The organism is Hahella sp. KA22, from assembly GCF_004135205.1.
Taxonomy (GTDB): Bacteria; Pseudomonadota; Gammaproteobacteria; order Pseudomonadales; family Oleiphilaceae; genus Hahella.
In genome coordinates this window covers 5,677,599-5,792,941 of record NZ_CP035490.1, presented here as the reverse complement: position 1 = coordinate 5,792,941, position 115,343 = coordinate 5,677,599, and the positions used below count along the sequence as shown (strand labels likewise).

Genomic DNA, 115,343 nt, shown 5'->3' with positions numbered 1-115,343 from the left:
GGGTGCGCGCGCCATTGGGGCCGTTGAGCATGGCGTTGACGATGTTGCCGACGGTCAGAATATCGTGGGTGACGATGCGGCAGAAGGTCGCCGCCACCTGCGGCTGCCTTTTCAGGAACAGGCCCTGAATGGTTACCGGACCGACCCTGGCGGGGTTGAGAGGACGGAAGATAAGGTTGAGAGCGATCCAGTTGGTGGCCCAGCCCACCAGGAAGCCGCATACCGGCAACACCCAGTCAACGGAATAGAAGTACCACAGCGCCATTTGCAGAACGCCGAAACCGAACCCCAGCCAGAGGCCGCTGTAGATCAGAAAGCGAAACTCTGCGGCGCCGCATTCCAGAAAGATGCGGTTCAGCAGTTCCTTATCCGCCACCAGTCGCTCCGTCACCATATGCTTGAGGTCCAGCAGTTCCTCAATCTGCCGGCCAATGTCGCTTACCAGATTATCGATCAGGCGCGGCGCATTCTTACGTACGCGCTCGTAGACCTTGTTCTTCACGGCTTGCGGCAGGTTTTCCCATAGCGTGCGATGCTCCGACAGCATGATTTCGTCAACATATTCCTCCACCCGGGGCAATATGCCGGCGACAATGTGGCCGGCCAGGGCTTGCGGGTCGATCTGTTCGAATAGCTCATCCACCGCTCCCAACTTGGAGATGGTGGAGTCCACGCTGATAACCGCCATTTTTTCGGCTTTCGAAGGAATGATGCCCTGCCATCCGAGGAAGGGGCGAAAACCAATAAATTCAAGAGGATAAAAGGTAAGTTTTATCGCCAGCCAGTTGGTGCTCCAACCGATCAGGGCGGCGACCAGGGGAATGCTCAGATACTTCCAAAACTCGGGGTTCTGTAACCACTGCCAATCCATCGTTTCACTCTCTCTGCAAAGGTGGGCGCGCTATTGTCATTAAAATGTCATAGGTTATGCACACTAATTGAACGTGGCGTTGAAGCGTCAAAGTTTTGAAATATGCCCGCCGTTTTCGGAGGGAATCAATAATAGACTGAAAAATAAAAGAAAAAGAAAGCCCTAAAATACGGACAGCTGCACATTTGTGGAAATGACGGCGAAAAGCGGTTCGGTCAAGCCGCTTTTCCACAAAGTTATCCACAGGGCGCCCGTTTTTTGTGCGGTATTTTAGGACGGAATATCGGCGTGCTCAGGGGCGCTTGAAGAAGTGTATGTAAGCGCCCGCTTTCTCTTTAGCGTTTTACTGTAAAGGGATTTGGATTTATGTTGGCGTAGAGTCGCCAAAGTCGCCCCACAGCCATTGCATCAACGCCAGCGCCGCCACGGGAGCGGTTTCGGTGCGTAGAATGCGCGGACCGAGCGGCGCATGCACAAAGCCATGACGCTCCGCCAGAGCCACTTCCTCATCCGTAAAGCCGCCCTCGGGACCAATCAGCAGGCAGACGCTGGCGGGACGTTGCGTCGGACTCCAGGCGCGCGCATCGCCGGGATGCAGAATCAGCTTCAGGTCCGCCGTCACGTTTTGCAGCCAGCTTTCCAGCGGCGTTACGTCGCCGATGTCGGGAACGCGAGCGCGTCCGCATTGCTCGCAGGCGCTGATCGACACCTGTCGCCAGTGACGCCAGCGTTTATCCTGGCGTTCTCCATCCAGACGCACTTCGCAACGCTCGCTCAGCAGCGGCGTGAGCGCGGTAACGCCCATTTCCGTGGCTTTTTGCACCGCGTAGTCCATGCGTTCGCCCCGGGACACTACTTGTCCCAGGTGCACGCTAAGGGTAGATTCCGCCTCGATCGACAGCGGCGCGGACAGCGTCACGTCTACATCTCTGCGGCCCACCGCCAGGACTTTGGCGGGAAAATCGCGGCCGTCGCCACTGAATAAATGAAACGCGTCGCCGGGACGCATGCGCAACACGCGCCCGACGTAATTAGCCTGATCGCCGGTCAGCGTGAGTTGACTGAGGCCATCAAGAGGCTGGTCGATAAAGATTCGATTGTTTCTCAAGTTCAGTCCTTAACCGCCAGTTGCAACCCGTCCCAGGCCACTTTGGCCAGGTGCGCGATTTCGTCTTCGCTGATCACATAAGGCGGCATGAAGTAGATGACATTGCCCAGAGGACGCAGCAGCGCCTGATTCTTCAACGCGTGCTCATAGACCCGTATGCCGCGCCGTTCCTGCCAGGGGAAGGGCGTGCGCGAGGCCTTGTCCTGCACCATTTCAATCGCCAGGATCATTCCCGTCTGGCGGACTTCCGCCACGTTGGGGTGGTCATCAAAATGCGCGGTATGCTCGCGCATACAGGCGGCAAGGCGCTTATTTTGCTCGATCACGGGCTGGTTTTGGAAGAGGTCCAGGGTCGCCAGCGCCACACTGCAGCCGATCGGGTTGCCGGTGTAACTGTGCGAATGCAGGAAGGCGCGCATGGTGGCGTAGTCGTCGTAAAAAGCGTCATAAATGAAGTCGTGAGTCATGACTACGGACAAGGGCAGATAACCGGCGGTCAGGCCTTTCGACAGACACAGGAAGTCGGGCGAGATATCCGCCTGCTCGCAGGCGAACATCGTGCCGGTGCGGCCGAAGCCAACGGCAATCTCATCCGCGATCAAGTGTACTCCGTGGCGGTCGCAGGCTTCCCGCAATAACTTCAGATACACCGGGTGGTGCATGCGCATGGAGCCGGCGCATTGCACCAGCGGCTCAATGATCACCGCTGCGGTTTCATGGGCGTGCTTCTGTAGCGTCTCTTCCATATGCGCGAACTGGCGACGGCAATACGCCTCCCAGGATTCGCCAGCTTCCCGGTGGAAGCAATCCGGGCCGGGAACGTTGATGACGGGATTGAGAAGCGCGTTGTAGGTTTCTTTGTATAAGGCGACGTCGCCGACGGCGAGGGCGCCCAGGGTTTCGCCATGGTAGCTGTTGCTAAGATTGATGAAGCGGGTTTTGTTGGGCTTGCCGCTGTTGCGCCAGTAGTGAAAGCTCATTTTCAGCGCCACTTCCACCGCGGAGGAGCCGTTGTCGGCATAGAAACATTTGTTGAGGCCGGCGGGCGTCACTTCCGCCAGACGTTCTGACAGTCTCACCACGGGTTCATGGGTAAAGCCGGCCAGAATGACGTGCTCCAATTGCTCCAACTGGGACTTGATGGCGTCATTGATGTAAGGATGACTATGGCCGAACAGGTTCACCCACCAGGAACTGACGGCGTCGATGTAGCGATTGCCGTCGAAATCCTCCAGCCAGACGCCCTTGCCGCTTTTGATCGGAATCAGGGGGAGAAACTCATGGTCCTTCATCTGGGTGCAGGGGTGCCACACACGCTTGAGATCGCGTTCTCGCAGTTCTGCGTTGGTAGTCAATTCCAGGCTCCTAATTATGTCCGGTAAATTCGCCGCCTATTGTGACATAGGGTGGAGCCCGGGTGGAGTCTGGCGGCAGGTCGACAAAAGGCTTAATCGTCCTGGGTCTGCACGCTGAACACTTTTTCCAGCATCATGGAAAGTTCGCGAGGCTGCGCCGGAGGGCTGAACAAATATCCCTGGCCGTAATCGCAGCCGGACTCTCTCAGCACGGCGAGTTGCTGCGGGGTTTCCACGCCCTCGGCGACAATTTTCATATCCATGGCGCGCCCCATTTTCACCAGAGCGTCCATCAATACTTCCTCCTTGGTTTTGCGGCCGAGATTGCGGATCAGCAAGCCGTCCAGTTTCAACATGGAGATGGGCAGATCTTTCAGCAAGGTGAGGGAGGACGCGCCGTGGCCGTAGTCGTCCAGGGATAACCTGACGCCCATCTGATGCAGCTCCATCAAGCTGCGGCGGCTTTCTTCGAACTCGTTGAGCAGATTGTGTTCGGTCAGTTCCAGCACCAGAGAGCTTGGCGGCACTTCGCTTTGGCGGATGATGTCGCGCCAGCGCTTGATATGCTGTGAATTAATCAACTGGCGCCGGGACATATTGACGGCGATGAAGGGTTGCTGATCCGCAGGGCGGGAATATTGCCACTCCGCCGCCAGATTGAGCGCATTTTGCAGCAGCCATTCGCTGATCTGGACGATATTGCCAGTCTCCTCCGCGATGGACATGAACTCTCTGGGATGCAGTTCGCCGAAGCGGGGGTGCAGCCAGCGTAACAGCGCTTCCGCGCCGGCCAGGCGCATGTTCTTCAGGTCGATGATGGGCTGGAACTCTAAATGGAATTGTTCATTTTGCGTGGCTTCCCGGATATCGCCCTCCAGCATCAGACGACTGGCGGCCGCTTCGTTCATGCGCTCCTCAAAGAAACGATATTGATTGCGGCCGTTGTCCTTGGCCTTGTACATGGCGATGTCGGCGTTTTTGATCAGAGTGGAGGCGTCTTCGCCGTCTTTGGGAAACAGCGTCACGCCGATGCTGGCGCCGATGTTCAGCTCGTAGTCGCCAACGCTGAAGGATTCCGCCAGTTGCTGCAACAATATCTTGGCGACATGAATAGCGTCGTTTTCCTCCCGCAAGTGAGGCAGGACGACGGTGAACTCGTCTCCCCCCAGGCGCGCCAGCATGTCGCTTTCTCTAAGCCGCGACTTGAGCCGGTTGGACACCTGCTGCAACAGCTTGTCTCCCACGCCATGTCCCAGGTTATCGTTCACTTGCTTGAAGCGATCCAGGTCGATAAACAGCACCGCCAGACGCGCATGTTCCCGTTTATGGCTGGCGATCAGGGAATTGAGGTGTTCAAACAGGTAGCTGCGGTTGGGTAGTCGGGTGAGAGGGTCGTAATAGGCTTGCAGGCGGATCTGCTCCTCACTGCGTTTGCGGTCAGTGATGTCGTGGACAATCAAATACAGGTAGGAGCTGGCCTTGTCTTTAACTTCGGAAACATACATTTCCACCAGACTGGAGCGATTGTCGCCGCGGCGGGCGGCGATGACAGTCTTGCCGGACTGCAGGGACGGCAGCCAGCTCTCATCCAGCATTTCATTGTTTTCAGAGAGAAATAAACGCGAGGCGGAGATATTCCCCATCATTTCGCTGGAAAAACCGAAGAAGTCACAGGCGGCGGGGTTGGCGTCGATGACTTTGTTGTTCAGGGGGTCGAGAATAATCTGAACGGCGTCGCAGTGCTCAAACATCTGCCGATAGCGGCGCTGGCTGCTTTCCAGTTGTCCGGCGGTGAGAAAGTAACGCTGTATGAGTGCGGCAAAAAGGACGATTAGCGCTGCAAGCGCCATTTCCGGCGTCATTTGCTCAATGATGGCGCTGCGTATGGCGGACTGCTCCACGCTTAGCAGCAAGTACCAGGGCGTTTCATCTATATTGGTGCGAATCAGGGCGTAGCCTTTGATCTCAAGAAAGGTGTCGGTGGGGATGTCCTTGGGATGAGAAATAAAGTTGTCGACGCCATTGGGTAGCGCCTCGGGAAAAGTGACTGCGGTTTTCGCATGGGAAGACGTCAAGGTCGGATGCGCCAGCAACTGGTGCGATTGATTGACGATAAACAGCTCGCCCGCCGACAAGTTGGGGCTGCGCACAAACTCTTTAAGCACGTCGAGGGTAATATCAATAGCCACTGCTCCGTGGAAAACTTCGCTGGCGTAGATAGGCGCCGCGGCGGTGACCATCAGGCCCTCGCCAAACTCATCCACGTACACCCGGGTCCAGAATGGCGTGCGTTCAGGGTTGTGATAGGGCAGGGCCATGGTGAAGAATTCCAGCGACAGGGATTCGTTGGTGTAGGCGAACTTATCTGAGCCAATCCATGGCGCGATATAAAGAAAGCGATTCTGGGAGATGTAATAGACCCAGTTGGACTCTGGCAGATTCTCTTTGGTGGCGCGGAAAATCGGCGTTAGCGCCAGCGCCATTTCCATCTCGCGGTAATAGTCTGGCTGGCGTCCCTGTATATCTCCCAGTCCGGTGAGGTTGCCTGCCTGATCAGTGGTGAATGGCGGTTGCAGGGTATCCATGGCGAAAAGATTGCGTGCGCGGTCGTAGGCGATATTGGCGGACAGCTCGCTGTATAAATGATCCTCATGATGGTTCAGCATATAACTTTCCGCTGCGCGGCGCAGAATGGCGATATGCTCCATGATGCGGCGGGTGGAGGCGCTGACGTTCTTCTGCGTCTGTTGCAGCTCCACTTGCATGGATTGGTAGTAATTGCGCGTGCGTTCGCGGTAATCAAGCAGGATCAGCACAACGCAGGCTATGAGAATAATCAGCAGCGCTGCGAGTCTGCCCGCGGTAGCCCCCAACTTCATTATTAGCCTGCCCCCTGTTTTATGAATTCAGTATAGGTAATGGCCGGATATTTGGCGAAGCGCCGGGCGTTGCGGCGCAACACCTGCGAAGCAGTTAAGAGAATAACTAAAAACGCTGAGATTTATCGACGTGGAAAAGGTCGGAAAGCAGGAATATACGTTGAAAAAGAGTATGAGATTAGAGGGCGTGGCGGGATAAACGAAGGGCCTGCCGGATAGTCCAGGCAGGCCCTGTTTTTGAGGCGCGGTTTGAACCTGGTTTAGAAAGAAATCTTGTCGCCCAGATTCAGATTGTCCCAGACCGCCAGACTTGGCTCGGCCTGATTCAAGGTATAGAAGTGGATGCCGGGAGCGCCTGCCGCGAGCAGACGTTCGCACAGACGCGTGACCACTTCCTCGCCGAACTTGCGAATGCTGGCTGAGTCGTCGCCATAGGCTTCCAGCTGTTTGCGCACCCAACGCGGAATTTCCGCGCCGCACATATCGCTGAAACGCGCCAGATTGCTGTAGTTAGTGATCGGCATGATGCCGGGCACGATAGGCAGATTCAGACCCGCTTTTTCGCATCGCTCCACGAAATAGAAGTAGGAGTCGGCATTGAAGAAATACTGAGTGATGGCGCTGGTGGCGCCGGCTTCGACCTTACGGCGGAAGTTGTTCAGGTCCGCTTCGGCGCTTTGCGCCTGGGGATGAAACTCAGGATAAGCCGCCACTTCGATGGAGAAGTGATCGCCGGTGCGCTCGCGAATATAGCTGACCAGCTCGTTGGCGTAGCGTAGTTCGCCGGGGGCGCCCATACCGGAAGGCAGGTCGCCGCGCAAGGCGACTATGCGCTGAATGCCATTGGAGCGGTATAGATCCAGCAATTCGCCGATGGATTCCTTGGTGGCGCCGATACAGGATAAGTGGGGCGCGGTGGAAATGCCCTGTCTGTGCAGCGTCAGCACGGTGTCGATGGTGCGCTCGCGGGTGGAGCCGCCTGCGCCGTAGGTCACGGAAAAGAAATCCGGCTTGCGCTTGGCCAGCTTGTCTCGCACAGCCTGCAGTTTTTCCATTCCCTCAGGGGTTTTGGGAGGGAAGAATTCAAAACTGAAACGCCGTTTAAACTGAGTTTGGGATTCCATTAGCGTATTGCCTCCGGTTTAGGGAATCTCTGGACAGCCGGCGGCGCGGCGAACCGCGCCAGACCGGCGGTCGATCAGTACTTGTAGTCCGTTGGTTTGTACGGACCTTCCACTTCCACGCCGATGTATTCGGCTTGCGGTTGAGTCAGCTTGGTGATGACGCCGCCGAAGCCTTGCACCATGTAGCGCGCGACTTCTTCGTCCAACTGCTTGGGCAGAACGCGTACGTACAGGTTCTTGGGCTTCTCATCCGCAGGCAGTTCTGCGAACTTGCGTTCGAACAGATACATCTGCGCCAGCACCTGGTTGGCGAAAGAGCCGTCCATGATGCGGGAAGGATGGCCAGTGGCGTTGCCCAGGTTCACCAGACGACCTTCGGACAGCAGCAACAGGTGATCGTTCTGGTCTTTGTCGCGGTGCACGATATGCACCTGTGGCTTCACTTCTTCCCATTCCCAGTTGTCGCGCATGAAACGGGTGTCGATTTCGTTGTCGAAGTGACCGATGTTGCACACGACCGCGCCGGATTTCAGCGCTTGCAGCATGTACTTGTCGCAGACGTTGACGTTGCCAGTGGTGGTGACCAGCAGGTCGGTATGGCCCAGCAGATCACGGTTAACGCCATCGGCTTTGCCAGTGTTGACGCCATCGATGTAAGGAGACACGACTTCATAGCCGTCCATGCAGGCCTGCATGGCGCAGATCGGATCGATTTCGCTGATCTTGACGATCATGCCTTCCTGACGCAGTGACGCTGCAGAGCCTTTGCCCACATCGCCGTAGCCGATGACCAGGGCTTTTTTGCCCGCCAGCAGGTGGTCGGTAGCGCGCTTGATTGCGTCGTTCAATGAGTGACGGCAACCGTATTTGTTGTCGTTCTTGCTCTTGGTGACAGAGTCGTTGACGTTGACCGCAGGCACTTTCAGCTCGCCTTTCTTCATCATGTCGAGCAGACGGTGGACGCCCGTGGTGGTCTCTTCGGAAATGCCGTGGATATGATCCAGCATTTGCGGGAATTCGTTGTGCAGAATTTCAGTCAGGTCGCCGCCGTCATCCAGCACCATATTGGCGTTCCAGGGCTGACCGTCTTTGGTGATGGTCTGCTTGATGCACCAGACGTACTCTTCTTCGGTTTCTCCTTTCCAGGCGAATACGGGAATGCCCGCCGCCGCGATTGCCGCCGCTGCGTGATCCTGGGTGGAGAAAATGTTACAGGAGGACCAGCGCACCTCTGCGCCCAACGCTACCAGGGTTTCGATCAAAACCGCAGTCTGGATGGTCATGTGAATGCATCCCAGGATGCGGGCGCCGGCCAGGGGTTGTTGCGCGCGGTATTTTTCACGCAGGGTCATCAGCGCAGGCATTTCGCCTTCGGCGATGTTGATTTCTTTACGTCCCCATGCCGCCAGGCTGATGTCCTTGACCTTGTAGTCGCTGAAGTTATCTACAGATTGTAACTGAGCCATGTTTGGTGTCCTATTGCTGATCCTAATGAGGGGGCGGGGCGAACCCGCCGGAAGTCTCGGTCTGTTGCAAAAAGAGCCTCAGGGGAGGCTCTTTGCTATGGGAATCAGATACCGGCTGCGGCGCGCAGTGCGTCGGCTTTGTCGGTTCTTTCCCAGCTGAAGCTGTCGCCGGTGCGGCCGAAGTGTCCGTAAGACGCAGTCGGACGATAGATCGGACGTTTCAGGTCCAGCATGTCGATCAGGCCGCGTGGACGCAGATCGAAGTGCTCGCGCACCAAAGTGGCGATTTTTTCGTCGCTGATCTTGCCGGTGCCGAACGTGTTTACGGAAATAGAGGTGGGCTCCGATACGCCGATTGCGTAGGACACCTGAATTTCACACTTGGCCGCCAGACCGGAAGCGACAATGTTTTTGGCTACGTAGCGGCCTGCGTAGGCTGCGGAACGGTCAACCTTGGACGGATCTTTACCGGAGAACGCGCCGCCGCCGTGACGAGCCATGCCGCCGTAGGTGTCAACGATGATCTTACGACCGGTCAGACCGCAGTCGCCCACTGGGCCGCCGATGATGAACTGGCCAGTTGGGTTGATGTGGTATTGGGTGTCGCTGTGCAGCCATTCTTCCGGCAATACGTGCTTGATGATTTCTTCCATCACCGCTTCGCGGATGTCGGACTGCTTCACGTCAGGCGTATGCTGAGTGGACAGCACCACCGCTTCAACCGCTACCGGCTTGCCGTTTTCGTAACGCAGAGTCACCTGGCTCTTGGCGTCTGGACGCAGCCAGGGCAGGATGCTGTTCTTGCGCAGGTAAGCCTGTCTTTCCACCAGACGGTGTGAGTAGAAAATCGGAGCGGGCATCAGCACGTCAGTTTCATTGGTCGCGTAACCGAACATCAACCCTTGGTCCCCGGCGCCCAAATCTTTTTCGCTGGCTTCGTCCACGCCCATGGCGATGTCGCCAGACTGCTTGCCGATGGCGTTCAGAACTGCGCAGGACGCGCCGTCAAAGCCAACGTCTGAGCTGTTGTAACCGATATCCAGAATGACGCCGCGGACGATGTCTTCCAGGTCCACGTAAGTGTTGGTGCGCACTTCGCCGGCGATAACCGCCATGCCCGTCTTCACTAAAGTTTCAACCGCCACTCGCGCGTTCGGATCATCTTTAATGATGGCGTCAAGGATAGCGTCAGAAATCTGATCCGCCATCTTGTCCGGATGGCCCTCAGATACTGACTCGGAAGTAAAAATGGAATATTCGCTCATCGCATGCGTCCTTATGGTTAAAGATTACAATGACTGGGGTGGGTTGATGTTGCGGAACCTTCGGACTGACACGCGGCTTCGCCGGTCAGCGTTCGGCTCCCGTTCTTGGGCAATAAAAATTGACGCACCTGGATCTGAAACCCATTGCGCACGCCTATATAAATGCTTTCGCCTTCCGTCAGGCCCGACTGCGCTCCCCAACGGGAGATTTCAGTGCTGTCGAAGCCCAGCCACAAATCGCCGCAGGACTCTCTGGCCCAGGACTGATCGTGGCGGCTCAAGTCGCTCAAAACCAACATGCCGCCGGGGCGCAACAAGGCCGCGCAATCGCGAATCATGTCCGCCGGCGACGCCACATGGTGCAACACCATGTTCATCACAATCACATCAACGCTGACGCCCTGTTCCAGGGCGCTTCGCGTATCTCCTACGATAAAGCGCACGTTCGACAAATGTCTGGCGTCCGCAAAATCGCGTGCTTTTTGCAACATTTCCTCGGAGTTATCCAAGGCGATGACGGAATCCGCCATCGTCGACAGATCTTCCAGAAAGGCGCCTTCGCCGGGGCCGATTTCCAGAAGCCTGTTGACCTTCTCGCCGGCCAACTGTTGTTGCAACATATCCCGCACAGGCGTGGCGTATAACGGATATTCCGCAATCAACTCCTGGTGCGCCTGGAAATGCTCGGCGTACCGGGAGAAAAACGCCTGACTTTGCTGCGCGCGTTGCTCTCCTACATTGCCAATACGGTCGCGGGTGTCCGTGGTCAACGGCATCAGGTCCAGATTGCTGAACAACTGCAGCCGCGCCAGCTCGGCGCTGTCGTCGCCGGCCAGAATAGGACGTCGGTAGAAAATACTGTTGCCCTCCCGCTGGGCTTCCACCATCCTGGCCTTGGCCAACACTTTCAGGTGATGGCTCATGGCGGATTGCTTGACGTCGAATATCGAACACAATTCCAGCACCCCGTAAGCGTTCCGTTCCAGGACACGCAATATTTCCAGACGCAACGCATCGCCGCAGGCTTTATAAACGCCAGCCAGTTCTGCGTAGTCCGCAACGGCTTCAGTATCCGCGCCGTCGCTGTGTGGGAGCATGGAATCATTCATAGGCCGAAAGTTTAGCAACATCAAAAAATGCGCACAAGAACTATATCAAAATTCTTTGATATAGCTTGTTGGGCGCAAAAAATGGGCTGCTTTTTGCAGTGAATGACAGCAGGACAAGGCGACGTCCCCGCCTTGGAGACGGGCTTGAAGGGCAAACGGGCGGTAAAGTGGGCGATAGGGGCGATGAAATTTGCTCCTACCTCTTTAATGTATGAAAATACGCACTCGTTTTTGACCCCCCTAATCACAAACCAAAACTCGATCAGAGAGGGAGTGAGCTGAATGCCATCTCGTAAAGAACTCGCCAACGCGATTCGCGCGTTGAGTATGGATGCTGTGCAAAAAGCCAAGTCAGGACATCCCGGAGCCCCGATGGGTATGGCGGACATTGCGGAAGTGCTGTGGCGCGACTATCTCAACCACAACCCGACCGATCCCTCCTGGATTAACCGCGACCGCTTTGTTCTGTCCAACGGTCACGGCTCCATGTTGTTGTACTCCCTTCTGCACCTGTCCGGATACGATCTGGGCATCGAAGACCTGAAAAACTTCCGTCAGCTACACTCCAGAACGCCGGGTCACCCTGAGTACGGCTACGCCCCAGGCGTGGAAACCACCACCGGTCCTTTGGGGCAGGGGATCGCCAACGCGGTCGGTATGGCGCTGGCTGAAAAAGCGCTGGCGGGTCAGTTCAACCGCGACGGTCATGACGTTATCGACCACTACACCTATGTGTTCCTGGGCGACGGCTGTCTGATGGAAGGCATCTCCCACGAAGTATGCTCTTTGGCGGGTACTCTGGGGCTGGGCAAACTGATCTGTTTCTACGATGACAACGGCATCTCCATCGACGGCGAAGTGGAAGGCTGGTTCACCGACAATACGCCCAAGCGTTTCGAAGCATACGGCTGGCAAGTGATTCCAGGCGTGGATGGACACAACTCCGACGCCATCAAGCAAGCGATTGAGCAAGCGCGTGGCAATACCTCACAGCCGACGCTGATCTGCTGCAAAACCATCATTGGTTACGGCGCTCCCAACAAGCAAGGTAAAGAAGAATGTCACGGCGCGCCTCTGGGCGACGATGAAATCGCCGGCGCGCGTCAGGCGTTGGGCTGGACCCACGAGCCTTTCGTGGTTCCCGAAGATATTTACGCCGCCTGGAGCGCGAAAGAAAAAGGCGCAGCGCTGCAACAAGCCTGGTCCGAGAAATTCGCTGCATACCAGCAGGCGCATCCTGAATTGGCGGGAGAGCTGCTGCGTCGTAGCGCCGGCAAACTGCCGGAAGACTTCGCCGCCAAAGCGGACGCTTATATCGCTGAGTGTCAGGCCAAAGGCGAAACCATCGCCAGCCGTAAAGCCTCTCAGAACAGCATCAACGCATACGCTCCGCTGTTGCCGGAACTGTTGGGCGGCTCCGCTGACCTGGCGGGCTCCAACCTGACTATCTGGAAAGGCAGCAAGGGCGTTAGCAAAGAAGACGCTGATGGCAACTACATTTATTACGGCGTACGTGAATTCGGCATGTCCGCCATTATGAACGGCGTGGCGTTGCACGGCGGCTTCATTCCTTACGGCGCCACCTTCCTGGTGTTCATGGAATACGCGCGTAATGCGGTGCGTATGGCGGCGCTGATGAAGCAGCGCTCCATCCTTGTTTATACCCACGACTCTATCGGTCTGGGCGAAGACGGCCCGACTCACCAGCCGATCGAGCAGCTGGCGAACCTGCGCACTACGCCAAACATGAGCACATGGCGTCCTTGTGACGCGGTTGAATCCGCTGTCGCCTGGAAGAGCGCGATCACTCGTGAAGACGGCCCAAGCGCGTTGATTTTCTCGCGTCAGAATCTGCCGCATCAGCCCCGTGACGCTGAGCAGGTAGCGAATATCGAGAAAGGCGGCTATATCCTGAAGGATTGCGCGGGTCAGCCTGACCTGATTCTGATCGCAACCGGTTCTGAAGTCGGCCTCGCCGTCGCTTCTGCTGAAGCGTTGACTGCGCAAGGCCACAAAGTACGCGTTGTCTCCATGCCAGCCACTGACGTTTTCGACAAGCAGGACTTCCATTACCGCCAGCAAGTGCTGCCGTTGGAAGTAAGCGCTCGCATCGCGATCGAAGCGGCGCACCAGGACTTCTGGTACAAGTACGTTGGCCTGGATGGACGCATTGTGGGCATGAGTACTTTCGGCGAGTCCGCGCCTGCGAACCTGCTGTTCGAAGAGTTCGGCTTCACCGTGGATAACGTGGTGGCCCAGGCGCAAGATCTGTTAGACTCGCTGGATGCATAAATCCACCTACTAACAGAAGAACGCCTTAGCGGTATGACCCATCGTATTGCCATTAATGGGTATGGCCGGATCGGGCAAAGCGTGTTGCGCGCGTTGTACGAATCCGGCTATCGCCAATCCATGGAAATTGTCGCCGTCAATGAACTGGCGGACGCGGAAACCATCGCTTACCTGACGCGTTATGACACCACCCACGGACGTTTTCGTGGGGAGGTGTCTTTACGGGACGGGCAACTGATGGTCAATGGCGACAGAATCCGCATCCTGCGGGAAGAAGATCCGGCCAGGGCTCCCTGGGCGGATATCGGAGTGGATCTGGTGCTGGAATGCACCGGGGCCTTTTCCGACCGTATGACCGCCGAAAAACATCTGCGCAGCGGCGCCAGTCGCGTGCTGTTTTCCCAACCGGCTGAAGCCGACGTGGATTACACCGTTGTATACGGCATTAACCAGGACGGATTGCGGCAAAGCCATCGCATCGTTTCCAACGCCTCCTGCACAACCAACTGCATCGTTCCCATCATTAAAGTGCTGGACGACAATCTCGGCGTGGAGCGCGGGGTGATCACCACTATCCATTCCGCCATGAACGACCAGCCGGTCATCGACGCCTACCACCATCATGACCTGCGCCGCACGCGCAGCGCCATGGCGTCCATCATTCCGGTGAACACCGGTTTGGCGAAAGGTATAGAAAGGCTGTTGCCGTCCATGGTCGGTAAATTTGAAGCGAACGCGGTGCGCGTGCCGATTATCAACGTATCCATGATGGACCTCACGGTGTGCGTATCCCGTGAGACGGATATGGAGGAAGTCAACGGCTTGCTCAAGGCCGCCTCACAGAACGATTACACTGGAATCCTGGGCTTTTCCGAAGAGCCGCTGGCTTCCTGTGATTTCAACCACGATCCCCGCAGTGGGGTGGTGGACGCCAATCAAACCAAAGTCAGCGGCGGACGACTGATAAAAATAATGGCCTGGTTCGATAACGAATGGGGCTTCGCCAATCGCATGCTGGATACGTCCGCGCATTGGCTGAGCCTTTAGCGCCAGATCCCGGCCGCCGCGGCGCTCGCCGGGATTTTCCTGCCGACGCCATAGGGAAGGGTTTTAAACGATAACAACTGTTTTGTTGAAATGAGGAACTGTTATGTCTGTGATTAAAATGACGGATCTGGATTTGCGCGGCAAGCGAGTGTTGATCCGTGAAGACCTGAACGTGCCTGTCAAAAACGGCAAAGTGACGTCCGACGCGCGTATCCAGGCGGCGCTTCCCACTATCAAACTGGCGATGGAGCAAGGCGCCAAAGTGATGGTGATGTCTCACCTGGGGCGTCCGGAAGAAGGACAGTTCTCTGAAGAAAATTCCATGCAGCCTGTCGGCGCTCATCTTTCCAGTCTGCTGGGGCATGATGTACCGGTCGTGCGCGACTATCTGGACGGCGGTTTCGAAGTGGAAGAGGGCGGTCTGGTTCTGTTTGAGAACGTGCGTTTCAACGTTGGCGAAGGCAAGGACAACGAAGAGTTGTCCAAGAAGTATGCTGCGCTGTGCGATATTTTTGTCATGGACGCCTTCGGCACTGCGCATCGCGCCCAGGCGTCTACACACGGCGTCGCCCAGTTTGCGCCAGTGGCCTGCGCCGGCCCTTTGCTGGCCGCGGAGCTGGAAGCGCTGGGGCAGGCTTTGGATAAACCGCAAAGACCCATGGTCGCTATCGTGGCGGGCTCCAAAGTATCGACTAAGCTGGACGTGTTGAACTCTTTGTCGGAAGTCTGCGATCAGTTGATCGTCGGCGGCGGCATCGCCAATACTTTCCTGGCGGCGGCCGATCACAAAGTCGGCAAGTCTCTTTGCGAAATGGACCTGCTGGACACCGCTCGCAGCATTGCGGCCAAGGTTCAAATTCCGCTGCCTACGGACGTTGTCACAGCGAAAGCGTTCAGCGAGAGCGCCGAAGCATCCGTTAAGCCGATTGCCGAGGTGACGGACGATGATATGATTCTGGATATCGGACCTCAGTCTGCGGCCGCCTTGGCGGAGCTGCTCAAATCAGCTAAGACGATTCTGTGGAATGGTCCGGTTGGCGTGTTTGAATTCGATCAGTTCGGCGAAGGCACCAAAACCCTGGCCAAGGCTATTGCTGAATCGGATGCGTTTTCTATCGCTGGCGGCGGGGACACCCTGGCGGCGATCGATAAATATGGCGTATCTGATAAGATTTCGTACATTTCCACTGGCGGTGGCGCGTTCCTCGAGTTTGTGGAAGGCAAGACCCTGCCGGCTGTGGCCATGCTGCAAAAGCGGGCCGCCGAGTAAGTTTTGGGGACAGACTGAAGTCAGATTGTCGGCTCAGAAAATGCGACGGGCCAAGTATCCGTCGCGATGGTCGATGCGAGAGATTAATTAACTAAAAATTGAACACTATAGGGGATGAGAAATGGCACTGATTACCATGCGCCAGCTTCTGGACCATGCGGCTGAACACGGTTACGGCGTTCCTGCATTTAACGTCAATAACCTGGAGCAGATGCGGGCCATTATGGAAGCTGCGGACCAAACCGACAGCCCTGTGATCGTGCAGGCGTCTGCGGGCGCCCGCAAATACGCCGGGGCTCCGTTCCTGCGTCACTTGATTCTGGCGGCGATTGAGGAGTTCCCTCATATTCCGGTAGTGATGCACCAGGATCACGGCACTTCGCCGGCAGTATGCCAGCGTTCCATTCAGCTGGGCTTTTCCTCCGTCATGATGGACGGTTCCCTCGGGGAAGACGGCAAGACCCCGACTACCTATGAATACAACGTTGACGTTACCCGTCGCACTGTGGAAATGGCCCATGCTTGCGGCGTTTCCGTGGAAGGCGAGCTGGGCTGTCTGGGCTCTTTGGAGACCGGCACGGCGGGTGAAGAAGACGGCATTGGCGCCGAAGGCGTTCTCAGCCACGATCAGATGCTGACTGATCCGGATGAAGCGGCTGACTTCGTCAAGAAGACCCAGGTGGACGCGCTGGCGATCGCTATCGGCACCAGCCACGGCGCCTACAAATTCAGCCGTCCGCCTACTGGCGACATTCTGGCGATTGACCGCATCAAAGCGATTCACGCACGTATTCCCACCACGCACCTGGTTATGCACGGCTCTTCTTCCGTTCCTCAGGACTGGCTGGCGATTATCAACGAGTTCGGCGGTGAGATTGCGGAAACCTATGGCGTGCCGGTGGAAGAAATTCAGGAAGGCATCAAGTACGGCGTGCGTAAAGTGAACATCGACACCGATTTGCGTCTGGCCAGCACCGGCGCGATCCGTCGTTTCATGGGGCAGAACAAGTCTGAATTCGATCCTCGCAAATACCTGGCTGTAGCCACCAAGGCTATGAAGGAAATCTGCGTGGCGCGTTATGAAGCGTTCAATGCCGCAGGTCAGGCCAGCAAAATCAAGACGCTGTCGTTGGAAGCCATGTTCCAGCGTTACTCTCGTGGCGAACTTGATCAGAAGATCAATTGATCCGCTGACCGCTTAAGACCTTAAGGAAGGGAATGACCCGCCGCAGATAATGCGACGGGTGTTCCCTTTTTTATTGTTAATCTTGGCTCAAGTCGGATCATGCTAAATTACCCCGGACCGCGAGCCCGTGATTGGTCTATGCTGAACAGACGTCGGTTTGAAATCCGATGCGAAGATAGCGGCGGCGATGAATGCCGCGCCAAAAGGAATCTGGGGCGGGCCGGCCCGACCTGAAATTAAGGTTTGATTTTTTCATGACGCCATTCTGGGACAGAGAACTCCTGCGCAAGCAACTGCGTCCGATTTCATTTAAAGACGCGCCCCATCTGACTGAGATAGAAAAACACTACTGCAGTTACTATCGCATCGATAAAGAAACCCGCATTACCGGCGTGGCGCATCGACTGGGATACTTTGAGGCCATTGGTTATCGATTAGCCTGTCATATGTATACGCCTCCCCGGCCGCGCGGTACGGTATTTGTGTTTCACGGCTACTTTGACCATGTGGGACTGTTTGGGCATTTGGTTGAACATTTGTTGCGCGACGGCTACGCGGTGGTCGCATATGACTTGCCCGGTCACGGACTGTCCAGCGGCGAGACCGTTTCGATCAAGAACTTTGCTCAATATCAGTCTATTTTGGAAGCCTGTCTGATGCTGTGCGACGGCCATATGCCGAAACCCTGGATGTCCGTGGGGCAAAGCACGGGCGGGGCTGTCTTAATAGAGTATCTGTTCAGTAACCGGTTCACGCCTGAAAGCAGTCCATTTCTGCACTGGGCGTTTTTGGCTCCGTTGGTGCGTCCGCAGGGGTGGCGCTCGGTGGTGATGCTGCATACTTTATTTGGACCTTTTATCCGTACCTGGCGTCGGGTATTTATGGTCAATTCCAACGACCCCGAATTTATTAAGTTTCTCAAAGACAAAGATCCTTTGCAGTCAAGGGCGGTGTCCATTGACTGGGTGGGCGCGTTGCGACGGTGGGTAAAACGTATTGAAAGCACGGACCCGCTGGAGCAACCTGTCACCATTGTGCAAGGTAAGGAAGACACTACCGTGGACTGGCGCCATAATATTCCGCAATTACAGCGCCTGTTGCCGAATGCGGAAGTGCAATATCTGAAGACGGGACGTCATCAACTGGTAAACGAGTCGCCAGAGATCCGGGCAAGGGTCTTTGGCTGGATCAGTGAAGCTTTTGACAGGGCTATCGCTGGTCAGCGTTCAGCTTCTGTTAAGAAAAATGAAACTACAATTACCGCCAACTCTGATAAATCTGGAGATTGAGAATGAAATTTAAGCTTTGTGCTCTTGTAGTAGCGGGTTCCCTGGCCGCTGGATGCCAAACCTACGATCCCTACACTGGGGAAAAGAAAACCGCTAACGCGACCACGGGCGCTGTGATCGGCGCAGTTGCGGGCGCAGCGATCGGTGCGGCCACGTCCAGCAAGAAAGATCGCGGCAAGGGCGCTCTGATCGGCGCAGCCGCTGGCGGCACAGTGGGCGGCGGCATCGGCTACTATATGGACAAGCAAGAGTCTGAGCTGCGTCACCGTCTGGAAGGCACCGGCGTGCGCGTAGTGCGTAACGGCGACGAGATCACACTGGTCATGCCCGGCAACATCACCTTCGATACGGGGCGTTCAGATGTCAAAGCCAACTTCTATGACACTCTGGATTCAGTAGGTCTGGTGTTGAAAGAATTCGACAAGACTATCATCCAGGTTAGCGGTCACACCGACTCCACTGGCAGCCTGGATCTGAACCAGCGTTTGAGTGAGCAGCGCGCCAGCAGCGTTGGCCGTTATCTGATTTCACAAGGCGTGTTGAGTTCGCGCGTTCAGACCATCGGTTACGGCCCGCGTTATCCTGTAGCTACCAACAGCACAACAGAAGGCCGCGCAGCCAACCGTCGCGTTGAGCTGAAACTGGTGCCAATGCAAGGCTAATCGCCAGCTGCTTTAGCTGAAAAAGCCAGCCTGAGAAGGCTGGCTTTTTTCGTTTGTGTGACAAGCTCAGTATTAGCTCTCAATCTAAACTATGCTTTAATCGACTAATCGCCAGGGAGCGGTCCATCTGGCGGGTTATGATCAGCCCGGTGTCCGTTTATGTTTACTCATTGTCCGCGTCTCGCATAAATGCGACCTTCCCGCCGCCAATCTCTGAGCGAACCGTTGAATCATACGTTTCATAAGGAGCGGAAAAACGTGTCTTATGCAGATTACCGTTTAATGGAAAGCAGCACATCGCACAATCGCAGGGTTCTGGTGATTGAGGACGATCAGGACACGGTGGACCTCATGCGCAGGGTTCTGGAGCGTCGGGAAGTTCGATGCCAGTGTGAGTTTGTGGACAATGGCGCCAAGGCGATGTTCAAGGTTCACAACGCCCACTTCGACCTCATTCTGGTGGATCTGGGGTTGCCAATCGCCAGCGGCTATGAAGTCATGCAGGCGATCCGTAAATCGGACCATAATCGTTTTACGCCCATTGTCGTTCTGACGGAATCCACCCACGAACGTACAGCGATTGAGTGTTACAAATCGGGCGCTTCCAGCTTGATCAGCAAAAGAATGGAATATGGGATACAGGACTTTTACGACACCATTTACTCTATCTTCTATTACTGGTTGTCGAAAAATGAGTTTCCCAGGACGGAGTATTAGCGATGTTTGTGACAGGACTGAAGAAGAGGGAAGCTGCCAGGGCAGTTTGTGGCTGCCCTGGCGACGCATTAATCATATGTGAGAGAGATTTAGTTCTCTTCACTGACATTGATTATTCAGGACTGTGCCTTGCCCTTCAAACAGGAAGTTGGGGCCGCCATTGCTCTCGTTATCGCAAAAGTTATTATTTCGAACATTCATCCCGGAATTTTGACTCTCTACGCGTACACCGCCGTTGCCGTAGTCTTTTTCACGCCAGCCGTCACTGGAGCCCCAGCCGTTGCCGTGGACTTCGTTTGTAGTCTTGCTTCCTGAAGCGATGGTGGTATTGTCGCCATTCTCCACATAAATGCCCCACCATCTGCAGCCTTCTATTGTGTTGGCTCGTACATCTACGTTTTGCCCTTTCTCAATGAATATACCCATGCGATTGCAATTGTATATTTTATTCCCCGAGATCTTGACGTCGGGCGAACCAGCCAGAACATGTATACCGTAAAGAGTATTACGGATAATGTTGTTTTTAACGATATTCCCGCTACCAGAAGGGCCGTGCACATCCTCGCCAACGCCAATTCCTCGGCCTAACGCTTTGTCGTTGGGGTCGCCCACGATTGTATTGTTTATGACAAGGTTGTCGTACTCGCCTGACCCATGTAGATCAATGGCGTCTTGTTTTGTGTCTTTGAAGTAATTGCTGTTTACAGTTATACCGTGGCTGGGGCGGTTTATTTTTTTGTCCCCTTGAATCACTACGCCGTGACGAATATCGGGGCCATAGAAGTAGCTGTTATCCACTCTGCCTGCATTACACCCGCTTGTGTAGACCACGCCATAGCCATGTCCTCCATCGATTGTATTCGTTGCATCCTGAAACCGGGAGTTGGCGACTCTGCCGTTGACGGTGTTATAAAAATAAACGGCATGCTCTTCAAATCGGTGAAAACTGCTTTCATTAACGCTGACGTTTTCAGAATCTATGATGGAAATCAGCTTATTGACTCCCTCTGGATGGATAGTTTTCAGTCTCAGCCCGGATATGCTGACCGAAAACAGGTACCTGCCTTTAATTAAGGTTTTATGTTCGTCGTCATTGTCCTTACTGCTGTATACCGCAGTAATCGTTGATTTGGCGTACCCCGCGCCTTTCAAGTTAACGCGACTCTTCAGTATGATTTCCTCGCGGGTGTGAAAGGCGCCTTCAGGAATGATAACGGTATCGCCATCGCGAGCGGCGTTAATGGCGGCGTTGATGGCGATGGAGTCATCGTCGCTGTGGTCGTCTGGCGTGGCGCCGTAGTCGATGATGTTCAAGTTGGTGGCGAAACAGGCGCTGGAGAGCGCGCACCCAAACAGGGCTCCTAGTGCTGATTTCATAAAATATCCTTTGTTTCTGATGTTTAGGGTGGTTATTAACATGGCAATGATATTGGCATGTTAATCATCAGGCGCATGGACGCGCCTGCGTGGCTTAAGCCGCGGGAGACAGGGTGCAGGCCCTGTCGTTGCAGACAAATAGAAGGAAGCTATTTGTCTGCCTGATTAATAGTGCGTCTGACTCCGCAGAGCGGAAGCGCAATTTGGAAGCCTGGGGTTTGACGCCAGGCATATGACGGTCCAAGTTGGCGCGAGTTCAGCCTGCTTGACCTTGCTGAGGCGGCAGTCTGTAGTCTGGCAATTTCAAGGATCTAAAGAAGTTATTGGCAAAGGTTGTTTTTAACCGTGCCCTGGCCTGCGAATGAGAGGTTTACGCCGCCTTTGCTTTCGTTATTGCAGAAATCGTTGTCCTGAATATCCAGACCTGAATTGTCTGCATCAACGCGTACGCCCCCAAAGCTTGAGCCGCCCAGCCCGTTGTTATGGACCTGGTTACCTGTCTCCGCTTTGCGGATAACGGTGTTGTCGCCTTTCTCTACGTAAATGCCCCATTTTTCACAGCCCTCGACTTTATTGTCGCGAATATCCGCATCGGGACCATTCTGGATGTAAATACCGTAGCGCTTGCAGTCGTAAATTTCGTTGTATCGGATGGTGACGTTGGGGGAACCGGTCAGTACATGAATGCCGTAACGGGTATCGCGGATAATGTTGTATTTGATGACGTTGCCGCTTCCTGAGGGACCGTGAACGTCTTCGCCGACGCCAATTCCACGTCCAATAGTGTCACTGTCCGGGTCGCCCTGGATGGTGTTGTACATGACATAGTTGCCGTACTCGCCGTAACCATGCAGGTCGATGGCGTCCTGAGCGGTGTGCACAAAGCGGTTGTCCCGGATCACGACGCCGTGGCTGGGACCGTTGGCGTCTCCGCCTTGCACGACGACGCCGTGACGGATATCCGGGCCATTAAAGTCGCTGTTTTCTACTCTGCCGCCTTCACATCCATCGGTGTAAACCACGCCATAGCCATAACCGCCAGTATTAATTTCGGTGGCTTCCTGAAACTTGGAGTTCAGAACCTTTCCGTTCACGGTGTTGCTGAAGTAAACGCCATGACGTTTAAATCGGTGAAAACTGGCGTCGTCGATAGTGACGTCGGAAGAGTTCTTGATATAGACCAATGCTTTAACGCCACCGCTCAAGTTGGTTTTAAGCCGCAGGCCGGAAATAGTTACTTTAGTGACGTTCTTGCCTTTAAGGACGATATCTTCTGGATCATCCCCCTCAAATAACGCAGCAATGCCTGACTTGGCGTAACCTTCACCTTTCAGGCTGACGTTACTTTTCAGGTTGATCGTTTCGCGAATATGAAACGTCCCTTCAGGAACGATGACGACGTCGCCATCACGCGCGGCGTTAATGGCGGCGTTAATGGCGATGGCGTCGTCATCGTTATAGTCATCCGGCGTGGCGCCGTAGTCGACAATGTTCAAATTGGTGGCGAAACAGGCTCCAGAGAGCGCGCACCCAAACAGGGCTCCTAGTGCGGACTTCATAAAATATCCTTTTGTTTCTGATGCTTAGGGTAGTAAGCAGTGTGCAGACTCTATCGCCGAGGGGCAATATGGGGTTTACCCTAAGGATGAAAGTTAGGAAAAAGTTGCTTCGCTCTGCGGGATATCAGTTCGCCCTGTTTTTGTGGTTATTGAGCAGGCTGCGGTCGCCTAATGTCAGAACGTCGATTAATTCCGCCAGTCTTCGGGTGGCTTCGGGAGTGCGCTCCAGCAACATTTTTACGACGTACTTGAAGTGAATGTCTTCTTCCCAGCGGCTGTAAAGGGTATCCAGCGCATGCTGACTATTGCGGGACTTGCGAGGCCCGTTGACGCCAGTAAGCAGGTAGTAAGGTTCTTGCTCAAAGTAGTGGCACAAGGCTAGCAGCTCTGGATAGTCCGGCATTTCTGTGCGGTTGTTCAATTCCCACTTGGCGTATCGGCTGCGGCAAAGCGGGTGGGGGCGGGGTTGGATTAACGGCAGGATCTCATTGACGCCATCCACCACCTTTTGCTGGGTGTAGCCGAAATGACTGCGCAGCTCTTTCAGGCGCTGGGCAAAGTCGCTTTTTCGAAATGGGCGGGGCTGGTGGAAAAATTCCGCATTCATGATCTGACTGCTCTGCTTTTTGAAATGTTCTGAAAACAAACATTATTCAGCATATATGCTTTGTTACGTTCCGCCATGTAACAATCGTGCGTTTTTCAATGTGCTTGGAGTTGTTATAAATGCGTTACATCCTGATAGCGAACTGTCGCCAAGTTTGTCCTGGCGATGGGAGACCCAGGCGACTAAAGGGTGAGGTACTGGTTAAACCACACGGAGAATGAAAAAAGTGAACGCATTACAACTGATTGTGAGACTACTGCTCGCCACAGGAATTTTTCTGACCACTTCCGTCGCAGCGATCGATAAGCCTGTGTTGCTGATCGGCGCCTCCTACGCCAGTGGCGACACGCCTCTAAACTCCGACCTGCAAGGACCATTGGCGGGGATATCGGTTGGTTCCGGGGATTATGTCGACCTGGGCGCGGCGTTGATGCGATATGGGGTGAAAGTCAAAAGCGAGGCGCAGGCGGGCGCCACCACCTTCAGCCGAATCAGTTGTAATCCGGAATGCGGTTCTGCGCGCTGGGACAGTTACTCGACACAACTGCAAAAAGCGTTAATGCGGGTGGCGCAATATGGCCCGTCTGGTTTAACCGGATACAACGCGGATTATGTGATCATCAGTATTGGCAACGACTGTCTGCATTCCGACTCATTCGGTATCGAACAATCTAAGACCGCCATATGCAGTTATGCGGAAATGAATGCGGCGGTGGATCGCCTGATTGCTATTGGCCAACAAGTGCTGGACCTGGGTCTCACTCCGGTATATCCACTTTATCCGAATCCGGATGATCTTGATCTGTCTCTTTTCGCCAGTTTGTCCGGACTGACCTGGGCGATGAGTAGTGATGATTTCAAATTCTTCAGCCGCTTATATGCGCACCGGATTCATGATGAGCTTGAAGGCGCTCTGCTGGTAAATCCCTGGCGTACATTCGAACATCGTGGCGATGGCATTCATCCCAATGATGAAACAGTGATGAGAGGGGCGCGTAGAATTCTGTGGGCGATTCAAGAGTATGAAACCTCCCGCCAGTGACGCCAGCGGACTATAGTTAACGCTGTGAGGACCTGTCGCAGCGTTAACTAAGTTGGGGCGTTTGTCTGGGCGTGCATGGTTGTCGTTACGTCTTGTCGTCTCGCTATGCGATACTTTTATCACTGATCTGGTTATGGGTTACTGTGAAAGCTAGGCTTTCAGATACCTTTTCCTTACTGGAGACGTACTGTGACGGCGATTTTTTACTTATATGTCCTGCCCAGCCTGAAAATCCTTTTTGTATTGGCTTTAGCCGTCCTCCTTTTGTTCGCCTGTCGCAACGGGCTTCGTCGTAGACCAGACTATCCTCTGGACTGGTTCAGCGCCATTGGCGTGCACCTGATCCTGGCTATTGGCGTCGCGGGCGCAGTCGGCGCGACGATTCTGCTTCCTTCCACTGTTTCCGGTATGGAGGGATTGGGCGTCTTCTATCTATGCCTGTTGGTGCTGGCGCCCGCCATATTGACCTTGTTTGTATGGGGGCTCTCCGCTGCTTACCGCGTTTCCATGGCGCATATCGCTTTGTTGTTGTTTCGCATGCTGATATTGGGGGCGACGCCGGTCTGGTTGGCGGAGGCGACGTCCGGTATTTTTATCCAGGGGGAATGGGATGCGAGACGTAGTTTGGCCGCCTCGCCAAAAGCGGCTGAAGGCGTTATTGAATTAGTGGGAAATGAAGTCTGGCGCATGCCTGATGGCGAGATGATCAGACATGCCGTTTTACAAAAGCCCGCCGGAACGGAAGTGTTGCGTTTGAGCCTGGAGTTGGATGGCAAGCGCTATGAAAATATTGAGCATCTGGCGGTGACCTATTCATGCTGGTTGGATGACGAATTGCATATCGTCGCTCCAGCGGAGTCGGAGGTCGCCATCAGCTATATCTGGAGTCCTGACCCATACAGCAGCAACGAAAGCGCCATTCGCATCCACACGGACGCTTCACTGTCCAGCGACTACATGCTGGACGAAGAGCAGGGCAGGCTGACACTGCCATTTCCCACGCCCTATAACATGCTTCGCTTCAGTCAGAAGGCTGGCGGCGCGGAGAACCCTGTTTGGATGCAGGCGGCCTCTGCGCTGGTCAACCCGCCACGCTCCGCCGCCTGTCTGCACGGGGTTATAGAGGTGGAGCCGCGATACCGGACTTTCGGCTTATTTATGACTAATAGCCGTCCCAGCAACGCCAGGGAGCGGTTTTGGCAATGGTCGCTGGATGGGAACGGCGCACAATAGTGGCGAGCGCGGAGCTTAGAGCAATTTGGCCAGATGACCCACATCCCCCATCGCGCCCGTGACGGCTCCGAGGCTATCAACCTGGCTGCATGGCGCTTCGGCAAGGCTATTAAAAATGTCTGCAATCACGCGACGGCCTTCGCCAGAGCTGTTCAGGTACGCCACCAATTTATGTGACGCCATATAGTTGCTTTCTGCGCTGGCGTTATAGAAGTCCTGGTGCTCTTTGGCGAGCAACTGGTTGATAGCGTTCTCGTTCAAATCAATAGGGAGCGCCTTGTACGGCAGTCCGCCGTGCTCCAGGTATTCCGCCATGCCTTCGTTGAGCCATGTGGGCATGGGGCCAACCAGGCCCGCCAGAACGGCGTGAACCACTTCGTGTTTGGCGATAGCGACAGTGGTTTCCAGCTGGTCCTCGTTAACCATATAAATGGTGTTGGCCCCATGGGAGAAGAACGCGGCGGCGTTGAAACCGGGGAACACTTTTTTGCGCAGAGCTTCGTACTCTGCGCGATCGCCGTAAAGCTCCAGGTTAAGAATGATCTGTCTGCGGCGTTCAGGCGCGAGATAAGCTTCCAGTTGCGTATAAACCTGTTGGGCGGCCGCTCTTATCTTGTCTTCCACCAGGCCGTTGCGGGGCATGCCTTTGCTGGTCAATTTGAAATCGAAATACTTCTTCTGTGAGGCGTAGCTTTCGCCCACGAATTGTGCGCTTTTGTTCTGGGCGCTATCCGAGAAATGGACGCGGCCATTGGCGTCAGTCCACTTGTAAATCTGTGGCGTTTCCACGTCGCGGATGTCGCGAGTGGCGGTTTTTCCGCACATAGTTTGAGGTAGGGCGCTGTGCGCCATTTGCCGCAAAGCGGTCATTACGTTAGGCGCTGCGTCTTTTGATGAATTTGATGAAGTAGACGATGAGGCTGGCGCCTCCGGCGTGGATGATCCGTCCGTCAAAGGTTCTGCTTCGGGCGGTTGCTGCGGTGTTTTACCTGGCAGGGCAAGTAAATTAGCTTCGTGCAGCCATGAGGGATCTTGCGGCAGATTCAGCACATTCAGATAGGTTTTGCGTTGATCCGGCGTAGAGATAAACCAGACTGCGGGAACCAGCGCGACAACCACCAATAATTGCAGCAACCATCTTTTCATCGTAAAAATTACGTCCTCGTAAAGTGCGCTGGAGAGCCAAAAGTCCGATTATAAACCGCCCGCGCTGCGCGCTTTAAAGACTGTGTTGCAATAAATTGTTAACGATGCGTTGTCAGGGCGTTGCAAGCGCCCTGCGTTGAGACGCTGACCCCAACTTAAACACGGCGAGTTTTTACTCCGTCGATTCTGATTGAAGGAAGCCAAATGAGCGACGCCAATGTTGAATTCGCTGATGCGCAGGTACAGGCGACATTCGCCGCGTACCCGGATGAAGTGAGAGCAAAATTGTTGTTCCTGCGTGATTTGATTTTTGACGTGGCGAGAAGCACTGAAGGCGTGGGCGAGTTGGAAGAAACGCTCAAATGGGGGCAGCCCAGCTATCTGACCACAAAGACGAAAAGCGGCAGTACCCTCAGAATTGATCGCTTAAAGTCTTCGTCTTCTGGATATGCGATTTATTTCCACTGCCAGACAACTTTGGTGGAGACGTTTCGGCGCATCTATGGCGATGAGTTTCGCTTTGAGGGAAACCGCAGCATTCTGTTTGATGTGGCGGATGATCTTCCCGTAGAGGCGTTGCGTCATTGTATCGCCATGACGTTGACCTACCACTTGCGCAAAAAATCCGGCGCGGGAAATTGAATAAACGAGAGGCGGTCGGGAGCCCAAAGCAGTGATAATTTTTCGTCGTATTATGATGGGCCTGGCTGTGTTGAGCATCGCGCTCGGCGTCTGGGCGTTTTGGATCGAGCCTGCGTCGTTGGTTGAAAATGAAGTCAGTATCGCCATTCGTCCCTGGCCGCCGTCGTGCGATGGGTTACAGGTGGCGGTGATGGCCGACCTGCATGTAGGATCGCCGCACAATAGCTTATCCCGGTTGAGAGAACTGGTTGACGAGACCAATGCGTTGAGGCCGGACCTGGTGTTGCTGGCGGGAGATTTCGTTATCCAGGGTGTGATTGGCGGCGAGTTTGCGGAGCCGCGCGACATCGCCGCTGAGCTGGACCGGCTACAAGCCAGCCTGGGCGTATACGCCGTTATGGGCAATCATGATTGGTGGCATGGCCCGCAATTGATCCTCGACGCTTTTACGGGAACCCATATCGAGTTTTTGGAAGACGCTTCCACACAGCTGACTCAGGGAGATTGCCAGTTCTGGCTGGCTGGAATCAGCGATTATTGGGAAGGCGCGCATGATATCGCCAAAGCCCTGGGCGACATCCCGGCGGAAGCGCCTGTACTGGCGTTCACTCACAACCCTGATGTGTTTTATGACATTCCCCGCCACGTATCCCTGACTTTCGCCGGTCATACCCATGGCGGTCAGGTTAACCTGCCATTGATCGGTCGGCCCATTGTGCCTTCTCAATACGGGGAGCGATTCGCCATTGGGCCTATTGATGAGGACGGTCGCCAGATGTTTGTGACCCCGGGAGTGGGGACCAGCATTCTGCCTGTGCGTTTTCGGGTTCCTCCAGAAATTTCCCTGGTCACGTTGAAGTCGGCGCCCCTTTATAAGTGATAGGGGCGCGGCTATTCCAGATGGGTATTGGCATTAATTTTAAGCTTTACGAGCGCGACAGCCACATATGATCCAGAGTGGCCAGCCTGACCACTTCAAGGTGCAACTTGTGCGGCGGTGGCAGTTGTAGGGCGCAATAGATGGCGATGGCGAGAAAGAGTCCGCTGGCCCACCAGTTGTCGATACTCACTGGCTTCAGCGCGGTTCCGAATGAACGCTTGAACTCCATATCCGCCAGATTCACCGCGTAACATTCATCAAGAATAAGGTGGACGATATAGCCGGCGAAGACCATAGCTCCCAGGGCCCAGGCGAAGTCCACGCCTTGATCGATGAAGCGCCAGCATAAAAACGCGGAACCCAGCCCAAAGCTGGCGGCGGCTAGTAGTGAGTGGAAAGAGCCGCGATGTTCCGTGAGGTGGGCGAACACTTGCAGTACGCCAATACGGACTGCAAGGAACGCCACCAGCATGGCTCCCCACAATGGCAACAAAGGCAGGTCAGGGAACGCAAACAGTATGATAAAGGAAGCCATCACGCCCAGAGCGCTGAACAGTCCTTTTAATATGGCTGTGGTGTCTGCATCCAGGTCTGGCGCCAGGCCCGCCAGGGTTCCCGCTACCCACAGCGCCATGCCTTGCCCTGGGGTGAATAAACCGGTCAATAGCAGGGTGGAGGTCAACACGCCGGATGCGGCGGCTCCGCCGAGAAGATGTGTATTGAAATTAGCCATTTAGCGACGGTTGTCCTTATATGGGATGGCGCGATTGGCCGGTCATGCTATACCAGCGCCATTGCGCCGATCAAGCCAGGCAGTAGACATTTATGTCATTGTCTTAAAAAGAAAAAGAGACGGAAGGTTCCGTCTCTTTGCTGTTTCCCGAAGTTAGCGCTTACGAGGTCGGAAGCAACGTCCGGCTATGGCCAGTGCACCCAGCAGCGCCAGCATGAATCCGTCGATGGCCCCGCCACCGCCGCCTCCGCCAAATGATGGACGGCTCTTGGTGTACATCGGCTGTTGAGAGTCTACCCGGTGAGATTGCGCAGGTTGTTGCGCTCTTACTTCCCGGGCGGACTCCTCGCGCTGGATGCGATCTCCGATACGACGGTTCACCCCGTAATGTTCAAAACGTCCCTCATCCAGCACCAGCATGGAGGTGTAGTCGGTCACCAGTCCGTACTCGACGGCTAAATCCGTGACAGCCTGTTTACGATCCGCATCTTCGCCATAATCCTGCTGCTGATCCATCAGGTCTTCGATCTGCGCGAAGGCCCAGAGACGCTCCAGTTCAGGATGCAGGGTTCCGTCTTTAACTTCGAACTGAGTCTGATAGCGGATAGGCGACCCTGAGACTTTGCCTGTCAGCTCCACCTTAGCCTGCCCGGAACCGTAGTAATGCCCAAACATCACTAATTGCTGGCCGCGATAAACGCTGCCGATTTGTTTGGGGAAGACATCCGCAGTTTTAATGCCTGAAATCTTCAAGTTAGCGCCATGCAGAGCGGCGTGGTCGACCTTACTGGCGGCCAGCATGAGCTGACCGATAATGTCATCGCTATTGCTGACGCTGATGGCGAAGCCGTTACTGTGCTTGGTGATCGCTTCCAGCAGAGGACGGTTGGCGGAGTTGCCCATAATGAACGTGAACAGGCGAATATCCTTTTTCTCCAATAACTCAATAAACGCCTTTTGTTTGGTTTCGCCGACATTGGCTTCGCCGTCGGTGACCAGCCAGATGGCGTTGGTGCGGTCCGCATCAAGTCCGGTGAGCGCGCCTTGGATGGCTGACATGAGGTTGGTGCCGCCGTTGGGTCCTGCATTCTCGACGGCGCTGACTACCCGCTGCAGATTCTCCTGCGTCGCCTGCACCCACCCGTTGGTGATGTCAGTAGCATTGTCGTTGAACATGATGACGCGAACGCGATCATTGCTGTTGAACTTGGCGAACCCTTTACGCAGTCCTTCCAGCAAGGTAGAGAACTTGCCTGACATAGAGCCGGAGCGGTCCAGCACCAGCGTCCAGTCGCGCCCTTCGGTGATGGCTGGCAGGTCGTCTCCAGGCGTCACGGTGAGCATGAAGGTCCCTTTGTCTTTGCCTGGCTCTTTATAGGTGATCAAGTCGACGGAGCCAGGCAGATTCTGTTGTTGCCGCCAGTAGACCACGATGTCTTTATCCAGTCGGTAGGCGCTGGGAGCGGCGGTGGGCGTATTGGCGGCGCCTTCCTGTGCGGCTGCCTGGCTTTGAGGGGCTGACTGCAAGGAAACCGTCCAGCGCTGCTCGTCCATTCGCGTGATCTGCGCCTGTGGGTGTTCGGGTAAACGCAAGGCTTCCACCGGGTAGCCGCTGCGTAAATCAAGATTGAAGCTGAAGCGTTCTTTCACTGTCTCGTTGGCGGTCCAGAAAGCCATTTTCTCCTCATCTACGCCGCCTTCTTCCAGTGGGTAAACGTAACGACCAATTCCGGTGTCCATATGCACTGGCTGCAAATACACCAAACGAATTTTGGTTTCCTGTTGCGGTAATACCTGGCTGATGGAAATGTCGAATGTTTTATAGGCGTCCTGTTCTGTCAGGCCGGCGTTGCGACCTTCCGATTTTTCCTGCTCATAGATTTCTCTAGCCTGTTTTTTTGCGACGACTTCGCCATGAACAGGCGCGCCGTTGATCCAATAAGTGAACTGGGAGACAGCGGCCTTTTCCGGTACTGGAAATGAGTAGATGGCTTCCAGAGGCTGGGCGTTGGGATTGTAGAAAACCTGATCGACGGTAGTGATGGCGTATTCGCCTTCGATGGTGACGTTGACGTCTTGGGAGCGTAAATCCAGGTCTGGTAAACTGCCGCCTTGGGGTTTGAGTAATCCCGCCGCTTGCGCCGCGTCAGGATTAGACAGGGATAACATTAATACGCAGGCGGAGAGAGATGCTAGTCCGGCCTTTCCATTTAACATATACAATCACCTTTGCTATTGGGAAGAACGCCGCCTGAAGATAAATGTGATGAGTTGTTGTTCTCCGGCGGCTGCCTGATGGAATGCTCACTCAGGCGTTAGACGTATTGAACTTTTTTGCTGGGAGTATTGTTTGACGATACCTCCAGTGTGATATGTGAGGCTTTGGAGCTTTTATATGCGTTGGATTGTCATTTTTTGTGGATGGCTATGCTTCTGTGGCTTCGCCGGCGCGGAGGAAATGGATTCGCTGGCGGTGATCCTCTACGCTGGCTACGGCTCCGCAGGTAAGTTCACTCTGGAGGGGCGCGTTATTGAGCTGGACGAAGATACGGCGGGCGCAGCGCTGGAAGACGGTGGCGCGACCAATCTGCGCCGCAACCTGGCGCAACTGTTTAACGCCGAGCAGGAAGACGTTGAGGTGCGCGTCCAGCTTGACGCTCAGCATTGGCAGGTGAAGACGGACGAGGAAGGTTATTTTCGGCTCGATGGCGAATTGACGGACGCCAAACAGTCGGGCTGGCTGACGGTGACTGCGCAAACGGAAAACGCCAGCGCCACTGAAGGCGGGATCTTTATGGCGCCTTCTGAAAATCGCCGGGGTGTGATTTCCGATCTGGACGACACCCTCATGATCAGTGAGGTGACGGCAAAGACCTCATTGTTGAAAAACACATTTTTGAAGAATCCGCTGCAACGGGAGGCGGTTCCAGGCGCTTCCGCATTGATCGCCAGTGTTATCGCCGACAATGCGCAATGGGATGCGTCGCCAGTTTTCTATTTGTCCGCATCGCCACGGCAGTTGTACGGTAATATTGCACTGTTCTTGGAGCATAACGGCTTTCCTCGCGGCGTGGTGGTCGCCAAGAAGGTGTCGAATGAGTCCGACAGCGAGCCCTGGCTGGATCAGGTAGCTTACAAAACCGCTCACATTGAAGATCTGCTGCAGCGTTTTCCGTGGGTGAATTTCGTTTTGCTTGGCGATGACGGCGAGCGCGACCCGGAGATTTATCGGGATATTCAGGCGCGTTTTGCTGGTAGGATCGATGCAGTGTACATACGCAAAGTATCTCCTGACCCTGAGCGGCCGGTATACGAGGGGCAACAGGACCTGGCGGCGGCGATCGCCAGGATGGATAACGCGCAGACGGGCGTAAAAGAACGCTGAAACCCTGGCGCGGGATTTGTTAAAATCCATTTCAGTTAACTAATGGTTTGGAACGCGAATAATGGCTAAGTCTCTTCAAGAGCAGCTCCTCAAGGCGGGGCTGGTTGATCAGAAAAAAGCGAAACAGATAAAGCAGGAAAAGCGCAAGCAGGCGAAACAGACGCCGAAAGGCCAGCAGGTCGAGGACGAGACCAAACTGCGCGCGCAGCAGGCGCGTGAGGAAAAAGCGCAACGGGATCGTGAGATGAATCGTCTCCGGCAAGAGGAGGCTGACCGTAAAGCGTTGAAGGCGCAGGTCAAACAATTGATCGAGATGAATCGCATCAACCGCAAAAAAGGCGAGGTGGGCTATCAGTTTGCCGACGAGGGCAAAGTGAAGAAGATTTACGTCACGCAAGAACTACAGGATGGTCTGGCTTCCGGTCGTTTCGCCGTCGCCAGAATGGGTGACGCATACGAAGTGATCAGCAGGAAAGTGGCGGAGAAAATCCGCGAGCGTGCGCCTGAGTTTGTTGTGGTGCTCAACGAGAACAAAAACGCTGAGCCCGACGAAGATGACCCTTATGCCGCTTATCAGATTCCTGACGATCTGATGTGGTAACCCCTCTGGCGCTCAGGGTATGAGCGCCAGAACAGAGACTGGCGATCCTGAACCGCCGCGTAGTCGCAGCAGGCCGATCATCAATGTGACGCCTCTGGGCGGCAGGCGGTCCAGATTGGTCAGACATTCCAGCACAATACCGGATTGCGCCAGCGTCAGGCGATTGACCTGGTGTTCCGCGCTGGCGCCGGGATCGACGCCGTGGGTGTCTATCCCGAATCCGCTAACCTTTCTTTTTTCCAGCAAAAACCTGGCAGTTTCCGCCGCCAGGCCGGGAAAGCGCATAACGCCCTGCGCGTCCATATTGAAAAAGCGCTCAGGCGTTTTCCAGTAATGTTGGTAGCCGGTATAGAACAGAACGACGCACCCGGCGGGTATGACGCCATGGTTTTGTTCCCAGTGATGTAAATCTTCAATTGTGACGGCGTAGTCCGGTAGCTCCTGCGCCTGTACGCTGACATCAATCACCACCGCCTCTGGCGTTAGCTGCTGAGAAGAGTATCCGTCAATGGTCATCCCATCCTCAAAAAAGCTGGCGGGGGCGTTCATGTGAGTGCCGCTGTGTTCGCCAATCTGAAAACTGCGCAGGAAGTAACCGTCTTTTGCGATGCTGGCGACATCGTCAAATAGAACCGCGGGGTCTCCCGGCCAGAGGGGGATGTTGGCGTCAATAGGGTGACTTAAATCGATGATATTGGAAAACTGCAGCGTTCGAAGGGACATGGATTTTCTCGTAAAATGTTTGACCCGCTAGTTATAAAGCAATCAGTCTCTTATAAAACTACTTATCTCTTATAAAACAATCTGTTTCTTATTAAACAACGTGTTTCTTATTCAACAAATAGTAGCGGCGAAAACAGAGTTTCGGTGTTAGGATGCCTTAAAACTCAATTCAGACATGTTGTTTTGTCTTGCCGGGCGCGCCCGGGTTTTGTGGATGCCCGCGCAGGGAAAGGGATGAAACGACGGTCGGCCTCCAGGAGATGTTATAAATGGAAACAGTTTCCCGACCTGTAGACAGCAGAGTAAAGCTGTCGCAACGCTACTTTAATCCGCTGACATTGGCGGTCTACGACTTGGCGCTGTTTGGTTTCATTGATAAGTACGCCTGGGGCTGTCCAACTGAGCGAGTATTGCGCCATTATCGCGATCATCTCAGCGCCAACCATCTGGAAGTCGGCGTTGGCTCGGGGTACTTGCTGGATCACTCGACTTTCCCCGGCAAGGAGCCAAGACTGGCGCTGATGGATCTGAGTGAAAGTTGTCTGCAGAAGACGTCACGTCGGCTCACCCGTTATCACCCACAATGCTATCGTCGCAACATACTGCAACCTATCGAGATTGACGCGCCGGGTTTTGATTCCATCGCGGTGAACTATGTCATGCATTGCGTACCGGGACACTTCGAACTTAAAGGCGAGGCGTTCGGCCATTTGAGTCAGTTGTTGAATGAGGATGGCGTTCTGTTTGGCTCCACGGTGCTGAGCGTCGGGGTAGAGAAAGATATGTTCACCCGGCTCTGTATGAGCAGCCTGAACAAAGCTGGCGTTTTCTGCAACGAAGAGGATTGCGCAACGGCGCTTCATGACGTTTTACGACGGTATTTTAATCGCGTCGAAATGGAAATAGTCGGTTGTGTGGCGTTGTTCGCCTGTCGCGACCGCAAAACTGAGGCTGAATAATATCGATGTCCGCGCCGCTGAGAGGGTTTCTGCTGACCCGACAATGGGATGATCTCATTCCCGAGCCGGACAAGGCTCGGGGCGGACTCACCAAATCCTTGGCGCTGCAATTCTGGATACTGACGGATCGTGGTCCGGCGCGACTGACCGTCAGTGACCAATACGCGGTGTGTTTTCTTGAGAGTTCGGCGATGCCCGTGGCGCGCCGCATTCTGACCAACCTCCTCGGCGACAGCAGCGGCGAGCGCCCTCCCTGGTATGAAAAAGAGCTTGAGCTGAAGGATTTTGGCGGGCGGCCGGTGCATGGGGTGTATCTGCGCGAGCAACGCAACCTCTATCGCGTGCGCGACCTGCTGACGCAGGCGGGCCTCACGCCCATGGAGGCGGATATTCATCCTACAGACCGTTTCCTGATGGAGCGCTTTGTCACTGGCTCAATGGCTGTTCATGGCGAGACGGTGGAAAAGGACGGGGTGCTGGAGTTCCACAATCCACGTATCAAACCGGCGCCCTATACGCCTTATTTCAAGGTATTGTCACTGGATATTGAGACGTCCATGGATGGGGCGCAGTTATATTCTATTGGTCTGGTGGCGACTTCTTATGGCGCGGATGTCGGCGCAGGCGCTGTGCAGCGGCGCGTGTTTATGGTGGGAGAGTCAGCGCCGGAAGGGCCGGATTACCTCATTTATTGCGCAGATGAAACGCAGGTGTTTCAGCGCTTTATTGCGTGGTTTGACGACTTTGACCCCGATATTCTGATTGGCTGGAATGTCATTAATTTCGATCTGCGCTTTCTGCAAAAGAAAGCGGATGATCTGAACCTGTCCTTCCATCCGGGACGGGGCGGGACGCCCATGGACTGGCGCCAGTCGCGCAGCGACGACCAGCATTTCACTTTATGCATTCCTGGCCGTGTGGTGCTGGATGGTATCGATACGCTCAAATCCGCCACCTACAACTTTGAAAGTTTTTCTCTGGAGTATGTCGCCCAGCATTTGCTGGGGCGAGGCAAACTGATCCATGACCCGGATAACCGGGGCGATGAGATCACGCATTTGTTTCTTCACGATAAGCCCAAACTGGCCGCTTACAACCTGGAAGATTGCCAATTGGTGTGGGAGGTGTTTCAGCACGCCCTGCTGATTGAATTCGCCGTAGAGCGGGCGCAATTGACTGGGTTGGCGTTGGACCGTTTCGGCGGCTCGGTCGCCTCTTTTGATAACCGCTACTTGCCGCGTTTACATCGCGCGGGATACGTGGCGCCGATGTTGCCGCAGAACCCGGTAGGCGTGGGCAGTCCCGGCGGTTATGTGATGGATTCGATACCGGGGTTGTACCGCAATGTGCTGGTGCTGGATTTTAAAAGCCTGTACCCCAGTATTATCCGCACCTTCAAAATTGATCCGCTGGCGCGCATCAAAGGCATTGAAATTGAACGCGGGCAGGACGTGCTGCGTGAAGATCTTTGGGACCAGCAGGAAACGGTAAAAGCGGACCGCAAGCAACTGGTTCCCGGATTTAACGGCGCGGTTTTTTCCAAAGAGCATAATATCCTGCCAGATATTATCGGTGAGCTTTGGGCGGCGCGGGATGAGGCGAAACGCCACAAAAACGCGGCGATGTCGCAAGCGATCAAAATTCTGATGAACTCATTCTACGGCGTGCTGGGCACGCCGGGATGCCGCTTCTTCGATCATCGCTTGCCCAGCTCCATCACATTACGTGGACACCGAATTCTGTACCGTACCAAGGAGCTGATCGAACAACAGGGGCATCAGGTCATCTATGGCGATACTGACTCGGTGTTTGTCTGGTTGAAAGAGTATAAGCAAAGTGCGGCGGCGGAGATTGATAGCGTTGGAAAGCAACTGGCGGCGACGCTGAATCAGTGGTGGCGGGATTATCTGACGCAGGAATACGGCATTGAGAGCTTTCTTGAAATTCAGTTTGAGACTCACTTTTTACGTTTTGTGATGCCGACCATTCGCGGTTCCGAAAAGGGCAGCAAGAAACGTTACGCCGGCTTGGCCGCCAGAGGCGAGGGCGAGCCGGAAATGGTGTTCAAAGGGTTGGAAACGGTGCGCACCGATTGGACGCCTCTGGCGCGCACTTTCCAGAAAGAGCTTTATCGTCGCATCTTTCATAACGAGCCCTACGAGGAATACGTGCGCGACCTGGTCAGTGATATTCGCGCAGGCAAAAAAGACGATCAGCTCTACTACCGTAAACGTCTGCGTCGCCGGCTCGATGAGTATCAACGTAATGTGCCGCCGCATGTGCAGGCGGCGCGTACGGCGGATCGCATTCGCGAAGAACAGGGGCTGGCGCCCCGTTATCAGCGCGGAGGATGGATTGAATACGTGGTGACGGTGAATGGGCCGGAGCCCTTAGAGTACCGACGTTCCGCGCTGGATTATGATCTCTACGTGGAGAGACAGATCGAGCCTATCGCCGACGGCATCCTACGTTTCATGAATGCTTCCTTTCAGGATATCGCCGGCGGACAAATCGGCCTGTTCTGATCTGATTTCCTAGTTGATAGGAATCAAGTTTGAGCCATCCCACTTCAACCGCTTTCTCTCATACTGCGTTTCGCTGACTTGAACTTGCAAGCTGAGAGTTTGAGTCGCAGGATCGGCGGTCAGCTCCGGCAGATTGCCCAGCCTCACGAAGCGCTTGGCGTCCTGGGAGTACAACCAATAATCCAGAAAAACATGCTTGGCGCCTGCCGAGGTGGTAATGGCCAGATCGGGGAAACCATCAAAGTTGATATCGTCGAAAGCGATATGGCCGATGTCGCCAGCGAAGAACACCGTGTCAGGGGCGATCTCCAGACGTTGCTCCTGACCGTTGATGGAAGCCGCCACGGCTTGCAGCAATACCTGATCATCCGCTAGCGGCGCCAGCATCGGCGACGCCTTGACCTTAAGCGCCGCAGACTCGTGCTCACAGGTTGGAACGCGGCCGACGCCAAACAGACAGGCGTTTCCGTCTTTGGATATGGATTGAAGCGGCGAAACGCCGCATGACGTAATGATGGGAAATAGAAGAAGCGCAACGCGTCGCATAAAAAGTCCTTCTCGTCGAGACAAGAGTCAGACGCCTTCGGCGCCTGATTTCACATAGAGGAGTCTGACTCACATTAATGACTCCCCGTTTCCCGGGCGCATTCATGCTAAGCGCGAGACGCTGTAACGGCAATTCGTCTGTAAGGGCTAAGGCGTTTGGCGTTTAATCAACTATTCAACCACCACAAGTTCTAATCCGCGCCATTGGTAAGCTTTTCTATCGTATTGCGCGGCGTTGAGGCGGACTTCTGTGGTGAGCGTTTGCGTATCGGGATGGAGTTTGAATACAGGGTAGTTTCCAACCTTCACATAACGCTTCTGCTCCTCCGAGTAGATCCAGTAATCCAGATAAAGATTGGCGGCCCCTAAGCTGGTGGTGACGGCGATATCCGCTTTGTTATCAAAGTTAATATCTTCGAACGATATATACCCTTTGTCTCCCGGCAAGAGTAATGCATCCGGCGATACGGTCAGAGTTTGCCGGCGCTTGCCCCGAGAGATGTTGATCGCAGAGATATGAAGCTCGTCGTCATTACTGAGATGGGTTGTCAGCGTTGCGGATATTTCATCGCCGCCGTCTTCAAAGTGACAGGTATCTATCTGCTCAGACTCAAATGCGCAAACCACTGGCGAGGCCTTCTGCTCCGGCTGATTTTGAGCCTGCGAGCAGGCGGCCAGGAAGATGGTTAATAGTATGTACACTTGTCGCATAATTTGACTCTAAGGCATGAGAAAGAATTTGGCGCGATCAAGATAGTCTCGCCTGTCCTGTAAACCAGTGTAACCACCGTTTACACGATAAGTAACTCCACGGAGATCATCTTTATCAGCTTTGATGTTTAAGCGACGCTTATTCCAAAACCACAGGCTTACATCCAATGCGTAGGCGGGAGTTAATGCCACTAATACCTCATTCCCCTTTTTCATGAGGTCTATTCTGGAATACTCGGCATACTCAGAGTAATTACTGCGACCGGTTAGCTGAATTAATCCTCGTCCTTTGAATCGAACACCATCGCCGGATTGTGTATTTCCGAGCGCTAGATTGCCCTCGTAATTGGCTCCACTGGCCAGTTCTTCTGTGTATCTAAAAGACAGACTTTCATGGCCGACTTGGGCGAGAAAGTGCGCAGTGCGAAGCGGTGAATTTATCAGGTATCGGGAAAGGTTATTTTGGAGTAAGGGAAAATACTTGTTAATTGTCGATGATTTCCCGTGCGCCATGATTGCCGTCAAAGCGTCTTCGCTTAATCCTTTCGTGACGCCCTGTTTTAGAGTTTTAAGTGTCTTTCCCTTTGGATCGACTTTTCCGTCAGGTTTGGATATTTGGACCGAGGATTTTTGAAATAACGTTATGGCCTGTATGGTTTTTTGGCCTATCTGTCCATCTATAGTTAACTTCGACTCTAAAAGAAAAGAGTCAGATGTATAAAGATTTAATGCTGCTTGAATGACTTTTACGTCTGTTTTTGAGTTGGTCCCGCGCAGGCCCACACTGCTCTTTATGCACATTGAATAACTTCCTTGTATGCGTAAGCGAATAGAAATCAAATTCTAAAAGGAACAGCTAAAACGGGTCACTCGGGTATAAGGTCTAATCTACATTGTCAGTAAGGCTTTAAGGTCTCCATTGACCTGCTTATCCCTAACGCGCCAGCGATCACTTTACCTACCTCCAACAACCTTCCATCACCGCCTTGTATACCGACGATTTGCAGTCCCACTGGCAGGTGTCCGGGGAGGGTGAGGGGGATGTTGAGTTGGGGGACGCCCAGGGTGTTCCAGACTTTGATCAGATCTGATGTGCCTGTGGTAAGAAGGCCTTCCGGGGCGGAGTGGGGCGTGCTGAGGGTGATGATGGCGTCGTAGTCGGCCATGAATTGAGGGTAGGCGTTTGCGGCGGCGGTGATTGCGGTTTTGGCCGCGAGTTCTTCGGCGAAGGTCAGGCGTAAGCCGTTCTCAATCATTTCCAGCGTTGAGGCGCTGAGCTGGTTGCGGCGGCTGGCGTATTCGTAAGCCAGTGCGCGGCTGCCCTCCCTGTCGTTAACGGTTTTATGGCAGTCGGCCAACTGCTTCAGGCTGAACGGCGTGGAGGTATTCTGAATGTGATGCCCTTGGGAGCGCAGCGTTAACAGGCTGGTGAGCAGCGCTTCCTTGACTGGCGTTTCCACGGTAGGCCAAAACTCGTCAATGACGCATGCCAGTCGGAGAGACCGGTTGATGGATGGCGTCCGCAGCGACAAGTAAGGCTCCAGCAGCACCTCCGCGAGTAACTGCAAATCATCCATGCTGCGTCCATACCAGCCGACGGTGTCGAAGCTGGGCGCCAGGGGTTTGACGCCTTCCAGAGAGACAATTCCGCGTGTTGGTTTGAAAGCGAACAGGCCGCAATAGGAGGCGGGCTTGAGCAAGGAGCCCGCTGTTTGCGAGCCCAGCGCCACCGGGAAAAATCCCGCCGCCAATCCTGCCGCGGAGCCGGCGCTGGAGCTGCCTGGCGTGTGATCCAGCGCGTGTGGATTGCGGGTTGGCCCGGTATGCATAAAGGCGAACTCAGTGGTCTCCGTTTTACCCATGACGATAGCGCCTTCTCGCCGTAGTCGCGCCACGACTGAGCAGTCTCGCGAGGGCAGGTGATCTCGATAGATAGGAGAGAAATACTCTGTCGCAAAATCGACAGTATCAAAGATGTCTTTTACGCCGATGGGGAGTCCGCTCAGCTTCCCTTTGTTTGGGCGGGAGTCTATCGCCTGCGCCTGTTGTAAAACTCTGTTTGGATCAAACGCTGCAAAGGCGCGGATGTCAGGCTCATAGCGAGTAATCTGAGCGATTAATGCTTCACATACTTCTTCCGCTGTGCATTCGCCACCCTGAATGGATTTCACCCATTGCGCGCCATCGTTGGTTAAAGGTAGGGACACTGTGTTTCTCCGTATGAATTTGGACGCCAGCGGAGTCACTTTATTGATTAATTTTTGGAATTTAAAACAATAAATTTTTAGCCTATTATCAAATTTTATTGATCAGTTTGATTATCCTGCGCTGTCTATCTACTTAGCTACAAAGGGCCAACCTGCGATGTTGAGAGAGCTTAAAACCTTTCTGGAAGTGACTAAGTGCGGCACATTCGCCGCCGCAGGCGATCGCATCGGTTTGACCCAGTCTGCGGTCAGCGCGCAGATGCAGCGCCTGGAAGAAGCATTGGGCTACTCATTGTTTGAACGCGCAGGACGGTCGGCGCAACTGACGGCGGAAGGGCGGGCTGCGATTGGTAGAGCAGAGCAGATTCTCGACTTGTTCGGCGGTATGTGCGAGGGGACGGAGCCTCGACCTGTGCGCGGTGAGGTTCGGCTTGGGTCGGTCTCCACGGCGCAGGCTGGTTTGCTGCCGGTAACGATGTCTCATTTGCGTCGGGCCGGAAGCGAGATATCGCTGCGAATTATACCCGGCTCATCGTTGCAGCTGCTGGCGCTGGTCGATAGCTGCGAAATCGATGCGGCGATATTAGTGGAGCCGCCTTTTGCCTTGCCTCGTGAGTTGAACTGGTCGCCCCTGGCGAATGAGCGATACGCGTTGATTGCGCCCCAGGAGGCGCAGGAAAGTGACTGGCGCGCGCTCCTGTCGGCGCATCGTTTTATCCGCTATGACCGAGGCGCATTTGGCGGTCGCCTGGTGGATCGCTTTCTACGCCGGCACCGTCTGCATGTGAATGATTGCGCGGAGATGGATGAGCTCACAGGGATCGCCAAAATGGTGGAGGAAGGATTGGGCGTCGCCTTGTTGCCGATCTCGCCAGGACTGGATGTCAGCCAAGTGCGTGTTTTTGAATTAAAGGGTGATGTTTTTTATCGACGTATTGGTGTGATTGAACGCTCAGAGCCTCGCTCCGCCGTATTCAGCCTGTTCTCTCGCGCTCTTGGCGAAGCCGCTCGCGAATTGTATGAAACAATCGACAGCCAAAAATAGAACGCTTTTTTTGACAATGATTACTACTTGCGTTCCTAACAATGTTTTACTTCTTTTAGCAGAACATGAGGCGAGAAAAACAATGCGATATATCACTCTTTCCAGTGTCTGATTAAAGTGACAAGTGGCAGTATTCTTGTCTTTAGTGTTCGATTTTCGCCCCTGAGCTCCAAAAGTATGTCACGGAGGGCATACAGTCTCTCTCTATATCCCGTGAACTTCCTCGCCTCTCAAACGTTGGGTTACATACCGACGTTAAATTAAAAATATGAACTATGCGTAATGGACTAGTCTTTATCCTGCTGGAGGCCCTGTGGTTTGTCGGTTTGCGCTGGGCCAGAGTGAAAATCAATCACAAAGGAAAAAAAGGATATGCAGTCAGTTAACGCGAAATTATCAGGTACGAGAAAGGAGCGCCGAAAGGTGAGTGGCATGACGGCGCTGGCCGCCATCATGTTTATGGGCTCGCCAGTTTTTGCGCAGGACTTGGTGGAAGCGGGCTGTATGGAGGAAACCGCGGGATTCAATGTGCAATGTTCGGCTAACGATATTCAGATAGCCGGCGTGGCCACGAACCCGGATGGAACGCCGCAACTTGAAATACTGGATGACGGTTGCGCTTATCAGGGAGATACGGTTGAGTTCACCGCTACATTTGAGTTGGTGTCGTCGGCGAAAGAACGACACGATATCGGCATCTACTTCGTCACTGACGGAGACCCGGAAGGGGATGGAGCCGTCAGTGGTTCATGCGCAATTTCCACATTGCCGTTTCAACCAGACCCTCCCTGGCTGGACTTGGACGGAACTGACGACCCTTTTCCTGGTACATCAGGGCCCTCAGGGGTGCAGGATACCTGTGGCGACATCGACAAGCCCGGGCATAATCCGCTGTATCCGACCATCACTATCACAGCAGTGTGTATTGACCCGGATGCCGATGGTAAGTTGAACCTGCCTTATTGCACCAGCTGGCGGCAGGCGGGGGCTAATGAGCTTTGCGTGACTCCCACGGATGCTTTCCCAGGATCGCCGTCGAAGTGTAAGTGTGACGAAGGTTTCAACGTGCCAATCGATGTGCCGCCAGCGGAACTGCTGGTGTCCAAAACTGCCTCGCCTACGACATTGACGGAGCCGGGCGGAACTGTGACGTTCTCCGTTTCAGTCACTAACGTGGGAGTTGATCCGTCTAACTCGGTGACAATGAATACGTTGACTGACGATATCTACGGCGACATCACCATGGCGGGACATGACGGCATAATCAGCACCACTTGCGCGACGCCGCAGACTATCCCGGCGGATGATCGCAATCCTGGCGGCGTGGACACCTATAGCTGTCAGTTCACCGCGCAGATCAATGCGAACGCCAACACTGTGGAGACCGATACGGTCACCGCCAGCGGCGTGGATAACAACGGCTACTCACTGTCGGGGCAGGATAGCGCGAGCGTCACCATTCTGGATTCGCCACCTGTGTTGGAAGTGGTCAAAACCGCTTCGCCTACACAGTTGTTGGAGCCCGGCGGTCCTGTCACTTTCACCGTCTCCGTGAAAAACACGAGTCCGGCGTCCAGCGATCCCATTACTCTGAGTTCATTAGTGGATAACATTCACGGTGACCTCAATGGCCAAGGCGACTGCCAGTCAGGTCTTGTCATTGCGCCGGGGCAGGAGTATCTGTGCTCCTTTACCACCAATGTCATGGGCAACGCAGGCAAATCGGAGACGGATACGGTCACCGCTTCCGGCGCGGATGACGAGGGCAATATGGTGAGCGCCAGCGACTCCGCAACCGTGGTGATCGTTAACGTGCCTTCGGAAATTTCGGTGACCAAAACCGCCGATCCAGAGCAGGTCGATGAGCCGGGAGGCAATGTCACCTATACCTATACTGTGACCAACCTGTCTACCGTCGATGCAGTGACCATTGAAAACCTGGACGACGACAAGCTGGGCGATTTGAACGGCATGGGCGACTGCGCGCTGCCGCAAATCCTGTACTCCTCACAATCCTTCACCTGTTCCGTGACCACCTTTGTCAGCGGCAACGGCAATACCTCGGTCACCAACGTGGTGCTGGCGCTTGGCGTGGATGATGACGGACAGGTGCTCAGCGCCATGAGCGACGCCACTGTCGACATCATCAATGCGCCGCCGGCGGCGACGCTTACCAAAACCGCGACGCGGGCGCTGGTGACGTTTGAAGTCACGGTGACCAATACCTCCGATGCTGAAGCGCTGACGGTCACCGCTCTGGTGGACGATATGCTCGGCGACGTAACGGTGGTGCAAGGCGATCTCTACAACACGACCTGTGTGACGCCGCAGGAACTGCAGCCCGCCGCGCAACCTGGAGACAGTTACACCTGTAGCTTCGAGGCCTGGGTGAACAGTGCGACCCATACCAATACCGTCACCGCAACGGTTGTGGATGACGATGGTTCAGCGCCAGTGTCGCCTTCGGATAGCGCAACGGTGACGTTGCAATAACGCTACATTCTTTATTCCGCTGAACAGGGCCGGGCGCATACCCGGCCCTTTGCCTTCTTTCTCTTTCCTTCTGCGCCTGATGACGAACAGGCTCGGTTGTCACTGCATTCTCCTGCATGTTATGTTCAGCGCCATTTGGCGTCGTCGGATTTTCTGGCGCTTTTTCTGCGCGGGCCTATGCTATTAGCGCGCATGGAAAAAGGATGTGCTTAAAACCGGCGCGTGGTCACTGCATCGAAAGGAGATAGTCAGATGCGGCTTCAGGCATTCATTGCTTCCTTTTTTATGATAAGTGTTTCCGTGGCGGCAACCGAGAGCGCTCCTGAGACGACGTCCTCGCCTGTGCAACCGCCTGCGCAGGAAAAATCAGCGTCACCCCCGGACTCCGGATTTATCCCTCCTGCGGAACAGGGCGTTATTTCGCACCGGGACATGGCGTACGTGAGTAACGGCCATGCGCAACAAAAGCTGGACCTGCACCTTCCTTCCGCCGGTAAAAATATCCCGCTGATTATCTGGATTCACGGCGGAGGTTGGATGAATGGCGATAAAACCCAGGGCGTTCCCATCGGCTACGTGGACGAAGGTTATGCCATCGCCAGCGTCAACTATCGGCTGAGTAATGTGGCTAAGTTTCCCGCCCAGTTAGAAGACGTTAAGGCGGCGGTGCGCTGGTTGCGCGCCAACGCTGGGAAATATGATATTGACCCTGAACGCATTGGCGTGTGGGGCGCTTCCGCCGGCGGCCATCTCGCCGCGTTGCTGGGAACGACGGGGGATATGGACGATTTTGATGTGGGTGAAAACCTGAATGTATCCAGCCGGGTGCAAGCGGTGGTGGATTACTTTGGCCCCACGGATTTCCTTCAAATAGACGATAACCGTCTGCCCGCCAGTGAGTCTCACAACAAAGCGGATTCTCCTGAGTCCCGTTTGATTGGCGGCGCGATACAGGACAACAAGGATAAGGTCGAGCGGGCCAATCCGATCACCTATGTCAACGAAGGCGACGCGCCTTTCCTGATTGTGCATGGCGACGCAGACCCCATCGTTCCTCATCATCAAAGCCAACTGCTGGAGGCGGCGTTGAAAGCGGCGGAAGTGCCGGTGTCCTTTTACACGGTAAAAGGCGGGCAACATGGCCGTTTCAATGACGCCAAAGTGATCGAGCTGACCAAGGCGTTTTTCACCAAGCACCTGAAGCCGGTAGGCTATTGGGCGTTGAACTGAGCTTGGGCGAAGCGGGGGCGTGATGAAAACTGTCTATTGCGCGATTTCCTTTCATGGTTTCGGGCATCTGGCGCAAGTAGCGCCGGTGCTGAATCGCCTGATGAGTGAGCGTTCGGATATCGAACTGATCATTCAAAGCGAAGCGCCACTGTCGATACTGCAAACCTGGCTGCAGCGCCCGTTTCGTCATGTCATTCGGCAAACGGATTTGGGCATGCCCATGTTCGACGCTCTCAAGGTCAATGTTCAGGCCACTTACGACGCGTATCTGAATGAACATGAGATGTGGGCGGAGACGCTGGCGGCGGAAACCGCGCATTTGCGTGAGCAGAAGCCGGATTTGGTGCTAACCAATATCAGCTATCGATTATCCGCCGCAGCGGGAGAGCTGGGTATACCTTCCATGCACTTCTGCTCACTGAACTGGGCCGATATTTTTCTTTCCTACTGTCACGAAAGGCCCAGAAGTCGAGAGATATACGAGTGGCTATGCGCTTCCTATAACCAGGCGCTGGCGTTTTTGCGGGTGACTCCTGGGATGCCGATGACGGGCATGGCCCATGTTAAGTCAATCGGGCCGATATCGCGGTCCGGTCGCAGATGCGATTTGCGTGAGGCGTTGCAGCGCCCGGACGCAGACAGATTTGTGTTGGTGTCTATGGGTGGTATGCCTTACGCCATCCCCTTTCACGACTGGCCAGTCACTCCAGGGCTGGTTTGGTTGACGGGGGGGGCGGTAAACGGCCGGGATGACTTTATCTGCTACAAAGACTTCCCAATACCACATATCGATCTTCTCGCCAGCTGCGACGCCGTCGTCACCAAACCCGGCTACGGCACGCTGGCGGAGGCGGCGGTGAATCAAACGCCGGTGCTATACCTGCCGCGCCGGGATTGGCCGGAAGAGCCCTTTCAGATTGAATGGCTGCAACAACATGTCCCATGCCAGGAAATTGATGAAAAGCAGTTATTCAATGGCGCAATTGTGGATGAGCTGAATCAGATCTGTGCTGCGCCACCCATGAACCCTCCGGCTTTGAAGGGAATTGACGAGGCTGTCACCGAGATTCTCGCCTTATTGCCCTGAGGGCTATAAGAAAACGTAAAACGTAAAACGTAAAACGTAAAACGTAAAAGGGGCGCTAGCGCCCCTTTATTGTTTGCGGTCGTTTTATGCTGCGCGTTTCAGGCTTGGTTTCAATATTAACATGGCAATGATATTGGCATGTTAATCATCAGGCGCATGGACGCGCCTGCGCGGCGTTAAGCCGCGGGAGACAGGGCCTGACCTGTGCAGGCCCTGTCGTTGCAGACAAATAGAAGGAAGCTATTTGTCTGCCTGATTAATAGTTGAACACGTCGCCCAGCGCATCGCCGGGGCCTGGTTGAAACAGCTGTCCCGCCGCCGGACTGTAGGCGTAGAAGCGATGGCGCAACGTTTGTACTTGCGCATAATGCGATGCCGGGTGAGTGATGCTGTAACGGTACGAACCGTCGCTGTTGGCGGTTTCCTGTGCGCCGTTCTGTAAGCCGCCATCCGCTTTCAGCAAGGGCGCCCAGAAATAGCCAGGGCCGCCGTTTTTCTCCACAAATAACTGTACGCGCTCCATCTTGCTGGCGAATGTGATGGAGTAGGTGACGCTACCATCCGCGTTCTTTGTAATGCCCTGTGGCTGAGGATCTGGCCCGGGCGCGTCGCCGCCCACTTTCACGTTGACCTGCGCCGCGCCTACAAACTGATGATCGGCATTCGCCAGCTTCACGGCGATGGTGTGTTCGCCATCGGAGAGTCCAGAAATGGCGATAGGGGAGGCGTCATAGCGCTCGCCCTGATCGACGCCATCCACGAACCAATGCAGATGACGACCCTTAACGTTCATTTCCCAGTTGCGCAGCGTGAACGCCAGATCGAAATTGCTCTCCACCTGGCTGCCCTGGGCCGGTGAGACAATTGATGCGGATGGCGTTTTTACAGCGGGGCCGCCATCTGCGACAGGATCAACAAATGGGAAGCGGGTGTATGCGATCAGGTCTTCGCGCTCAGCGGGCGACATGGCGGAGAAGGCGTCGCGAGAGGCGGCGGCTTCACCACCGTGCCACATAATCGCTTCTTCGATAGAGGTGGCGCGACCATCATGCAGATAGCGGGCATTGCCGTTAACTTCCGCGAAGTGGCCTATCGCCCATAGCGGCGGCGTTCTCCACTCGTAACCGGTAGCGGCGTATTCCGGGCGCTTGTCAGCAAGATCCGGGCCCATGTCGTGCAACAGGAAATCGGAGAAGGGTTGTATAACCTGGTTGCGGAGCGAGGCGACTTCAAAGTCTGGCGAAGTGGTCATGGTGGGAATGTGGCAGCCGCTGCAGTTGGCTTCTTTGAATAGCTCTTTGCCCCGTAGCTTGCTGGCCTGGGACGTCTCGTCGGCAAAAAACTCCAGGTTGGGCGGCACGGCGAGATGGCGCACGTAGGATTCTATTTTGTGTAAATCCTCCATGGAAAACTCTGCGCCGTTTCCGAAGATGGGGTTGGTGATTCCCATGTCTTCATGGGCCGCCTTGGCGGTCTGTTGTAAGACGGTGGGTTGCCCGGCCTTCCAGCCATATTTGCCCAGACGCATGGTTTGTGACTGCCTGCCCCACACGTAATTGGCTTTGCCGGAAATACCGTCGCCATTGGCGTCATCGGGATCGGCGAAAGCTAATATGGTGGCGTCGGAGATTGCGTCGATCAAACCCATACCGGTCAACTGCGGCGCAATACGGGGTGAAAATAGAATATCGCCGCTATTGATGGGAGAGTCCAGCGTCCAATCGTAAACAGGCTTGTGCAGGGTGTAAGCGCCGCCGCCAATATGGTTGCGGGTAATGTTTTGGTACGTCACGGTCGCCTGACCCTCGCCGGCGCCGCCATTCACGCCTTTATCCTGTAGCTGTCCCCCGTAAGCAGGGTGCGGCGCAGGTCCGCCGTGAGCGTCGCTTCCCTCAATGCTTAGAGCCAACAGCATGGATTGCATCGGCTGGCCGGGCTCAGGAGGCGTTCCGCGACCGTCATTGGTGTGACAGGCGAAACAGGAGCTGTTGTTGAACTGAGGCCCCAGTTGGTTCGCCAGCGTGACTGGCGTGCGCGCCCGTTGGGGGAAGTCGATATATTGCTTGGGAGAGGGCTGGTCGCCGATGCAGTCGTATTTTGTCTGCGGCGCATGCAGGGCGATATCTGGATTGCTCTCGCCAAAGTCGGTATCGAAAAGAGTTTTCCCCGCCAGGAAGTTTTTCATTTCCTGACCGCCGATATTCACTAAATGCTGGGCGAACAGAAACTGCTTGTCCTGAATAATATTTGGCGTGGTGGAGCCGCCGGGTGAAAAATAGGGATGTTGGCGCTCCTGAGATAGGTGTCCCTCGCCGATGCGGATACGGAAAATATCGTTGTAGTACTGCTGATCTGTGCTGGCGCGCTTGAACGTCCACTCCAGATCAATCAGCTGGCCCTCTGTGACGTCATTAATGACATAGCGCCAGGTGTTGGCGTTGACCTGCTCCATGTCGCCGCCTTGATCAAATTCCGCGCGATAGCAGACATCCTGCTTGTTCAGTGGGTCAGGCGCGCCGATGTGGTCGCTCCAACGAATATCGCCGTTATCGGTAGGATCGTCGGTCACGACAGTCATTTCCAGGCGGTCGCCCCAGTCTTTGAAGGTGGCGATGTAACTGGTGCCGCTGGTGTAGCCGGCGACATAGTGATCAAAACGGCCTTCGCCCTCATGCCTATCGCGAAAACGGCCGCCGAAGGTAAAGGTAAGAGGGTAGGCGGGCTTTGAGAAACCTTCGCCGACTTTGTATTTGAACCAGCCGCTATCCACCGGCAGTTCTGCGAACTGGGCGTCCAGCACCTGGGTGTAGTAGTACTCAATGCGGTCGCCGTCGTTTAATCCGGAAATCTGGGCCTCAAAATCGGTCTGCGAAGCTGTTTCCGTCAGCTCTTCAACCTGTATTTGCGAGCCATTGATGCGGTAGTTGATATATACCCGCTCCGTGGGTGAGCGCAGGTTGAGGGCTTGAGGAGAGTGGAAGCGCAGCATGGCTGAGCCGCCATTCATCTGAAGTGTTTGAGTGAACTCGCGAGGGTCGCCGGGATCAGCGGCGTAGGCGGTTCCTGAAAGCAGCAGTAGAGTCGTCAGCAGCTTGTCCATGATGGAGTTTTTGGTTTTCATAGGCGGTCTCTTTATGAAAGCGTTACCATTTTGTCTTAAGGAAAGCGCATACATCTAAAGCTATCCCTGTTTGGTATTGGCCAGTTCAGGCTTATACAACGCTCAGGCGGTGAGATGAATCGGTAATCCGGACTAGCATTTTCCTTCATGCCAGACGCAAGCGTTGACGGAACTGGCGATGTTTGTTCCTTTTAATATTTATTTTCAAATAGTTATCTCCATGTTGCCTCCTTGTTAATCCGTTATTAACTCTTGTCTCAAGCGTCCTGATTTTTATGAATTTTGTGAAAGCGTTTTCATAGTGGTGTTAAGTATAGTCGTTATTACGAGACACGAGACTATTAGTCAGGCAGACAAATAGCTTCCTTCTATTTGTCTGCAACGACAGGGCCTGCACATGTCAGGCCCTGTCTCCCGCGGCTTAACGCCGCGCAGGCGCGTCCATGCGCCTGATGATTAACATGCCAATATCATTGCCATATTAATGGTTGAAAGTGGATTAGGATATTGTTGGTTATTTATTTGGATAATTTTTTATTTTTATAGATATAAAATCCATTTTTTGAAAACTCCCATTTCTCCATGGGAAATCAAGAAATAAAAATATAGTTGTTTAATATCAATTGGTTAAAAATATTTTCAGACTTTTTTGAAAAGTTGGCATGTGGGCTGCAATACATCTGGAAAGTAAACAAACAATGTCTTGGAGCACTGCGACACAGACTGGTTATCAGACCAGGCAGCAGTGAAATTCAGTAAAGCCGAATGTATTGTCGGCGGGAGTAAAGAAATGGCGAGTAAAACACTATTCAACACCCAGCGCGGAAATATGGCGCCTGCGGCGGACACCCTTAATCAGGCCGGCGGCCTGGCTTATAAATATTCCGCAGAGCATGCGCTGGCGCAATACGCGGTGACCGGATGTTTCACCAGCACATTCTATGCTTCCGCTGAAGATCAGTTGGAGAAAGTCATGGAGTTCGCCGCTCAAGTGGAGCCGGAGTTTATCGCAAAATTGGCGGTGTTCGCTCGGGAGCGGGGCTTCATGAAAGATATGCCGGCGTTGTTGACCGCCATTCTGACAGTGCGGGCGCCGGAAATGGTTCCCGCCGTGTTCAAGCGGGTCATCGATAACGGCCGTATGGTGAGAAACTTTGTACAGATCATGCGTTCCGGCGTGGTCGGGCGTAAATCTCTGGGAACCATGTCCAAGCGGCTGGTGAAAGAGTGGATTAACGCCCGCGGCGAGTCTTCTTTGTTCATGGATTCTGTCGGCGCGTCGCCTTCGATGAAGGATGTCATCAAGATGGTGCGTCCAAAGCCGGAAAGCCTGATGCGGCAAGCTCTGTACGGTTATTTGATCGATAGAGAATACGATGCGGAGAAGCTGCCGCAGGTAGTGCGGGATTATGAGGCCTTTAAGGCGGATCAGTCCCAGCCGCTGCCGAAAGTGGAGTTTCGGTTGCTGACGGCTCTGAACCTGACGCAGGCGCATTGGGCGGGCATCGCCCGCAATGCGGGATGGCAGATGACGCGGATGAACTTGAATACCTTTGCGCGGCAGGGTGTGTTCAATGAAAAAGGTATGGATCGTGTGATCGCTAACCGTCTGCGTGATGAGAACGCCATTCGCAAGGCCAAGGCGTTTCCGTACCAATTGATGGCTGCCTACACCATGGCGGGCGAAGGTGTGCCTAAAATGGTGACGGAGTCCTTGCAGGATGCGATGGAAATCGCGCTGCAGAATGTGCCGACGCTGGAAGGTCGGGTTGTCGTGCTGCCGGATACCAGCGGGTCTATGACTCAGTCGGTGTCAGGTTATCGTCCGGGCGCCTCCAGTAAGGTGCGGTGTATCGATGTCGCCGCTTTGGTGGCTGCGGCTATCCTGGCGAAAAACAAGGATGCGGAGATTCTCCCGTTTGCGACCTCTGTGCATCAGGTGCGTTTGAATCCCCGGGATTCGGTGATGACCAACGCGACCAAGCTGGCGCAACTGGGCGGCGGCGGAACGAATTGCTCCGCGCCTCTGGTAGAGCTGAACCGGCGCAAAGCGGAGGTGGATACGGTGGTCTTCGTTAGCGATAACGAGTCATGGATTGATACGAACAGCCGTTATGCGGGGTACAACTCAGGGACGGCGGTTATGCAGGAGTGGCTGAAGCTGAAGCAGCGCAACCCCAAAGCCAAAATGGTGTGTATCGATGTTGTGCCCAATGCGTACACCCAGGCGATGGAGCGCGATGACATCCTGAACGTGGGAGGATTCTCCGATCAGGTGTTCACAGTGATGAAGTCCTTTTTGAGCGATAACCCAAAGACCTGGGTGCGCGCCATCAAGGAAATCGAACTGTAGCCAGGGATCTTGGCGGAGAAAAAGGCCGTCTGCGGGCGGCCTGATTTGAAGGCTTAGATTTTGATATCGGCGAATGCTTGTATGACTCCATACCCGGGTTCGAGTCCCGGTGGCCGGGCGCGGCTATAGCTCAGTTGGCAGAGCGCGCGTCATACCAAACTATTGTCGTCGGTAGGAAAGGATTATGAGTGCGTTTCCCCGTTGCGCGAATGTAATGGAAGAGCGCTTTATGGAGATATTAGTAAGAGTTTTCAGGCTTAAACGGCGAATGCAAGTATGACTACATTAACCATTTGGTCCCGGGTTCGAGTCCCGGCGGTCTACGACCGTAGCTCAGCTGGTAGAGCAGATGACCTGTCATGCGCCCTTATTGTCGCCGTGTTTTTTAAGGCCAAATGCCGGTCAGGATTACATCCAAAAACATCCTGACCACAACTTGTTGGCCGCCCAATGTTGATTTTGGCGAATGCCAGTGGGATTACATCGCTGTTAACGACCAGGTTGCGGGTTCGAGTCCCGTTCGCGCGGAAGTCTTGCGCGGTAGCTCAATTGGATAGAGCAGGAATATATCTCACATACATTTGTCGCTGAAGGGAAGGGCTCGTGAGAGCGCTTCCCCATGACAAAAACGTTATGGGAAAGCGCTTTGCTGTTAATAATCAGGAGTTTTTAAAGTTAAACCGGCGAATGCCTGTATGACTACATAGGAGCGCGAGGTCCCGGGTTCGAGTCCCGGCGGTTGGCTGACAACCGTAGCGCAGTGGTAGCGCGAGCGTAGATGTCATACGACCTTTTTGTCGCTGGTCTTTTTAGGCCAAATGCTGGTCAGGATTACATTTTTCCCAAATAGCTTCCTGGCTGTTTTTTGTTGGCCGCCTTATTTGAGTTTTGGCGAATGCCTGTGTGACTACACCACTTTTAATGACCAGGTCGCGGGTTCGAGTCCCGCCCACGCTTAAAATGGCGTGGTAGCTCAGTCGGGAGAGCAGGACTGTCACACACACTCTCGTCGCCGAAGGGAAAGGCTTGCAAGAGCGTTTCCCCGTAATGAGTAAATTATGGGAAAGCGCTTTTGCATCTGATGCAAGAGTTCTTTGGTGAGTCGGCGAATGCCCGTATGACTACATCGGGGCTGCGAATTTCCGGGTTCGAATCCCGGCGACTGTTTACAGTTGTGGCCCATTGGTAAAGGCGCGCGGTATATGCGTCATACAAACTTTTGTCGCCGACTTTTTAGGCCAAATACTTTGCAGGGCTACATATTCCGTGCCTTGCGCTACGCTTGTTGGCCGCTTTTGCTCTTTTTAGCGAATGCGTATAAGACTACATACTGAAACCATGCTGCGTCTTATGCATTTTTGTCGCTGAAGGGAAGCGCTCACAAGAGCGCTTCTCCATAACGCCAGGGCTGAGGAATATCCTGGGCCTTAGCTTTGGCGTATATGGAAAAGCGTTTGGGTTTGCGCTGACGAATGCCTGTATGACTACATTGATTCGCGAGGTCCCGGGTTCGAGCCCCGGCAGTCTGTGATGACTGTAGCTCAGTTGGTAGAGCTCGCGAGATTGTCATGCAAATATTTGTCGTCGGCTTTCTTCTCTCATTCCGATCTCTCCTGCTTAGTTTCATTGTCTCTAATACTGTAAATTGTCTGTCTGAAACTTATTCGATATCAGAGTGTGAAGATGAAGACGATTATTGTGGCGGTATTGTGCCTCTTGCTGGGATTTGGAGTGGGATATCTTATGCAATGGAGTGAGTTCGCCGGGCGGCTTGAAGACGCCGTCAGTCGTGAAGTTGCCTTACTGATGCGGTTTCCGGTTCCTTCTTGTGACGAAGTGGTGAAGAAAAGCGACATGCAGGTCAGTGATGCCCAAGGCGCAGATCACTCATTCTGGTTTTATGAGAAGAGCAGCGATAAGTTGCGAAGGGTGGTTGTCTCCGCTGATCTCGTTGTCGCCCATGAAGAAATGTCGTTAGGTTGTAAGCAGCGCTGATCGGAGCTTCGCATAGATAGGGGTTGAGCGCAGAGTCACCTGACCATGGATTTATGGACGGTTAATCTCAACGATATGCCAGGTGACGTCGGTATAAGTGACCTTGGTATCCGCTATCGCTGCAACAGGGGCGTTGATGCTGTCTTTCAGGTAGTCAGCGATGATGAGCTGGGTGTTGGCCAGTGTTTCCTCCAGCGTGCCTCCCACGCCGCAAACCAGAAGTCCGGGTATCGACGAGAAGTAATCCGCTTTCTCACTTTGCTTGACTGCGACCCGGAAAACTAACTTGGTCATAGCACTCTCAGTTCTTGTAATAATGTAGAGTCATGGTATCCGAAGGCGGCGGGTTTCTCCGATAATTATTTCGCGCTTATTTGTGAAACTTTGTTAAATAAAAGGCCAATAAATAGACTTTTCCTGCACGTTGGTCGCTAAATCGACAACTTTACTGGTATTGCCATGAAACGCCCCATGAACGGGGCGTTTAACGCTATATAAATACGGCCTTGACTGGGCTTTTTAATAACTGTTTTTCTCTGCGGGATTTTCGCTCAGATATTGCACAAACTCCCACTCGATTCCGTTAGGGTCGAAATAGTAGGCTCTACGGCGAAACGGATGCGCTTCTGTTTCATAACCGTCGTAGCCGCGTTGCTGCAAGCGGCCCGTCACGCCATCGAGATCCTCCACCACCATGCCAATATGGTTAATGCCGTCGTTGATATAGCGGGTGCTGACATCGCTCAGATGGTTATCACACTGCTGTAGCGCGAAGTAGAAACGGTCATTGCCCACATGAGCCCATCTGCCGTTTTGGTTCATCAGATTGCCTTCGCCCCGTAATGCAAAGTCGGGGAAAGCGGCTTGTAAAAACTCCATGGACTTTTCGATGGAGTCAACGGTGATGTTGGCGTGCTCCAGATACATAGTTCGTCCTCTATTGTCGCCCCATACAGGGACGTATTTGTTGTCAGATTTATTTAGTAAAGCGTTTGCTTTACAAATAGATTATTCTCGTTCTCGTCTTTAGTAAAGCTATTGCTTTACTAAATTTTTCCTATCAACGTATACTGAGGCGCTATCCATTTATTGTAGGAGCGAGACTTCTTTGACGACGCAGGAAGACAGCGGCGAGCGCATTCTGTATTTGATTAAATCCCGAGGGCCGGCCAGCGCTCCTGAGCTGAGCGCATTGTTGGGCATGACCACTATGGGCGCGCGGCAACATATAGCCAGGCTGGAGCAGGAAGGCCTTTTGTATAGCGTGGAGGAAAGAAAAGCGCGAGGTCGCCCGGTGGCGAAGTGGCGTCTGACGGAAAAGGCGCAAAGCCGGTTTCCGGATAGTCACGCCAATCTGACTGTCGACTTGATCGCATCCACCCGTGAAGTGTTTGGGGAAGAGGGGCTGGAAAAGCTCATTGAGGCGCGCAACGCCAAACAACTGCAGAGCTACTTAACTGCGCTATCTGTGTATCCTGATGTAGCGGAGCGAATCGCCAAACTGGCGGAGCTGCGGAGCGCGGAAGGGTATATGGCGGACGCTTTTTTTGAGCAGGACGAAGGGGTTTGGTATCTGGTGGAAAACCATTGTCCTGTTTGCGTGGCGGCGCAGCATTGTCAGGGATTATGTCGAGCGGAGCTGCAAAATTTCCAGCGCTGTTTTGAAGAGCTTGCAACGGTGGAGCGTACGGAACATGTGTTGAAAGGCGCGCGTCGCTGTTGTTACCGGTTTACTCTGAAAGCTTGACCGTGAGCGGGCGCGCCTGTGACGTTTGGGATTACAGTGATCCGGTCGCGTCTTTCTCGATGGCTTCCGCCAATTCGCTCAAGAACGCGCTGCGCACTTTCAGTTTGGTGTTCTTGTGCGCTTTCAGATTCAACGCCGTCATTTTCTTGGCTTCCTCCATCGCCCTCGCCATCAGTTCTGACTCTTCCACGACGATATCCAGGAAGCCGGCTTCTTTGGCCTGTTGAGGCGCAAACATTTCCGCGTTGATGACGCAACGGTTGAGGTATACCGGCGCCAGACGCGCGCGGGCGATAGAGATGCCGGCGTGATGCATGGTCATGCCGATGGCCACTTCATTCAGGCCGATTTTATAAGGGCCTTCGACGCCAATACGCAGGTCTGCGGACAACAACAGGAAAGCGCCCTTGGCGACGGCGTGACCAGGGCAGGCGACGATAACGGGCATGGGGAAGGAAAGCAGGCGGTGCGACAGCGTGGACCCTTGTTTAACCAGCGCCATCGCTGACTCCATACTTTGCGTCATGACTTTCAAGTCATAGCCGCCGGAAAGCATGCCCGGCGTTCCTGTGATCACCACCACGGATTTACTCTGTTCCGCTGCGTCTAATGCGGCATTGAATTCTTCGATCAACTGCGGGGAAATGGCGTTGACTTTGCCGTTATTTAGCGTGATGACGGCAATATTGTCCTTGAGTTCATAACTCAATAACTCGCTCATCGTAGACTCCTTAACTGTGTGTGTTTGCTGTGTTGTTATAAGACTTATCAGGCGGCGTATTATGGCACAGAAACCCTTGCAGAGAGGCTATTGAGACAGCCGAGAATGCGATTTATGCGCGCTAACTCATTGTCCAGTCGAAACTATTGGGATAGTCCACTAAGGGTTGACATTATAAAGTGTGAGCCCCTTCACATTAATTAAACGTGAGGGATAACGGCCTTCGGTAATTACCTATCTAAAGCTCGGACTAACCCCTTCCGCATAGACTCAATCTGACTACTATAGACTGATCGCGCCTAAGAGGAGTTGTATAGGGCGAAAATGATAGCCGGCCAAAAGCAGGCCTATCAGATAAAAATAAATCTCCTATATGGACTGGAGGAATAAATGCTAACGAAGAAGACAAGCCTATCCATGGCTTTGAGCTCCCTTACTCTTGCTCTCGCCACCGCCGCTCATTCGGCCCCCCCTTCACGCAGCGATCTCTTGAATGAATTCTGGAGCCCGGACCGCCTGCATCCACTGGAATGCCGCTTTGGCGTTTTAAATAACTCCCCATGGGGACTGCCTCGCTGTATGCAGGCTAAAAACGTCATGACGCACCTGCAAATGCTGAACGACATCGCCGGCGCTAACGACGGCACTCGCGCCGCTGGCTTGCCGGGTTACGACGCCTCCGTCGACTACATCAAATCCACGCTGGAAAGCGCGGGTTATAACGTGACGCTGGCTCCATTCCCGTTCAACGCGTTCTATCCGCAGGGCCCAGGAACTCTGGAATCCACCGCTCCAGACACCACTTCCTATGAGTGGGAAGTTGACTTCTCTTATCTGTCGCAAACCGACGCAGGCGATGTAACGGGTCCTGTGGCGGCGGTTGATCTGGCGTTGGGCCCGGATAACGGCTCTACCAGCGGATGCGAAGCGGAAGACTTCGCCGGCTTTCCGGCAGGCTCCATCGCGTTGGTTCAGCGCGGCTCCTGTACTTTCCAGATCAAAGCGGAAAATGCAGCGGCGGCTGGCGCAATCGGCGTCATCATCTTCAACCAGGGCAACACTGACGATCGTAAAGGTCTGATGAACGCCACCTTGGGCGATGATTACACTGGCGGCATTCCTGTTGTGTTTGCGACCTATGACAACGGTGTGGCATGGTCCGGTACTGAAGGTTTGCAGATGCACGTCGTGACTGATGTCGTGAGAAAGCAAACCGAAACCGTTAACGTGATCGCCGAATCCAGAAGAGGCAATCCGGACAACGTCGTCATGGTCGGCTCGCACCTTGATTCTGTATACGAAGGCGCCGGCATCAACGATAACGGCTCCGGTAGCGCTGCACTGCTGGAAATGGCGCTGCAAATGCGTCGCGCGCATCCACGCAACAAAATTCGCTTTGCATGGTGGGGCGCTGAGGAATCAGGGTTGGTTGGATCTACACACTATGTGCAGAACCTGCCGGAAGACGAACTTAAGAAAATCAAGGTCTACCTGAACTTCGATATGATCGCTTCTCCGAACTTCGCCTACATGATCTATGACGGCGACGGTTCTGACTTCGGTCTGGAAGGTCCTCCTGGGTCCAAAGCCACTGAAAAACTGTTTGAAGACTACTACAAGCTGCGTGCGCTGCCTTATGAAGGCACCGAGATCAGCTTCCGTTCCGACTATGCGCAGTTCTTCACTGACGGCGTAGCCTTCGGCGGTCTGTTCACTGGCGCGGAAGTCGCGAAGACTGAAGAGCAGGCGGAGAAATACGGCGGCGACGCTGGCGTTGCTCTGGACCACTGCTACCACCAGGCTTGCGATGATATCAACAACATCGCGCAGGACGCACTGGAAATCAACATCGACGCCGTGGCGTTCGTAACCAGCTGGCTGTCTCTGTCCACCAAAGTTATCGATGACGAAATCGAAGCTGCGGCGAAGAAAGACGAAGGTGTTGCAGCGATGCGCGCATTCAGCGCGAGCTCCAGCTCCAGCGCTTCTTCCTATGACATTACTCACTGGGGTAAACACTGGATCAAATAATCCACTGATCCTTGGTTGGTAAACCCATAGCGCTTAGCCCGGCGCCGACTCGTGCGGTTCCGGGCTTTTTTTGCGACTGTAATCCGGCTCTTTGCAAGACGGATATGGACAGGAATACGAATCTGGTTTATTTATTCATCCGGCGGACCCGCAGTCTCCTTCTATTTATCTGAATGGACAGGCCCTCGTGTGTCAGCGCTTGCCTTCCACGGCGTATCGCCGTTTTAATCACGTTCTTCGTTTTCTGCGCCGTTGTGCTTTAGGACCATGCGAAAAGAGAAAATTCACCAACTGATTATCGCCAAACTGCAGGACGATCTGGCTGTCGCCCAGCAGGCGGCCAATACCGCTCATGAAACCGCCACCCATACAGAAAGCGTAGCGGAAAACAAATACGACACCTTCGGTCTGGAAGCGTCTTATCTGGCGGAAGGACAATCCCGGCGTGTAAGGGAATTGGAACTGGCGCTCGCCTCTTATCAGAATACCCCGCCCAAGTGTTTTACTGACCAAGACGAGGTCAGCGTTTTTGCGTTAGTCACGTTGGAGGCGGAAGACGGCTCCGAGCGTCGTTTATTCGTGGGGCCTGAAGCGGCTGGATTTAAGTTCCTGCTGGATGAGCAAGAAGTGCTGGTTATTACACGGCATTCTCCCATTGGTATGAAACTGATGGGGAAAATGGTGGGCGACGTGGTTGTACTGGTCGCAGCGGGTCAGGAGAAAGAATTTGAGATCGTCGAGTTAGAGTGATCCAAGTCGATGGGAAGTCTGATAAGACTTCCCATTACGCTCTCACTGGTCAGGCGGCGATATCTTCCATGCTGACCTGATTCAGCTGCATCCATGCCTGAATGTTTTCATTGGCGCTGACCAAATCGGTAAAATCATGCGCGATTGCCTCCTTTAGATCCGCCACAATCGCTTTGCGCACAGGTGGAGCAGAGGGTTGGTTGCTGCGAAAGTCCTCATCCAGATTAATGCGGCAGATTGCGCGATTGAACTCATAGTATCTCCAGCCTTCTTCCTTATTGCCGCCGCGGATGTCGATGGCGCAGGACAGTTCTGTTAGCGCATTCTCCCATTCCGGCGTCACTTTATCCTTCAGCGCGAAGCCCAGTTGTCCGTGGTTCATATGGTAGCGTCCGTCTGGGTCTGATTTGACCAGCGAGCGGAATATGGGAATGGTTTTCTCCATGAGCTGTTTGTTGTTACGCCAGTTTTCTCCGCGCACTTTCCAGGTCTGGTAAAAGATTTTCGCTTTGGCCTCCGGCGAGGCGGCTGCAATAGCTTCATCCAGCTCCGGTTGTGGGGCGGGAGGGAGTTCAAAGCTCGGGTTAAGCTGGCGGTCCACCAGGTTTTGCGCTTCGGCATCCAGTTTGGTCTGCTTCTTGATTTCCTCAATGTCGCGGTTCGCCTGCTCCATGCGCTCGGACAATGTGCCCAATGCGGTTTGATCCGCCTGACGAAAAGCGCCGGCGAGAAACAGGCGGGTCCAGAGATAGCCGAATAAAAATCCAATGATGGAAAAGTACAGCAACACCGATAAGGCGAAGATAGAGGCGTCCCGTCCGCCGCCGATGCCTTCCGCAATATAGCTGGTCACCGCGCGCAGGTGAGAGGGCATGGCGGTCAGTTGGGTCAGGCCGACGCCAACCAGCATCTTGGTCAGCCAGTCGGATATTTGTTCAAGATTGGTATTGGCGAGGTAACCCGCTCCCGGGCCGTCGGCGCCGACTTTGACCGCTCCGCCTGATTCTTGCTGCAAGGTGCGGGGAATGCCGAAGATAAAACCGAGTACGCCGCCCATAAGCAGGAACGCGCCCGCCACCATCAGGCCAACGCTGGCCACTGCCGTTTTTTGCGAGATCGCCGAAAATTGCAATGCGTAGAGGGCGATTGCCGCCGCCCCAGCCAGCATAGCTGTGCGTAATACGCGCAAGGCCTTGTTGCTGTCCGAAGTCTGCTCCCTTTCAGTACGTTCCATGGTTCTGATCCTGCCTAAAAGCTTCCTGTTGTAGTCTTTGTTTCCGAACATTTTTGCGCTCCCTTTATACCTCAGCGGCGGGACAATTGCAGTGATGAAATTGGCTGTGCGCTGGGCGTCAAACGATGATGGAACTGCTTTTATTCATGGCTGTGGCGATCCTGGCTGATAATACAAAACGCAACGACTTGTCCTGTCTTTTGCGGGAGGAGGGAGGCTTGCATCTGTTTGATAACTATGGCGTTATGAAGTCATCAAAAAAACGCAAGGAGAAAAACTGATATGCGCAGCCACGAGGTGGACTACAAGATCATCGGCCACGATATGCAAATGGTGGAAGTGGAGCTGGACCCAGGTGAAACCGTCATCGCGGAAGCCGGGGCCATGAACTATATGACCGGCGGCATAGAGTTCGAAACCAAGATGGGCGATGGTTCGGACCCTGAGCAGGGCTTCTTTTCCAAGTTGTTCAGCGCCGGCAAACGCATGATGACGGGGGAGTCTTTGTTCATGACTCACTTCACCAACAGTGGTCATGGCAAGGAGCAGGTTTCGTTCGCGGCGCCATATCCCGGCAGCATTGTACCGGTGGATCTGGCCAATCAGGGCGGGACCATTATCTGCCAGAAAGACTCCTTTCTGGCCGCAGCCATGGGCACCCGCATCAGCGTGGAATTCAATCGTCGACTGGGCAGCGGTTTCTTCGGCGGCGAAGGTTTTGTGCTGCAAAAGCTGGAAGGGGACGGCATGGCTTTTATCCACGCATGCGGGACTGTGGTGGAAAAGCGTCTCAATAACGAAACGCTGCGTCTGGATACAGGCTGTCTGGTGGCGTTCACGCCGTCCATCAGTTATGAAATCGAGATGGTGAAAGGCATACGCAGTATGTTTTTCGGCGGGGAGGGTATGTTCCTGGCGACTCTGCGGGGAACCGGGACTGTCTGGATTCAGAGTTTGCCTTTCTCGCGGCTGGCGGATCGAATCTTGGCTCATGCGCCCAAACAAAATGGTGGCGTAGAAGTCGGAGAGGACTGAAACTGACGTTTTATCATGATAGAGTGTGACGTCGTAGGCGTTTAACGTCATCGTGCGGGCGATCGTTTATCAAATTAATGACGGTTGTCCGCTTGATGCGACGCTTGCTCAATTGGCGGTCCATGAAGCCCGGAATGCTTCCATCGAGCCGCCGCACGCCCAGAACCCAGCAGTGTTCGCGGCGTATGAGAGGGATGTCATGCGGTCGAATCTGTATTGCCTTGCAAGGCCTTGCCTCTCTTAATGTGAAACTCTCTCACATCTCCTGATACTAAAAACGAAAGCAACATTACAGGCGGCTATGGTATGGATATTTTGGCAACCAGAGTTTATAGGAAGAATGGAAGTCACACGGCCGAAGAGAGCGCAAGCCGAAACGGTGCGCGCAATGGTCAATCTGAAACAACATCGCCACTTCAACTGTCAGCAGAAATCTATGGGATTCTGACCGTCGCGCTGGCGCGACACTTAGGGCCGGTCTCAACTCACCTTATTCGCAATGCCGCCTCGCATTCCCGTTCACTGCCGGAAATGATAGATACGCTGTCATTGCACATTCCCAATGGCGCGGAGCGGGATACTTTCCTTGATCGCGCCCATAGAAATGACGTTATGACGCATCCCGGACGCAGCCTGGACTCCGCTACGCGTCAAAAAACGGCCGCACCTGCGGCGAGCAAGCCAAAGCCCAAATATAAAAGCAGTGTTGGAACCGCCTTGAGTGAAGAAAAGCTGCAACGTCTGACGCAGCTTCTCAGCCGGTATGTCGGGCCGTTGGCGGGCTGTATCGTGCGCAAGTGCCGCGAAGAGTCGCCGACGGAAATCAAGCTTTATCAGGCGATGGCGGAGTGCATTCCTGATGAACATGAGCGGACTCAGTTCTTAAACAAAGTCCGGCTCAGAAGTTACTGAAAAGCCTTTCCTGACAGAGGGAAGAGCAAGAACGCGCCGCACGTCTACTGAGTTGCGGCGGGTGGTTATACGTGACGGTGGAGAAGGAAGCGCTCCAGCGTCGCGATAAACTGTTCCGGCTCTTCCAGGTGCGGATAATGTCCTGACTTTGAAAACATTCTGGCGCTATAGGCATTATCCGCCGGCGCTGTGTAAGTGTCTCCCGCCATGACGAAGTCGCCAGCGCCCATTATGTTCAAAGAGGCTTGTTTCAAGCTGCCGAAGTCATATACATCGTCCGGCCCTGACTGAGTGTGAATTGAGCCGGTAATCTGCTTAAACACCTCATCGCTTTCCTGTAACTCCGTCTGCGCTTTGATGGCGGCGTATTCATCCATGGCCTGAAAGTTCGACCAATAAAACAAGGCTCGCAGATCCCTGTGTTTCAGTTTCTCCCGGAATGCTTGTTTGGCGCTCCATAAGCTGGCGGGATTCTGGATATCATACTCAACTTCCTGCATCAGAGTGGCGTAGTCATCGCGTTGGAAAATCTTCATCAGGATCTGATCTATCAGGAAGTTCCTCTTGGCGGGAATGTCCGGTCGTAAAGACCTCCCCAGAAAAACGGCTTTGGTCTCAATAGTGTCGTCTTGTTTAAGTGCGTCATAAAGCAATCTGGCGCCGTAGCTGTGTCCGACCACGGCGCAGAGGCCAGGATGGCGGACGCCAAGACGATGAATGATCGCGATAAGATCGTTAACGTTATCCTGGTGTGTGAGCGCTGGCGACTTGGCTGAAAGTCCGCAGCCGCGCTGGTCATAGGAGATCCAGCCAAAACGTTCGCTGTAAATAGGATAACGTTGCAGCCACTCTTTGAAATAATGCGAGTGGCTTCCAGGACCCCCGTGTACGAATAGAACGATGGCGTTGTGTTGCTTTGGGTTATGGGTCCAGCAGTGCAGGTTTTCGCTCATGTCATTACATCCTGTATTGAGCTGATTAACGGGCGTGTTGTCAGCAATTTGCAAGAGACGCCCATTATTCTCCATTCGAATTTATGAATACAGAGCTAGCATTAATACTAGCTGTTGAATCAAAGGGGTATTTGATAACGTTAGTGACAAATTAACTCGAAAGGCGTCCTGTCCTTCCGTAGATAACAAAGAATGAGTCGGCGGCGAAAGTTGCGGCCGTAATTGCGCAATGGCCTGCGCAATAGAATTACAACGAGCCTAATATTCAGAGGTAACTGAACTTGAAAACAATAGAACCCAGCAGTGAGCAAACTCAACGTTTTGTAGAATTGGCCCGGGAATATTGTCAATGGAGCGAAGCGACGCCGGGCACCCAAGATGAAGAAATGGCGACAGCTACCAGACTGCTGGCCAAGCTTTACGCGACGATACTGGACCTGCCATTTGAACCGGCGGGTACGGATCTGGAATTTGAAACCATGACCCACGACGCCTGGCAGAAAGTCTACCAGCGATTCAGCTCGATGCCATTCACACAATATCGCGATATCGACGACCCGTTTGATATGCAATCCGCTTCCGTCAATGCGGGAGACATCGCCGATGATCTGGCGGACATCTATCGCGATATGAAAGACGGCCTGTCCTTATGGGACCATAATCACGTCAAAGAAGCCGTATGCTACTGGGAAGAAAGCTTTCGCATTCATTGGGGGCAGCACGCCATTGATGCATTAAAAGCCCTGCACTGGCGTCGTCATAATCGCTAAAAAAATTCCGAGTGTGCGACTGTATTGGTCGCTGCAAAAAGTAATATTACTCCTGCGACGGGATGGAGAGGGACGCTCTCATCAAGGACTCACAAATGGACTCACAAAAGGATTAGCCCGCAGACCCGGCTGGGTCGAAACGGACTTATAAACGGAATTGACGCAGAAGCGCTGTTAAACCCAGGCATGGAAGCCGCCCGTCGCCCTCTCTCTAAAGTCTATACATTGAGACTTTTCTGCAAACTCCCAATGCATTGATTGCGTTGACCCTATGCACTATTGAACCGGTCTTACTATTAAGAATACAGTTAGCCTGTCGTCGCTGGCGTATATCTATTCATTTTGTGCGCGTCCAGATTGGCTTGCTAATGACTTTGATAGAAAACATTGAAGAAACCGTAAAATCTTATCCCCACCCGGAGTTTTATATTGTCAAAACGGAATTCGGCCCTACTGCTATTAAGCTTTATTTTTCCTCTTGTAGGTGGATGCCTTACCAGCCAGGAGATAGTTCCCGCAGGTGACTGGGAGATAAAGTATTCTCACAGTCTCTCCAAATTTCCCATTAAAAGAATAGAGTTTTCTCCTGACTCAGAGCTTCTGTTTGTTGGCGCTTTGTATGATAACGCCAAGGTTCTAGCGACTGATAGCGGCGCCGTAGATGGTTCTTTGACATTTCAAGGTAAGTTGATTAACGCCAGTTTTATCTCTGACTCCAGCAATGTGGCGCTGGCTTATAGCGATGGTAGAGTTCAGCTCATGGACTCAAGGTTGGACTCTCGTCATGCCGAATATTTATTTCCAGTAGAGGCTAAGAAGGCGGACTTTTCAAAAGAAGGCAGGTACGTCGCTTACGGAAACTATTTATATGACTTTGAAGGTAAAGAGCTAAATCACTTTGCGGTTAAATACGACTTTCAAACAGGATTATCTTTTTCAAATAACGATATTCTGGTCGCATCAGGATTTAGAGACAGAGCAGTCTATGTGGTCGACCCCGCCAGAGATCGTAAGGTAACTTGGAAAGCGTCGGGAGATGTATTGGCCTCTGCCATTTCATCAGATGGCTCCCGTGCATTTATTGCATTGGATGGCGGCGTGATTCAAGTATGGGACGTTGGCGATGCACCGTCTTTGGAGAATGAACTCGACTTGGGAGAAAGCGCCGAATTAATCAGCTTGTCTGAAGATGGGAAGATCTTAAGCGTCGTTGGTAAGGATGATATATCTATCGTTAGTGCGGAAGCATTAAAGGTTCTGTCGAGAAAGAAAAACGAGGAGACCAACGTAGTTCGTATCCAAGACAATGGCTTGGTGCTTGTAGGCGCTTATTCTGGTGCAGTTGATTTTTGGAATGAAGGCTTGAAAGCCTTTCATCGGCTGAAAATTGCAGATGAGTCGGTAACCGCGCTTGATTACTCGACTCAGAAGAAGCTTATAGCAATTGGCACAGCGAATGGGCAGGTTTATCTGGTGCGCTGGCCGCTGTAATTAGTAATAAGCGGCTTACCTTGTTACTTTGCCGTCAGCAGCATATCAATATGAGGAATGCCGTCCTCGTCATACTGCTCGGAAATAGTGACGAATCCGAAGCTTTGATAAAACTTTTCCAAGTAAGCCTGCGCTTGAATCTTTATATCGTGTTGCGGATACAGCTCTCGAGCCCAATTCAAACCCTCACTCATCAGCTTTTTGCCTGATCCGCCGCCTCTCGCGGAGGGAGCGGTGACAATTCTGCCCAGGGATGTTTCGCTATATTTTATTCCTGGTGGGGCGAGACGCAGGTAGGCAGTCAGCGTTTCAACGCCTTCTATGTCGGACCAGCCCAGTAAATGCAGGCAGTCTTTATCCGCGCCGTCCGCATCCAAGTAGGGACAGTTCTGTTCCACAACAAAAACCTCTGACCGTAGACGCAATAATGCGTACAGTTCATCAAGCGTTAACTCATTAAAGGCTCTACGGGTCCAGTTGATCACAACTAATACTCCTGATGAGGTGTAGTGAAATTGCTTTGCTAGCTAGACTAGCACGGCCATAGGTTTTACCCATATTGTCCTTTGCGCTGATCGTCGAGGGAGATTGATTGGCAAAAGAGAAGCCTCCGGTTTTCACCGAAGGCTTGTTCAGAAGCTGTTTACCCCTTGTTCTGCACCGGTCGGAATGGGTAAACCCAGCTGGTGAAGGCTTGGACGCTGCGGGTTTGTATCCATACTTTGCCTTTGCCGCTGAAACGGCAGACAAAGCCTTCGCCGGAGAAGAAGAGGGACTTGTATCCGCCGACTTTGGTAATGCTGTAATCCAGCCCTTCCGTAAACGCGACGATATTTCCGGTGTCCACCACATAGTCGCCATCCACGTCCAGCATGATCATGCCGCCGTAGGTGTTGAACCAGAGGTCGCCATCGCCGCTACAGCGAATCAGGAAGAGGCTTTCGCCAGAGAAGAATCCTTTGGTTAGCCCCTGCCATTTGGTTTCCACCGTCACGCCCATGTCGGAGGCGACAAATGCGGAGTTCTGCAGAAAGATTGTTTCTCCCTGTAGAAATACGTGCGCCAGATCCCCAGGAGACGCCGGCGCGATGCCAATTTCGCCGGGACCGTTTTGAGCGGTGAACTCATTGATGAAAATGGACTCGGAGGTTAAGAAGCGGCCCAGACCGCCTTTCGCCTTGGTCTTCATGACCATGTTGGTGTCCATGGTCGCCATTGCGGAGGCTTCCACTCTGAGTGTCTTTCCGCCGGGCACTTGCACCGTCAGGAAGGCGAAGTCTGGTCTCCCTTCAATTTTGAATTTAAATCCCGGCTGATCCTGCTCCTGATCGATGCTCGCTTCAGGCTCAACCATGCTGGGGGGAGCAGCCTGTGGTACTGGCTCAGGAGGAGGCGGAACTGGCCTGGTAATCTCATTGTTTGGCTGCGGCTCTTCCGCTGCAATGACGGCAGGAGCGGGCGTTTCGCTCATTCCCACCTGGCTTTGTACGCCGATTTTAGTCAACGCCATTTGAATTTTATCCGCGGTGGTCTCATCTATGCCCTTTTTCACGACCATGGGGGCGCGGGAAAATATCTGCTCGGCGGTCTCTGGCGCAACCTTGAATAATTTGGCGAAAGCCTCCACCGCGCTTTCCCGGGTAACGCCGGGATTCAACTCACCTGTCACTGTGACTTGGTATGCTGCTGTGCTCATCATCACTCTCCTTAAGCTTTACGCGGCTTCAAGCCCGACGACATCGCCCATCCAAAGCTGGATGGATTATGCGATTGACACCAGACTGTGCCCTTGCCGTGGAATTTACAAACCAACCCTTCGCCGCCGAGGAATGAATGCATCCAGCTTTTACCGGCTTTGGTGATGGTGAAATCCAGCGTCTCGTTAAAGGCGACGATATGACCGGTGTCGACGATATATTCCCCGTCCACCTCCACCGGATAAATAGCGCCAAAAGAGTTAAGCAGCACTTTGCCTTTTCCTTTCATATGCAGCCAGAACATGCTTTCCCCAGAGAGGATAGACTTGAACCCTTGCCAGCCCAAATCGATTTCCACGCTGTGCTCGCAGGCCATGAAGGAGCCGCCCTGTACGATAAGGCTCTCATTGTCCAGTTCATAGGCCATCATGTCGCCAGCGAGCGTCGCGCCGAACCAGACTTCACCGTCGCCGGATTTGGGTTCGAAGTGGTTAAGAAACAAAGATTCGCCTGCGACCATGCGTTTGATCGCTTTCATCAGGCCGCCGCCTTGCTTCTTATGCGTTGTCGTCGTGACGTCCATATTGCCGCTCATGGCGATCATGGCTCCGGATTCCGCCGTGCAGATCTCGCCTTGCGCTAATTTGACCTTCGCCGCAGTGTTGCCTGGGCGATGGATAAGTTCGATGTCCATAATGCGCCCCTTAGAAAAGCTTTGGATTGATCCAGTCAGTCAGACCGGAAATGCTGCGGGTTTGAATGATGACTTTACCTTTGCCTTCGACCCGGGTTACCAGACCTTCGCCGCCGAAGAAGCTGGAGAACAGGCCGCCCGCCAACTGGATATGCAGGCTCAGGCCTGGGTCATAGGCCACCAGATGACTGGTGTCGACGATATACTCGCCATCAATCTCTTTTTCGAGCAGGGCGCCGTAGGCTCCGTACCAGACTTTGCCTGTGCCGGAGACAACCAACTTGAACAGACCTTCCTTGGCGATGAAGGATTTGAATCCCGCCCAGCGCACGCCCAGCGTGACGCCTTCTGTCGCGGCCAGAAAAGCGCCTGGCTGAAAACACAAGGTTTCATTATTCAGCTCGGCGCAGCGCACCTCGCCTGGCGTGGGCTGCACCAGGGTCAGCTTGCGCACGCCGCTGGTGTTATTGCTGAAGCGGTTAATGAAGAACGTCTCGCCCCCCAGGAATTTTCTTAGGATGGCGATAAAAAACGATCCATTGGTGCGCGTTTGCATATCCAGGTCCGCCGACATGCTGGACATGGCGTCAGACTCAGCCGTGATCTGTTCGCCAGGCTCCAGCTCGACGTCCACGTAACCGAACGCTGCGCCTCCTTTTATCTCTGCCTTCATGCGCTATCTCCGTTGTCGATAACTTTATTTCTTTGAATTTCGATGGAGCGGACTCTACTTTTCCGCCACAAACTTCTTGACCAGTTGCTTCAGTCTTTGGAATTCCGGCTCCAGATTGCGGTAGTCGCCTTCCTGATCGCTGATCCGCTCCTGAAGGTCGGCGATGCGATCCTCGGTGGCTGGGTGCGAACTCAGGAATCCCATGCTGTCTTTCATCAGATCCCTGGCGTCCTCGTCTTCGATTTGCTCAAGGCGCTTTTTCTCTTCTTCGATGATTTTTTCGAAGAAGGTAATTAAGCCTTTAGGGTCGATATTGGCGCGATTTAGCAATTCCAATCCCTTGGCGTCGGCGTCTGACTCAAACCCTCTGGAATAGCTCTGGTTCAGCAATAGCGGCGCGGCATTGGCCACGGTCGCCAGCAAACCGCTGACGTCGCCGAACAGCGCCTGAGCCAGCGCGTAAGTGCCGGCGGCCCCCATGATATTGCGCACGCCATGCTGCTCCGTGACATGTGATATTTCATGCGCCATGACGCCAAGAACTTCACTGGCGTTATCTGCGGCCAGGATCAGTCCAGAGTTAATAACGATGTATCCCCCAGGCAATGCGAAAGCGTTGATGTCGGATGAGTTGGATACGTAAACCTTATAGGTGTAACGTTCGTCATTAACGGCTTGGATCAGTGGGTCCGTAAGCGCAGCGATCGCCTGTTCGCCATCTTCGGATTCAAGTAGTTCGTTCTCTATCTGGTATTGACCGAATACCGTCTTGCCCAGTTTCTCTTCCCACTCGGCGGGAACCTGCTTGGCGGCGACGGCGGTGATGCTATCCATAAAAACGACAATTGAAAGCGGCGCTCCGATGATCAATGCCACGACGATGACGAGTACTGACCAGTTAATACGACGCACATTACGTGCTTTGCGTAGCTGGCCCTGCAGATGGTTGTCCTGATGCAGGGCAGGGTGATTTAGGATGCTGCGGTCGCTGGTGTAGAGGCTCCACTCGGGAAAGTCGGGGTGAGTGATGAAAACCAGCCTATCGCTGGCTCCGCCCATTTTGACTTGGGCGCCGGTGACTGGAAAGCGAACGCTGCTTTCGCCATTGGAGAACTCGACGAACCCGCCGGACACCGTCAGGGACCCTGATGCTCTGCCGTTATTGAATTGCTCGTGAAACGCATGGGCCTGATAGGTTTGCGTTGGTTCCATTCATCCCTTCCTGTATGAAATTCTGAAGTGCTGAAGAGGTCTGATAAAAAGGACAAGTTGTCAGGGACGGAATTAAATCCTCTTTCTTAATCGCCGTAAAGCAGAAACGGGGAAAAAGGCTTTGATTTAAAATAGTTGCAAACTTTAGCTGGCGCAAACGCCGTGACCCGTATGTTAAGGCGATCATTTTGTTGTGATGAACTGTCTTGTTTCCACTGTCTACTTAGTACACTGCATGCTAGAATCGCGCGCTTTTTATTCAAATGTAGTCTGTGGAAGTTAGAGTAAAGTTATGATGCTGCCTCGTTATTTGTCTGTTTTGTTGCTCTTGGGAGCGCTTATTTGTTTGCCTGGTTGCGGTGGCGGTGGCGGAACTTCTGCTACCGATAACAGCAATAGCGAAAGCGTGGAAACTGGAGGGGGGCAAGGAGATAATTCTGGCGACACGAGCAATCCATCTAATCCCTCCAATCCATCTAACCCCTGTGACGCCCCTGTCGGGACACAAGCTGATCTATCTGAAGATTGCCGAACGAAAGATTGGGAGCCGGCAAGCTCTCCCGATAGGTTTAAGGCGGGGCCTTCCGGTCTTTTGTATGTCCTGAGTAGTGAGGATGCAAGCAAGATATATAGATGGGACCTGACTACCCAGCGCTATATCAATCCTATTACGCTGTTAAATCCAATATCCGATCTTGAATATTCCGCATCGCATGAACGCCTGCTTTTAGGGCATCAGAACGGCGAAATTACGGCGATCGATATTACTAAAGATAAAACAGAACGCCCTTTCGCTAAGCCTGGTCTTAATATCATTAAACTTGTCGCGGCCGGCGACGATTTGTGGGTTGTGGTCCCAGGTGACAGTGATCCTTACAGCCCCGATGTTCTCTATTTATTGGACGCAGTCGGGCAAGTTAAGAGCAGTACTTCTATTGATGATCAGCTATACACTCTGCAATGGAATTCTGAGACTGGCCGTCTTTATTTCTTTGGTTACCAGACATTTCCGGGCACGGAATACTATTTCTGCGGATCAGGTGGTTATGTGACTAAAGGCGGCCTCTATTGGAGACGCTACAACAAGGATGCCGCGACAATTGAGCACTCCTCAGAGTTGGCGAGGTGCCTGGAAGACGGAGATTTTTCGTTGAGTCCTAACGGGGGAGCGCTGGTTGATCTGCGAGCCCAAATTCATGACTTAGACGGAGACTCCGCCCTAACTAAGCTTAGAAGTCCTTTTACTGATCCTGATGCCTTCGGGTTTGGGGAGTACAAATATAAGCAGACTCTCTGGCTTGAAGGACATATTCTGGCGACCTACATTCATGAGGGAAAAACCTATCTCATTAGATGGGACGATACTCGTCAGGTGGTGGATTACCGGATATACCCGGGAGTTGCAAAGGCGTTGGTTGACGCCGGAAATCAAGCGGCGCTTGTGGTTGAAGATGACGGTGAAACATCTATTTATAGCTACGATATCCGTCTGGACGATGATGGCGACGGCGTACCAAATCGTGACGATGCTTTTCCAGCGGACATCTCCGCCTCTAAAGACTCTGATAACGACGGTTATCCCGATGAATGGAACCTCGGCTTCACCGATGCTGATACGACGACAGGATTGTCCCTGGACGACTATCCCAATGATTCGTCATGCGCTCTGATTGAGCATGGCTCGCCCATGGACGTCAGTCTGTGTGATATCGCGAGAATGCATTCTGAGGTTGTTGCGACGATCGTTCAGGGTAATCGGCAAGGGGATGTGTTTGCTCTGAATAGCGATCGCAACGCCATCTATCGTTGGTCCGCTGTCGACCATGGATATAAAAATCCATGGCGTTTAAGTCAGCCTGTCGTTGATATGAGTTATTCCGATAGCGTTAAGCGTCTCTACGTTCTGTACAAGAATGGAGAAGTCAGATACTTCGATGAGGAAAATGAGAATCGCTTTTTTGCATACATGGTCGGCAATCCCACCACTATAATAGCCGGAGGAAATGCTGTTATCGTCATGGCGTCTCCAATGTCGGAAGGCGCCTGGTTGTACGACAACACTGGCCGCATTCTGTCTGAGGCCAGTGTACCGCCGGCATTGAATGGTTGGTATGCTTCGGGAAAAGACGATGCCTTATACTTTTTCTCGCACGACTTTCCTGAACTCATGATTTCATTTTCCAGCCCTAGAGATTTGGATTACATCGCCCAAGTCGATGCTCCGGTATCAGCCGGCTTTTTAGCGTACAACCCATTCAAAGATCTGTTGCTTATCGATAGGGCTGTATACAGCTTTGAGGAGGTGGGGCGTCAGCTGACCAATGCCGTTAGCTTGCCTCTGAGTTCGTTAAAAGGCGCTACTTGGACGAAAAGCAGCGGCCTTCTGGCTGTGTCGGAGAAAGAAGGTGGCGGGACACTCTTGACGGAATTGAACTCTGCTTTCGAGAAGGTTGCAGAACAGGAATATGAAGGCGCTCCAGTCGCGGTGTTTGGTGGCGAAGGCGATTATACGGTTGTGACAAAGTCAGACGAACGCATTGAAATAAATGTCTACGTTCCTGTTGTGACTGATTAACGTTAAATTTTTCTTCGGGCGGGAAGTTCTTTTCCGCCCCTTTCTACTTCTTTCTTTTCCCCCAATTCCGCAGTATTAGGCAAGTCTCCCGCAGGAATGATGTAGTTGCTCTTGTCTGACAAGGACTACACTTTACTGAGCTGTGTATGCCTATCAACCACATCCCGGGTCAGGGATATAAAGAATCAACGAATACTCTGTGGGGGCGATTATGGGAATCGAACTGACTATTAATGGAGAAAAGCGCTCGCTGGATGTGCCTGAGGATACGCCTTTGTTGTGGGCGATTCGGGATCATCTGCATCTGACTGGAACCAAGTTTGGATGCGGCATGGCGCAATGCGGCGCCTGTACGGTGCATATGAATGGTTCTGCGATTCGTTCCTGCGTGACGCCGGTTGGCTCCGTTCAGGGGCAGTCTATCACCACAATAGAGGGGCTGGAGTCGAAAGTCGCCAAGGCGGTGCAGGAAAGCTGGGAAGACGAGGCGGTCGTACAGTGTGGATACTGTCAGTCTGGGCAGATCATGTCTGCGGTGGCGCTTTTGCAAAGCAATCCCAAGCCCAGCGACAGTGATATCGACAGCTTTATGTCAGGCAATATCTGCCGTTGCTCCACCTATGTCCGCATTCGCGCTGCGATCAAGTCCGCAGCGGAAAAAATAGCGTAAGGAGGCTCTATGAAAACTATGAATCCCAGTCTGAGCCGTCGTTCCTTTATCAGCAAATCCACTCTGGGCGGAGCGGGGCTGACGTTGGCGCTATCGCTGCCTTCTTTGGCTGGCGCAGCGGAATCCGGTCCGGGGAAAACCGCAGGCGAGGCGGCTAGCCAGGACTTCGCTCCCAACGCATTCGTGCGCATCAGCCCAGATAACAAAGTGTACGTTATCAGCAAGCACATTGAGATGGGGCAGGGAACCTACACGGGTCTTGCAACCTTGCTGGCGGAAGAATTGGATGCGGACTGGTCCCAGGTCGTCGTTGAAGGAGCGGAGGCGGACGCCAAGCGCTATAACAACCTGTTCTGGGGACCATTCCAGGGCACCGGCGGCAGCACCGCCATGGCGAATTCCTACCAGCAGATGCGGGAAGCGGGCGCTAAAGCCAAAGCAATGCTAGTCGCTGCGGCGGCGACCTTGTGGAAGGTTCCTGCTGCGGAGATCAAAGTCGAATCCGGCAGAGTGAGCCACGATGGGACATCCAGGCAAGCCAGCTTCGGAGATCTGGCGGAACTGGCGGCCATGCAGCCAGTGCCGGAAACGGCGACCTTGAAGGATCCCAAAGATTTTCGCCTGATTGGCAAGAAGCTGGTGCGTAAAGATCCAGGTAAAACCAACGGGACGGCGATTTTTACCCAGGATGTGCAACTCCCAGGCATGCTGACGGCATTGATCGCCCATGCCCCCAAAGTGGGCGGTAAGGTTAAATCCATGGACGATTCCGCTGCGCGGAAAGTGCCCGGCGTCGTGTCGGTTATGCAGATACCCGCCGGCGTGGCGGTATTGGCGCAGGACTTCTGGTCAGCGAAAAAAGGCCGCGACGCTCTCAAAGTGGAGTGGGATGACAGCGCTGCGTTTCGCAAAAGCTCAGCGGCTATTCTCAAGGAATACCGCGAAGAGTTGAATAAGCCGGGGACGCCCGTCGTGCGCAATGGCGACTTCGACGCCGCATACGCTGCGGCGGAAAAGCAGTTGGACGCCATCTATGAGTTTCCCTTTCTGGCCCACGCGGCGATGGAGCCGATGAATTGCGTGATTCAAAAGAAAGAGAATGGCGCTGAACTCTGGTATGGCTGCCAGTTTCAGACAGGGGACCAGATGCAGGTCTCACAGATCCTGGGCGTGCCGATGGAGAACGTGAAGATCAACATGTTGTTGGCGGGAGGCAGTTTTGGTCGTCGCGCTAACTCGCACTCTGATTACATCGTTGAAGCCACGCAAATCGCCAAAGCCTATTCGGAATCCGTTCCGATCAAGTTGGTGTGGACTCGCGAAGATGATATGCGTGGCTGGTACTACCGCCCCATGTATGTGCATCAGATATCCGCGACCTTGGGTGCGGACGGTTATCCGTCAGCCTGGCGTCATCGCATAGTGGGCCAGTCGATTATCTCCGGCACGGGCTTTGAAGGCATGATGAAAGACGGAATTGACCCTACGTCTGTGGAAGGCGCCTCTAATTTGCCATACCACATCGCCAACTTGCAGGTGGATTTGCATACGATCAAGGAGGGCGTACCCATCCTGTGGTGGCGTTCCGTTGGGTCGACCCACACGGCTTATTCGACAGAAACCTTTATCGATGAGCTGGCCAAATCAGCCGGTAAAGATCCGGTCGCCTATCGTATGAAGCTTCTGGAAGGCCATCCGCGTCATCAGGGTGTACTGAAGCTGGCGGCGGAAAAGGCCGGCTGGGATAAGCCATTGCCCAAGGGGCGCTTTCGCGGCGTGGCGGTGCACGAGTCCTTTAATTCCTATGTGGCCCAGGTAGCGGAGATTGAGGCGGTGGACGACAATCGCTTCCGTATCGTGAAAATTACCTGTGCGGTGGACTGTGGGCTCGCCATCAACCCCGACATTATCCGGGCGCAAATGGAGGGAGGTATAGGTTACGGGCTGTCACCGGCGCTAGTGAGTGAGATTACTCTGGAGGATGGCGCAGTCAAGCAATCCAACTTCCATGACTATCAAGTGCTGCGTATGAATCAAATGCCGGATGTGGAAGTGCATATCGTGCCTTCGGCGGAGCCGCCCACCGGCGTTGGCGAGCCGGGTACGCCAGTTGCAGCCCCGGCGGTGGCCAATGCGTTGTTCGCCGCGACAGGAGAAATCCCTCGCAGCCTTCCATTCAGAAATCTGTTCGCCTGATATGAGCGCGCCGATGTTTGTGGAAAACGTGATCCCTGCGGCCTGCGCCTGGCTGGCTCAGGGCGCCAGGGTGGCGTTGATAACTCTGGTGGGCGTCGACGGTTCTTCGCCGCGCCCGCTGGGGAGCCAAATGGCGGTGCGTGAAGATGGGGTGGCGGTAGGATTGATTTCAGGAGGCTGCGTTGAAGCGGCGTTAACCCATGAAGCGGTCGCTGCTTTGGCGGACGGACGCAATCGCAAGCTGCGTTACGGTAAAGACTCTCCTTTCTTCGATATTCGGCTGCCTTGTGGCTCCGGGATCGATGTGCTGATTGACGTTAATGTGGGCGCTGACTTGTTGTTCGCTATGCGAGATCGGCAACTAAAACGTCAACCGGCGTTGTTGTGCATGGATTTGGAGTGCGCAGCCAACGGCGATGGCGCGCACCTGCAACTTGAAGTCTGCTCAGGAACGCAGGCTTCCGATTCTCATGTGAGTGGCGATCGCTTTGTCAGAGTCTACAATCCCGCCACTCGCCTGTTGGCGTTTGGGCGGGGAGAGATATTTCGACAGCTGTTGATGCTGACGCCTGCGATGGGATACGAAGTAGTGGCGGTCTCTCCGGGAGACGCGTCTGGATATACCCCGCCCGGCGTAACCAGATTGCATGCGCCGGACCATTTCGAGGAGGCTTGGAGCGACGCCTGGACGGCTGCGGCGCTGTTGTTCCATGACCATGAATGGGAGCTACCCATATTACGCAACCTGCTGCGCACGGACTGCTTCTATATTGGCGCTTTGGGGAGCATGAGGACACAGGCTTTGCGGTGCGAGCAGCTGGCGGCGGAAGGCGTCGGCGCAAAGGAGATTGATCGCGTCAAGGGGCCCATTGGACTGAATCTCGGTGGTAAATCGCCGCCGGAGATTGCGATTTCGATTCTTGCCGAAATTATTTCCCGCCGCGCATAAAAAACGGCGCATTACGCGCCGTTCTGAAATAATCCCCAGGCGATACGCCACATCAGCACTGCGATCAGCCCATCCACCAGTCGCCAGAATGAAGGCCGCGACAGCCAGGGCGACAGCGCGGCGGCGGCGATAGCCAGACCAAAGAACCAGATGATCGAGGCGGAGGCGGCGCCGGCTGCATAAGCGGCGGGGGCGGACTGCTGAGCGCCCACTGAGCCGATCAGGAAAAGCGTGTCCAGGTAGACATGTGGATTGAGGAGCGTAACAGCCAGGGTGGTCGCTACGACAATGCCGAGGTTACGTTTGACCGCGCCTTCCGCTTCCAATCCTGGGCCTGGATAGAGCGCTCGTTTGACGGAAAAGGCGCCGTAAGCGGTGAGAAATACCACGCCACCCCAACGCGCCCATTCCGCAATTTGGGGGAATTCCCTCAGTAACGCCGCCATGCCGAATACGCCGGCGGCGATCAGCACCAGGTCCGCCAGCGCGCAAATGGCGGCGACGGGAAAGTGATGCTCTCGCTTCAGGCTTTGCGCCAATACGAATGCGTTCTGTGCGCCTATCGCCACGATAATTCCCAAGGAAAGGCTAAACCCGTTGAAATAGCTCTGCCACATGCAGTTAACACCCTTTTGTTATGTGTGAGCGCTCATGTACGTTTATCGTCATAAGCATGGTTGTGGTTCAGGTTGTCGCAGGCGCCTTGCGTTTGTCTGTGTTGAAGATTAGGGTGTTTCTAAATATTAATAAAACAAATAATCCTAACCTCTCATTAGAAAAACTGATTATGCTGGATTACAAATTATTGCAGGCGCTGGCGGCGATAGTGGAAGGTCAGGGCTTTGAGAAGGGCGCCGCCTTGTTGGGGATTTCCCAGTCCGCAATTTCACAGCGCATCAAACTGCTGGAAGCGAGGTTAGGACAACCTGTACTGGTCCGCTCCCCGGGACTCGCGCCTACCGATCTGGGAAAACGCCTTCTCAATCATGTGCAGCAGGTGCGTCTACTGGAGCATGATCTGTTACTGGACGTGCCGACGCTGGGAGCGGAGGCGCTACGCCTGCGCATCGCTATTAATGCGGACAGCCTCGCCACTTGGTGGTTCCCGGTAATGGGGGATTATTGCCAGCGCGAAGGCGTACTATTGGATCTGGTGATTGAAGATCAGGATATCGGACTCAAACGGATGCGCGATGGCGACGTGGCGGGATGTGTGTGCAGCGCGGAGCAGGCGGTGCAGGGTTCCCGTTGCGTTTATCTGGGAACCTTGGTTTATCGCGCCTACGCCAGCCCTGGTTTTATGTCCCGTTATTTCCCGTTGGGGCTGACCGCTGACGCGTTGGCGATTGCGCCGGTCATTAATTTCGGGCCTGACGATCAATTGCAGCATCGCCTGCTGCAGAGCCTGGGTTATCAAGGTGCGTTTCCCTTTCACTTATGCCCCTCTTCAGAAGGATTTATCCGCATGTCGGAAGCTGGGCTAGGGTATGGCATGATGCCGGAGATTCAGGCGCAGGAATCGGTGGCGGCGGGACGTCTGGTGGAAGTGAAGCCAGGCTATGCGCAAAAAGTGCCGTTGTACTGGCATTATTGGCGACAGGGGGGAGAGATGCTGGAAGGTCTGACGCGACATTTATGCACGGCGATCCCTTTAAATCAGGGAGAAATAACGGTTAAATAGCGTTCTCCCTGCAAAGTTGACCTACTCTCATAATGGATGTGATCCCATAATCAAACACAGTTACTGAATCTTTAATGTCGTGCGCGGCGACTGACGCACTGTGTCCGCCATATCGTCGCTCGATTGACCGTTTTCAATTAATAAAAAGCAGTTATTTCATGGCTAGTGAACTTCATCAAACCCAGGTTGACCTCGACGGACTATTGGAGGTGCTGGGGCGCAATTTATATTCCACTCCCGCCGTCGCAATCCGGGAGCTTATTCAAAACGCCCATGACGCCTGCGTGCGTTCCCGGCTGGAGACAGGCCGCGACGGCGATTTCGCCATCCGCATTCAGGCGGATAGCCACCGTAACCAGATCGTCATCACTGATAACGGCTCCGGTCTCACCTACGAGGAAGTGCTGAAATACCTCGCCACTATCGGCTCCGGCTATACCCGTGTGTTGCGGGATAGCTCTCACAATGAGGATATGGTGGGATATTTCGGGCTGGGCTTTTTGTCCGCTTATGTCGTGGCGGAGAAGGTGGAGGTCTGGACAACGTCCTACCAGACGCCGGAGCAGACATGGTATTTCTCCACCGCCGGCGGCAAGAAATTCGCCATTTCCGCTACTGTGCCAGCGCAGGTGGGAACTACCGTTAAGCTTCACCTGCGGGAGGAGTTTTATCACTTGGCGGAAAGCGACCTTCTGCAGGGGCTGATTGAACGCTACTGTTGTCTGCTGCGCGTTCCCATTTTTCTGAATAATGACGATGAGCAGGTCAACAGCCTGGTGGCGCCCTGGCGATTGGACGCCGCCACATCCGAATTACAGCGCAAGAAACGACGCCTGGAATTCGCCGCCATTTTCGAAGGCGCTTTTGAGCCTTTGTGCGCTATCCCTATTCCTGAAAATAACCCCTGGAGCCTGAAAGGCTTGCTTTGGGTCCAGGACCGCGGCGGCTACGCCACCTCGGACTACCGCAATATTTCGGTGTTCGTGCGCAGTATGTTCATCACCGGAGAATGTCGCGAACTGTTGCCGTTGTGGGCGGGATTCGCCGGCGGCGTCGTGGAGTCGGTAGCGCTGTCGCCAACGGCGAGCCGTGAAGATATTCAGAAAGATGAACGCTTTTATGAAATTCGCGACTTTCTGGCCGAAACGCTGATTGAGGGTCTGCGAACCATCGCCGCCAATGAAAGCAGCGTGTGGCGACGCATTCTCAGCCGCCATAACCAGACGCTTTTAGGCGCGGCGCTGAGCGATGATCGTTTGTTTGAGGTTATGCAGAATGACCTGAAAATACCGACTACGATTGGCGACGTGACGCTTCCTGCTTACCTCAAGCAGAGCGGCGGCGTGATTTACATCCGCAATGAGGACAAGAACAGCCAGGAAGAGCTGCTGTTCCGGGCGCAGATGAAGCCATTGGTGTCGGGATATCTTTATGCCGCGTCCGGCTTTTGTCAGAAGTATGCGCATTGGAATCAGCTGAAAGCCCACATCCTGGGTAGCAGCGATGCGGAAACCAAGCTGTTCGCCGAAGAGGCGGTGGATAAAGCGATTCACGACAAGCTGGCGGCGCTCCTGTTACGCAAAAATGAGGCGTTGTCCTGCGCGCGTTTTGAGCCGGCGCATGTGCCGTTGCTGGTCATCCACGATCAGGATGTGGCGCTCAAGAAACGAATCGAGCGGGATGAGGCGGACAAACGCATCGGCTCGGCGGCGTTAAGTCTGGCGCGGTTGCACACGCAAGCCATTTCGGCGGAAATTGAACGGCGTCTTTACGTCAACCTGAATTCGCCTCTGGTTGCGGCCATGATGGAGGCGTCCCAAGAGTCGGCAGGGCATTTAGCGATAGCGGTGCGGGCCTATATGGAATCGTTAACCCATCAGGTCGACGATAGCGACTCTAATTTTTCCGATGAGCTCAAGCGCTTCAGCGAGGCGTTGCTGGCGATCACGCGAGGGGTGTAACGATGGATATCTGGAATTGGGTTCACGAACGCGTCTCGGCGCTGAGAGAAACTGGCGAGCATCGTCTGGCGGACTTTGTCTATGACATTTCCCATTATTCGGTGAATGATGAACACCATAAGGTGGATGCGCTGTACCCGGAAGCGCTCAGTCTGGCGCGTAAGAACGGCGATAAATGGCTGGAGATCTACTTCCGTCACTGGCATCTGCAAAGTCAGGTGCTGACCCGGCGTAAAGGCCAGGCCATGTTGGGCGAGGCGGTGGATTTGTTGGAGTTCGCTCACCGCGAAGAAACCCGCGACTGCCCGCAAAGCATCTGCGCCGTTCAGGATCTGGCTTGCTGCTACGCCATAACCGATGGCCCTGGTTATGTAGAGGAAAGGCTGGCCGTGGCGCAGGAAACCATGGGCAGAATCGATGCGACCTGGCCTTGTTTTACCTGCATTGGCGGTGAATACAACAGTGCGTTGATTGACGCGGGACGCTTCGAGGATGCGCTGGCCTCCATCCGCGAGCAGAAAAAAGCCTTGACCGCCAACCATCGCTCCCCGGATGACACCAACATGCTGTTTTGCCAGTTAGATGCTTTGATTGGGTTGCATCGATACGAGGAAGCGGAAACGCTCGCGCGTAAAGCCAGAAATGACGGCGGCGGAGAACATTTCGAACGCCGTAGAAAGAACTATCTGGCGTGGTGTCTGGCGTTGCTGGAGCGTGCGGAAGAGGCGGAGCAAACATTGCTAAGCTATGACGAGACTATGCTCTCTCCCGCGTTTTTCGAGCCCTGGATCAAAACCAGGGAAGTGCTGGCGTCCAAGCAGGCCAGCGCCAACTCGGAAGAGTTGGATTTGCAAATTAACGCTATGGTCTCTGAGCTTTTCGATAGCAAAGCCTGGCGGGACACCGTCAATCTTGGGCTGGTGCAGGCTCAGCTGGCGCTGTCCCGTGGCGCTGTCGCGATCGCCCGCTTATGCGCCCGGCGTGTAGCCGAAGCGGTTCAGCAATTGCATCGGGATTGTGGCGCTACAGAAGAACTGGCGCTTCTAAATGAGGCGATCACTCAGGCGGAAGCGCAAAGAGCGTCATGTGAATTCTCCGAAATCGAGCAGTTCCTTGAGCAGCAGGCGGAAACCCGAGAAGCGGCGTTGGAGATGACTATAGACGCCATGCGGAAGTGGCCGGATGATGAACGAGTACTGCTTGAATACACCCATCTTTTAGACGTCAGCGGCTGGAGTGAGGCGGCGCTTGCAGTCTTGCGAGAGAAGTCCGGTTTTCACACTCCACGGTTGTTGATGACTTACGGCAATATTCTCATTGATCAGGATCATACGGACGAATTCTTGCGGGAATTCGGTGCGGAAATCGACCCGGCATTGGACGATGACCTGTTTTGCCGTCTGTGCTGGCTGAAAATGCGCTTCTATTCCAATAGCGACCCTCAACAGGCGTACGAATATGTTGGTAAATTGATTGAGCGCTCTCCTGACGCAGGTTTTGCTATTGCCGCCGCTGCGCGGTTGGCGATGAAACTCGGTAGCTATCAGGAGTCCGTTAACTGGTGGACGCGTCTGATTCAGTTGGACCCGGAGGAAACCAGTCTGCATTGGGACCGCATGGTGCCTGCGACGATAGCCGGCGACTGGGCCTGCGTCAGGGAGTCCATGCAGGCCTTGGAAATGGATGTTCCTGAAGGCGAAGGACCTATCGATGAAGACAGCATTTATGTGAGAGTTCGCTTTACCGATGAGGATGGAGAGGCGCGGGATTATCTGGCGGTGCGCAATGGTCCGGTCACGGCTCGTGTAATCGGTTTGGCTAGACTGGGCGAGCCTCAACGTTTTGGATGTGAAGTGGTGTTTGACGCCGCGCCGCTGAACAGACTGGATCAGGAAGATGATGAAGGCGTCATGCATGATAGCGAAGGATATTACACTTTGCTGTTTTCCGTAGTACACGTCCTCAAAGCCCCTGAGTATGACTACTTCGCCATTGATGGCGCGCATCCTGGCGATGAAAATCTGGCGCGTCTGCAAGATAGCCTGGCGGATTTGCAGGTGTACTTTGACCGTCGCAGTAATGAAGAATACGTCCTGTATCTAGAGGACGACATCGAGTTACCTGGGGTCTATATCTACATCGCGGCTCCCGTCGGCGCAGACTTGGATGCCGTCAATGCGCTACTGAGCGGCTTTTCCGCTGAGTTGGAACATCCTCTGATTTGGCCGGATTTATTGGAAAAACTGGGAGATGAAGCCGCTTTGGAGGCGCAGATGGAAATTCAGGAAAAGTACGATTTGTAGTCTATAAGAAGGGCGTGAGCCGCCCTTCTTGCGTTCGTCTCAAAGGAAAAGACTACTTCACGATAGGCGTGATCTTGGAGCCTTCCAGGGAAACGCCCGCCATCAGGCCTTTGTTGGAGACGACAAAGGCGATGATCGGCTCTTGTATGGTGTTGGTGTCGATGGACTTGCCTGCGCCGAACTCGGCGATGGCGACGCTGCCGTCAACGCCGACTTCCCAGCCTTCGCTTCGGGTGAACTTGTTAAGCGCGTCGGACGTCATGAACAGCATAACGACTGTCTTCTCCTGCACTCCCGCCTGAAAGCCAATTGATGCGGATGCGATGTTGTAATAGCTCTGAATGGCGCCCCCTTTCACCAGTGCGCCTTCGCCGTATTCGCCGCCGATAATGAAGCCGGCTTTCAGTATTTCAGGAAATACCAGTACGCCTTGCGCTTTGGAAGCGAGTTCTTGTCCAGAAGGAACTTTGTTATAGAAGACTTTCAAGGCGGCGTTCACTTTGGCGTCAATCTCAACTTTGGACGCAGCGGAAGCATTGAAAGCGACGCCAAAGATCAATAGCAGGGAATAAATGAGTTTTTTGGTTTTTATCATCTGATACATACTTCCAGTCATTGAATGAGTCGGCCCTATTATAAGCCTAACAAGCCCCGGTAAAACTGTGGTTTCCCGGGGCGCATCAATAGTTTGGCTTATTCGTCGTATCCGAAAGGAAACATATGCTGGCGTACGATGCCTTTGGGTACGGTTTTGTTATTCAGCAGTCCGTAGCTTTTGGGCCATTCTTTACCAGGCAATTTGAAGGTGCCGAACAGCATATCAATAATCGGTAAGTGAATCGCATAGTTCTTATAGGCGTAAGCAGGATCATCCGCGTGGTGCCAGTGATGGTACTGCGGCGTCACCAGAATGTATTTCAGGAAGCCGAAGTTGAAGTTCAGATTGGCGTGCGCCAGTACGGCTTGCACACCCACCAGAATAACGTATGCATTCAATGCTTCGGCGGAGAAACCCAGCAGGAACAGAGGCACCATAACCACGCTGCGAGTAATCAGTATTTCAACCAAATGCACACGGGAACCGGCCAACCAATCCATGTGCTTGCTGGAGTGGTGCACTGCGTGGAACTTCCACAAAAACGGCACAGTGTGGTACAGGCGATGGAACCAGTACTGCGAGAAGTCCGCCATGAATACGGCCAGCAGAAACTGAGCCCAGACAGGCATGGATTGAATTGCGTCACGCAGGGAATCGGAGGCCACCCAGCCAACCAGATAAGTGGAGGAGGATGTGGTGAAAATCAGAATAAACTGCACCAGCATATGGCTCATAAAAAAGTAAGCCAGATCGGTGCGCCACTCAGGACGCAACGTATGCGTTTCCCTTTTTTGTGCGAATGCGCGTTCCATGGGAATAAAGACGAGAGCAGAGAAAAACAGCGCCAGAATGAACCAGTCCAGACCCAGCGAGTAGGGCGTTTCGCCGATGCTGTTGAGCTGGATATCCGCGCCGCCTGCAACCACTGCCGCGGTTGAAAACAGAACGCCGGTCATGCTCAGGCGCTTCTGCTGGTTCAGCAGGAAACTAAGTAGTCCAAGTATAAAAGAGGCGCAAAGCGCTACCAGCATAAGAGTGCGAGCGAACTGCTCAGTGTAGACCTGACGCAATTCCTGCGTGGTCAGATATTCAGGGAAATGGAAACACAAAACGGCAAGGAAACTGAGAATGCCAAGCGTGGCGGAAATGTATCCGGAAATACGGCCCTGGCCAAACTTGAACGGAGCATGACCGTGACGGCTGAGATAATCATTGATCAGTTTCATAATGTCTTCCCGAGGGTAAGCGTTAAATATCGCATAAGCGAGATGTTGTCGTGAAAGCCATCATGGAGTATTTCAGGACGCTCGGCTATCACCGCATATCGGGTGTTGGGATGCTCGCAGTTTGGTATCGAAAATTGATACCAATCTCTGGAAGGACTTTTAAACGGATCAAAATTGCAAATCAGGGATACAGTACTAACGCCTCATCGACCAGAGACTGGCTTTTCAGGAAGTCGGTGATAGCGCCGAAAGTGGTGGTTCTGATGTCGCCAGAATGGTCGGAGGTACGGAATTCCTTGGCTATCAGTGGCGCAAGCAGTCCTTTCAGCGGCCCTAGTTTAATTTCTTGCGGCTGGAACCATGCGTGCTCATTCACCTTGATTTGCTTAATGTTGTCGGTTTGGTAGATCGAGGCGAAAAGAATGTCCAGCACATACTCCGTACAATTCTGATACTTGGTGTTGAATGGATTGGACACAATTGAGTAGTTTTTGTTGTGAACACGTTCCAAAACGCCAGACTCCAGACTTTGCAATATCCGCTGCTGCAGCGCCGGTGTAGGAATGATGACGCCAGCCTTTAAGACCTGGGCGCCGGAGAAAAAATCGATGGGATAATCCATCGCCAAGTGACTGCGACGGGGGTTGTCATCATCTTGATATAAATTGTGAATGGCGTAACCCTTCAGCGTCTCTCCCTGTTCAGTGGTGATGGTGGAGTAGACGGCGAGTCCGGTATGGGTAAATTCCACGCCTTGCGGGAGATCCTTGTCAGGAACGCCTTGCCTGGCCAGTAGGAATACGTAAGCGCTTCGTGCGGCGGCGGCTTTCTCAACTTTCTTCGCAAAAACGGCGATTTCTTCCGCTGTAAATGGAGAAGGGCCTTCTTGCTGGCGACTTCCGGCGTAAGCGCTGGACTGAAATAAAAAGAGGCTTACGGTCAGCGCCACAAGCCGGACTAACGCAGAAAATGCGATGCGCATTCCTGATAGGGAACCTGATGCGGACATAGTAAGCCTCTTGTGCGTTGACTTAGCGTGCTGCGACGGCGAGTGCGGGAGCAGGGCCGGCAGTCACGCTTTCGTCAGAGACTTCCAGTTTTTTGCCGGTAGCGCTGTTCCAAAGCGGTTCTGCGATCTTGGCGCTGGCTTCGCCAACCACCGCGATGGCTTTGAACGGAACCGCCGCTGCGCCTGACGCCAGTTTGACGCCGCCGGAGACTGTGTTGGTTGTCGCCTGGGCGGAGTGGGTCGCAGCTTGAGAGAAATGTTGCATGCTATCCGCCGCGAAGCTGGTGGATGCGAATAACAAACAGGCGCTTGCCGTTAGCGTAGAGATCATTTTTATCGCCATAGCGTATACCTCATTCTTGGATTGCTGAAAAAGGTCAAGGACGCAAACGTCTTCAACCTCAAGGCCGAGCCAGCATGAACTTTGGCTGAACAAAAGCGATAGTAAGTCAGGTAAAGTCGCACGTTGTGGACTGAAAAGTATCGCCATCCAAGACTTTGACTATGGTCAAAAGGGGATAGCGTTGAGCTTTTCTCATGGCGAAGAGGTTTTTATTCTATAGTGAACACAGGGCGAAATATCTTTTCAGAGGACGATCTATGACAACCAAAAATAAAGGTTTGACCAATCACGAAGTCACTGTTTGCTTAAAGGGCGGAGCGGTGCTGGGGCCCTTCAAGGCGACTTGGAGCACGGAGGTAGTCAGTGATGTGAGAGAGTTGCTGAAAGACTACGATGCATTCTTGCAAACCGGTAAGCAAACGCGTTTTAAGTACCATTTGCATGACTCGGAGAAGCGCCTGTCTCACACACTGGTGCTGCATTTCACCAACGTCACCGGCATCTATGATTGTGTTGAGTTAAGCGAAGGCTGAGCGCAGAGAGCGCTCAGGATTGGCGTACGTAGACCCAGTTAGTGGCGCCGTTATCGCAAACGATAATAGCGTCCGACAGACTGTTGCACTGATTGATGTCCGACGGCAACTCTTTCGAATAGCGAGGCTGGATCGCCATGGCTGACTTGTCTCTTTTGAGGAAGCCGTACATGGTTTCAAAGCGGTCGGAAAAACTCAGGTTTTGCTTTTGAATATCCTTGAAGGAGTAGTAGAACTTGGTGAAGCTCATGGTGGCGTCGCCCAGGCCTATCTCCAGCATTTTGGGGATATAGACGCGGTAGGCTTGAGACAGATAGTCCTTTACCGCGCTTTCATTGGCGGGGTCGCCCTGGAAGGATGGCAGGTTTAATTTGTTGTCCTCCGTCAGAGCGCCTTGCTTCAGAAACTTGTTCTGTTTGTTGGTCGCCAGATGATACTGGTGAGAGCCGCAGGTTATCTGGTCCTTGTAGAGCAGGCAGTCGTTGGCGGCGGGAGCGCTGGAGCGGGTGGCTGGTTGCGCATCCGCCTTAGGCTCCGGGCGAGTACTATTTTTGGAAGCGGTTGCAGGAGGCGTGGCGGTGGATTCGGTTTTCCGCGGCTTCTGCGACTTGCCGGCGCCGGGCAGCGATAACCCCAGCTTGGCGGCGGGACGCTTGAGCAATAACGCCTGAATCTGGCGGTCGTTACGGCGAAAATCCTCCAGTTTGGGCAGTGTGGCCCCTTCGCCTTTATCCTGAATTTCGCAATAGAGGCGCTCCATATCGGTGCGGGCTTGAGCCTGACAGTCCGCCAGGCTGTGCGTGCTGAACGCAACAGCGCCAAGCAATACGGATGTTTGTGTAAGAGAGAGTATTGTATTTTTCATAGGGCGCTAGCATAGCGGATCGGCGGGACTAAACTGAATAGGCCATTTTTCAGCCTGTAACAGGTCTGCATGCACTTCTCACTGCGCCTGGGCGCTGCTTGCCAAGATTTCATCTCTCCGCAATGGGATTTGTGCTAGCTTTGTAAGCGGCCCTGCCTTCCCGCTGGATTCAGGGATTACCGTTCAATTACTTACCTGTCGAAAAGGATAAAACATGGCTTCTATCACCCTAAAAGGCAATCCGGTTGAAACCAAAGGCGACCTGCCTGCAGTGGGCTCCAGCGCGCCGGATTTTACTCTGGTCAAACCTGATCTGTCCGAGGCGACGCTGAAGGATTACGCCGGCAAGCGTCTGGTGCTGAATATTTTCCCCAGTGTGGACACGCCTACCTGCGCTACGTCCGTTCGCAAGTTCAACGAGAAAGCAAGCAAGAAGGACAATACCGCCGTGTTGTGCGTTTCCGCCGACCTGCCATTCGCCATGGCGCGTTTCTGCGGTGCGGAAGGTTTGCAAAATGTGGATAACGGTTCTGTGTTTCGCAATGCCGAGTTCGGTGACCGTTATGGCGTAACGGTGATGACAGGTCCTCTGAAAGGACTGCTGTCACGGGCGGTTGTGGTTATCGACGAATCCGGCAAGGTGCTGCATACCGAGCAAGTGGCGGAAATCGCCGACGAGCCAGACTATGAAGCGGCGCTGGCTGCGCTCTAAGCGGCTGGCAAGGCGTGTGAACGCCTGAGGTAAACGAGACCGGCGCGTTTAGCGCGCCGGTTCGAAGGTTAGGCCAGTACTTTCTGAATCCACGCCGAAATATCGTGGATCTCTTCCAGACATACGCTGTGATCCATCGGATAGGTGCTGTACTCCGGCGCATATCCCATTGTCTGCAGATGGCCGAGGGCGGCCCGTCCCAGACTTTCAGGCACGACGGAATCCACGGTTCCATGACAAATACGGATGGGAATGTCGCGGTTCGCCGGGTCAGGCTTCAGGCTGGCGACGGTGGCCAGATAAGTGGAAAGCCCCATCAGGCCCGCCAGTGGTTTAGGGTAGGTCAACGCAGTCTGATAGGCGACCGCTCCACCCTGGGAAAACCCCGCCACGATAATGCGGCGACTGTCTATGCCGCGCTCGATCTCTCTGTCCACTAATGCGCGCACCGCGTTGGCGGAGGCTTGTAAGTGCGCCTCGTCCACTTTGCGTTCGATGTTCATCTCCAGAATGTCATACCAGGCCGGCATGACGTAACCGCCATTGATCGTGACCGGGATAGACGGTGCATGAGGAAAGATAAAACGCACCGCCATGTCTTCGGGCAGGCGCAGCTCCAGCACGATAGGGGCGAAGTCGTTACCGTCGGCGCCGAGGCCATGCAGCATGATGAAGGTGGCGTCCGCCGGTTTAGTGGGCTCAATTTCAATGTGAGGCAGTAGGGTTTGAGTGGGGGCTAGGATAGTCACGTGATAGATTAACCGATGCTTTTTTCCAGGATGGATTGTTGTTTCATATGTTCGAAGCCAAGTTTGCCATAAAACTCCAGCGCTTCCAGCCGCACAGCGTTGCAACGCACGCGCAGTCGCTCGCAACCGTGCGCCTGCAGCCACTCTGAGGCCGCCATCACCAATTGTTTGCCTACGTTTAAACCGCGTCCGTTTTCGTCCACCACCAGACTGATAATCTCGCCGAAGCATCCTTCCGCCAGTCGGACGTCCATACTGGCTTGAATGCAGCCGACGGCGACGCCGTCTTTTTCTGCGATGAAGGTTTCGCCGCCTCTTTCCGCTATCAGGTTGATTCTATCCGACGCCTCCTGAGGTGAGACGGCGTAACCCAATTGCGTCATTAAATGGGAGATGGGAGTTGCGTCGGCGCAAGAGGCCGCTCTGATATCGATGGTCAGCATAGGCGTAGTCGGATTCGCTAGGTTGGAGTCTGGCCCGAGCCGGGCGTCTGACGGCTGGTTGTGCGTCTAATATAGCCTGAAACGGGAGCGTAAAGAACTGTGGCCGATCTTGGCTTTGAGCGATGACGTTCTGATGACAACGGACGCAGCTCATTTCAACGCCAGCCGATCCAGGCGCAAACGGTGGCGTTCGTCGAACAGACGCCAGATGGCCAGCCGGTTGGCGATCCAGGTTCCAAAGCCGGTGGCGGCGACAATCATCAGGAATATCATGATCTGGTAGGCCACGGCGGTTTCCGGTGGACTGCCCGCGAGAATCTGTCCCGTCATCATACCGGGAAGGCTGACGACGCCCGCTGTGGCCATGCCATTGATGGCGGGCGTCATGCCCGCATGCAAGGCCTGCCTGCGCTGGTCTTGAATCGCCTCCTCGGCGGGCTCGCCCAGCATAAGGCGACCTTCGATAAGGTCTTTCTGGTTTCTGGCCCCGGCGGTAAGACGATCGAGACACAGTGACACGCCGTTCAGAGTGTTGCCGAGAATCATGCCCAGCAAGGGAATCGCGTATTGCGGCTTATACCAGGGCTCCGGTTGGATAAGCGCCAGCAGGACAATCAAGATCATGGAATAGGAACTCGCTGTCATGGCGAACAGACCGATGCGGAAAGTCCAGCCTTCCGTGAATCTGTGTTCTTGCCGCGCTCCCACCTCCCGTCCCGCCATGGCGGCCATAAACAGGCTGACCATAAGCACCCAGGGCAGCGAAGTCTGGGCGAATAGAAACTTCAGCGCCATACCGATCAAGCTCAATTGTATGGTCAGGCGCGCGACGCCGATCAGTATTCCTGAGCTGAGGTCCGGCGCTTGTCGCCAGTTAATCCAGGCCAGACTGCACACCAACAGTGCGCATAAGCCCAAGTCCCAGATGCTTAAGTGAATAATGCTCATCATGCAGCCTAAAAAATGGCGCTTAAACTTGGAAAGTGGGAGTGAGTTCGCTCAGCTCTCTCACTTTGTCGTCAATGATATTCCAAAAGCGATTGGCCAGACGCAGACACTGTTCCTGATCGTGGCTGACCAGACAGATCGCCCGGCCAGGCTCCGCCAGATAGGCGGTCAGCATCCGCTCGACGCGCTCACGATTGCGATTGTCCAGATTGGCGCTCGGCTCATCGAGAAGCGCGACGACAGGCGCTCGCGACAGGGTGCGAATCAGGCCCAGGCGTTGACGTTCGCCGCTGGAGAGGCGGCTCGCTTCCCAGCCCGCCACATCGGGATTGAAACCGGCTTTTTCGTACCAGGAAGGCGGCATGTCGGCGGGCATATGCTCTGCCACGGTAGGCAGCCACCAACGGCACTCGCTGGGAGTGAGCATCACTCGGCGCCGCCACTCCGGCGCGGGAATCTGGTCGCAGGCTTCTCCACGCAGGAAACAGGTCCCAGAGTGCGGGTCCAGATCAGCGATGGCGCGCAACAGCAGGCTTTTACCACAGCCGGATGGACCGCTCAGAGCGACGCAGTCACCCTCATAAAGGTGATTGGAGAAAGGTTTGAGAGAGCCTATGGCTAGGTCTCTAAGCGACAACAGCGGCATTGCGTCAACCTGCTCACGCCCGTGAGTGTTACGAAGGTCTGCTGAAAATCAGGCCAGGGGAAATTGTTCGCTTACAGCTTGCGGCGCCGCATTGGCGACGGGATTGAAATGCTCCGCCAGGGTCGCTTTTAAGTGCGCCGCTCAATAAAAGTCTATCGCAAAATTCGTAGAACGCCCGTAAAACTTTGTCGAATGACAGGTGGTTTTTTTAGGCCATTTAAAGACGTTTTCTAACTCCCTGATTGTTATTATTAACATGGCAATGATATTGGCATGTTAATAACCAGGCGCATGGACGCGCCTGCGCGGCGACAAGCCGCGGGAGACAGGGCCTGACCTGTGCAGGCCCTGTCGTTGCAGACAAATAGAAGGAAGCTATTTGTCTGCCGGATTAATATTAACAAGTCGATGATCATGGCATGTTAATCATCCGGCGCAGACACATAGTGCGGCCGCCCACATCCATAAAACGGATTACTCATGAAAATACTGCTGCTATCCGCCTACGATGTAGACAGCCATAAACGTTGGCGACAAGGTTTGCTCAAGGCGTTCCCGGAACATGATTGGGTTTCGCTCAGCCTGCCGCCTCGCTTCTTTCGCTGGCGTATTCGCGGGGCGCCGATCAGTTGGAGCCTGTATGAAGACGAAGCGCTGCGAGGGGCGTATGATCTGATCGTAGCCACTTCCATGGCCGATGTCGCCACCTTGCGCGGGCTGTATCCGAATCTGGCGGTGACGCCGTTGCTGGTCTACTTTCACGAGAATCAGTTGGCCTACCCCCGTTCGGAAGAGCAGCACGACAGTATCGATCCGGCCATGGTGAATATCTACGCCGCATTGGCCGCCGACCGTGTGGTGTTCAATACGACGTTCAATCTGGAATCTTTTCTTGCTGGCCTGGAGAGTCTGATTACCCGCTTGCCGGATGCAGTGGACGCAGAGTTGTGTCGCCGTATTCGCGATAAAAGCCAGGTGATTCCCGTTCCATTGGAAGACGAACTAATGCGCTTCCCTCGCGAGAAAAAGGGCGAACAGCCGTTGACCATCGTCTGGAATCATCGGGTGGAATACGACAAAGGCGTGGATGATCTGCTGATGATTTTGCGACGGCTGCGGGCGAGGACACATGACTTTCAGCTCGTCATGCTCGGACGCCGCTTCAGACAGGCGCCTCTCGCCTGGAGCCAACTGCAGGAAGAGTTCGCCGCGCACCTTTTATTCGATGATTACGCGGAAAGTCGCGAAGCCTATTGGCGCTGGCTGAGCCGGGCGCATGCGGCGCTATCCACGGCTCAGCATGAGTTTCAGGGACTGGCGATGATGGAGGCGGCTGCGCTTGGTTGCGCGCCGGTGACGCCGGATCGCCTGAGTTATCCTGAACTGTTTCCGCATAGTCGCCGTTATCAGGATGCGGAGGAAGCCGTAGATTTATTGCTGGACGCCCCATCCGCGAGCCCTTGCGATATGCGCGAGTACGCCTGGAGCGCGTTGCGCGGCGTTTATGAGGATGCGTTGAACAACACGGCGGATCGGTTGTGATTGCACAAAGACGATTGCCTAAACTAAACGGCGTCTGACTCTGCGTCGTTGAGATGAATTGCGCGGTGCGCAAGCCGGCTGACGTCCTCACGTTGATGAGTAACCATCAACAGGGTTTTGCCGAACCGCTCCGCCATCGTGCGGGTCCACTCCGTCGCGAGGCGACGGGTGTCCGCATCCAACTCTGAAAAGGGCTCATCCAGTAGAATCAACGGTTCTGGCCGCAGCATCGTGCGCAACAGAGCCGCCCGCTGGCGCTGCCCTCCAGAGAGGCGACCGGGAAGCTTTTCCAACTGGTCGGCGATTCCCAAAGCCTGGGCCTGGTTGGGAATCTCAAAATGCATCGCAACGTCTACCCCTAGTTTCAAATTCGCCATGACAGTGAGGTGTTCGAACAGGTTGTAATCCTGAAACAACATGGCGACCGGGCGCTGTTCCGGTGGCGTGTGGGTGAGGTCCTTGTCTTCCCAGGCCAGGCGCCCCGCTTCCAGCGCGACAAAACCGGCGATGGCTTCCAGCAATGTGGATTTCCCTACGCCGCTAACGCCCTGCAGGGCGATGATTTCCCCTTGGGCGACTTGCAGATCGTAATGCAGGGTGCGGGCGCCCCGTTTAATTTGAAGTGCGCGGATTTCAAGCATGACGGGGGGATTGTTTCTCCAGATAAAAAATCAGCAGGCCGCAGACGCCCAGGAACACCATGGAGGCCAGTGAGGCTTCGTTCAGGCGATAAGTACTGGCGTAACCATAAATCAGCCAGGGCAGGGTGACGAAGTCCTGGTTGCCGAAAATAGAGTAAATCGCCACGTCTCCCATGGCCAGCATGGCGACAAAGGCGGCGGCGGTGCGAATGGCCGGCGCCATATAGCTCCATTCAATGCGGCGGCGCTCCCGGGAGGTCAGTTTCAAGGAAAGCGCCAGGCGGTGATATTGGCTGTCGAAGTTCAATAGCGCCGGCTTCAGTTGTGACGCCGCGAAAGGAACGGTGATCAACCCATTAATCACCGCCACCAGCCAGATGCCCCAATGATCCAGGTCCAGGTGCGGCAATAGCAACACGAACAGTCCAACGGACAGCACCATAGCGGGCACCGCCAGTGAGTGCGAGGTGAGCCAGTCCAGCCACAACGCAGCGGGGGAATGTTGCATGCGAGCGCGACGATAGGGGCGCAAGGCGCTGTAGGCAAGACTGATCGACAACACCGTCGAAACAACGCCCAGGCCAAGTGTGATCAGTAATGGGCGGCTCAGAGAACGCCAGAATTCCATATCCACGCCGCTATGAATCACCCGCGGCGCCAGCGCCAGCAACGGCGCCAATAAAAACAGCCAGCCACAGGCGTAGAGCAGGCGATACGCCGCCTGTTCGAGTCGCGTCGCCGGGGGCCTTAGTTGCGCTGGCGCAGAGGCGGGGCTGAGCCAGGACACTTTGCCGCAGAACGACACCAGCAGGAACGCGGAGCCGGCGATCAGTAGCTGCACCCAGGCCAGCGCCAGAGCTTCAGAGATATTGAAGTCGTATTTCAGCGCCTGATAAATGGCGACTTCCAGGGTGGTGGCCTTGGGGCCGCCGCCCAGCGCCAGCACGACGGCGAAGCTGTTGAAGCAAATGACGAAGATAAAGCCCAGCAATAGCCAGGTGGCGCTGTGCGCCGCCGCCCATTCCAAACGCCAGAAACGCTGCTCGCGTGTGAATTTGAGCTGGCGCGCCAGACGCCAACTGGCGTCGGGGATGGACTGCAGACGCAAATACAGGGTGCGCACCGCAAACGGCAGATTAAGGTAGATATGGGCAATCAGGATGCCGCTCAGGCCATACAGGTTCCAGTCTTCTCCCAACAAAGGGCTGAGACTGCCGGAACGACCCAGCAGACTGATAATGCCGGTGATCACGATCAGCGTCGGCATCACGAAACAGAGCACGCACAGACTTAGAAACGCGCGCTTGTGCGTGCTGTCCTTGAGATAGCTGAGCGCCATCGCCGTCGGCCAGGCCAGGATTACCGAGAGCGCTGCGCTCAACGTCGCCTGTAACAGGGTGAAGCGCAGGATCGCGAGAAAGTAGGGGTCGCTGAAATAGCTCCAATCGAACTCGCTGCGATTGAACCCAATCAGACCGCCGAAGGCCAGGGCCGTTGCGGCGGCGACCAAACCCAGAGCGGGCCAGCCGGCCCATTTGCCTGAGGTGAATGCGCTCAGCTTCATCAAAGTACAACCTGCATGGAAAAAGCCGACCCGTTAAGACAACAAACAGGGATGGCGACGCTTATTGGGCGACGGCGCTGCGCCATTCCTTGATCCATGCTTTACGGTTCGCCGCGATGTACTCTGGCGTCAACTCAATGGGTTTCGGCTGAATCAGCGTATCGAATGCGGTGGGCAGTTTGACTCCCTGGCGGACCGGCAGCATCCAGTTGGTCACGGGGATGACTTCCTGCGCTTCCTGAGAAATCAGAAATTCAAGGAAGCGATTCGCCAGCTCCTTCTTCGCGCTATTCGCCGCGATGGCGGCGACTTCCACTTGCATCACATGGCCTTCGCTGAACAGCGCCGCCTTGTACTGCGATTTGTCTTCAGCCACCTGGTGATAGGCGGGAGACGTGCTGTAGCTGAGTACGTAGTCCGCGTCGCCTTCCAGGAACATGCTGTAGGCTTCCCACCAGCCTTTGGTGACGGTGACGGTATGTTGCGCCAACTGTTTCCATGCGTTTTCCGCCTGATCGCCGTATGCGCTCTTCATCCACATCATCATGCCCTGGCCCGGCGTGCTGGTGCGCGGGTCCTGATAAATCACCGAAGCGGAGGAGTTCACCAGCTCTTGCAGGGATTGCGCCGGCTGCTTGATTTTCTGGCTGTCGTAGATGAATGAGAAATAGCCATAATCGAAAGGCACGAAGTCTTTATCACTCCATTTCAACACTGGCGTCAGGGCGTCAAAGGCGACCGCGTGCGGTTGCACCAGGCCTTCTTTGCGGGTTTCTTCTATCAGTCCGGTGTCCAGGCCCAGCACTACATCTGCTTTGGCGTTCTTGCCTTCGATGCGCAGCCGGTTAAGAATGCTGACCCCGTCTTCCAGGGCGACGAATTTAAGGTCGCACTGACAGGCGGCTTCGAAGCTTTTTTTCAGCGCAGGACCGGGGCCCCATTCGCTGATGAAAGAGTCGTAGGTGTAGACCGTCAGCTCTTCCGCTGCGCTGGCGCTGGTGGCGAAAGTCGCGACAGCAGCGGCGATAAGCGTGCGGGCGACGCGAGAGACGGATGCAGTGTGAAACAGGTTGAACATGGAAGCTCCTCTATACAGCGAGGCGCGGAAGCGGCGACTTGATCCAGAAAGCGGATTAGCCGGCCTCATTTCCTACGCCAGCATTAACTGGATCAGGTTCTACGGGTACACTCTCAGCCTGACTGGCGCGCGTTCGTGCGCAATGGCGCGTCGAATAAACGCAGTAGAGTCAGGCGCCCCGATGAGACTGCCCGGATTCTAACCAAAAGCGATGGGACAATCTACGCGGACGCAGGATATTTTGCAGTGAGGAAACGCTGTCTGCGCCGGCGTAATGCGAGTAAACCTTAACAAGGAGTCAAGACAGGATGGCGTTTACAAAGATGGAAACCGAGCGCTTAACGCTGCGGGTGGTGAGTCCGGAAGACGGTCCGGCGCTAAACCAGACAATCATAGAATCTCTGGATCAGCTACAACCCTGGCTGGACTGGATGACGCCGCCGCCGAGTGTGGAGGAGACTTCCCGCTGGTGCCGGCAGGCGTACGCGCGCTATCTGCTGGAGGAAGAAGTGAATCTGATGCTGTTGCGCAAGGAAGACGGCGCGTTGGCGGGAGTGTGCGGTTTGCGTAAGGTCAACGCTGCTTTGCGTCACCATGAGGTGGGGTATTGGGGCTCGGCGCGCCTGCAAGGCGCCGGTTATATGACTGAGGGCGTAAAGGCTTTGGCGGAGTATGCGCTGCTTGAGCTGGCCGCCAGCCGGGTTTATCTGACCACGGACGAACGCAATCTCAGCAGTCGCAAACTGGCGGAGCGCGCAGGATTTCAGCTTGAGGGCGTGTTGCGCAATGAGCGCATGGATAACCAGGGACAGTTTCGTAACACCTGCGTGTACGCGAGAATTGCGGCGGGAAACTGGACTACCCATTAACCTGTCGCCCCCATAAACCTTTCACACCCTTAAATAATGAGCACGGCATGAGCGATACCCTACAGTCAGAAGAACCCACACAACGCCCGTTTGTTGCGGAGCGGCTGCGGGCGGCGGACGCCTTTCTGGGGGAGGAGATGGACTGGGGGCTCATGCTGGAGTCAGGACACAGCAATATGCTGTTTCGAGCGCAAGGACCACAAGGCGATTTGGTGCTGCGTATCAACGCCAGCTCGCTACGCGCCTTTGGCGTTGACCGGCGACTTGAGGCGGATGTGCTGCGCGTGATCCAGGGCGCTCGCTGGGCGCCGCGGGTGTTGTGTAATGCATGGCGGGAAGGCTGGCTGTTAATGGCGCATCATGGCGCCAGTTTGACCGAAGCAGGCGCACAGGACACCGCCTCGCAACAGACTGTCAGGCAGTTACTGGCGTTTGTCGCCGATCTGCAGCGTATCACTGAAGGCCCTGCATTCGATTACCAGGCCTTGATGGCGCTCTATCGGCGTCGTCTGCAGGAGCGTGCTGCTGCGGCTGTACATCAGGCTTGTCTGCAGCAACTGGAAGATGCGTTTTCCGCTATCCCCAACGACATAATGACGCTGACCCACCATGATCTGCACTCAGGCAACCTGTGTCTGGATCAAGGACAGCTTATCGTGCTGGACTGGGAATACGCCGGCTTGGGCTGGCCCTGGCTGGACATGGCCTCGCTCCTGCAACACCATGATCTGGAAGCGAATGACCTATACGTCTTACCCGTTTGCGCCAACTTGAGCGCAACGGAAATCCAACAGCGACTGCATCTTGCCGCGCATATCAATCAACTCCTGGAACAACTTTGGTTTGCGGTGAGAGAAGAACAAACCGGGTGAACATAATGGAGTCCGCAGCAGCTACACGCTAGATTCTCTCAAACACTTCAGATATCGAAGCTGTCAGTCAAGAGTACTATGCCCTCCGAATGATATAACCAAGCGGTAATGGAAATTAAAATAAACTTGCATTGTAACGGTTTGTTTCGCCTCTTCCTTTGCCGTAATACCTGTCATGAGCAGTAAAGGCGGATTACTAGGGATGTATTCGCATGTATTCAACTCGTCGGTACGAGTTCAAACATTGGACAGATTTAACCATTGTTGACTTGTCTTTTGTTGAGTCTCCATTCTTCGCCGCCAGCTACGCTGAACGCTGTTTGAACAATGATATGAAGGTCAGCGAAATTGTCGGTAACCTCTCAGGTCCCCATTTTCGCTCTGCTTTCGGCGCCTTTCCCGGGAGAGGGACGCCGTACTTTCGGAAATGGAAGGAAGACTTCGTCAGGCTGGTTGAACGCGGCGACATTCTTCTGGTGTTTAAAGACGGTAAAAAACCATTTAGCCCGATCGCAAGGGAAGAAGACGAGGGCATCTTCCCTACAAACTCAGATCCTGTCTTGGCTGAGCGACTGATAGCGCGGGCGAATCCTGAACCTCCGCCGCCGCCAATGTTAAACGGACTACTGAAGGACATTCCCTCATTGAATGGTAATTTGTGGTGGGAAAGTGTTCCTGCAGAGCGCCGCAATTATCTCCCCCCGCCATCCAAAAGATCTGAAACGCCTGATATTGCTCAAGCAGAACCAGATGAAACAACAAGTCTGACCGAGGACGAGCGTGAGGAGGTTTACAGAGATTTCTGGGAGGCCAAAAAACAAGGAGACGCCTCCGCTATTCTGGCAATGGAAGAAAAGTTGGGGGATGAGTTTTACAGCTCACTCGAAACAGGCGGGGGTGGTCCTTTCGGGAAGTACTATGCTATACCGAAGGAGCGAGCGGAGCTGATGCTGGAAGGGCTACGCGTCATTGAACGGGGAAGCCCCATTGACGATGTAAGAGCATTCGACAATAAGATCAGAGACATCCGTAAGAATCTGATCAACGCCAGTTCAGACCCAATCGCCGCCAGACGCAGCATCGAAGTCAGCTCACTGGAAGGACTAAGCGAACGCGTAGCATTAGAAGACGTCGGCTCATTTGTTACTGAAATTCCGCCCAGGCTGGGAGAGTTGGAAGAGATCTATGCTGGGGCCATTACCGCAGTAATGGGACACCCCGCTTTAGTCAGCGCAGAGATACGAAAAGCAAACTTAGCCGCTCACTCTACCTCTAGTAGCAAACAGCCACACTTTACTGGGGCCGGAGAGATCGATGATATCTTTGAGGCAGCAGAAGCTGCTTATAGTCGGATTAGAGGTGCGTATTTGGACGATGTTCCCATAGTATCGACTAACGCTGGCTTATCTATTCAAGAAACGACAGCATTGAAAAAACACTTGTTCTTTGGAAAGCATAACCTTCCTCTAGATGACGTGAGATGGGAATTGAAAAGATTTGCTGCTGACGATGAGATTGCTCATGCATGGGAGCTGGCTCAGAAACAAGAGCTAACCGCTGGTCAAAAAGAATGGTTTAGGCAACTCTCAGATCATGAATTGGGAGAGCGAGTATTAATGTCTCAAGGGGTGCCATATCGTAATCCAGCCGCATGGGACGCTAGTGCCTTAGGTGGAGCGGGTAGATTTAACTCAACTCCTCCTGGAGCTCATGATCTTGCTCCTCCTCAACCAGACTGGGGATCATTTCCAGGATTTGAAGATACATTAAGTTGGTAAAGAAAGTGGCAAATATTCAATACAAAAACGTGTCCAATAGCCTGAATAGACTAAAGCGCATCAATTGGCTGGAGTCTGGTGATCCTGAAAGTCATGCGCAATGGATAGCTGAGTACTTGCGACGGGTTGCGGTGATGTCGAATGAGCTTGGACTAGAGTTAGCCTCTCCATTTTTTAAGCCGGTTAAAGTTTTAGGGATAAGCGGCAATCAATCTGCTAATGCGATGGCGGAGTTCATGGTTATAGCGGAAGATGCTGACCTTATTAAAAATGCATACGTGCGACGCTCATGTGAATGCTACCTGGAGTGGAGCGAGGGCGTCGATGAAGGTCGAGACACAGCTTTAGCCTACCCAGATATATTTGATCCGTTGATTCGTCTGATAGAGAGCGGCGGAAAGTTTGGTTTTCATCATGGGGATATAATGGTTGGAAACTCTGCAATCCCCCTGAATAATTGGAAGCGTTTTGCTGAAATAGCGCCTAAGTTTTGATGCTTGAGGGACCTGCCCATCAATAAGGCTCGTCTTAGTGCATGAGCTTTGATGAAATGTGATGTTTGATGGGAGCATTTCATTAGAGAGCACGTGTTGGTTATTCTCAAATTATGTTAGGCAAGTGGTTACAACTGGTTAGCCTCATACTAGGCGCTTAAAGCTGGCGAAAGAGCGTAAGTAGACGCCAAGATTTTGATCTATGAAGCGTATTATTTATGAAAGCTTTGCTGCAGTTGGCGAAATATAGCTGTGCGCTCAAGAACAAGTATTTCAGGGAGCGAGGGTAACGTGAAAATTGAAGATATAGTGGAAGACTTTGAAGAGTACAGGTGCGACAAAACCAGCGCCGCTCTGGATATTGCCGAGTTGATAATTCTTGAAAAGCGCCCTGAAAAAATAAGTACGCTTCCTATTGAGATAAAAGAAGAAATTAATACTTTGATTCGGGTTTATGAAAGTGAGGGCGCTGTGAAAATAGTGACAAGTTCAGGTTTAGAACATGATTTTACCGAGCTGGCCAAAGGACTCTGTGACGTCATCAAGCGCTACTCCAAGAGTTAACGCCCAAGGGAGTGGGCCTGTCTCCAGTTTGGCTTAATTTGTTCATATTGAAGATATTTTTCATCGACTCTAATAAGTTATAGACGCATCACGAGTTCCAGTGTCGGCTTCTTTCTCTTCTTCTTTTTGTTCTACATCGCGCTCTTCTGTGGCGGGCGCATGTAGCGGTAGTTCTATTTTGACGACGCAGCCGTGTCCGATGGCGCTGGATATGTTGATGGTTCCGCCCAATACGTTGGTGACCAGTTGGTGCGTCAGGTGCAGTCCCAGGCCGGTGCCGCCCTGGTTGCGTTTGGTAGTGAAGAAGGGATCGAAGACTTTGGGCAGGATTTCCGGTGGGATGCCGGCGCCGTTGTCGCGAACTTCTATTTCGGCGATCTGGTCGTTGCGGCGCTGAGCGGAGAGCCAGACTCTGCCTTGCGGCATATCCTGAAAGGCGTGTTTCATGGCGTTGTTGACCAGGTTTTCCAATACCTGGCTCAAGGCGCCGGGATAGCTGTCCAGCTCCAGGTCTGGGTCGATATCCGTAACCAGTTGGTGTTCTCTTTTGTGAATACGCAGCCAGGTGGTCAGCAGCATGTCTTCTATCAGCCCTCTCAGTGAGAATACCCGTCGCTCCGCCCCGGCGCGGTCAGTGGCGAGTTGTTTGAAACTATGCACCAGTTGTGCGGAGCGATTGAGGTTGCTGAGGATGATGCCGGCGCCTTGTTCGAACCGCGCGAAGTAGTCATTCATATCGGAACGGCGCAGACCACGAGCAAAGGCCTCTTTCAACTCCACCGCCTGCCGCTGCATGGAGGAAAGCGTCACCAGAGAGGCCCCGAGAGGCGTATTCAGTTCATGGGCGACGCCGGCCACCATCATCCCCAAAGACGAGAGCTTTTCCGCTCGCACCAATTCGTCCTGAGTGCGCATCAGGTTGTCCAGCGACTCTTGCAATAGGGTGTTGGCGTGCTCCAGTTCACCGCTTCGCGCGCTCAGTTGAGCGTTAAGTGTGTCTTTAAGGGCGTCGGCTCTGGCGATGCGGATGAATGCAAAGAACAATATCACCCAGAGTGTGATGATCAACCCCAGGGTAGAGGCGAGCGCTTCCCGCTGAATTGCGGAGATCGCCGTTGGCTCCACATTCACCACCAGTTTCCAGTATTGGTCGTCCTTGCTATGGTTTGAGGTGGGTGAGAACGTCGTGAACAGCCAGAGGCCGTCATCATCCGTAAAAGTCCCATAGTTGGTATTGATGATGCGGTCCCACCCTTCAGGGTGACGGACGCCAAAGCGCAGATTGCTGCGCTTGAACATGAAGCCCCATTCGTCTTTGGGATGATTGCTTAACAGCCAATACCCATCGGAATTCAGCAAGTGAAGGCGCAAGCTGGAAGGCAGATGTAAATTACGTAAAGCTTGCAACATCAGGTTGGCTTTGTAGTTCAGTACTATCACGCCATTGTGCTCGCCATGGTCTGTATGAATGGGGGAGACCGCGCGAAGTACAGGGTTATGCGGAGTCTGGATTGCTCCGTGTTCGATATTAAGGTCCAAGGGAGAGAAGTAGATTTCTTCCGGGTTCAACGCCATGCCGGAGATGAAATAATAGCGCTTGCTTTTCTCCTGCAACTGCTCTTCAGGGATGCGAATCGCCTGGGAACCGAACGTTTCCACGCGAACTAACTCTTTGCCGTCAGGACCCAGCCAGCGTACTTGGTCGTAAATACCGGAGGCTTCCGAGAAATCCTGCAGCAAGGCCTCAGCGCCTTGTTTGCTGTCTGGGGTGGCGTTGCGTATTGCTTTATTGTGCGCCAGGAAACGAATGTCTGTAGCCAGATCGCCGAAATTCCTGGCCATTGTCTCGTAGGCGGAGTTGAGTGAACCTGAAGCGGTTTCCTGCAGGGGGGACAGCTTATTATCCAGCAGGTAGTCGTACAGAAAGAATGAAAGGGCCAACAGAAGAACACTCCAGGGCGCGATGAAATTCAGCAGACGTTTGCGAAGGTGATATAGGGACGGTTCCTGGTTGGTCATGGCGTCAGCGTCGTTGGGTCAGCCATTGCAGCAGGTCGTCCACCGCCATCGGGCGGGCGTAAAGGTATCCCTGCACGCTCCTGCAGCCGTTGTCGAGCAGCCACTGCGCCTGTTCCTTGGTTTCCACTCCCTCGGCGATAATGTCGAGATTGAAGCTTTCGCCAAGTTGAATGACCGTCTTGGCGATTGCGGCGGCGCCTTTATCGGTGGTGACTTTATCGATGAACGACTTGTCAATTTTCAGCCGGTCCACGGCGAGGCGGCTCAGGTAAGCCAGGGAAGAAAAGCCGACGCCAAAGTCGTCAATGGCGACAGCGACGCCAATTTCCCGCAGACGCTCCAACTTATTTTGCACCAGCGCGAAGTTGTGCATGACTGTGGACTCAGTGATTTCGACCTCGATTTGCTGGGGTCTGATGCCGACCGCCTCCGCGCTGCGGATAAGCGTGTCCACCATATCATCCTGCTCAAACTGGATGACGGAGTAGTTCACGCCAATGCGAATATCGCGGTAACCGGCTTCCTGCAGACGACGGCAGGCGGCGCAGCCCTGGGTGAGAATTTGTTGTCCCAGGGGCAGAATTAAACCGGAGGTCTCCGCCAGGGAGATAAACTGATCTGGTCGGATGTGGGTTCCGTCCTCCAGGCGCCAACGCGCCAGCACTTCTACGCCGGTGACTTGATTGGTTTCTATGTCCACCTGCGGTTGCAGGACAGCGAAAATACTTTGTTTGGTCAACGCGTCCTGTAGCGCCTGTAACAAGTGGAAGCGACTCGCGGCGGCGGCTTCGGTTTCAGGGTCGTAGATGGTGTGCTGGCGTATGCCGCGTTTTTTCGCCTGCTTCAGGGCGATTCCCGCCCGGGTAATGACCTCTGGCGGCGAGCTGTCAGGATGATTGAGGGGATAGATCACCGAGCTGATGTTAAGTAACTTTAAGCTTTTTTCACTGACGGAAAGGCCGTTGAACAATCCGTCCAGCTTAACGGCGGAGACACTTTCGACACTCCCCAGTACGGCGAATAGATCGTCCTTGACCCGGGACACCTGAACGGCGCCATTAAACGTATCTTTGAGCCGGCTCGACACCAGCTTTAAAACCGAATCACCGTAACGGGCGCCCAATACGGAGTTGATGCTGGCGAAGCCGTCTATGTCCACCAGCATCAGCTGATATTGGTTTCTGTCCGCGCGGGAGAGAATTTGGCTCAGTCTGCGCAGTAATGCATTGCGATTGGGGATGCGCAGAGTGTCATCTTCGTAGGCCAGGCGTTCCAGTCGGTTGAACAAAGAGACGTTTTGCAGGCCATTGGCGATATTCAGGCTGAATACGCGAATCAACTCCTGCTCGGTGGAGTCGAGGGAGTGGCCGGTTTCGATGTAGGCGGCGTAATCGGCGGCTCCTATGGGGTCGAGAAAAAACAGACAGGTGTAGTCTGTCTCGTGAATGGACTTGCGTGTCTGCAGGCACTGGTTCAGGTGGTCCCGTACGTTAGGCGCTTCAAACTCCATCAGGGTTTTACCGACGCAGTTGGAGTAAATCCCCGCTGCGCCGATGATATAGCTTTCCCGACTTTCAGGCCTGGAGGTCGTATACGCTTTGGCGCACACCAGACCATCGGGCGGAAGCCCCAGGAGTTTGGCCAGCTCCGCCAGCATGCGCGCGGAGAATTCCTGCAGGTTTTTAGCGGAGTAAACGGAATCGCTGGACTCGGCGATCAACTGCAGACCTCGTTTCGCCCGCGCGATTTCCCGAATCTGGATATAAGAGCGGGCGCAGCCGGTTAACACGGTTTGCAGTCGTGTGTCGGTCAGTTCGGATTTGGTCCAGTAATCATTGATATCGTACTCTTTCATCACGTCCAGCATGGGCGCCATACCGGGCTGTCCTGTCAGCAGCACCAGACGGATTTCCGCATTGCCGAGCACTTCCCGAATGGCCCGTACGAGACGGAGGCCCGCGTCGTCAGTCTCCATCACCACGTCCACCAATGCGATAGCGATATCGGCGTGTTCTGACAGCAGTTTGGAGGCTTCCGCGTAACTGTAGGCGCGTAGTAGCTGGATGGGGCGATCTAAAATCTTCAGGCCGGCGAGTGCGAACTCTGTAGAGCGTTGATAGTTGAAATCGTCATCGACGGTAAGTATTTTCCAAGCTTGCCGCGTAGTTCGCTCCGGTGAGTCGGGCTCATCTTGCGCGAAGCTGATGACATCGTCATCCATCGGCGTGGTTTCCATAATATCCTTCCGTTCTAAGAACCCCTGTCAACTGGTTCCGACCTTGTCAACGTTTTGGCTGGAAGGCGCGTCATTCAAGGGGTGCGCGCAAGGAACAGCCTTGAAAAAAACGGATATTTTGAAGATAGAAGCGTGGAGGCTCACTGTCAATACAGGATGTGACAGAGTCTTATAATTTAATCCACGCGCCTTATATTCAAACTATTTGCCGCGTATTCTAGATACGGTTTTTCTATCTCAGTGGATTAACGCATGATCATTCTTTATCAGTTTCCTATTTCTCATTTCTGCGAAAAAGCGAGATGGGCGCTCGACTATAAAGGGCTGGAATATAAGGTGAAAAACCTGATGCCCGGGGCGCATATCAAAGCCATCAAGAAGCTGGCGGATAAGTCCACGGTGCCGGTTATCGAGCATGACGGAAGAATTGTGCAGGGCTCGGCGGAAATCATTAACTATCTTGATGAACTGTCTTCGGAGAGGCCATTGACGCCGGTGGAGCCGGGAGCAAGATCCGCCGCTCTGGAATGGGAAAAATACCTCGATAGAGAGATCGGCGTCTCCATCCGTTGTTACTGCTACCACTATTTATTGACGCGCCCGGATCAGGTGATTCCCATGCTCGCGCACCACGGGCCCTGGTATGGCAAGTGGCTGTTGCGTCTGGGCTTTGGCAAGTTAAGCAAAATTATGCGCAAGCACATGCGTATTAATGATGAAACGGCGGCGGACTCATTGCGTCGCATTCAGGCTGCGCTGGCCCGTATCAATGAACGCGTGGGGAATGACGGTTATCTGGTGGGAGACTATTTCACCCGGGCGGATCTGACGGCTGCATCATTGCTGACGCCGTTTCTGCAGCCGGAATCCTTCGATATTCCATGGCCGCAAGACCCGCCGCCAGCGTTGGCGCAGACCGTGAAAGAGCTGGAGCCGCAACTGGAATGGGCGCGGAGAATCTACGCCCGTTATCGTTGAACCATCAACTGGCGGCACCTGGATTTTCAAGGCGTCGCTTCAGGCTTTGCAGTCCCTCTTCGTACATGGGCGCCAACAGCCTTTCCAGCAGCAGGCCGATGTAGCGGTTGAACAGGTTGAGGCCGTGCTCGGTGTCGAAACCCCAAGTTACTCTCACGGCACTGTCGGCGGGCTGCAGGCGGTAAAACGCTGAAGCCTGGCCGTTTTCGCCAAAGTCCAGCGCTACTTGAATCTCCTCCGCCTCTTTGACGGCGATAATCTCCTGATAGCCCTGACCCACTTTCGGGTCGTCGCTGCGCCAACTCATCTTGGCGCCTACGCCGGACTGAGGGCCTGAAAACTGGTATTGGGCGTTGGGGTCCAGCTTGGCCCAGGGCGACCAGTCATTAAAGTTGCGGTAGCTATTAAGGAAGTCAAACACCTGTCGCTGCGGCGCGTTAATCACCACACTGCGTTCGACATGAGTAGAGTCCGGTAGAAAAAAACCGGCGATAATGACCAATACAACGACGCCAAGCAGGATTTGCCCAGTGGATTTAAGCGCTTTCTTCATAGAGGCTTTCTCAATTTATTGGTTATCAGGCGGCGGCGATGGGGTTCGCCCACTGCGACTGTAGCCTCAGGCGCAGGCTTTGCCAAGATGGCTGGAAGGAGATGAAGCCCAGCGGATAATTATTCGGTTTTTCATTCAGTTAAGGTTCACGTTAACAGGCTTATCGTAACAACCGTGATCGATAAACCTGCGAGGAATTAAAAATGAAAAAGTTACCGATGTTGTTACTGACCCTGGGGCTGGCGATCGCCGGCGCATCCACTTCCGCCATGGCCCACGATGGCGGACGTCATGAAGGTAGGCGTTACGATAACCACCACAACCATGGGCATCATGATAAACATCGCCATCGTGGCGGACACCATAAGCATCACAATCGTCGCCACCACCGCCATCATCGTTATTACAGACATCATGACGGCCGTAGATGGGATAATCGTTACAGCTACTACAACCACCGCCGCTACAACGATGACGGCATTGTCGTAGTCTTTCCCATCAAATAAGCATTGCGGATGGAGAAACGAGGCCCGGATACGCAGTGACGACAGTGCTGACTCCGGGCGCTCATGAATGGATTTAACTTGTCACCGGCGGCGTTCAGCCGAACGCCAGCATCTTGACCGCGGCGATTGCCGCCATACCCCGTATCAACCACTTAAACTGGTTGATGTTCAGCTTTCTCAGCAGCCAATAGCCTGCCCACGAACCGACCAGCAATCCAGGCAATCCCGCGAGGCTGCGCAGGGCGATGTCCTCGTTGAGAAATCCCGCGGCGATCAGCAACGGCACTTTGGCGCTGTTCAGGATCATAAACGCCCATGCCCGGGTTCCCACATAGGCTTCCTTGGACAGACGCTGCTCCATCAGATACAGGCTGAGCAGAGGGCCGGCGGCGTTAGCCGTCATGGTGACGAACCCTGACAGCAATCCCATGGCCTGGGTGGCCGCCGGATGGCGCATGACAGCGGAGGGGCGGTAATCCAGCCAAAGCCCCAGGGCCAGGATCAACACAATCATGACGCCCAGCAACAGCGTGAACTGCTCTGGATTGATGCTGGAGAGCAACCAGATGCCCAGGCCGATGCCGATTAGCGCCAACGGCAACAGGCGCAGCACGATAGGCCAGGAAGCATGGCGGCCATAGCTTTTCACCGCCAGAATATCCGTCGCGATGTACATGGGAATCAGAATCCCCAGCGCTTCCGGGCCAGGATAGGCGATAGCGATGATCGGCAGAATGAGCAGCCCCATGCCGCCAATGGAGAATTTGGAGAAGCCGGTGATAAACCCGGCGGCGAGAATACAGAAGAATGCGGTATCAAAGTCCATACAACCCCCTCAGATCTTGACGGGGCAAGCTTACTCCGTTATATGACCGTAAAATAATGATATATATCGCTCAGGTTGATCGGTATTCTCGATTGTTGTGGGCGTTGATTTTGGCGGGAGCATCAGGGGAGGGCGAGCATGACTAATGAGCAGTTACGCGCATTTGTTGGCGTGGTGGAGCATGGCAGTTTTCGTGCTGCTGCTGCGGCTCTGTTTAAAACCCAATCTACGGTCAGCGCGGCGGTGGCGGCGCTGGAGCAAGAGTTCGATTTACAGTTATTCAGTCGCGAAACCTATCGGCCGACGCTGACTATCGAAGGCAAGGCGTTGTTCCGGGAGGCCAAGGCGCTACTGTCCAAAGCTCATGATCTGGAAATGCTAGGGCATCGTCTGGCGCAAGACAAGGCGCCGGAGCTGTCCCTTTCCCTGAGCGCCATGTGCGCGCACTTACCGGGGCTGGACACTTTGAAAGCGTTTGCCAAAAAGCGACCCGAGATGCGCCTGCATTTACATACGGAGCATTTGTCCGGGGTGCTGGAGCAACTGCTGCTGGAAAAAGCGGAAGTGGCTATTGGCCCCCAGGTTGGTCTGGATGATCGCTATGAGTTTACTGAGGTGGCGAAAGTCACCCAGGTCACCGTCGCCGCGCCGGGTTTTGTCGACGCTGGCGCGGACGGCGTGGTGCGCCATGCGCAGTTACGCAATCTGCCGCATATTCTGATCGCCGACAGCGGTTCGCTGGCGCCCTTTGACCATGTCAATGTCATTCCTGGCGGCCACCGCTGGTATGTGAATGACTTTCTGATGAAAAAGGGGCTGCTTCTTTCCGGTATGGGCTGGGCGCGGATTCCGCTGCATATGGTGGACACTGAATTGGAGCGGGGAGAGCTGAGGTTTCTACAGGTGGAGAATTTTCCTTCGCGCAGTCTGGTTCCTATTTATCTCATCCGCTTGCGCAATCAATTGTTATCGCCGCTGGCGCAGGAATTCTGGGATGAAATGTTGGGCGCTTCGCTTTGACATTACCCGCACTCTGTCCAATAGTTATCAATTAACTGAGGGCGCTGAGACGATAACAATAAGGTTCCATCCGTGTTTTTCTGCTTGGGATAAGCAAAAACGCCATGAAAGATACGTGCGTATATATCATCGAAGATGACCAGATGCAGGCGGATCTGCTGTCGGCTATTCTGGAGTCCTACGGTTACCAGTCCAAAGCCTACGGCAATCCCAAAGCGTTCTTATCCGAGTTCAGCAACGACCACAATTGCGTGATTCTCTCCGACATCGTGATGCCGGACATGACGGGGCTGGACTTGCTGACCAGGATGTCCGAAACCGGTTACCTGCCGCCGTTGATATTGATGACCGCCTACTCCACGGTGCCGGTGGTGAAAGAAGCGTTGCAGGGCGGCGCCTTTGATTTTCTGCTCAAACCCATCAGTATTACAGATGTAGGGCCATTGCTGGAAAAGGCCGTGGTCCATGAGAAACTGCACCGCGAACGCTATAAGAAACGCCTCGACATACAGCACTCTATCACCCAGCTGACTGCTCGCGAAAAGCAGGTCTACGATCTGCTGCTACAGGGACTCAGCACCAAGGAGATGGAGGCCAGACTGTTTATCAGTCCCCGCACCATTGAGACGCACTGCCGCAACGTGTTGGCGAAGTTTGACGTCTCCTCCATCAAGGATCTGCTGGTCAAAGTGCTGCCCCTGGCGGCGGAGGAGAATGGCGTCGGCTGACCTGCGCGCGTTTTGTCCCGCCAACCTGCTGCGCGCGACCTGTCTCATGGCCGTCTTATATCCCCTGGCGCTGGTGATCAGCGTCTCCTCGGTTAAGTAGTACTACTGAGAACCTGCCTGACATTTCAGTACGCATACGAATCCTTTTGCGTAGGCAATGTGCGTATTCTTGGCTTATAAAGTTCAGGAGGCGGTATGTCAGCAAATCGAGTAGTTTCCCTGGTCGCGAACAATGCGCCACAAAACGAGTTGGAACTCAGCAAGCAAAAGATTGCCGAGCTGGAGCAAAGTTTCGCCAGTGTGAATCAAATGGCGCTGGGGTTGTTGCGCTCCAACAGCTTCCTGGGCGGAATGATTGAATTTTTCGAGCGCTGCTCGGAAAGTCGCGATCCCTCTGAGATTGGCGTAGCGATGGAAAGCGCGTTGAGCGGTTATCAGCTCCCTTACGTGTTTATTCTCAACCTGCCCGAACAGCACTATGTGTTCGGCGGTAAAAACTATGTCACCAATCTGCAGTTCGACGTCATCACCACATTGACGCTGCAACGTGAGCGCATTGTGAACTTTGATCAATATACGCTGATTAATTTTCCGTACTTCTCCATCTGTCTGACCATGACGGCGGAGGACAATGAAGCCTATCTGGACGATCTTACCCGCCTGGCGCAAGTAGCGAACTACGTGCTGGCGGATCTGGTGAGAGAGACGCAGGAGAAAATGGTGCGCCAAGGCATCATGCAACGGGCGCTGCGGCGTACGGAAGCATTGCTGGACAACATCATGAAGATGGCGCTCGACTGTGGCGCCCACTCTATCCAGAGCTTTTCCGATCTGAAGTGGACAATCCAGAGCTCCATTATGGGACTCGATCTGGACACCGAGACGGAACAGAGCATTTTCAATATCGTCGATCAATTGATGGAGCAATTCGAGCACCAACAAGCCTCCACCCGGATCATCGAAAACTATATCCGTTCGGTGAAGGAGAATTTGTCGCAGCTTAATGCTGGCTGTGCGGGAGAAACGAAATGAACGCAGAGAAGGTTATGGCAATGGATGAAGGTGATTTCGCTGCGGATGTCGTCAGAAACAAGTTTCTGGAGCATCTCGCCGACAGTATGTCATTGATCAGCTCCAATGGCTCCCGGCTGCATTGCGCCAGCCTGGCGGATACGTCTCGCATGATTACAATGATGCGGGACATCGCCAGCGGCATTGTCGCCACGGCGGAAAGCCAGGGGCTGCCCAGCATCGCGGAATGTGGTCTGGAATTGCAGCGCTGGTGTCGGCTCGCGCTGCATAACGAAGATCTGGAGGTTATGCGCTGCCTCATTCCTCAGATCAAGGAGGCGGGAAACGAGCTTGCCCGTGAGGCGGATCGCCTGTGCGTGAACCATAAATGGAAATCCAGCCGCAGAGATTAATCTCCCCTGTCGCAGCGTTCGCGCTGCGGCTATTCCCTGTCTATACTCCCTAGCATTCATTTCTATTTCTTCGTCCAGCCAGTTATTTTCCAGGCGCCGGACACGAACCTGAAGCAGTAGTTCAGCAGTTTGCGACTCGGGGAGTCTATGAAGGTTTGTCCCATTTGCAGTACGGATTTTCCCCAGGGCGATTATTGCCCGGCCGATGGGGCGACATTGGTGGATAAGCAGCGCCGCGATCCGCTTATCGGCAAAATGCTGAAGGATATGTATCGCATTGAATCCCGTCTGGCGGAAGGCGGAATGAGCCTGGTCTATGTAGCGCGCCAGTTATCGCTGGACCGTCTGGTGGTGGTCAAACTGCTGCGGGCGGGCATGGACGATCATGACTTTATCCAGCTGTTTTTCCGCGAAGCGCGCATCGCCAGCCAATTAAACCATCCCAACGTCATGCATGTGATCGACTTCGGCAACACCGACGACGGCATGATGTATCTGGTGGTGGAGTATCTGCGCGGAGAAAATCTGTCCGATCTGGTGGAAAAGCGCAGCGGGCTGCCGTTGGAAAACGTGGTGTGGCTGCTGGAGCAGATCGGCGCCGGGCTGCAGGCCGCCCATCAGATGAACATCGTGCACCGGGACTTGAAGCCCGGCAACATTATTGTCGCGCGAGTGTCCGGCGACCATTCCGTCGCCAAGCTGCTGGATTTCGGCATCAGCAAGCCACTGGGAGAAGGGGATCTTAAATACACCCGTTTGGGCATGGTGATGGGGACGCCCGGCTATTTGGCGCCGGAGCAGATTGAAGGCGCGCGCAATATCGACAAACGTGCTGATATTTACGCCCTGGGCGCGATTCTTTATTTCTGCATTACTGGCGAGCGCCCTTATACCGGCGAGAGCCCTCAGGACATCATGAACCGGCAATGCGCCGGACCGCCGCCGGCGCTGCGGGAAAACCGCTTGACCGACGCCCGCAATAAAGCGCTGGAGCCGGTGATTCTGAAGGCCATGGCGCTAAGCCCGGATGACCGCTATCCGGACGCCCAGGCGATGGTGCGGGACATTCAAAACCGCGCTCACGCCGCTATCGCGGAATATTCCAAAGCTATGGAGATGGCTCCTCCCAATCCCGATGTCTATCAATTCATTTTCTATGGCGAAATTCGCGGCGACGTGGAGTTGCAGGACACCCAGGAAAAACTGAAAGCGGCGCTGGGATTGAGCGACGCCGCCTGCGCCCGTCTGTTCAGCGGTAAGCGGGTGGTGGTGAAGAAGAATCTCAGCCTGGGCAAGGCGAAAAAGTACGACGAGGCGTTTCAGGCCGCCGGCGCTTTAGGACAGATTGAGGAAATGGATACCGCCACCCGTATCGATCCCGCGCACAGCATGGATGAGCGCTCCATGAGCCAGCCTATTGTGGTGGTGGCGTCCACTTTGGCGGAGCCCATGCATCTGGGCTCGCAACCGCACCCGTTCGGCGTGCAGAGGTATACGCATCCTGTCGCGCCGACGCTGGACGAAGATGAGGCGACTACTGTGGTGGCTCCGGGAACGCTTCCTACGATGGCGCCCGGCATGGCGACGGCTGCTGGTCAGAGCGCCCAGCGTCGAATGCCGCTTTGGCTGGGGCTGACGGCGCTGATAGTGATTCTGTTGGGCGTGGGCTACGCCGTTCCGGTGGTGCGCTACAGCGTGGCGGATGGGTATGCGGAGTTAACCGGCTGGCAGGCGCCGCGCGGCGTGAGTGAAAACCGGGTGGCGCTGGGAATGAGCGCCGCTTTCAGCGGTGGCGCCAGAGAACTGGGGCGCGCCATGCAGTTGGGCGTCGACGTGCGCATTCGCGAAATTAACGAGCAGGGCGGCATCCACGGACGCTATATCGAATTGCGCGCCTTGGATGATGGATATGAACCTGCGGCGGCGCACCAGAATGTTGAAAAGTTTATGCAGCCGGACGGCGTATTCGCCATGTTGGGCAATGTGGGAACTCCCACAGCGGAAACAATATTGCCGGTCGCCCTGAAGGATAGAATGATCGTGTTCGGCACTTTCTCCGGCGCGGCCCTGCTGCGGAAAAGTCCGCCGGAGCGATACGTGTTCAACTATCGCGCCAGCTACGAAGATGAAACCAACGCTCTGATTCGCTACTTCATCGAGGAACAGGACGTCGATCCCAGAATGATCGCCGTGTTCTATCAGGACGACGGCTACGGCCAGGACGGTTTGAAAGGGGTGGAGGATGCGCTGTCGGATTACGGCGTGCGTCCCCATGAAATCGCCAAATTCAGCTATCAGCGCAATACGGCGCAGATTGAAGGCGCGGCCCAGGGCATGTTGGGCCGCCTGAGCGAGATTCAGGCGGTAGTGGCTATCAGCACTTACACCGCCAGCGCGCGCTTGACCAAACGTCTGCGTCAGGCCGGATTCACCGGGCCTTTCGCCAATGTCTCCTTTGTCGGGGCGCGGGCGCTGGCGGAGCAGTTCAAGGAGTTGGGCGTGGAGTACGGCGAGGGCGTGGTGGTGTCTCAGGTGGTGCCGCCGTTTGACTCCTATGCTACCGGGGTGCTGCGCTATAGGGAGGCCTTGAGCCGTTTTTATCCCAATGAGCAGCCGGACTTTATTTCACTGGAAGGCTACATTGTGGCGACCTTGTTTTTCCATGCGTTGGAGCGGGCGGGTCGACACTTCGATACCGAATCGCTGGTGGACACGCTGGAGTCGTTTGACGGCGTGGACTTGGGCATCGGGGAGACGATCACTTTCCGCGCTTCGGATCACCAGGGCAGTCATCGGGTATGGGGAACCCAGTTGAATCGCGATGGAGCGTTTGAGGCGGTCAGGCTCAGCAAGAAAGAAACGCTGTAGCCGGGCCATTCCGACATCATCTCTGCGGCGTCCGATGCGGCTGGATGAAGGATGCGCCAGGCCGGGCCGCGCGCTGTGGACTCAGCATGAGGCGAAGCGAAATGAGCGGCGTAACAGCGAAATCTCTACTGGTCGCCATGGGACTCTATTGCAGTCTGTGCGCGACCTCCGTAACAGCGGTGGAAGTTCAGCAAAACCAGTTGTACGAAGGGGGAACCCTGATTGAGTCCGGCTCGCTGGGCCTGTCGTTCAAGATTCCTGACGGCTGGCAGGGCGCCTGGCCGGCGGGATCGGAACTCTTTGTACTGGAATCCCAGGCGCTGAAAGCCAATATCTTTGTCTACATCGACCAGTCCGGCGAGCAGGCGCTGATGCAACAGATGGCGCAACCGGTGCCGTTGGACGCTTCCGTCGTCCTGTATCCGAAAAGCGCGCCGCAAAAACGCAACGGTCGTCTGACGGCGGACTACAGCATCGGCAATATGCCCAACATGGAAGGCCGCATCAGCGCCGTCACCGGCAAAGGCTCCACCTCCGTGGCGTTGATTGCAGTCGCGGATCAGAGCACCGCCGCGCAGGTCTGGAAAGTGGCTGAGACCGTGGCTTCCTCGGTTAAGTTCTCCGCGCCGAAACCCCTGGCGCAAGGCGGGGGCGATGGCGGCTGGAGCACCTACATGCGAGGGCGTCATATCGTGCGCTATTACTCCGGCTCCGGTTATCACGAAGAAGAACACATCTGGTTATGCAGCAACGGTGAGTTCTATCGCTCCGGCAACAGCGGGGGCTATGGCGGCGGAGCCAGCGGCGCCACTGGCAGTCAGGGCTCTGGCAGATGGGAGGCCCAGGGCTCGATGAACGCTCAGGGCAGACTGATTCTGCAATACGGCCCTGGCTACAGCATGCAGGGCAGCACGCCGGGTTTTGACTGGAATGAATCCGGCCCGGGCGGGGAGCGCGTTACCTTTACGCTGGCTCTGGCCAATAACAAGCTGTATCTGGATGGAACTCAGTGGCTGCGGGACGGCAATAACCGTTGTCAGTAAGAAGGGCGGGAGCGACGCTGTCGCTCCCTATGCCATGCAGGAAAAACTCAGTCCGACCAGCGCAGCACCACTTTGCCGGAACGGCCGCTACGCATGGCTTCGAAGCCTTGTTCGTAGTCGGCGTAATCGTAGTGGTGAGTAATGATCGGCTCGATATCCAGTCCCGCCTCCAGCATCGCCAGCATCTTGTACCAGGTCTCGAACATCTCGCGACCGTAGATGCCTTTGATCTGCAGCGCCTTGAGCACGATTTTGCTGAGATCCAGCTCCGCCGGCTTGGAGGGCAGACCCAGCAGGGAAATACGTCCGCCCATCATCATTACGTCCAGCATGTCGTTGAGGGCTGAAGGAATACCGCTCATTTCCAGGCCCACATCGAAGCCTTCCTTCATTTTCAGTCGTCCCATGACGTCGCGCAGAGATTCCCGTTGCGCGTTCACCGGCTCCACATCCGCGACCTTGGCCGCCAGCTCCAGGCGGTAATCGTTGATGTCGGTGATCACTACTTTATGAGCGCCGGCGAAGCGCGCCACCGCGGCGGCCATGATGCCGATAGGCCCGGCGCCGGTGATGAGAACGTCCTCGCCCACCAGATCATAGGCCAGGGCCGCGTGTACGGCGTTGCCCAACGGGTCGAGAATCGCGCCAAGCTCCAGGCTCACTGCGTCCGGCAAGGGCACGACGTTGAAAGCCGGCAGGCAAAGGTACTCGGCGAAAGCGCCGGGCAGGTTTACGCCGATGCCTTTGGTGTCCGGCGCCAGATGGAAACGTCCTGCGCGGGCGTTGCGGCTGAGCATGCCCACCACGTGACCTTCTCCCGAAACGCGCTGTCCGATATGCAGACCGTCCACATGACTGCCGACTTCCACAATCTCACCGCTGTATTCATGACCGGTGGTTAAAGGGACGGGAACGTTATTGCGCGCCCAGTCGTCCCAGTTGTAGATGTGGATGTCGGTGCCACAGATCGCGGTGCGCTTGATCTTGATGATCACATCGTTTGGACCGCACTCGGGAACCGGCTGCTCCTGCAACCAGAGTCCGGGAGCGGATTGCGCTTTGACCAACGCCTTCATGGTTGACGACTGCATGTTCAGCCTCCAATAACCCCAAGTTGTTGACCGACGCGGGTAAAGGCGGCCACCGCCTGCTCCAGTTGTTCGCGGGTCAGCGCCGCGTTCATTTGGGTGCGGATGCGCGCCTGACCTTGCGGCACCACTGGATAGAAGAATCCAGTGACGTATACCCCTTGCTCGTACAGCGCTTTCGCGAAATCCTGCGCCAGCTTGGCGTCTCCCAGCATGACCGGGATGATGGCGTGCTCGCCGGGCAGAAGTTTGAAGCCGGCTTCGCTCAGGCTGTTACGGAAAAACGCGGCGTGTTCGCGCAGCTTGTCGCGCAGATGGTCGCCGGCGATGGAAATTTCCAGGGCTTTCAGGCTGCCAGCGACGACAGGCGGGGGAAGGGAGTTGGAGAACAGGTAGGGACGGGCGCGTTGACGGAGCAGTTCGATAATATTGCGGCTCGCTGCAATAAAGCCGCCGGCTGCGCCGCCGAGGGCTTTACCCAGCGT

At 54.3% G+C, this 115,343-nt stretch carries 101 protein-coding genes and 1 riboswitch (2 of these 102 cut by a window edge); of the genes, 52 read left to right on the top strand and 49 right to left on the bottom strand.

All coding sequences use genetic code 11. The annotated features are described in order from the left end of the window. The 8 genes from EUZ85_RS25510 to EUZ85_RS25475 form a co-directional block, all read right to left on the bottom strand. Positions 1–871, bottom strand: partial view of a hypothetical protein gene (locus EUZ85_RS25510; protein ID WP_127972964.1) — the 5' portion only. It extends 350 nt beyond the left edge of the window; the window shows 871 of its 1,221 coding nt (coding positions 1–871); its start codon is at positions 869–871; its stop codon lies off the left edge, out of view. Between the two features lie 364 nt (positions 872–1,235). Continuing rightward, positions 1,236–1,979, bottom strand: a complete 744-nt coding sequence (locus EUZ85_RS25505) for a 16S rRNA (uracil(1498)-N(3))-methyltransferase (protein WP_127972963.1) — start codon at positions 1,977–1,979, stop codon at positions 1,236–1,238. Between the two features lie 2 nt (positions 1,980–1,981). Continuing rightward, positions 1,982–3,334, bottom strand: coding sequence for an adenosylmethionine--8-amino-7-oxononanoate transaminase (locus EUZ85_RS25500; RefSeq protein ID WP_127972962.1), 1,353 nt, complete (start codon positions 3,332–3,334; stop codon positions 1,982–1,984). A gap of 92 nt (positions 3,335–3,426) precedes the next feature. Beyond that, positions 3,427–6,213, bottom strand: coding sequence for an EAL domain-containing protein (locus EUZ85_RS25495; RefSeq protein ID WP_127972961.1), 2,787 nt, complete (start codon positions 6,211–6,213; stop codon positions 3,427–3,429). A 260-nt stretch (positions 6,214–6,473) separates the two neighbouring features. Next, complete coding sequence (metF, locus tag EUZ85_RS25490; protein WP_127972960.1) at positions 6,474–7,337, bottom strand: methylenetetrahydrofolate reductase [NAD(P)H]; 864 nt, start codon at positions 7,335–7,337, stop codon at positions 6,474–6,476. A gap of 74 nt (positions 7,338–7,411) precedes the next feature. Beyond that, positions 7,412–8,803, bottom strand: coding sequence for an adenosylhomocysteinase (ahcY, locus tag EUZ85_RS25485; protein WP_127972959.1), 1,392 nt, complete (start codon positions 8,801–8,803; stop codon positions 7,412–7,414). Positions 8,804–8,907: 104 nt separating this feature from the next. Beyond that, the gene (gene metK / locus EUZ85_RS25480) at positions 8,908–10,068 is read right to left on the bottom strand and encodes a methionine adenosyltransferase (RefSeq protein ID WP_127972958.1); all 1,161 of its coding nucleotides are present in this window, start codon (positions 10,066–10,068) and stop codon (positions 8,908–8,910) included. 17 nt (positions 10,069–10,085) lie between these two features. Beyond that, positions 10,086–11,165, bottom strand: coding sequence for a metalloregulator ArsR/SmtB family transcription factor (locus EUZ85_RS25475; RefSeq protein WP_241566862.1), 1,080 nt, complete (start codon positions 11,163–11,165; stop codon positions 10,086–10,088). A 294-nt stretch (positions 11,166–11,459) separates the two neighbouring features. Here EUZ85_RS25475 and tkt point away from each other — a divergent pair, with 294 nt between their 5' ends. From tkt to EUZ85_RS25440, 7 genes are all read left to right on the top strand, one after another. Further along, positions 11,460–13,469, top strand: a complete 2,010-nt coding sequence (tkt, locus tag EUZ85_RS25470; RefSeq protein WP_127972956.1) for a transketolase — start codon at positions 11,460–11,462, stop codon at positions 13,467–13,469. A 33-nt stretch (positions 13,470–13,502) separates the two neighbouring features. After that, complete coding sequence (gap, locus tag EUZ85_RS25465; RefSeq protein WP_127972955.1) at positions 13,503–14,516, top strand: type I glyceraldehyde-3-phosphate dehydrogenase; 1,014 nt, start codon at positions 13,503–13,505, stop codon at positions 14,514–14,516. 103 nt (positions 14,517–14,619) lie between these two features. Beyond that, positions 14,620–15,786, top strand: a complete 1,167-nt coding sequence (locus tag EUZ85_RS25460) for a phosphoglycerate kinase (RefSeq protein ID WP_127972954.1) — start codon at positions 14,620–14,622, stop codon at positions 15,784–15,786. A 121-nt stretch (positions 15,787–15,907) separates the two neighbouring features. After that, a complete protein-coding gene (gene fba / locus EUZ85_RS25455) occupies positions 15,908–16,972 on the top strand; it encodes a class II fructose-bisphosphate aldolase (RefSeq protein WP_127972953.1) in 1,065 nt (354 codons plus the stop codon). 254 nt (positions 16,973–17,226) lie between these two features. Beyond that, positions 17,227–18,261, top strand: coding sequence for an alpha/beta hydrolase (locus EUZ85_RS25450; RefSeq protein ID WP_127972952.1), 1,035 nt, complete (start codon positions 17,227–17,229; stop codon positions 18,259–18,261). 2 nt (positions 18,262–18,263) lie between these two features. Further along, positions 18,264–18,923, top strand: coding sequence for an OmpA family protein (locus EUZ85_RS25445; protein ID WP_127972951.1), 660 nt, complete (start codon positions 18,264–18,266; stop codon positions 18,921–18,923). A gap of 258 nt (positions 18,924–19,181) precedes the next feature. Beyond that, positions 19,182–19,640 (top strand): response regulator, encoded by a 459-nt coding sequence (locus EUZ85_RS25440; RefSeq protein WP_127972950.1) that lies wholly within the window; start codon positions 19,182–19,184, stop codon positions 19,638–19,640. A 99-nt stretch (positions 19,641–19,739) separates the two neighbouring features. On the opposite strand, the gene EUZ85_RS25435 is transcribed toward EUZ85_RS25440, so the two are convergent. The 3 genes from EUZ85_RS25435 to EUZ85_RS25425 all read right to left on the bottom strand — a co-directional run bounded on the left by EUZ85_RS25435 (position 19,740) and on the right by EUZ85_RS25425 (position 23,183). Next, complete coding sequence (locus tag EUZ85_RS25435; RefSeq protein ID WP_164887354.1) at positions 19,740–21,017, bottom strand: right-handed parallel beta-helix repeat-containing protein; 1,278 nt, start codon at positions 21,015–21,017, stop codon at positions 19,740–19,742. 320 nt (positions 21,018–21,337) lie between these two features. Next, positions 21,338–22,576: a nitrous oxide reductase family maturation protein NosD gene (locus EUZ85_RS25430; RefSeq protein WP_127972948.1), complete on the bottom strand. Its 1,239-nt coding sequence runs from the start codon at positions 22,574–22,576 to the stop codon at positions 21,338–21,340. Between the two features lie 124 nt (positions 22,577–22,700). Beyond that, positions 22,701–23,183, bottom strand: coding sequence for a helix-turn-helix transcriptional regulator (locus EUZ85_RS25425; RefSeq protein WP_127972947.1), 483 nt, complete (start codon positions 23,181–23,183; stop codon positions 22,701–22,703). Between the two features lie 226 nt (positions 23,184–23,409). On the opposite strand from EUZ85_RS25425, the gene EUZ85_RS25420 reads away from it, so the two are divergent. Together EUZ85_RS25420 and EUZ85_RS25415 are read left to right on the top strand one after the other, a co-directional pair. Continuing rightward, entirely contained in the window at positions 23,410–24,225 is an 816-nt protein-coding gene (locus tag EUZ85_RS25420; RefSeq protein WP_127972946.1) for an SGNH/GDSL hydrolase family protein, read from the top strand. A gap of 189 nt (positions 24,226–24,414) precedes the next feature. Continuing rightward, positions 24,415–25,458 carry a hypothetical protein gene (locus EUZ85_RS25415; protein ID WP_127972945.1) on the top strand — a complete coding sequence of 348 codons (1,044 nt, stop codon included), beginning with the start codon at positions 24,415–24,417 and terminating at the stop codon, positions 25,456–25,458. Between the two features lie 15 nt (positions 25,459–25,473). Here the strand turns inward: EUZ85_RS25415 and EUZ85_RS25410 are convergent, their stop codons facing one another. Then, the gene (locus EUZ85_RS25410) at positions 25,474–26,604 is read right to left on the bottom strand and encodes a DUF4124 domain-containing protein (RefSeq protein ID WP_127972944.1); all 1,131 of its coding nucleotides are present in this window, start codon (positions 26,602–26,604) and stop codon (positions 25,474–25,476) included. 204 nt (positions 26,605–26,808) lie between these two features. Here EUZ85_RS25410 and EUZ85_RS25405 point away from each other — a divergent pair, with 204 nt between their 5' ends. After that, on the top strand, positions 26,809–27,246 hold the full coding sequence (locus EUZ85_RS25405) for a DUF1801 domain-containing protein (protein ID WP_127972943.1): 438 nt from the start codon (positions 26,809–26,811) through the stop codon (positions 27,244–27,246). Between the two features lie 31 nt (positions 27,247–27,277). After that, positions 27,278–28,126 (top strand): metallophosphoesterase, encoded by an 849-nt coding sequence (locus tag EUZ85_RS25400; protein WP_127972942.1) that lies wholly within the window; start codon positions 27,278–27,280, stop codon positions 28,124–28,126. Between the two features lie 46 nt (positions 28,127–28,172). Here EUZ85_RS25400 and EUZ85_RS25395 read toward each other — a convergent pair whose 3' ends face one another. Further along, on the bottom strand, positions 28,173–28,859 hold the full coding sequence (locus EUZ85_RS25395) for a metal-dependent hydrolase (protein WP_127972941.1): 687 nt from the start codon (positions 28,857–28,859) through the stop codon (positions 28,173–28,175). 153 nt (positions 28,860–29,012) lie between these two features. Then, entirely contained in the window at positions 29,013–31,076 is a 2,064-nt protein-coding gene (locus EUZ85_RS25390; protein WP_127972940.1) for a VIT and VWA domain-containing protein, read from the bottom strand. Between the two features lie 178 nt (positions 31,077–31,254). On the opposite strand from EUZ85_RS25390, the gene EUZ85_RS25385 reads away from it, so the two are divergent. Together EUZ85_RS25385 and EUZ85_RS25380 are read left to right on the top strand one after the other, a co-directional pair. Beyond that, on the top strand, positions 31,255–32,244 hold the full coding sequence (locus EUZ85_RS25385) for a phosphatase domain-containing protein (protein ID WP_127972939.1): 990 nt from the start codon (positions 31,255–31,257) through the stop codon (positions 32,242–32,244). Between the two features lie 61 nt (positions 32,245–32,305). After that, a complete protein-coding gene (locus tag EUZ85_RS25380; protein ID WP_127972938.1) occupies positions 32,306–32,845 on the top strand; it encodes a DUF2058 domain-containing protein in 540 nt (179 codons plus the stop codon). Between the two features lie 12 nt (positions 32,846–32,857). Here EUZ85_RS25380 and EUZ85_RS25375 read toward each other — a convergent pair whose 3' ends face one another. Next, complete coding sequence (locus EUZ85_RS25375) at positions 32,858–33,568, bottom strand: cyclase family protein (RefSeq protein ID WP_127972937.1); 711 nt, start codon at positions 33,566–33,568, stop codon at positions 32,858–32,860. A gap of 269 nt (positions 33,569–33,837) precedes the next feature. On the opposite strand from EUZ85_RS25375, the gene EUZ85_RS25370 reads away from it, so the two are divergent. Both EUZ85_RS25370 and EUZ85_RS25365 read left to right on the top strand, forming a co-directional pair. Continuing rightward, positions 33,838–34,527, top strand: coding sequence for a class I SAM-dependent methyltransferase (locus EUZ85_RS25370; RefSeq protein ID WP_127972936.1), 690 nt, complete (start codon positions 33,838–33,840; stop codon positions 34,525–34,527). 5 nt (positions 34,528–34,532) lie between these two features. Further along, positions 34,533–37,052 carry a DNA polymerase II gene (locus EUZ85_RS25365; RefSeq protein WP_127972935.1) on the top strand — a complete coding sequence of 840 codons (2,520 nt, stop codon included), beginning with the start codon at positions 34,533–34,535 and terminating at the stop codon, positions 37,050–37,052. A gap of 9 nt (positions 37,053–37,061) precedes the next feature. Here EUZ85_RS25365 and EUZ85_RS25360 read toward each other — a convergent pair whose 3' ends face one another. From EUZ85_RS25360 to EUZ85_RS25345, 4 genes are all read right to left on the bottom strand, one after another. Continuing rightward, complete coding sequence (locus EUZ85_RS25360; RefSeq protein ID WP_127972934.1) at positions 37,062–37,598, bottom strand: hypothetical protein; 537 nt, start codon at positions 37,596–37,598, stop codon at positions 37,062–37,064. A gap of 171 nt (positions 37,599–37,769) precedes the next feature. After that, on the bottom strand, positions 37,770–38,309 hold the full coding sequence (locus EUZ85_RS25355; protein ID WP_127972933.1) for a hypothetical protein: 540 nt from the start codon (positions 38,307–38,309) through the stop codon (positions 37,770–37,772). A 9-nt stretch (positions 38,310–38,318) separates the two neighbouring features. Then, positions 38,319–39,110 (bottom strand): chitinase, encoded by a 792-nt coding sequence (locus EUZ85_RS25350; protein WP_127972932.1) that lies wholly within the window; start codon positions 39,108–39,110, stop codon positions 38,319–38,321. A gap of 95 nt (positions 39,111–39,205) precedes the next feature. Beyond that, positions 39,206–40,516, bottom strand: coding sequence for an amidase (locus EUZ85_RS25345; RefSeq protein WP_206617950.1), 1,311 nt, complete (start codon positions 40,514–40,516; stop codon positions 39,206–39,208). 157 nt (positions 40,517–40,673) lie between these two features. Between EUZ85_RS25345 and EUZ85_RS25340 the strand changes: the two genes are divergently transcribed. From EUZ85_RS25340 to EUZ85_RS25325, 4 genes are all read left to right on the top strand, one after another. Then, on the top strand, positions 40,674–41,561 hold the full coding sequence (locus tag EUZ85_RS25340; protein WP_127972931.1) for a LysR family transcriptional regulator: 888 nt from the start codon (positions 40,674–40,676) through the stop codon (positions 41,559–41,561). A 423-nt stretch (positions 41,562–41,984) separates the two neighbouring features. Next, positions 41,985–44,054 (top strand): hypothetical protein, encoded by a 2,070-nt coding sequence (locus EUZ85_RS25335; protein ID WP_164887353.1) that lies wholly within the window; start codon positions 41,985–41,987, stop codon positions 44,052–44,054. A 300-nt stretch (positions 44,055–44,354) separates the two neighbouring features. Continuing rightward, the gene (locus EUZ85_RS25330) at positions 44,355–45,284 is read left to right on the top strand and encodes an alpha/beta hydrolase (protein ID WP_241566861.1); all 930 of its coding nucleotides are present in this window, start codon (positions 44,355–44,357) and stop codon (positions 45,282–45,284) included. Positions 45,285–45,306: 22 nt separating this feature from the next. After that, complete coding sequence (locus EUZ85_RS25325; protein WP_127972928.1) at positions 45,307–46,371, top strand: glycosyltransferase; 1,065 nt, start codon at positions 45,307–45,309, stop codon at positions 46,369–46,371. A gap of 256 nt (positions 46,372–46,627) precedes the next feature. Here EUZ85_RS25325 and EUZ85_RS25320 read toward each other — a convergent pair whose 3' ends face one another. Then, positions 46,628–49,492, bottom strand: a complete 2,865-nt coding sequence (locus EUZ85_RS25320; RefSeq protein ID WP_164887352.1) for a di-heme oxidoredictase family protein — start codon at positions 49,490–49,492, stop codon at positions 46,628–46,630. Between the two features lie 790 nt (positions 49,493–50,282). On the opposite strand from EUZ85_RS25320, the gene EUZ85_RS25315 reads away from it, so the two are divergent. Continuing rightward, positions 50,283–51,845, top strand: coding sequence for a TROVE domain-containing protein (locus EUZ85_RS25315; RefSeq protein ID WP_127972926.1), 1,563 nt, complete (start codon positions 50,283–50,285; stop codon positions 51,843–51,845). A 1,683-nt stretch (positions 51,846–53,528) separates the two neighbouring features. Then, the gene (locus tag EUZ85_RS25310; protein WP_127972925.1) at positions 53,529–53,840 is read left to right on the top strand and encodes a hypothetical protein; all 312 of its coding nucleotides are present in this window, start codon (positions 53,529–53,531) and stop codon (positions 53,838–53,840) included. 51 nt (positions 53,841–53,891) lie between these two features. Here the strand turns inward: EUZ85_RS25310 and EUZ85_RS25305 are convergent, their stop codons facing one another. After that, positions 53,892–54,134, bottom strand: coding sequence for a hypothetical protein (locus EUZ85_RS25305; protein WP_011395499.1), 243 nt, complete (start codon positions 54,132–54,134; stop codon positions 53,892–53,894). A 225-nt stretch (positions 54,135–54,359) separates the two neighbouring features. Then, entirely contained in the window at positions 54,360–54,767 is a 408-nt protein-coding gene (locus EUZ85_RS25300) for a VOC family protein (protein ID WP_127972924.1), read from the bottom strand. Positions 54,768–54,948: 181 nt separating this feature from the next. Between EUZ85_RS25300 and EUZ85_RS25295 the strand changes: the two genes are divergently transcribed. Continuing rightward, positions 54,949–55,587 carry a metalloregulator ArsR/SmtB family transcription factor gene (locus tag EUZ85_RS25295; protein ID WP_127972923.1) on the top strand — a complete coding sequence of 213 codons (639 nt, stop codon included), beginning with the start codon at positions 54,949–54,951 and terminating at the stop codon, positions 55,585–55,587. Positions 55,588–55,618: 31 nt separating this feature from the next. On the opposite strand, the gene EUZ85_RS25290 is transcribed toward EUZ85_RS25295, so the two are convergent. Next, complete coding sequence (locus EUZ85_RS25290) at positions 55,619–56,308, bottom strand: crotonase/enoyl-CoA hydratase family protein (protein ID WP_127972922.1); 690 nt, start codon at positions 56,306–56,308, stop codon at positions 55,619–55,621. A gap of 390 nt (positions 56,309–56,698) precedes the next feature. Between EUZ85_RS25290 and EUZ85_RS25285 the strand changes: the two genes are divergently transcribed. Together EUZ85_RS25285 and EUZ85_RS25280 are read left to right on the top strand one after the other, a co-directional pair. Beyond that, complete coding sequence (locus tag EUZ85_RS25285; protein WP_127972921.1) at positions 56,699–58,339, top strand: M28 family metallopeptidase; 1,641 nt, start codon at positions 56,699–56,701, stop codon at positions 58,337–58,339. 267 nt (positions 58,340–58,606) lie between these two features. Beyond that, the gene (locus EUZ85_RS25280; RefSeq protein WP_127972920.1) at positions 58,607–59,089 is read left to right on the top strand and encodes a GreA/GreB family elongation factor; all 483 of its coding nucleotides are present in this window, start codon (positions 58,607–58,609) and stop codon (positions 59,087–59,089) included. A 49-nt stretch (positions 59,090–59,138) separates the two neighbouring features. On the opposite strand, the gene EUZ85_RS25275 is transcribed toward EUZ85_RS25280, so the two are convergent. Further along, positions 59,139–60,323: a hypothetical protein gene (locus tag EUZ85_RS25275; RefSeq protein WP_127972919.1), complete on the bottom strand. Its 1,185-nt coding sequence runs from the start codon at positions 60,321–60,323 to the stop codon at positions 59,139–59,141. Between the two features lie 125 nt (positions 60,324–60,448). Between EUZ85_RS25275 and EUZ85_RS31280 the strand changes: the two genes are divergently transcribed. The 3 genes from EUZ85_RS31280 (at position 60,449) to EUZ85_RS25265 (ending at position 62,270) form a co-directional block, all read left to right on the top strand. Beyond that, positions 60,449–60,604: a hypothetical protein gene (locus EUZ85_RS31280; protein ID WP_154194824.1), complete on the top strand. Its 156-nt coding sequence runs from the start codon at positions 60,449–60,451 to the stop codon at positions 60,602–60,604. A gap of 1 nt (position 60,605) precedes the next feature. After that, positions 60,606–61,358: a TIGR00266 family protein gene (locus tag EUZ85_RS25270; RefSeq protein ID WP_127972918.1), complete on the top strand. Its 753-nt coding sequence runs from the start codon at positions 60,606–60,608 to the stop codon at positions 61,356–61,358. Between the two features lie 531 nt (positions 61,359–61,889). After that, complete coding sequence (locus EUZ85_RS25265; RefSeq protein WP_127972917.1) at positions 61,890–62,270, top strand: hypothetical protein; 381 nt, start codon at positions 61,890–61,892, stop codon at positions 62,268–62,270. A gap of 65 nt (positions 62,271–62,335) precedes the next feature. Here the strand turns inward: EUZ85_RS25265 and EUZ85_RS25260 are convergent, their stop codons facing one another. Then, entirely contained in the window at positions 62,336–63,223 is an 888-nt protein-coding gene (locus EUZ85_RS25260) for an alpha/beta fold hydrolase (protein WP_164887351.1), read from the bottom strand. A gap of 281 nt (positions 63,224–63,504) precedes the next feature. Here EUZ85_RS25260 and EUZ85_RS25255 point away from each other — a divergent pair, with 281 nt between their 5' ends. Then, positions 63,505–63,993, top strand: coding sequence for a DUF5063 domain-containing protein (locus tag EUZ85_RS25255; protein WP_164887350.1), 489 nt, complete (start codon positions 63,505–63,507; stop codon positions 63,991–63,993). 429 nt (positions 63,994–64,422) lie between these two features. Continuing rightward, the gene (locus EUZ85_RS25250) at positions 64,423–65,484 is read left to right on the top strand and encodes a WD40 repeat domain-containing protein (RefSeq protein ID WP_127972914.1); all 1,062 of its coding nucleotides are present in this window, start codon (positions 64,423–64,425) and stop codon (positions 65,482–65,484) included. Between the two features lie 23 nt (positions 65,485–65,507). Here EUZ85_RS25250 and EUZ85_RS25245 read toward each other — a convergent pair whose 3' ends face one another. The 5 genes from EUZ85_RS25245 to EUZ85_RS25225 all read right to left on the bottom strand — a co-directional run bounded on the left by EUZ85_RS25245 (position 65,508) and on the right by EUZ85_RS25225 (position 69,760). Then, the gene (locus EUZ85_RS25245; RefSeq protein ID WP_127972913.1) at positions 65,508–65,969 is read right to left on the bottom strand and encodes a GNAT family N-acetyltransferase; all 462 of its coding nucleotides are present in this window, start codon (positions 65,967–65,969) and stop codon (positions 65,508–65,510) included. Between the two features lie 158 nt (positions 65,970–66,127). Then, positions 66,128–67,180, bottom strand: coding sequence for a TIGR00266 family protein (locus EUZ85_RS25240; RefSeq protein ID WP_241566860.1), 1,053 nt, complete (start codon positions 67,178–67,180; stop codon positions 66,128–66,130). 11 nt (positions 67,181–67,191) lie between these two features. Then, a complete protein-coding gene (locus EUZ85_RS25235) occupies positions 67,192–67,875 on the bottom strand; it encodes a TIGR00266 family protein (protein WP_127972911.1) in 684 nt (227 codons plus the stop codon). Positions 67,876–67,885: 10 nt separating this feature from the next. After that, the gene (locus EUZ85_RS25230; RefSeq protein ID WP_127972910.1) at positions 67,886–68,548 is read right to left on the bottom strand and encodes a TIGR00266 family protein; all 663 of its coding nucleotides are present in this window, start codon (positions 68,546–68,548) and stop codon (positions 67,886–67,888) included. Positions 68,549–68,602: 54 nt separating this feature from the next. Continuing rightward, positions 68,603–69,760 (bottom strand): M48 family metallopeptidase, encoded by a 1,158-nt coding sequence (locus EUZ85_RS25225; protein ID WP_127972909.1) that lies wholly within the window; start codon positions 69,758–69,760, stop codon positions 68,603–68,605. A gap of 292 nt (positions 69,761–70,052) precedes the next feature. On the opposite strand from EUZ85_RS25225, the gene EUZ85_RS25220 reads away from it, so the two are divergent. The 4 genes from EUZ85_RS25220 (at position 70,053) to EUZ85_RS25205 (ending at position 76,150) form a co-directional block, all read left to right on the top strand. Continuing rightward, a complete protein-coding gene (locus EUZ85_RS25220) occupies positions 70,053–72,335 on the top strand; it encodes a hypothetical protein (protein ID WP_127972908.1) in 2,283 nt (760 codons plus the stop codon). A gap of 211 nt (positions 72,336–72,546) precedes the next feature. Further along, entirely contained in the window at positions 72,547–73,005 is a 459-nt protein-coding gene (locus EUZ85_RS25215; RefSeq protein ID WP_127972907.1) for a (2Fe-2S)-binding protein, read from the top strand. Between the two features lie 9 nt (positions 73,006–73,014). Beyond that, a complete protein-coding gene (locus EUZ85_RS25210) occupies positions 73,015–75,201 on the top strand; it encodes a xanthine dehydrogenase family protein molybdopterin-binding subunit (protein WP_127972906.1) in 2,187 nt (728 codons plus the stop codon). A gap of 1 nt (position 75,202) precedes the next feature. Then, on the top strand, positions 75,203–76,150 hold the full coding sequence (locus EUZ85_RS25205; RefSeq protein WP_127972905.1) for an XdhC family protein: 948 nt from the start codon (positions 75,203–75,205) through the stop codon (positions 76,148–76,150). An 11-nt stretch (positions 76,151–76,161) separates the two neighbouring features. On the opposite strand, the gene EUZ85_RS25200 is transcribed toward EUZ85_RS25205, so the two are convergent. Then, on the bottom strand, positions 76,162–76,767 hold the full coding sequence (locus tag EUZ85_RS25200) for a LysE/ArgO family amino acid transporter (protein ID WP_127972904.1): 606 nt from the start codon (positions 76,765–76,767) through the stop codon (positions 76,162–76,164). 170 nt (positions 76,768–76,937) lie between these two features. Between EUZ85_RS25200 and EUZ85_RS25195 the strand changes: the two genes are divergently transcribed. From EUZ85_RS25195 to EUZ85_RS25185, 3 genes are all read left to right on the top strand, one after another. Beyond that, the gene (locus EUZ85_RS25195) at positions 76,938–77,831 is read left to right on the top strand and encodes a LysR family transcriptional regulator ArgP (protein ID WP_127972903.1); all 894 of its coding nucleotides are present in this window, start codon (positions 76,938–76,940) and stop codon (positions 77,829–77,831) included. A gap of 158 nt (positions 77,832–77,989) precedes the next feature. Continuing rightward, complete coding sequence (locus EUZ85_RS25190; protein ID WP_164887349.1) at positions 77,990–79,792, top strand: ATP-binding protein; 1,803 nt, start codon at positions 77,990–77,992, stop codon at positions 79,790–79,792. A gap of 2 nt (positions 79,793–79,794) precedes the next feature. Further along, complete coding sequence (locus EUZ85_RS25185; protein WP_127972901.1) at positions 79,795–82,095, top strand: hypothetical protein; 2,301 nt, start codon at positions 79,795–79,797, stop codon at positions 82,093–82,095. 52 nt (positions 82,096–82,147) lie between these two features. Here EUZ85_RS25185 and EUZ85_RS25180 read toward each other — a convergent pair whose 3' ends face one another. The 4 genes from EUZ85_RS25180 to EUZ85_RS25165 all read right to left on the bottom strand — a co-directional run bounded on the left by EUZ85_RS25180 (position 82,148) and on the right by EUZ85_RS25165 (position 85,271). After that, positions 82,148–82,690 (bottom strand): YSC84-related protein, encoded by a 543-nt coding sequence (locus EUZ85_RS25180; protein ID WP_241566858.1) that lies wholly within the window; start codon positions 82,688–82,690, stop codon positions 82,148–82,150. Positions 82,691–82,788: 98 nt separating this feature from the next. Continuing rightward, on the bottom strand, positions 82,789–83,919 hold the full coding sequence (locus EUZ85_RS25175) for a sterol desaturase family protein (protein ID WP_127972899.1): 1,131 nt from the start codon (positions 83,917–83,919) through the stop codon (positions 82,789–82,791). Between the two features lie 181 nt (positions 83,920–84,100). Then, on the bottom strand, positions 84,101–84,928 hold the full coding sequence (locus EUZ85_RS25170) for a DUF2145 domain-containing protein (RefSeq protein ID WP_127972898.1): 828 nt from the start codon (positions 84,926–84,928) through the stop codon (positions 84,101–84,103). Positions 84,929–84,950: 22 nt separating this feature from the next. After that, positions 84,951–85,271, bottom strand: coding sequence for a hypothetical protein (locus EUZ85_RS25165; protein WP_127972897.1), 321 nt, complete (start codon positions 85,269–85,271; stop codon positions 84,951–84,953). 257 nt (positions 85,272–85,528) lie between these two features. Here EUZ85_RS25165 and EUZ85_RS25160 point away from each other — a divergent pair, with 257 nt between their 5' ends. Then, complete coding sequence (locus tag EUZ85_RS25160; RefSeq protein WP_011395531.1) at positions 85,529–85,804, top strand: hypothetical protein; 276 nt, start codon at positions 85,529–85,531, stop codon at positions 85,802–85,804. Between the two features lie 13 nt (positions 85,805–85,817). Here the strand turns inward: EUZ85_RS25160 and EUZ85_RS25155 are convergent, their stop codons facing one another. After that, on the bottom strand, positions 85,818–86,669 hold the full coding sequence (locus EUZ85_RS25155) for a hypothetical protein (protein WP_127972896.1): 852 nt from the start codon (positions 86,667–86,669) through the stop codon (positions 85,818–85,820). Positions 86,670–86,883: 214 nt separating this feature from the next. Here EUZ85_RS25155 and tpx point away from each other — a divergent pair, with 214 nt between their 5' ends. Then, a complete protein-coding gene (gene tpx / locus EUZ85_RS25150; RefSeq protein WP_127972895.1) occupies positions 86,884–87,381 on the top strand; it encodes a thiol peroxidase in 498 nt (165 codons plus the stop codon). A gap of 68 nt (positions 87,382–87,449) precedes the next feature. Here the strand turns inward: tpx and EUZ85_RS25145 are convergent, their stop codons facing one another. The 4 genes from EUZ85_RS25145 to EUZ85_RS25130 form a co-directional block, all read right to left on the bottom strand. Continuing rightward, positions 87,450–88,130, bottom strand: coding sequence for an alpha/beta hydrolase (locus EUZ85_RS25145; protein ID WP_127972894.1), 681 nt, complete (start codon positions 88,128–88,130; stop codon positions 87,450–87,452). Positions 88,131–88,138: 8 nt separating this feature from the next. Continuing rightward, a complete protein-coding gene (locus tag EUZ85_RS25140) occupies positions 88,139–88,573 on the bottom strand; it encodes a GNAT family N-acetyltransferase (RefSeq protein WP_127972893.1) in 435 nt (144 codons plus the stop codon). Positions 88,574–88,723: 150 nt separating this feature from the next. After that, positions 88,724–89,521 (bottom strand): ABC transporter permease, encoded by a 798-nt coding sequence (locus EUZ85_RS25135; RefSeq protein ID WP_127972892.1) that lies wholly within the window; start codon positions 89,519–89,521, stop codon positions 88,724–88,726. A gap of 22 nt (positions 89,522–89,543) precedes the next feature. Continuing rightward, complete coding sequence (locus EUZ85_RS25130) at positions 89,544–90,167, bottom strand: ATP-binding cassette domain-containing protein (protein WP_127972891.1); 624 nt, start codon at positions 90,165–90,167, stop codon at positions 89,544–89,546. A 480-nt stretch (positions 90,168–90,647) separates the two neighbouring features. Here EUZ85_RS25130 and EUZ85_RS25125 point away from each other — a divergent pair, with 480 nt between their 5' ends. After that, a complete protein-coding gene (locus EUZ85_RS25125; RefSeq protein WP_127972890.1) occupies positions 90,648–91,709 on the top strand; it encodes a DUF3524 domain-containing protein in 1,062 nt (353 codons plus the stop codon). A gap of 23 nt (positions 91,710–91,732) precedes the next feature. On the opposite strand, the gene EUZ85_RS25120 is transcribed toward EUZ85_RS25125, so the two are convergent. The 3 genes from EUZ85_RS25120 to thiB form a co-directional block, all read right to left on the bottom strand. Then, positions 91,733–92,350, bottom strand: coding sequence for an ATP-binding cassette domain-containing protein (locus tag EUZ85_RS25120; protein WP_127972889.1), 618 nt, complete (start codon positions 92,348–92,350; stop codon positions 91,733–91,735). Continuing rightward, entirely contained in the window at positions 92,343–93,914 is a 1,572-nt protein-coding gene (locus EUZ85_RS25115) for a thiamine/thiamine pyrophosphate ABC transporter permease ThiP (protein ID WP_127972888.1), read from the bottom strand. The genes EUZ85_RS25120 and EUZ85_RS25115 overlap by 8 nt, the downstream gene beginning before the upstream one ends. A gap of 61 nt (positions 93,915–93,975) precedes the next feature. Further along, positions 93,976–94,992, bottom strand: a complete 1,017-nt coding sequence (gene thiB, locus EUZ85_RS25110) for a thiamine ABC transporter substrate binding subunit (protein WP_127972887.1) — start codon at positions 94,990–94,992, stop codon at positions 93,976–93,978. 52 nt (positions 94,993–95,044) lie between these two features. After that, positions 95,045–95,183: riboswitch (TPP riboswitch) on the bottom strand. Between the two features lie 117 nt (positions 95,184–95,300). Between thiB and EUZ85_RS25105 the strand changes: the two genes are divergently transcribed. The 5 genes from EUZ85_RS25105 to EUZ85_RS25085 all read left to right on the top strand — a co-directional run bounded on the left by EUZ85_RS25105 (position 95,301) and on the right by EUZ85_RS25085 (position 99,569). Next, positions 95,301–95,861: a GNAT family N-acetyltransferase gene (locus EUZ85_RS25105; RefSeq protein ID WP_127972886.1), complete on the top strand. Its 561-nt coding sequence runs from the start codon at positions 95,301–95,303 to the stop codon at positions 95,859–95,861. A gap of 47 nt (positions 95,862–95,908) precedes the next feature. Then, complete coding sequence (locus tag EUZ85_RS25100; RefSeq protein ID WP_127972885.1) at positions 95,909–96,733, top strand: phosphotransferase; 825 nt, start codon at positions 95,909–95,911, stop codon at positions 96,731–96,733. Positions 96,734–96,945: 212 nt separating this feature from the next. Then, entirely contained in the window at positions 96,946–98,511 is a 1,566-nt protein-coding gene (locus EUZ85_RS31750; RefSeq protein WP_241566857.1) for a hypothetical protein, read from the top strand. Next, on the top strand, positions 98,505–99,005 hold the full coding sequence (locus EUZ85_RS25090) for a hypothetical protein (protein ID WP_127972884.1): 501 nt from the start codon (positions 98,505–98,507) through the stop codon (positions 99,003–99,005). Before EUZ85_RS31750 ends, EUZ85_RS25090 begins: the two co-directional genes overlap by 7 nt. 291 nt (positions 99,006–99,296) lie before the next feature. Beyond that, a complete protein-coding gene (locus EUZ85_RS25085; protein WP_127972883.1) occupies positions 99,297–99,569 on the top strand; it encodes a hypothetical protein in 273 nt (90 codons plus the stop codon). A 69-nt stretch (positions 99,570–99,638) separates the two neighbouring features. Here EUZ85_RS25085 and EUZ85_RS25080 read toward each other — a convergent pair whose 3' ends face one another. Both EUZ85_RS25080 and EUZ85_RS25075 read right to left on the bottom strand, forming a co-directional pair. Continuing rightward, positions 99,639–101,588: a sensor histidine kinase gene (locus EUZ85_RS25080; RefSeq protein WP_127972882.1), complete on the bottom strand. Its 1,950-nt coding sequence runs from the start codon at positions 101,586–101,588 to the stop codon at positions 99,639–99,641. Positions 101,589–101,592: 4 nt separating this feature from the next. Beyond that, positions 101,593–103,824 carry a bifunctional diguanylate cyclase/phosphodiesterase gene (locus tag EUZ85_RS25075; RefSeq protein WP_127972881.1) on the bottom strand — a complete coding sequence of 744 codons (2,232 nt, stop codon included), beginning with the start codon at positions 103,822–103,824 and terminating at the stop codon, positions 101,593–101,595. A 252-nt stretch (positions 103,825–104,076) separates the two neighbouring features. Between EUZ85_RS25075 and EUZ85_RS25070 the strand changes: the two genes are divergently transcribed. After that, complete coding sequence (locus EUZ85_RS25070; RefSeq protein ID WP_127972880.1) at positions 104,077–104,802, top strand: glutathione S-transferase family protein; 726 nt, start codon at positions 104,077–104,079, stop codon at positions 104,800–104,802. Positions 104,803–104,806: 4 nt separating this feature from the next. Here EUZ85_RS25070 and EUZ85_RS25065 read toward each other — a convergent pair whose 3' ends face one another. Then, entirely contained in the window at positions 104,807–105,355 is a 549-nt protein-coding gene (locus tag EUZ85_RS25065) for an SRPBCC family protein (protein WP_127972879.1), read from the bottom strand. Positions 105,356–105,558: 203 nt separating this feature from the next. On the opposite strand from EUZ85_RS25065, the gene EUZ85_RS25060 reads away from it, so the two are divergent. After that, positions 105,559–105,861: a hypothetical protein gene (locus EUZ85_RS25060; RefSeq protein ID WP_127972878.1), complete on the top strand. Its 303-nt coding sequence runs from the start codon at positions 105,559–105,561 to the stop codon at positions 105,859–105,861. Positions 105,862–105,955: 94 nt separating this feature from the next. Here the strand turns inward: EUZ85_RS25060 and EUZ85_RS25055 are convergent, their stop codons facing one another. Beyond that, on the bottom strand, positions 105,956–106,687 hold the full coding sequence (locus EUZ85_RS25055) for a sulfite exporter TauE/SafE family protein (RefSeq protein WP_127972877.1): 732 nt from the start codon (positions 106,685–106,687) through the stop codon (positions 105,956–105,958). Between the two features lie 138 nt (positions 106,688–106,825). On the opposite strand from EUZ85_RS25055, the gene EUZ85_RS25050 reads away from it, so the two are divergent. The 6 genes from EUZ85_RS25050 to EUZ85_RS25025 all read left to right on the top strand — a co-directional run bounded on the left by EUZ85_RS25050 (position 106,826) and on the right by EUZ85_RS25025 (position 113,770). After that, positions 106,826–107,707, top strand: a complete 882-nt coding sequence (locus EUZ85_RS25050; RefSeq protein ID WP_127972876.1) for a LysR family transcriptional regulator — start codon at positions 106,826–106,828, stop codon at positions 107,705–107,707. A gap of 104 nt (positions 107,708–107,811) precedes the next feature. Then, positions 107,812–108,435 carry a response regulator transcription factor gene (locus EUZ85_RS25045; protein WP_127972875.1) on the top strand — a complete coding sequence of 208 codons (624 nt, stop codon included), beginning with the start codon at positions 107,812–107,814 and terminating at the stop codon, positions 108,433–108,435. Between the two features lie 195 nt (positions 108,436–108,630). Next, a complete protein-coding gene (locus tag EUZ85_RS25040; RefSeq protein WP_127972874.1) occupies positions 108,631–109,467 on the top strand; it encodes a hypothetical protein in 837 nt (278 codons plus the stop codon). Beyond that, complete coding sequence (locus EUZ85_RS25035) at positions 109,464–109,859, top strand: hypothetical protein (protein ID WP_127972873.1); 396 nt, start codon at positions 109,464–109,466, stop codon at positions 109,857–109,859. The genes EUZ85_RS25040 and EUZ85_RS25035 overlap by 4 nt, the downstream gene beginning before the upstream one ends. 147 nt (positions 109,860–110,006) lie before the next feature. Next, entirely contained in the window at positions 110,007–112,727 is a 2,721-nt protein-coding gene (locus EUZ85_RS25030; protein WP_127972872.1) for an ABC transporter substrate-binding protein, read from the top strand. Positions 112,728–112,828: 101 nt separating this feature from the next. Further along, a complete protein-coding gene (locus EUZ85_RS25025; protein WP_127972871.1) occupies positions 112,829–113,770 on the top strand; it encodes a hypothetical protein in 942 nt (313 codons plus the stop codon). 47 nt (positions 113,771–113,817) lie between these two features. Here the strand turns inward: EUZ85_RS25025 and tdh are convergent, their stop codons facing one another. After that, positions 113,818–114,846 (bottom strand): L-threonine 3-dehydrogenase, encoded by a 1,029-nt coding sequence (gene tdh, locus EUZ85_RS25020; RefSeq protein ID WP_164887479.1) that lies wholly within the window; start codon positions 114,844–114,846, stop codon positions 113,818–113,820. Positions 114,847–114,863: 17 nt separating this feature from the next. Continuing rightward, positions 114,864–115,343, bottom strand: partial view of a glycine C-acetyltransferase gene (locus tag EUZ85_RS25015; protein ID WP_127972869.1) — the end only. The gene runs 723 nt beyond the window's last position; 480 of the gene's 1,203 nt are visible here — the last part of the coding sequence; the start codon falls outside the window, past its right edge — the gene reads right to left on this strand; its stop codon occupies positions 114,864–114,866.

Coding starts and splice junctions, on each gene's coding strand:
- EUZ85_RS25495 (WP_127972961.1), bottom strand. CDS start 6,213: ATGAAGTTGGGGGCTACCGCGGGCAGACTCGCAGCGCTGCTGATTATT.
- metF (WP_127972960.1), bottom strand. CDS start 7,337: ATGGAATCCCAAACTCAGTTTAAACGGCGTTTCAGTTTTGAATTCTTC.
- ahcY (WP_127972959.1), bottom strand. CDS start 8,803: ATGGCTCAGTTACAATCTGTAGATAACTTCAGCGACTACAAGGTCAAG.
- metK (WP_127972958.1), bottom strand. CDS start 10,068: ATGAGCGAATATTCCATTTTTACTTCCGAGTCAGTATCTGAGGGCCAT.
- EUZ85_RS25475 (WP_241566862.1), bottom strand. CDS start 11,165: ATGCTCCCACACAGCGACGGCGCGGATACTGAAGCCGTTGCGGACTAC.
- tkt (WP_127972956.1), top strand. CDS start 11,460: ATGCCATCTCGTAAAGAACTCGCCAACGCGATTCGCGCGTTGAGTATG.
- gap (WP_127972955.1), top strand. CDS start 13,503: ATGACCCATCGTATTGCCATTAATGGGTATGGCCGGATCGGGCAAAGC.
- EUZ85_RS25460 (WP_127972954.1), top strand. CDS start 14,620: ATGTCTGTGATTAAAATGACGGATCTGGATTTGCGCGGCAAGCGAGTG.
- fba (WP_127972953.1), top strand. CDS start 15,908: ATGGCACTGATTACCATGCGCCAGCTTCTGGACCATGCGGCTGAACAC.
- EUZ85_RS25450 (WP_127972952.1), top strand. CDS start 17,227: ATGACGCCATTCTGGGACAGAGAACTCCTGCGCAAGCAACTGCGTCCG.
- EUZ85_RS25445 (WP_127972951.1), top strand. CDS start 18,264: ATGAAATTTAAGCTTTGTGCTCTTGTAGTAGCGGGTTCCCTGGCCGCT.
- EUZ85_RS25435 (WP_164887354.1), bottom strand. CDS start 21,017: ATGAAATCAGCACTAGGAGCCCTGTTTGGGTGCGCGCTCTCCAGCGCC.
- EUZ85_RS25430 (WP_127972948.1), bottom strand. CDS start 22,576: ATGAAGTCCGCACTAGGAGCCCTGTTTGGGTGCGCGCTCTCTGGAGCC.
- EUZ85_RS25425 (WP_127972947.1), bottom strand. CDS start 23,183: ATGAATGCGGAATTTTTCCACCAGCCCCGCCCATTTCGAAAAAGCGAC.
- EUZ85_RS25410 (WP_127972944.1), bottom strand. CDS start 26,604: ATGAAAAGATGGTTGCTGCAATTATTGGTGGTTGTCGCGCTGGTTCCC.
- EUZ85_RS25405 (WP_127972943.1), top strand. CDS start 26,809: ATGAGCGACGCCAATGTTGAATTCGCTGATGCGCAGGTACAGGCGACA.
- EUZ85_RS25395 (WP_127972941.1), bottom strand. CDS start 28,859: ATGGCTAATTTCAATACACATCTTCTCGGCGGAGCCGCCGCATCCGGC.
- EUZ85_RS25390 (WP_127972940.1), bottom strand. CDS start 31,076: ATGTTAAATGGAAAGGCCGGACTAGCATCTCTCTCCGCCTGCGTATTA.
- EUZ85_RS25385 (WP_127972939.1), top strand. CDS start 31,255: ATGCGTTGGATTGTCATTTTTTGTGGATGGCTATGCTTCTGTGGCTTC.
- EUZ85_RS25380 (WP_127972938.1), top strand. CDS start 32,306: ATGGCTAAGTCTCTTCAAGAGCAGCTCCTCAAGGCGGGGCTGGTTGAT.
- EUZ85_RS25375 (WP_127972937.1), bottom strand. CDS start 33,568: ATGTCCCTTCGAACGCTGCAGTTTTCCAATATCATCGATTTAAGTCAC.
- EUZ85_RS25370 (WP_127972936.1), top strand. CDS start 33,838: ATGGAAACAGTTTCCCGACCTGTAGACAGCAGAGTAAAGCTGTCGCAA.
- EUZ85_RS25365 (WP_127972935.1), top strand. CDS start 34,533: ATGTCCGCGCCGCTGAGAGGGTTTCTGCTGACCCGACAATGGGATGAT.
- EUZ85_RS25360 (WP_127972934.1), bottom strand. CDS start 37,598: ATGCGACGCGTTGCGCTTCTTCTATTTCCCATCATTACGTCATGCGGC.
- EUZ85_RS25355 (WP_127972933.1), bottom strand. CDS start 38,309: ATGCGACAAGTGTACATACTATTAACCATCTTCCTGGCCGCCTGCTCG.
- EUZ85_RS25350 (WP_127972932.1), bottom strand. CDS start 39,110: ATGTGCATAAAGAGCAGTGTGGGCCTGCGCGGGACCAACTCAAAAACA.
- EUZ85_RS25340 (WP_127972931.1), top strand. CDS start 40,674: ATGTTGAGAGAGCTTAAAACCTTTCTGGAAGTGACTAAGTGCGGCACA.
- EUZ85_RS25325 (WP_127972928.1), top strand. CDS start 45,307: ATGAAAACTGTCTATTGCGCGATTTCCTTTCATGGTTTCGGGCATCTG.
- EUZ85_RS25320 (WP_164887352.1), bottom strand. CDS start 49,492: ATGAAAACCAAAAACTCCATCATGGACAAGCTGCTGACGACTCTACTG.
- EUZ85_RS25315 (WP_127972926.1), top strand. CDS start 50,283: ATGGCGAGTAAAACACTATTCAACACCCAGCGCGGAAATATGGCGCCT.
- EUZ85_RS25310 (WP_127972925.1), top strand. CDS start 53,529: ATGAAGACGATTATTGTGGCGGTATTGTGCCTCTTGCTGGGATTTGGA.
- EUZ85_RS25305 (WP_011395499.1), bottom strand. CDS start 54,134: ATGACCAAGTTAGTTTTCCGGGTCGCAGTCAAGCAAAGTGAGAAAGCG.
- EUZ85_RS25300 (WP_127972924.1), bottom strand. CDS start 54,767: ATGTATCTGGAGCACGCCAACATCACCGTTGACTCCATCGAAAAGTCC.
- EUZ85_RS25290 (WP_127972922.1), bottom strand. CDS start 56,308: ATGAGCGAGTTATTGAGTTATGAACTCAAGGACAATATTGCCGTCATC.
- EUZ85_RS25285 (WP_127972921.1), top strand. CDS start 56,699: ATGCTAACGAAGAAGACAAGCCTATCCATGGCTTTGAGCTCCCTTACT.
- EUZ85_RS25280 (WP_127972920.1), top strand. CDS start 58,607: ATGCGAAAAGAGAAAATTCACCAACTGATTATCGCCAAACTGCAGGAC.
- EUZ85_RS25275 (WP_127972919.1), bottom strand. CDS start 60,323: ATGGAACGTACTGAAAGGGAGCAGACTTCGGACAGCAACAAGGCCTTG.
- EUZ85_RS31280 (WP_154194824.1), top strand. CDS start 60,449: ATGATGGAACTGCTTTTATTCATGGCTGTGGCGATCCTGGCTGATAAT.
- EUZ85_RS25270 (WP_127972918.1), top strand. CDS start 60,606: ATGCGCAGCCACGAGGTGGACTACAAGATCATCGGCCACGATATGCAA.
- EUZ85_RS25265 (WP_127972917.1), top strand. CDS start 61,890: ATGATAGATACGCTGTCATTGCACATTCCCAATGGCGCGGAGCGGGAT.
- EUZ85_RS25260 (WP_164887351.1), bottom strand. CDS start 63,223: ATGAGCGAAAACCTGCACTGCTGGACCCATAACCCAAAGCAACACAAC.
- EUZ85_RS25240 (WP_241566860.1), bottom strand. CDS start 67,180: ATGAGCACAGCAGCATACCAAGTCACAGTGACAGGTGAGTTGAATCCC.
- EUZ85_RS25235 (WP_127972911.1), bottom strand. CDS start 67,875: ATGGACATCGAACTTATCCATCGCCCAGGCAACACTGCGGCGAAGGTC.
- EUZ85_RS25230 (WP_127972910.1), bottom strand. CDS start 68,548: ATGAAGGCAGAGATAAAAGGAGGCGCAGCGTTCGGTTACGTGGACGTC.
- EUZ85_RS25225 (WP_127972909.1), bottom strand. CDS start 69,760: ATGGAACCAACGCAAACCTATCAGGCCCATGCGTTTCACGAGCAATTC.
- EUZ85_RS25220 (WP_127972908.1), top strand. CDS start 70,053: ATGATGCTGCCTCGTTATTTGTCTGTTTTGTTGCTCTTGGGAGCGCTT.
- EUZ85_RS25215 (WP_127972907.1), top strand. CDS start 72,547: ATGGGAATCGAACTGACTATTAATGGAGAAAAGCGCTCGCTGGATGTG.
- EUZ85_RS25210 (WP_127972906.1), top strand. CDS start 73,015: ATGAAAACTATGAATCCCAGTCTGAGCCGTCGTTCCTTTATCAGCAAA.
- EUZ85_RS25205 (WP_127972905.1), top strand. CDS start 75,203: ATGAGCGCGCCGATGTTTGTGGAAAACGTGATCCCTGCGGCCTGCGCC.
- EUZ85_RS25200 (WP_127972904.1), bottom strand. CDS start 76,767: ATGTGGCAGAGCTATTTCAACGGGTTTAGCCTTTCCTTGGGAATTATC.
- EUZ85_RS25195 (WP_127972903.1), top strand. CDS start 76,938: ATGCTGGATTACAAATTATTGCAGGCGCTGGCGGCGATAGTGGAAGGT.
- EUZ85_RS25190 (WP_164887349.1), top strand. CDS start 77,990: ATGGCTAGTGAACTTCATCAAACCCAGGTTGACCTCGACGGACTATTG.
- EUZ85_RS25185 (WP_127972901.1), top strand. CDS start 79,795: ATGGATATCTGGAATTGGGTTCACGAACGCGTCTCGGCGCTGAGAGAA.
- EUZ85_RS25180 (WP_241566858.1), bottom strand. CDS start 82,690: ATGATAAAAACCAAAAAACTCATTTATTCCCTGCTATTGATCTTTGGC.
- EUZ85_RS25175 (WP_127972899.1), bottom strand. CDS start 83,919: ATGAAACTGATCAATGATTATCTCAGCCGTCACGGTCATGCTCCGTTC.
- EUZ85_RS25170 (WP_127972898.1), bottom strand. CDS start 84,928: ATGTCCGCATCAGGTTCCCTATCAGGAATGCGCATCGCATTTTCTGCG.
- EUZ85_RS25165 (WP_127972897.1), bottom strand. CDS start 85,271: ATGGCGATAAAAATGATCTCTACGCTAACGGCAAGCGCCTGTTTGTTA.
- EUZ85_RS25160 (WP_011395531.1), top strand. CDS start 85,529: ATGACAACCAAAAATAAAGGTTTGACCAATCACGAAGTCACTGTTTGC.
- EUZ85_RS25155 (WP_127972896.1), bottom strand. CDS start 86,669: ATGAAAAATACAATACTCTCTCTTACACAAACATCCGTATTGCTTGGC.
- tpx (WP_127972895.1), top strand. CDS start 86,884: ATGGCTTCTATCACCCTAAAAGGCAATCCGGTTGAAACCAAAGGCGAC.
- EUZ85_RS25140 (WP_127972893.1), bottom strand. CDS start 88,573: ATGCTGACCATCGATATCAGAGCGGCCTCTTGCGCCGACGCAACTCCC.
- EUZ85_RS25135 (WP_127972892.1), bottom strand. CDS start 89,521: ATGAGCATTATTCACTTAAGCATCTGGGACTTGGGCTTATGCGCACTG.
- EUZ85_RS25130 (WP_127972891.1), bottom strand. CDS start 90,167: ATGCCGCTGTTGTCGCTTAGAGACCTAGCCATAGGCTCTCTCAAACCT.
- EUZ85_RS25125 (WP_127972890.1), top strand. CDS start 90,648: ATGAAAATACTGCTGCTATCCGCCTACGATGTAGACAGCCATAAACGT.
- EUZ85_RS25120 (WP_127972889.1), bottom strand. CDS start 92,350: ATGCTTGAAATCCGCGCACTTCAAATTAAACGGGGCGCCCGCACCCTG.
- EUZ85_RS25115 (WP_127972888.1), bottom strand. CDS start 93,914: ATGAAGCTGAGCGCATTCACCTCAGGCAAATGGGCCGGCTGGCCCGCT.
- thiB (WP_127972887.1), bottom strand. CDS start 94,992: ATGTTCAACCTGTTTCACACTGCATCCGTCTCTCGCGTCGCCCGCACG.
- EUZ85_RS25105 (WP_127972886.1), top strand. CDS start 95,301: ATGGCGTTTACAAAGATGGAAACCGAGCGCTTAACGCTGCGGGTGGTG.
- EUZ85_RS25100 (WP_127972885.1), top strand. CDS start 95,909: ATGAGCGATACCCTACAGTCAGAAGAACCCACACAACGCCCGTTTGTT.
- EUZ85_RS31750 (WP_241566857.1), top strand. CDS start 96,946: ATGTATTCAACTCGTCGGTACGAGTTCAAACATTGGACAGATTTAACC.
- EUZ85_RS25080 (WP_127972882.1), bottom strand. CDS start 101,588: ATGACCAACCAGGAACCGTCCCTATATCACCTTCGCAAACGTCTGCTG.
- EUZ85_RS25075 (WP_127972881.1), bottom strand. CDS start 103,824: ATGGAAACCACGCCGATGGATGACGATGTCATCAGCTTCGCGCAAGAT.
- EUZ85_RS25070 (WP_127972880.1), top strand. CDS start 104,077: ATGATCATTCTTTATCAGTTTCCTATTTCTCATTTCTGCGAAAAAGCG.
- EUZ85_RS25065 (WP_127972879.1), bottom strand. CDS start 105,355: ATGAAGAAAGCGCTTAAATCCACTGGGCAAATCCTGCTTGGCGTCGTT.
- EUZ85_RS25060 (WP_127972878.1), top strand. CDS start 105,559: ATGAAAAAGTTACCGATGTTGTTACTGACCCTGGGGCTGGCGATCGCC.
- EUZ85_RS25055 (WP_127972877.1), bottom strand. CDS start 106,687: ATGGACTTTGATACCGCATTCTTCTGTATTCTCGCCGCCGGGTTTATC.
- EUZ85_RS25050 (WP_127972876.1), top strand. CDS start 106,826: ATGACTAATGAGCAGTTACGCGCATTTGTTGGCGTGGTGGAGCATGGC.
- EUZ85_RS25045 (WP_127972875.1), top strand. CDS start 107,812: ATGAAAGATACGTGCGTATATATCATCGAAGATGACCAGATGCAGGCG.
- EUZ85_RS25040 (WP_127972874.1), top strand. CDS start 108,631: ATGTCAGCAAATCGAGTAGTTTCCCTGGTCGCGAACAATGCGCCACAA.
- EUZ85_RS25035 (WP_127972873.1), top strand. CDS start 109,464: ATGAACGCAGAGAAGGTTATGGCAATGGATGAAGGTGATTTCGCTGCG.
- EUZ85_RS25030 (WP_127972872.1), top strand. CDS start 110,007: ATGAAGGTTTGTCCCATTTGCAGTACGGATTTTCCCCAGGGCGATTAT.
- EUZ85_RS25025 (WP_127972871.1), top strand. CDS start 112,829: ATGAGCGGCGTAACAGCGAAATCTCTACTGGTCGCCATGGGACTCTAT.
- tdh (WP_164887479.1), bottom strand. CDS start 114,846: ATGAAGGCGTTGGTCAAAGCGCAATCCGCTCCCGGACTCTGGTTGCAG.